This window comes from Arthrobacter rhizosphaerae, assembly GCF_023062595.1.
GTDB classification, from domain to species: domain Bacteria; phylum Actinomycetota; class Actinomycetes; order Actinomycetales; family Micrococcaceae; genus Arthrobacter; species Arthrobacter rhizosphaerae.
The window spans coordinates 1-111,400 of the sequence record NZ_JALLAN010000006.1; the positions used below are offsets into that span (position 1 = coordinate 1).

The window sequence follows — 111,400 nt, forward strand, 5'->3', positions numbered from 1 at the left end:
ACTTCCCGCTGGCCATGGGGGCACGCAAGATCGCCCCCGCGGTCGCGGCCGGCTGCACCATGGTCTTCAAGCCCGCGGAACTGACCCCGCTGACCTCTCTTGCCCTGGTGGATATTTTCCGCCAGGCGGGCCTGCCTGACGGTGTGCTGAACGTCGTAACCACCGCCAGCGCCGCGCCCGTGGTGGAGAACTGGACGGCCAGCGGCATCGCCCGCAAGATCAGCTTCACCGGTTCCACCGGGGTCGGGAAGATCCTGCTGCGCCAGGCCGCGGAGAACGTGATGCGTTCCTCGATGGAACTGGGCGGAAACGCCCCGTTCATCGTCCTCGCCGACGCCGATATCGAAAAAGCCGTCGACGGGGCCATGAAGGCCAAGATGCGGAACATGGGCGAGGCCTGCACTGCAGCGAACCGTTTCTTCGTGCACCGCTCAGTCGTCACCGAATTCAGCGAGAAGTTCGCCAAGAAAATCTCCGAACTGCAGGTCGGCAACGGAGCCCTGGCCGGAACCGAAGTCGGACCCCTGATTGAGCAGAAGGGCCTGGACAAGGTCGAAAGCCTCGTTGCCGACGCCGTGTCCAAGGGCGCTAAAGTCCTCACCGGCGGCAACCGGCCCGAAGGCCCCGGCTACTTCTACACCCCCACCGTCCTGACCGACGTGACCCTGGACGCTGACCTGATGAACACCGAAATCTTCGGACCCGTCGCCGCCATCAGCACCTTCGACAGCGAAGACGACGTGCTCCGTGTAGCCAACGACACCGAATGGGGCCTGGTCGGCTACGTGTTCACCGAAAGCACGGCCAAGGCCCTGCGCTTCTCCGCCGAACTCGAAGTCGGAATGGTCGGCATCAACACCGGCCTCGTCTCCAACCCGATAGCCCCCTTCGGCGGCATCAAGCAATCCGGACTCGGACGCGAAGGCGGCAAAATCGGTATCGAGGAATTCCTTGAATACAAATACACCGCAATAGCAATCTAGAAACTATGTAGTAATGCCAAAAAGTGAGACGAGGGGGATGTCAATGGCGGCACCAGGAGCACTGTTTGCACTGGAGGGAAGGCCCACCGCGCAGCTGATCGCTGATCAGTTGCGCGAACAGATTGTCCAGGGGATGTTCCGTCCGGGAGAGCAGATCAATGAGTCTGTGCTGGCGAGTCAGTTGAACACCTCCAGGGGGCCCGTCCGCGAAGCCTTGCAGCGGCTGTGCCAGGAGGGCATCCTGGTCAGCCGCCGGAACCGGGGTGTCTTCGTCCTGGAGCTATCCATTGATGACATCAGGGAGATCTATGCAGTGCGCGAGGCTGTGGAAACAACCGCTGCAGACGCGCTGCTGGATGCCGGCCAGGAACAGGTGGACGGCACCTGCCAGGTCTTGACATCAGTCATCGAAGACATGGCCAAGCAGGTTGCTGCATCAGACTGGCAGGCAATTGCGCGGCTGGACATGCAGTTCCACACAGCCTTCGTCTCCGGCACAGGCAACACCCGCCTGATCCGCATTTACGAGACCCTGGCAGCGGAATCGAGGATGTGTATCCTCAATCTGGCGGTCGCGTACCCCCGGATAGACGTTCTGGTCCAGGAACACCAGAACCTTCTGGATCTCCTGGCGGCGGGCGACAGGGAGGCCCTCCACAAAGCCATCGCACGGCACATGCAAAAGGCCGTCGAGGACCTCACCTTGTCCGGCGAAGAGCAGGAAAGCGTCGTCTAAGGCTCTCCCGCCCACGCCCTCAACAATTCCATAAAAGAGAAGGCCAGATCCATCGGATCTGGCCTTCTCTTTGTTTACGGCAACACCCTGACGGGATACAGAAAAAGAAAATCATGTGAACTGTCGACGATCTGCTATTTGGGTGGTTGCATTGTAACTACAGAGCGGAGGGGGTCGTGCAAAGGAGGCAAGCATGAAACCCGGAATCCAAGTCAGGGCATTCGCTGCAGCAGTCACAGCATTGCTGGTCCTCAGCGCGTGCGGGCCGAGTGCCGGCAACGACCCCGGCGGTAACGACTCCAAGACCTCGAACACCGCCGATATCTCAGAAGGGGTCCAGCCTGACGAGGCCGCCGTCAGGCTCCTGCCGCAGTCCTTCAAGGACAAGGGCCAAGTGACGGTCGCGATGGACCTGCATTACCCGCCGACGACGTTCCTGGCCGATGACAACACAACCCCCATCGGCCTGAACCCGGATATGGCACGACTGATTGCCAAGAAACTTGGACTGAAGCTGAAGTTCGAGAACACCGCATTCGACACGATCATTCCCGGTATCGACGGCGGCCGCTACGACTTCACCGCCACCACCATGTCCCCCACGGACGAGCGCCTGAAAGTCCTGGACATGATCGACTACTTCAATGGAGGGCTTTCTGTGGCAGTTGCCCATGGGAACCCCCTCAACATCACCAACGACGATATGTGCGGCAGGAACATTGCGGTCACCAAGGGCTCGAACGCCCAGCTGAAGCACCTGCCGAACGTCTCAAGGTGGACGTGCGAGGAAGAGGGCAAGCCAGCCATCAATGGCGTCACGCTTCCCAACATCCAGGAAGCCCTGACGCAGCTGGCTTCCAAGCGCGTTGACGGCATCTTGTACGACACTGTTTCACTCGTCTGGGCAGACGAACAGCAGCCGGACACTTTCACGGTTCTCACTCCACAGGTGGACACACGTTCGGATCATGTGGTTGCCGTTGCCTTGAAAAAGGGCTCGCCGTTGACGCCAGCGTTGCAGGCCGCTGTTCAGTCCGTTCTTGACAGCCCCGAATACAAGAAGTCACTCGCCAATTGGGGCCTCGAAGAAGGCGCCATCACCGAAGCCAAGCTCAACTAGAGAGACGCCCGTGCTGAAAATAGTTCGTCGATCAAATGAGACATCCACGGGTGCTATGGACCCGGCCCTCAAACCCAGGCTAAAGCGTCGCAGTACCTTCGAGTACGTCGCGTGGGTGCTGTCCAGCTTGTTCGGGCTGGGCATCCTGATCTCCGTATCCACCAACCCCAACTTCAAGTGGGGCGTGGTTGCGAGGTATTTTACCCACGAGACCATTATCCGCGGGCTCATGCTCACCATTTTCCTGACGGTTGCCAGCATGGCCCTCGGAACCCTCCTGGGACTGGTGCTGGCGATCATGAGGTCCTCCAGCATCAAACCCGTTGCGGCAACGGCGGGCGTATACATCACCATCTTCCGGGGTACGCCGGTCCTGGTGCAGCTCATTTTCTGGTTCAACGTTGCAGCGCTCTACCCGAACCTGTCTATCGGAATTCCATTTACGGACATCAGCACAGCAATCGATATGAACACGTTGATGTCGCCCATCACCGCGGCCCTGGTAGGCCTGACCCTGAACGAGGCCGCCTACATGGCCGAGATCATCCGTGGTGGATTCTCCTCGGTGGGCAAGGGCCAGATAGAGGCCGCAGATTCACTGGGTATGAGCGCCGGCATGAAGATGCGCAAGGTAATCATTCCGCAGGCGATGCCCTCGATCATCCCGGCGACCGGCAACCAGGTCATCGGTATGTTCAAGGAAACGTCGCTGGTCAGCGTGCTCGGTGTGGCGGAACTGCTTCAGAGCGCCCAGCTGATCTACGCCCGCACTTACGAGACCATCCCGCTGCTGATCGTTGCCAGCCTCTGGTACCTCGTGATGACGCTGCTGCTGAGCTACCCGCAGTCCAAGCTCGAGCAGAAATACTCCCGCGCAACCTCCAGGCTCCCCCAGAAGGCCAAACCCGTTGTGCTGACCGACCCGGAAGGCGCTGCCCGATGAGCGACGAGGGAACGATTCTTGACCGGGGAATCCGAAAGTCCTTCGGCCCCAGTCCGTCCTGAAGGACATCGACTGAAATCGCGAGCGGCGCTGCTCTGATGGACGGATAACTCGCCGTAAGCGCCCGATGCGGTTTGAAGGGCTCACGAGTCCAATACTGTCTATGAAGGTAATAGCCCAGGAATGAAGTGAGGGGAACAGCAATGGCGGCATTTGAGGGACTGTTTGCACTGGAGGGAAGACCTACTGCGCAGCTGATCGCAGACCAGTTGCGGGAACAGATTGTCCAAGGGATTTTCCGTCCAGGTGAGCAGATCAATGAGTCTGTCCTGGCAAGCCAGCTGCATTCGTCCAGGGGCCCGGTCCGCGAGGCGCTGCAGCGGCTGTCCCAGGAGGGCCTCCTGGTCAGCCACCGCAACCGTGGAGTGTTCGTCCTGGAACTCTCCAACGAGGACATCAAGGAGATCTATGCGGTCCGCGAGGCGGTGGAAACAACGGCGGCAGAAGCTTTGCTGGCTGCCGGCGAGGAGCGGGTGAAGGACACCTGCCAGATCCTGACGGGCATCATCGAAGACATGGCGAAGCAGGTTGCTGTATCCGACTGGCAGGCAATTGCACGGCTGGACATGCAGTTCCACACAGCCTTCGTCTCCGGCACAGGCAACACCCGCCTGATCCGGATTTACGAGACCCTGGCAGCGGAGTCGAGGATGTGTATCCTCAACCTCGAAGTGGCCTATCCCCGTATAGACGCCCTGGTGGAGGAACACCAGAAGCTGCTGGATCTACTGGCGGCGGGCAACAAGGCAGGACTCCTGAAGGCCATCAAACGGCACATGCAGACAGCCGTTGACGATCTCACGGCGCAGAGGGACGACAAAAGAGAAACAGTTAAAAAAACGTCTCGGGCATAGTTCCAACCACTGCGGCATAGTTCCAACCACTGCGGAGTCCAGCTCGTCCAATGGTCCCGGACGGCCTCAGGGCTGCTGCCGCCAGGACAGTGATGGGCATTCCCATGCAGGACTGGCAAATTTGATTTCTCTCTAGTAATTGTCAACAGTTGACGATAGACTGCATGAGGGCATTTGCCCGGCATACAAGAGTGGAACCGGAAAGGCAGAGGGGAATGCTACAAAACAATGGTGTATCTCCGTGGGCGTCATGTTGAGCCTGACCGTGCTCATCGCGGCCGCACTCCTGACCAGCACATGCGCAGTCTTGCGCGTTCCGCGCTCAGCCCCAGGCGCAAGGCGCTGGAAGGCATTCAGCGATAGCTCCTTGGTGCTGGCCTGTACGGGAATCATTGCCCTGAGTTCCTTGCTGTTCGCTGTCCATGTTGATCTGGGTATGTCCGTTGGCTGAAACGTTGTTCTCAGCTCTTTCTCCAAAAGGACCGGAGCTGATCTTCCACGACCCTCTCCGTACCTCCGGACCTGCCTTCGAGCCCGAGCAGTCAGTCCCGCCCCGCGACAACGCTGAGTCATATCAGTGTTCCCCCGGGCCGACACGCCCGAAGAGAAGGCCGGCCACGAGGGCCGATCGCCTGGAAGCCGTTTCCAGGGAACTGATTCTCCTCGCTCGGGAAAGACGAAAGCCGGCCGGCTGACATCAGGCTCGTGCTCCCCGGAGAGTGCCTGCCGCAGCTGCTGACCAAAGGCAGGGCATAGGACTACCATCAAGCATGGTCCCGTTGAGTAACCTTGTTGCTTTTTCGCTTGCTGCCTTCGTGCTCATTGCCATTCCCGGCCCCAGCGTCCTGTTTGTGGTGGGCCGATCCCTGGCCCTGGGGCGCAAAGGCGGGCTGCTGAGTGTCCTGGGCAATACCCTCGGGGAACTTCTCCAGGTAGCAGCGGTTGCAGTGGGCCTCGGCGTCGTCCTGACGCAATCGGTGGTGTTGTTCACCGTGATCAAGTTCGCCGGCGCAGCATATTTGGTCTACTTGGGCATCCGCGCCATCAGGCATCGCGGACAGGGAACGACGACGGCGGACCCGGTCCGCGGGTCCTCCACCGGACGTGTCCTCAGGGAAGGCACCCTCGTGGGAGCCACCAATCCAAAGTCATTGATGTTCTTCGTGGCCGTATTGCCGCAGTTCGTTGACTACTCCGCAGGCGAGATTCCATGGCAGCTTGCCACGCTGGGCCTGGTGTTCCTGCTGATAGCTGTGGTGTCCGACAGCGCCTGGGCCCTTGCGGCGGGTACCGCCCGGCAATGGTTTGCCCGCTCCCCGCGCAGGGTTGCTGCTGTGGGGACTACCGGCGGTGTGATGATGATCGGCCTGGGCGGAACCCTCGCCCTGACCGGCACCAAAACCTAGGTCCCAGCCCTCCCGTGCGGCGACCCGGGTCCTCTCCTCGCCAACGTGCCCTCGCGACTAACGCGCCGACCAGCCGCCATCCATCGTATAGCTGGCGCCGGTCACCATCCCGGCGTGGTCGGACGCCAGCCATGCAACCAGCGAAGCTACCTCTTCGGGTTCAACGAGGCGCTTTACTGCGCTCTCCGTGAGCATGACCTTGGCCAGGACTTCGGCTTCCGGAATACCGTGGACCTTGGCCTGATCTGCTATCTGAGATTCCACCAGCGGCGTGCGGACGTAGCCCGGGTTGATGCAGTTGGACGTGACCCCATACTCCCCGCCTTCAAGGGCCGTTACCTTACTCAGGCCCTCGAGCCCATGCTTGGCGGCAACATAGGCGCCCTTGAAGGGAGACGCGCGGATCCCGTGGACCGAGGAAACGTTGATGATGCGTCCAAAGCCGTTCGCATACATGTGCGGCAGCGCCGCGCGGATGAGAAGGAACGGCGCTTCCAGCATGAGCGCAAGGAGTTGCCGGAAGTCGGCGGGGTCGAACTCGTGCAGGGTGTTGATGCGCTGGATTCCGGCGTTATTGACCAATATGTCGCAGTCCAGGCTCAGTGCCTCCAACGATCCCACGTCCAGCAGGTCAACCGCCCACGCAGTACCGCCCACTTCGTCGGCCAAACGGGTGGCGCCAGCGTGATCGACGTCGGCCACGACCACCTTTGCCCCGGCATCTGCAAGAGCCCGCACGCAGGCCGCTCCGATTCCGCTCGCGCCGCCAGTGACCAGCGCTTTCCTGCCGTTCAGCATGTTTCCCTTTTCCATGGTCCAGCCATTCCTTAGCTCAACGCCCTCCAAACCAGGCAGGTTTGTGCATTCCTGAGTATTACTTTCCAAATGTTGCGGTTCAATGGGCAATGAAGCACCACTCGTGTGCAGAATTGCAGATATGGACATTAATCCTGACGACCTGCTGGTGCTGCTCGCGGTATCCCGCTCGGCAAAATTCACGACGGCGGCCCAGGCTTTGGGTCTGAACCACACCACCGTTTCACGCAGGATAGCGGCATTGGAAAAAACTCTGGGAGGCAGGGTGCTGGCTCGCGCTGCCGGAGGTTGGGAGCTGACCGAGCTGGGTGCCCAGGCCGTGGCAGTTGCCGAGCAGGTGGAGGCGGCGGTGGATACACTGGGGCCGTCAGGGAAGGCACCTGACCCGATTACCGGCGTCGTCCGCATGACAGCTACCGACGGCTTCAGCGCGTACATTGCCGCCCCGGCAGTGGCGCGGTTGCGAAAGAACCATCCCGGGCTGACTGTGGAAATCGTCACGGTGACCAGGCGCGCGCTCCAACAGCGGTCGGGCCTGGATATCGAGGTGGTGGTCGGAGAGCCCCAGGTGCATCGTGCTGAGGCCTTCCGGTTGGGCGAATACGTGCTCGGTATGTATGCCTCGAGGAGATACCTGGCCGCCAACGGAACCCCGGCCACGGTGGCCGAGCTGGCGCAGCATCCCCTGGTCTACTTCGTGGATTCCATGCTGCAGGTGGATGACCTGGATGCTCCACGCAGGCTGGTTCCCGAGATGAAGGATGGACTCAGCTCCACGAATGTTTTCGTCCATGTTGAGGCCACCCGGGCCGGAGCCGGAATAGGCTTCCTGCCGTGCTTCATGGGCGACCTCCATGAGGATCTGGTGCGGCTGATGCCGGAGAAATTTGCCGAGCGCCTCCCCTACTGGATGGTCCTGCGTCCGGATTCCATGCGCCGCCCCGCTGTCGCCGCCGTCGTCCATGCCCTGCGCGAGCAGACAATGACGCACCGCAAGTCGCTGCTGGGTATAACCCAGGGGAAAACTTAGGGGACGTCCACGGTTTCCATCGGATCCAGCAGTTCGACAGGATCGCGGCGGATCGGTGCACCAGCGGCGAAAGCACGCACCTTGGCATCGTCCCAGATGTGGGCGGGGACGCCGCCGCCGAGGAGCCGGCGGGTCAACCGGGGATCGTCGTCGAACGGCTGGTCGCTCCCGGCCATGACCATATTGCCGTAGCGGCGGCCTTTCAGCATGGCCGGGTCCGCAATGATCATGGTGTGCTCGAAGGTATCCGCAATGGTGGCGGCGTCCTCCCGGGCATTCTTCAGGTCAGGAGCATCTCCCGAGTTCACGACGTACATTCCTCCCGGCGCGAGGACGCGGCGGGCGTGCCGGTTGAATTCCCTGGTGGTCAAGGAACGCGGCGTGAAGGCTCCCGCGAAGACATCCCGGATGATGACGTCCCGCGTTTGCGGGGTGAGGGTTTCGGTAACCTCGCGGGCTTCACCCACGCGCAGGCGCAGCATGGGGGCTTTCGGCAGATCGAACCAGCCGCGGACGTATTCGGCCAGTTTGCCGTCCAGTTCCACCACCACTTGGCGGGCCTCGGGATAGGCGGCATGGAAATACCGGGCAAGGGAGCATGCTCCGCCGCCGAGGTGCAGAAGCCTTAGCTTGGGTTTGGACTCCGGCGGCCAGCGGGACTCGACCAAGGCGGACATCCAGCGCATGTACTCGAATTCGAGGAGCAGCGGGTCAGCCAGGTCGATGTGCGAGCTCATGACCCCGTTGATCCGCAGGAGCCAGCCCGTTGAGTTGTCCTGGTCCGCGATCAGCTGGCAGTCGCCGGTATCGATGTAGTAGACACCTTCCGCAGGTCCTGCCGGGCGGGTTCCTTTGGGTATCTCCACCACTCCCGGCACAGACTTTCCGGCCATCGCGCTTCCGGCGGTTTTACCGGCTCTGCCCTTCCGCCCCATCAGCCGGTCACTGCTTTAGTCATGCCTTAACCCTAGTTGCTGACGCCCGAACGTTAGTTCACAGCACCGTCGCTGACAGCACCGTCAACGGCACTGTCTCCAAGTGCAGCGCTATCGCCCTTCCTGATTCGCTCCACGACGGCGGTAGTGGACAATTCTGCGACGTAATCCAGGATGGTCACTTTGCCGCCGTAGCGTTCAACGGCCTGGGTCTCGGCGAGCATTTCCGGCGTGTAATCGCCGCCCTTGGCGTAGATCTCGGGCTGGACCGCCTCGATCAACGGGATGGGGGTCGGAGTATCGAAAACCGTCACGTAGTCCACGCAGCTCAGCGCGGCAATCACGGCTGCCCGGTCAGCCACCGTGTTGATCGGCCGGCCGGGACCTTTGAGCTTTCGGACGGAATCATCACTGTTGAGCGCCACCACCAGGATGTCACCCAATTGCTTGGCCTGGTTGAGGTATCTCGTGTGGCCGCGGTGCAGCACGTCGAAGCAACCGTTGGTCAGGACGATCCTGCGGCCTTCGCTGCGGTGGGCTTGAACATGGCGCACCAGTTCGTCAGCACTAAGCGCGGTATCCACGAAGCTTTCGAGGTACCGGCTGAGCTCTGCAGTTCCGCACACCGAGGTACCGGCATGGTGCACCACCACGTCGGCAGCAGCCTGGGCGAGGTCCAGGCTGGTGGTGAGGGGCAGGGACGCAGTCCGGGCCAGGGTCAGGGCAGCCACGAAAGTGTCCCCGGCCCCTGATGCCTGCTTTTCCGCGGCCGGCCGCGCCCAGGTGCGGTGGGTGGTGCCCGCGGCGGGCAGCAGTACCGTGCCGTCCCGGTCGAGTGTGACCACCACGGCCTTTGCCCCGGTTGCTTCGATCAGCCGGTCCCGGTTGCTTTCGATAACGGCGGGGCGGTCGTCGTCGTCGGACAACCGAAGGCCCAGCAGCCGTGCAGCCTCCTGAGCGTTGGGAGTCACAAGGTCCGGTTGGAGGCGTGCCCAGGGGCGCGGATCGTGTGCGTCCACGACCGTGAGAAGTCCTGCCTGCCGGTCGGAAAGTACATCCAGGAGGGTGCTCCGGACCGGACCTTCAAGCGCGCCGGAACTGTAGTCGCACAGGACAACGGCATCCTGTCCCTTGACGGAATCGGCCACAGTGTCCGCCAGCGCATTCACCGCTTCGAGGGGAATGGCCCGGGCGGCATCATCGAAACGGAGCAGGACCTGCCCGCTGCTGCTGACGCGGGTCTTGGTGGTGGTGACCATGTCCGCATGGTCCACCAGATTCCGGACGTCCACGCCTGCGTCCTGCAGCTGCCTCTTGAGTTCCCGGCCTGCCTCATCCCGGCCGATTATTCCCGCAATGCTGACCCGGGCCCCCAGGGCAGCGAGGTTCATGGCGGTATTGGCGGCGCCGCCGGGAGCGAAGTCCCTCCGGTTAATTTCCACCACCGGCGCCGGGGCCTCACGGCACATACGGTTGATGGCACCGCTCCACCAGCCATCGAGGATGACGTCGCCCATCACGGTAATGGCGGGAGACGTAGCGGCGAGCCTGCCGGGCAGCCAGTCCGCGAGGCCCCGCTGCTCGGAGAGTTCCGTCATGGCTGACCGTCCACGCTGCCGTCGACGCCGGCGGCACGTTCTGTGCGAAGAAGCGCAATACTCGCGGGAGCGGCAAGTTCAGGAGCAGTGTCAGCCTCGGGAGCGAAGTCAGGCTCAGGGGCAGCGGCAATGTGGACCACCTTGACGCGGGTGAATTCATCCAGCAGTTCCGGCCCGTACCCGAAGCCATCGCCACTCTCTCCACGCGGTTGGGCAGAGCCGCCGGGCGCCCCGCCAAAGACCTCGTTGATCTTGACAGTGCCCACCGGGAGTCCGGCGATGGCGCGCTGGGCGTGGGCGATCCTTCCCGTCATTACAGTCGCAGCGAGGCCGTAACGTCCTGCCGCAGCCAGGGCCAGGCCCTCGTCGAAACTGTCCACCACCTGTACTGGTGCCACCGGTCCGAACGTCTCTTTTGTCATGATGTCCATGCTGCCGGTGCAGTCCAGGAGAACGGTCGCTGGGTAATAAGCGCCCGGGCCTTCCGGCACGTCGCCGCCTTCAACCGCCCTGGCTCCCTGCTCCAAAGCAGCCGCTACCTGTTGGTGAACCGCCTCCCGCATGCGGAGATCCACCAGCGGCGCCAAGGCACCGGCGTCGTTCCGTTGGCGCGCTTCCGCTTCCAGCGCTGTGCAGAATGCCTCCGCGATGGAGCGGTGAACGTAGATCCGCTCCACTGACGTGCAGATCTGCCCGCTATTGCTGAACGCGCCGATCGCAGCTTGCCGGGCCGCCCAGACGGGGTCGACGTCGTCATCCACCAGAAGGGGATCGTTGCCCCCGTTTTCCCTGATCACATGCGCCGCGTTCTGCAGCGAACTGCGCGCAATCTTTGCCCCGGCTTCGCTGGAGCCTACGTGCGCCACCACTGCCACTCCCGCCTGCTCAGTGAGGAGTGTTCCGATCTCCGGGCCACCGGTGATGGTTATCAGGACATCCGGCGGGAATACCGGAGCCAGGACCTCGCCGAGCAGTTCGCCAAGGTGGGGGCACCTTTCGCTTGGCTTGTGGATCACCGTATTCCCGGTCACCAGGGCGGCCCCGATCAGTCCACAGGCAACAGCCACGGGATCGTTCCAGGGGGTCAAAAGAACGGCGACGCCACGGGGTTCGGCAACCGTGTAGTCGGACGCCAGGAGATTGCCCCTCAGGCTGTGGCCGCGGTGGATAGGTCCAAGCTCCGCGTATTGCTCCAGCGTTGAGACACCGGCCGCAATGCCGGCCAACGCTTCTTCCACAGGCCGGCCTGTTTCCCGGGCGTTCAACTCAGCGAGATCGGCCGCCGCCGAGTCCAAGGCGAGCGCTGCTTCCCTCAGATGACGCCCACGGTCGGACGGCGACGTGGCACCCCATACCTCCTGGGCGGCACGGGCAGCGTTGACCGCTCGTCGGATATCCAGGGGAGCCGCCTCCTGCAAGGTACCTACCAGATCCCCGGTCCTCGGATCGTAGATGGTGATTCCTTCCACGTCGGCGGTACGGACTCGCTGGACAACTGTGGACATCGCGCTCCTCCTCGGCAGTCGCTCCCCGGCCCCGGGTAAGGGTGGAAAGCAGTGGTCTGCAACACGTTCTTATCCCGTTTCCGTACCCCTTGCAAAGGGCCTTTAGACACCGAACCGCGAACTGGTTTTGGAGCGGAAATGGTGGGTACTTTGCCAGTAGCCAGAGGCGTCCGAAGAGCCGTATGGTGTCCCAACGGGGAGCGGCGGCCGGGGCCTTCAGAAAGGCGATCAGCAGCGTTAGGAGAGCAGAGTGGAGCAGCTGACGGCAGATTTTGGTGGTGCCGGCGTCGTTGGGACAGGGGTGGGTCCCGTCCTGGAAAAGTTCGACGGAATCTCAAGGATTGCTGTGCTCCGCGGAGGCGGGCTCGGGGATTTGCTGTTCGCTGTTCCTGCCATCGCCGCACTGAAGGCCGCCTATCCCGGCGCGGACGTCACGCTGCTGGGAACACCAATCCATGAGCAGGTGGTTTCTGCCACGGTCGGCCCCATCGACAGGGTACGGGTTCTGCCCTATTCCGAGGGCGTCCGCCCGGGCGACGAGAACCCGGCCGGGTTGGAGCACTTTTTTGCGGAGATGCGCGCAGAACGGTTTGACCTTGCCGTGCAGCTCCACGGCGGCGGGCGCTACTCCAATCCCTTCCTGCTGAGGCTGGGAGCCCGCCACACGGTGGGCATGCGGACAGTTGACGCGGCTAGTCTGGAGCGCACGGTCCCCTACCTCTACTACCAGAGTGAGCCGCTCCGGGCCTTGGAGGTGGCTGGCTTTGCCGGCGCCCCTCCCATTGATCTTGAGGCGAGGCTTGCCCCTTCCGCCAGCCTGGATGAGGACCTGGTAAACAACGAAGCCCAGGCGCTGGTGGTGATCCACCCGGGAGCCACCGATCCCCGGCGGCGTTGGCCTGCGGAACGGTTTGCGGAAGTGGCAGCATCCTGCGCGGCCGATGGATGCCAGGTATTGATCGTGGGCGACTCCAGTGAACAACCGCTGGCTGAACGCACCGCTGAACTCGCCGCTGTTTCCTCCCCCTCGATGGTCAGGTCAGTAGCGGGCCAGCTCGATGTGTCAGGGCTGGTAGCACTGCTGGCCCGGTGCACCGTGATGGTGGCAAACGACAGCGGGCCGCGTCACTTGGCCCAGGCACTCGGCACACCCACGGTGGGCATTTACTGGGCAGGGAACGTCATTAACGCAGCCGCCCTGGGCCGGAGCCTGCACCGGGTCCATGCCTCCTGGATCACCAAATGCCGGAGCTGTGGCATTGATGTGACCCAGGTCGGTTGGACAGCCCCCCGGTGCAGCCATAACGATTCTCTCGTGGAGGACATAGCGGTCACTGCCGTCTATGAGGACGTCAGGGGCCTTACGGCCAGGAGCCCTCGTCTTCGTGGCAGATGAGCATCTCGCGGATTTCGCATCCTTGGGGCTGGGACAGCACAAACAGAATGGCCTGTGCCACGTTGGCCGGATCATTCAACCGGGAGTCATCCTGTGGCTTGTACTGTTCAGGACGGTCATCGAAAAACCTGGTTTTCATTCCGCCGGGGATCATGGTGGTGACTCCGATCTCGCCGCCGGTCTCGGCTGCCAATGCGTGACTGAAGCCCACCACGCCGAACTTTGAGGCGCAGTAAGCCGATGCCTCGGGCAAGGCCCGTTTTCCCAACGTAGACGCGACGGTCACCGCTCTGCCCCGGGACGCCTTCAGGTACGGCAAGGCGGCGCGGACAACGGAGACCGTCCCGAGAAGATTGACGCCGATTACCTTCTCCCAATCGTCGGCGGCCACGTCCTCGAGTTTTCCGCAGCGGTCAATCCCTGCGGCGGTCACCACGGCATCAAGTCCATCGAGGGTCTCCGCCGCCTGGCGCACCGCCTCCTCCACCGCCCTCCGATCAGAGACGTCCACTTCGAAAGCCTTTACGGCAGAGACGTTGCTGATATCGCGGTCCAGCACCACCGGGGTCCCGCCGGCTCTCAGCACGGCGTCAACGACGGCGGCACCAAGCCCGGAGGCTCCTCCCGTCACCAATACTCTGCCAGGGCGCATTGATTCTGCGTTCATGGTTTTCCTTCCGTTTGTGAAAATGATGGACGTATCAGCCGACTTTCAAGAGCGCTTCCGCCAGGTTCGACGTCGATCTGGCCGGATGATAGGGGACGGTGGTGCAGCGCCCGCCCCAGCCTTCAACGATGGCAGTTTCCGGCAGTTCAGTGACGTCGTAGTCGCCGCCCTTAACCCATAGGTCCGGCCGCAACTGGCCCAGGCATACCTCAGGCGTGTCCTCGTCGAACACCATCACGGCGTCCACGTATTCAAGGGCAAGGAGCATCTCTGTCCGGTCCTCCTGGCTGATGATAGGCCGGTGCTCGCCCTTGATGCGGCGCACTGATTCATCGGAATTCAGGCACACAATCAGGCAATCCCCCAGCCTCCGGGCAGCGGCGAGCGCCCGGATGTGGCCAGCGTGCAACAGGTCGAAGCAGCCCCCGGTCGCCACCACGGTGCCGCCCGCGGCGTGTACGTTGCGGGCGAGGGCCAAGGCGTCGGTGACGCTCCCGTGCAGTTTCACCGGTTCGCGTTCGCCGGCAAGGTTGGCAACGCCGCCCGCTCCAAGGAAGGCTGCCGCCTCCCGGACGGCCAGGACCGCTGAGTCATCGACATTGAGGCCGTCCAGCAGGTGTACCGCCAGGCTTGCAGCCAGCCGGTCGCCGGCACCGCACGGGTCTGAGACCGAGGTCGCCGGGGCGGGGACCGTCAGGGCCGGCCTGCCGTCATCCCGCACCAGCACGGCGCCGCGGGCTCCCAGCGTGACCAGCACGGCTTTACTGTGCCAGTTCCGCAACAGGGCCGCCGCAATGTATCCGGGGTCTTCACTGCGGTCACCTCCCTTGGGCCCACCGCCCCTGAACTCCCCCGCCAATACCGAGAACTTACGGGCTTCGCTCAGATTCGGAGTCACGGCCTCGACGCCGGGGACAGGCTCAGTCCCTGCCGGATGCGGGTCCCAGACGATGGGGATCTGCGAAGCCAGGGACTCCAGCAGCATCCGGAGCTCTGGTGCCGCCGTGAGTCCCCTGCCGTAGTCAGCCACCACAATGGCCTTGGCCTGTTCAAGGGCGTGCAGCATAGGCTCGGTGACAGCAGGCACCGGTGCGGGCTCGCAGCCCTCGTCAAAGCGCACCACAGGGTGGCCGTCGGCTCGGACCCTGGTCTTGACCGGCGTCGGCGCTCCGGAGGGTCCGGCGATTACAGTGACTCCTTCCAAGGCGCGTTCCAGGTGCGAGGCGGAGTCGTCGTCGGACAGGACAGTCACCAGGGTGACGTGATGCCCATCAGCAGCCAGCATCTTCGCCACAAGCCCGGCGCCTCCGGCCCGGCGCTGGACAGACCCGACGTCCACCACTGGAACGGGGGCGTCCGGGCACAGACGGGTGGCGTGACCAGCGATATCAACATCCAGCAGCACATCCCCCACTACAACGATCCTCACGGCCGGACCTCCCCGGGGGAAAGGTGGGCGGCAGAGCCGGTTGCCCGCCTCGAAACCTCAGTGTCAAACGCCCGGCACATTGCGTGCAGTGCGATCAAGTGCCCCTCCTGTGCATTGGCTGAAACGGCATCAATAATTACTGCTTCATCGCAGGCATCCGCCAGGGGATTGGGCCCAGGTCCTGTCAGGGCCCACGTGCTGATGTTCAGGGCTGCAGCGGTTTCAACAGCCCGCAGGAGGTTGGGGCTTTTGCCGCTCGTCGAGAGCAGGATCAGCACGTCCCCTGACCTGCCATGCGCCCTGACCTGGCGGGCGAAGAGCTCCTCAAAGCCGTAATCATTGGCAATGGCTGTCACGGCTGACGTCTCGGCGTGCAGGCTGATAGCCGAAAACGGCACCCTTTCGCCGTCGAACCTTCCTACCAGTTCCGCCGTCAGGTGCTGGGCCTCGGCAGCCGAACCGCCGTTGCCGGCTGCGAGAAGCCGCTGGCCGCGCAGCAACCGCTGCGCCAGCTCCTGCCCCCATGAAGCGAGACGCTCAGCCTGGCCCCGCAGGGACTCCAGGGCGGGGAGGACGTTCTGCAGGTGAGCCTGGACAGCCAGCAGGGACTGGTTGCCTCTGGAGTCCACCACGGGCAGCGTGGCCAACGGCGGGAACGGAAGCAATGCCGGCACGGCACCATCCTTGACTTTCCATTGAGTAGTCACAGCGCTGCTCCTTTCATATGCTCCAACTGACGGGATGCCACGTTCCCTGCTATCGCCTGCTGATAGGCCCTCTCCGATTCCGCTGCCACCCTGTCCCATGAGTAGCGGGACCTGGCACGTTTCTCCCCGGCTTTACCCAGCTCTGACCGCAGCAGCGGGGCCCCGAGCAGTTCCGCCAGCGCAGCTGCGATAGCTTCCGGATCCTTCGGTGGCACGTGCAGTCCCGTCTTCCGGTCCACCACTGTGTCCCTCAGCCCGCCCACAGCAGCAGCCACGACAGGGACACCGCAGGCCATGGCTTCAAGTGGCACAATTCCGAACGGCTCGTACCAGGGTGTGCACACAACGGCGTCGGCGCTGCGCAGGATTCCCGGCATCGCGTCCCTCGGCAACTGCCCGCGCAGGCTCACCTGGTTCGCCACCCCAAGCTCCTCGGCAACTGCCATGAGCCGGCTGCCTTCCGGATCGGCACCAGTGACGGCTGCGTCGCCCTCTCCGCCTACAATCAGCAGTTCGACGTCGTCAAAGCCCGCCGCCCGCAGGAACGGCAAGGCCTGAATTACCAGGTCCACTCCCTTACGCGGCACAAGGCGACCCACGGACAGGATGCGGTAGGTACGGGGCCGGGGTTCGGAGGCGCCTGTGGCGGAAAAGAGGTCCAGGTCCACACCGCAGGGGGCAATGGAAATCTTCCCGGTGTTTATGCCCATGGCTTTCAGTTCGAAGACTTCGTCCGAGCAGGTGGCGATGATCCGGTCAGCGGCCCGGCCCACGTACGGTTCGAGCCACCCGCGCTCGGCGGGGCTGGTGTCCTGGGCGCCCTGGTGCCGTCGTTTGACAGTTCCCAGGGCATGGAAGGTCTGGACCATTGGCACGTGCAGGCTTGCATCGCCCCTTCTGGCGGCGTCCAGCGAGGCCAATCCGGACATCCAGAAATGCCCATGTACGACGTCGGGACGGCGGCTTCCCCAGTCCTTGGCGATTCCGTCGGCGAGCTTACCCATAAAGGGGAGCAATTCATCCTTGGGAACGTGCTTCGCCGGACCGGCGTCAATATGTACCACGTCAAGGCGTGGCATGATGCCAACCCTTGCCGGCAGATCGGCGGCGTCCCGGCGGGTATAGACGGTGACGTGATGGCCCCGGCGGGAGAGTGCTGTTGAGAGCGCCGCAACGTGTACGTTCTGCCCTCCGGCGTCCACGCCGCCCAGCGCGGCCAGAGGACTCGCGTGTTCTGACACCATGGATATTCTCATTGCATTTTCCTCTCTTGCGCCGGAACAAGTACTTGTCCCCTCCGGAAACGCCTGCACGGGAGATCGTCCAGCAGCTCGTCCCAGGCACGGAGGAAGGCACCCAGGCTGTAGTTCGCCAAGGCCGACTCCCGTGCCGCCGCTCCCATCTGCCGGGCTTCCTCCGGATCCAGGATCAGCCTGTGCGCCCAGCGTCGGAGCTCCTCGACGTCGGTTGAAACGACGCCGGCCCCGGGAGGAACCGCGCGGGCCGCCTCCGTAGTGGCCAGGGCGAGTACAGGCATGCCCAGATGCATTGCCTCCAGCAGTGACAGTCCCAACGAGGTCCACCGCAACGGATGCAGGTACACGCGGCAATGGGCCAGTTCACGGTGCAGGTCCGGCGTCACCAGGTCCCCGCGCACCCTCAACCGTGACGGATAGATTCCCGTTTCAGCCAGCAGCCCGCCACCGCCCATGCCGAAGACCTGGAGCGGGGCTACGGAGGCAAAACGCGCCAACAGGTCGGTCCCGGTAACCCTCCCCCGGCGCACGGGTTCGTTCACTACAACCCCCAGATCCGGGGTCGCCCCCGTGTAGAGGTAGCCCGGATCCGGGATGCCGTGTTCAATCACCACCGTGGGGGCGGCCCCGCTGTCCCAGAAGAGGTCGTTGAAATGAGTTACGTGGACTATGGGAATGTTGTTCTGGGCGGCGAGCGGGTGGCTTGTCCACGGCACGTCCCCCTTCGGCGTGTTGTGCTCCACGTAAACAGCGGGAAGCTCCGGTCCGGGCCTGCGTCCCAGCACGCGGTGCACTTCGTCGATCTCTTCGGGCCGTTGGAGGACGACGGCGTCAATGCTGTCCGGGTCCAACGTCGCCAACGTGACTTCAGAGACTGATGCCGGCCAGTTCCTGCCTGCGCGTCCCAGGCCCCATGGACCTCCTTCGGGAAGGACCGGCAGGAGGTACTGGTGACGCCCGCGGACGAACGCATCCGTCCAGGCGCCGTGAACATGCCACAACAGGATTCTCATGGGTGCCAGACCTTTCTCCGCGTACTGAGGGAAGACACTCCGCTGATCAGTCGTTCCACGGCATCCGCCACCTGTTCAGGTGCCACGGAGCTGAGGCAAGGATGCCCCGGTACAGGACATTCCCTGGCCCTGGTGAGCCTGCACGGAGCATTTTGGTCTCCCAACAGCTCCAGCGGAACCCCATAGGGTGCCCAGCGGACCGCGGGAACCACGGGGGAAAAGAGGCACACCACCGGTGTACCCACCGCAGCAGCAAGGTGGGCAGGACCGGTGTTACCCGTTACCACCGCCTTCGCCCGGGCAAGGACACCGGACAGCGTCCGCAGGTCGGTGCGTCCTCCGAGGTCGATCCCGGATGGTCCTGCCACGGTTGCCGTGAGGGCCCGTTCCCCCGGAGCACCGGTCACCACTACGCGATGACCTGCACCTTCGAGCAGTTCCACGGCAGCAGCGTGATGCAGCGGCGGCCAGGCCCGCGCAGGTGCTGTTGCCCCGGGATGCACCACGACGTAGGGCTCCTCCCCCACAAGGTCAGTGACGTCGGGAACAGGAAGCACCTTGAGCTTGCCGTCATCGCCTGGAGGTAAGTCAAATCCGGCAGCCCGGGCGATGCCGAGGGCACGCTCCGCTTCAGGCTGGTCCTCGGGAAAATCTTCGCCCGGCCGCAGCCTGACATCCAGAAGTGATCCGGGGTAGTCCGTTGAGGCGCCAGCAACGCGGGTAACTCCGGCCAAACGGAGCAGTAAAGCGAGGGGCAACGGAGATTGATGAAAGGAAGTGAGAATGACGGCTTCGGTAATCCTGGAGTGCCGGATGAAGTCAGTAAGCGTATCCAGGTGCCTTGCACTCACCGGAGGGCCAGGGTTGGCGATCCAAGGGCATGCCCAGCTGAAGACCTCAGTCACGCTGGGGAGGATGGACGCCGCCGCTTCGCCCTGGGGCCCGCACAGCATGACAACGTCGTTGGCCCGCCCGGGGCCCGAGCGCCTGCCATGGGCAACAGCCCGGACGGCAGGACCTGCCAGCAGAACATCGCCCACACTGTCCAGGCGGGCCACCAGGACGCGGCTCACGGCGGACCGTCCAGGAGCATCCGGATTGCAGCGCTAAGGTCCTCTGCAACGTTTCCGACGGCGGCTTCCACCTCTTCGGTGCGCGTCGCCTGCGTCGGAACAAGGACGCCCCTGGCACCGGCCGCTTCTGCAGCTTCCAGGTCAGAGCCGATGTCTCCTATGTAGGCTGCCTGCGCGGGGGAGATTCCGAGGCGGCGGCAGGCGGCGATGATCATGCCGGGGGCGGGCTTCCGGCAGCCGCACCTGTCCTCGGGCGCATGCGGACAGATTTCCCAAACATCGAAAGGCCCCAGCAGCTCTTCGATGCGCAAATTGACGCTGCTGACCTGGTTTTGGGTTAAGAGACCGCGGGAAATTCCGGACTGGTTACTGATGACGCCCGTGGCCAGGCCAAGGGCGCGAAGTTCCTGCAAAACAATGGAGGCATGGCCCATGGGCTCCACCAGGTCAGGGTTCCCGTTGTAGGGCACGTCCTGTACCAGCGTGCCGTCCCGGTCGAACAGGACAGCCCGAAGCGGTAATGAGTTGTCACTTCCCATATCCAGTCCGTTCCCCGTTACAGTCCTTGCTAAACAGCTCGGGAAGGACTTCTCTTGGGGCTAGACTCCAAACTCGAGGAAGGACACGGATTTGAACGGTCATCCTGTGCAGCAACCCAGGCCTGATTTACTGGTGTTGCGGGCCCTCAAGCTCGGAGACCTGCTGGTTGCGGTGCCGGCATTGCACGCTTTGCGCCGCGCTTATCCGGAACACCGTCTTCGCTATGCTGCCCAGGGCTGGCTGACGGAGGCGCTCCAGCTCGTCGGCGGTTTTGAACTTCTGCCGACGCACGGGCTGGACGAACCGATTGCCCTGGAGCCCGGCACTGTTGACGTGGCAGTCAACCTGCATGGCAGCGGACCGGAAAGCCAGGAGCGCATAGAGGAACTCAAGGCCCGCCACACCATTTCCCACATATCTGAGCGCAGGGACGGGCCCCCATGGCAACCGGACCTCCATGAGCGGGAGCGCTGGACGACCCTGTTGCAATGGCATGGCATCGAAGCTGACCCCTTGGACTTTCGCCTCAACCGTCCGGCAGTACCTGCGGCAATACCGGATGCCACCGTAATCCACGTCGGCGCGGCCTACGGCAGCCGTCTCTGGCCCGTCGACCGGTTCGCTTTCGTGGCGTCCAAGCTGGCGGCTTCAGGGCACAGCGTTCTTTTTACGGGGAGCGCTGCCGAACGCGAGCGCGCCCTGGTGGTCTGCCGAAGGGCAGGCCTCGCCGAAACCGCAGTTGTGGCGGGGCAACTGACGCTCAGCCAGTTCGCAGCGGCGGTGGCCGACGCACGGCTGGTCATCTCGGCAGACACGGGGGCAGCACATCTGGCCTCCGCTTACGGCATACCGTCCGTAGTGCTCTTCGGCCCGGCTCCGCCCGAAATCTGGGGCCCTCCGCCAGGCCCGCATGTGGTGCTGACCAAGGCTGCGGTAAGGCGCGGAGACACCTTTGCCGCTGACCCGGATCCGGCGATATTGGGGGTGGCCACTCAGGAGGTACTGGAGGCCGTCCGAGGCCTGGGCCTGCTTTGAGTATCGCCGTCGAGCAGCCGTTGCTGAAGCTGGACCAGGATCTTTGAGAGCCGGCGGGAGACCTGCATTTGGGTCATCCCCACTCTCTGGCCCAGTTCGCTTTGTGATTCCTCCAGGAAGTAGCGCCGGTAGAGCAGCTGCCGATCCGCTTCACTGAGCTCCTGGATGGCGTCGCTGAGGCTGAGAAGTTCTTCGAGCCGCTCAGGGGAGGCATCGGGGGAGACGAGCGTTTCGGCGGGAGGTGGCGCATCACTATGTACATCAACCGCATCCAGCGAGTCCGGACGAAGGCTGGCGGAAGCGGCCATCGCTTCCCGGACGCACGCGACGTCGGCGCCCAGTTCCAGGGCGATTTCAGCGTCCGTGGGAGACCTTCGCAGCCTCTGCGACAGCAGGGGCTCAGTCCGCAGGATCTCTGTGCGAAGGTCCTGGATGTGCCGGGGCGGCCGGACCATCCAGCAACGGTCCCGCAGATATCGTTTGAGTTCACCGGTGATGGTGGGGGTTGCGTAAGCGGGAAAACTCCCACCCCGGCTCTCATCAAAACCCCGCGCGGCCTTGACCAGGCCCAGGTAGGCAACCTGATTCAGGTCCGCCCTTTCGCGTCCCCTGGAGACGAACCTTGCGGCGAGGGACTCGGCAAGATCCAGGTAGGTGAGAACCAGGTGATTCTGGAACGTGAGCTGAATCTGGCCTTGCTGGTTCTGTCGTGGCTGATTATTCGCCGGTTTATTGTGCTCCGGCTGACTGTGCGCTTTTTGGTTGTGCGCTCTTTGGTTGTGCGCAGGCTGGCTGTGCACAGGCCGGTTTGGAGCCGTCTTGTAGCTTCGTCCGGTTGCCGGGAGCAACGGCAGGGAAGGCTGGGTTTCCCGCATGTCGTTCGTTCCTTTGTGCTGGAGCGTTCGAAAAGCCCGTGGCAAGACTTATCAGTAGCGAACCATAAGGTTGCTTATTAAACAATGCCCGGTAGCGTTATTCGAAGAAACTGTCTGAAGCCGGGAACGGAGCAATTGGACTTCCGGGCCCGTGGCCACCAGCTGAACGGAAGGACCGTCCGAGATGCGCGTCGTTATCGTAGGAGCCAGCGGCAATGTTGGAACGGCCGTTCTGCGCAGGCTCCAAAAAGAGCGTTCTGTGAGGCCGGACCTGGAGCTGGTCGGAGTCAGCAGACGGGTGCCAGACTCCTCCAAGCCACCTTTCAACGGCGTTTTGTGGCATGCCCTCGACGTGGGCGCGGAAGAGGATCGGCACCAGCTCAGAGCAGCCCTTAAAGGTGCAGATGCGGTGGTGCATCTTGCCTGGCAAGTCCAGCCAAACCACGATCTGGACCGGCTCTACCGCACGAATGTGACAGGCACGGCGAACATGCTCAGCGCTGCCAAAGAGGCCGGAGTAAAGCACATCGTTTGCGCTTCTTCCATCGGCGCATACAGCCGGGCGGCCAGCAAGGAATTCCGCGTCGACGAGAGTTGGCCCGCTACCGGCATCCCAGGCTCGCACTACAGCAGGCACAAGGCGGAGCAGGAGGCCTTGCTGGATAGCTTCATGGCCGAGAACCCCACTGTTACCGTGGCAAGGCTAAGGCCTGGCCTGACGTTCCAGCGTGATGCCGGATCCGAGATCGGGAGGTACTTCCTCGGCCCACTGATACCGAAGCTCTTGCTTGGTAAGCCCAGGACGCCCATCCTTCCCGTTCCCCCGCAGTTTGTTTTCCAGGCCGCCCATGCCGACGACGTTGCTGACGCCTACTGGCGCGTTCTTGACCGCGGAGCGGGGGGCGCCTTCAACATTGCCGCCGAGCCGGTGGTGACACCCCAAGGGCTCGCAGGGCTGTTCCACGCTAAGCGCTGGTTGCCCATCCCGGTACGCATGGTCCACGCCGCCGCGGATATCAGCTGGAGGCTGCATTTACAGCGAACCGACGCCGGCTGGGTGGACATGGCTGAAGGGGCTCCCATCATGGACACCACCCGGGCACGGGAAATCCTCGGCTGGACACCGCAGGTATCCTCACTTGATGCCATCAAGGAAGTACTGGCCGGGCTCGGCTCCGGGCACGGGATAGCAGCATCGCCTGCCATGCACCCCCGGCCGCTGCTTGGGCCGGCAGGGCTTCGAAGGCAGGCGATGCGCAGGGTGGCCGTCCGCAGTGGCGCTTTGCGCAGTGAGGCTTTGCGGCGTCAGGCCTTCCGCACGCCCAGCGGGCAGTAGCGGCAATAACGCCTAGCGGCGCCCCTCGTCATTCCGGCGGCGTTCGTTAGCATCACGGTCAGCAGCATCGCGGTCACCAGGGCCGCGGTCACCAGGGCCGCGGTCGGGAACGCCATGTTCTACGTGGCTGCGATCGTCGCCGCGATCGGGAACGCCTTGTTCAACATGGCCGTGACCGTCATCGCGGACCCGATCCTGCCGGTTCCTTGTATCGACATCCGGATCCAGGGAGTCGGCACGCCTCAGCCGTTCAGCTGATTCGCCACGCAGGGACTCAGCTTCGCTCTGCCGCTTCTCAGCCTCCTGGCGCATTCTCTCGGCATCCACCTGAGCCTGTTCGGCATCTGCGCGGGCCTTAGTGGCGTTAGCCTCGCGCTCGCGGGCGTCCAGCTCAATGTTTTCCGCCTTGCGGCGCATTTCCCCGGCCTGTTGGCGCTGTTCGGCAACGTGCTTGTGGTGCAGTTCCTCTTTGCGTCTCCGGGCGGCCATCGCTCCCAATACGAGCGCGACCACGACGACGATTCCTATCACGATCCAGACCCAGGCCATTGCATCCATGGGATATTCAACCCTTTCAACTCGCGCAAGATCCGGCGGTTTCCGCTGCCGTCCTCACTGTTCAGCAGCACCCCTCGTGTCCGTTTGAAAGATCTTAGGAAGGGTACTTACTATTCGATAGTAATCATGCTTACTATTTAGTGCCAGTAATGCTGGTTCTTGATCAGCAGCCGACCTTTTGAGAAAGAGAGCGAAGATGACAGAGAACCAATGGCCGCAGGACGGAAGCTACGGCACCGCTCCGGCCGATGCGCGATCGACCGACCCGTATGACCCCGCCTACCCTGCAGGAACAACCACTTCCGCAGGGATGCAGTCCGGTGAGGAGACCGGGTCATCCAAAAAGGACGCCATGAAGACTGAGGCCGGGGAAGTCGGCAGGCAGGCCAGCGACTCTGCGCGGAACGTGGCGGAAACTGCAAAGGCTGAGGCAGCAAACGTTGCAACAGAGGTCAAGACGAACGCCAAGGATCTGCTGTATCAGGCAAGGTCCGACCTCACGAACCAAGCCGGAAGCCAACAGCAGAAAGTTGCTGAGGGCCTGCGCTCCATCTCCAGCCAGTTGCATTCCATGGCCTCGGCCCCTGATGAACAGGGCGTTGCATCAGATCTCGTCCGCCAAGCGGCCGAGCGCTCGTCCTCCGTGGCTTCCTGGCTCGAAGCAAGGGACCCGGGCTCGCTGCTTGACGAAGTAAAGTCCTTTGCCCGCCAGCGTCCGGGGACATTCCTCCTGCTTGCAGCTGGTGCAGGCGTCCTGGCCGGCCGCCTGACCAGAGGGTTGACCGCCGGTTCCCCTGATTCGGGAATGGGCAGCACCGGAACCAGAACCGGAATGGTTGAGCCCATGCCCGGAGGGATGGCAGTTCCCCCGCCGCCGGTCCAGTATCCGGCTCCCACAACCACCACGGCCGGGGTCGCAGCGGGGACTGGAGGCCAGACGTACCCGCCGAATCCCGTGGAGGGCGCAGGAACCACCCGCGACCAGTGGGCCGATGACCCGCTGGCAGGCGACCGCGTTGGTGAGAGCCCCCTGTCAGGAAGCCGCCCAACTGACGATCCTTACCGCGACGATCCGTTTGATGGTGGGCGTCGATGAGCAGCCAGATACCGGAGCCTCCTCCCTCTGAGGCGCACATGAAAGCGGACAACTCCTCACTGGGCGATCTGCTGAGCGATGTCACCAGGGACATTTCCACGCTGATGCGCCAGGAAGTTGAGCTGGCCAAGGCCGAGATCAAGCAGTCGGGAACCCGGGCCGGGAAAGGTGCAGGCCTGTTGGCTGGCGCCGGCGTGGCCGGGCACTTCGTGCTGCTGTTCCTCTCCGTGGCTCTCTGGTGGGGACTGGGCAACCTGATCGGGCACGGCTGGTCCGCCGTCGTAGTCGCCGTGATCTGGGCCATCATCGCCGCAATCCTCGCGTCCATGGGCCGCAAGGAACTCAAGGCGATCAAGGGCATGCCCCAGACCGCGGAAACGCTCCAGGAGATTCCACCCACCTTGAAACCAAATACCTAGATCGAGCAAGGACAGACGATGACCGAAAACCCTGACGCGATCCGCGCCGACATAGAAGCAACCCGCGCACGGCTGGGCACCAATGTGGATGCTGTGGCAGACAAAGTCACACCGTCCAACATCGTCCACCGCCAGACGGACAAGGTAAGGGAAGCCGTTTTTGGAGTGAAGGAGAAAGTTATGGGAGCAGCCGAGAACACCGCTGACCGTATGCACTCAGCCCAGCAAGGCACGGGCTCCGCTTTTAGCGACGCCGGCGCCGCCATCAGTGAGGCTCCGCAGCAGGTCAGGGCAAAAGCCCAGGGCAATCCGCTCGCTGCCGGACTGATCGCTTTCGGCGCCGGAATGCTCCTCTCCTCCCTGATCCCGGCAAGTGAGAAGGAACGTGAGGCCGCCCAGCAAGTCAAGACCGCCGCCGAACCCCTGGCCACCCAGCTGACGGAAACAGCAAAGGACATGGCCCAGGGACTGAAGGAACCTGCCCAGGAAGCCATGGAAAACGTCAAGGCGACTGCGGCAGAGGCCACCGAACATGTCAAAGGCGAAGGCCAGATGGCAGTGGAGGACGTCAAATACAAGGCAACAGACGCCAAGGACAACGTCCAGAACGCCTGACCCTGCCGCGTCGATCAGGCCGGCCGCCCGCACGCGGGCCGGCCGGCCTGCCCGTTTATCCCTCCCTCACTCGTAGCGAAACGCCCCGGAAGGAAATCCGGCAGATTTGAGGATAATTCCCATGGCCAGAAACAACTTCTCTGCGAAGAACAGCTCCAACGCAGGCACCGAGACGGCTGACAACAGCACGGCAAAGGCCCAAACAGCCCCCGCCCCGGATGATGCGAGCAAACCTGACAGCCTTCGGGACATCAGCAAACCGTCCTGGAAATACATTGCCCGGAAGTCGTTCCGGGAGTTCATGAGCGATCAATGTCAGGATCTTGCCGCAGCCCTGACATATTTCGGTGTGTTGTCGATATTCCCTGCCCTGCTGGCACTGGTGTCATTGCTCGGCGTATTTGGCCAGGCGGAGAGAACCACCTCCGGACTGCTGGATATCGTTCAGGGTATTGCGCCAGGCGGAACGGTGGACTACATCCGGCAACCCGTGGAGGAACTGGTCAACTCCCCCGCAGCGGGCTTCACTCTGGTCTTCGGTATCGTGACCGCACTTTGGTCCGCATCGGGTTACGTGGGTGCCTTCGGCCGGGCGATGAACCGCATCTATGAGACTGATGAGGGCCGCGGTTTCGTCAAACTTCGCGGCACAATGCTGGGTGTCACCGTGGTGACCGTGCTTCTGGTCGCAGTGATCGCGGCCATGTTGGTTCTAAGCGGTCCCGTGGCTGAGGCCGTAGGGAGCGCCATTGGCTTGGGCGGAGCCTTCCTTACAACATGGAACATCCTGAAGTGGCCCGTGATCGTGCTCCTAGTGGTGGTTGCCATCGCCATCCTGTACTACGCCACACCCAACGTGAAGCAGCCCAAGTTCCGGTGGATGAGCATGGGCTCGTTCATCGCCCTGGTTGTATCCTTCCTGGCCACACTGGGCTTCGCCTTCTATGTGGCCAACTTCGCCAATTACAACAAGACCTACGGAGCCCTGGGCGGCGTCATCGTGCTGCTGCTGTGGCTCTGGATACTGAACATGTCGCTCCTCTTCGGGGCAGAGTTCGACGCCGAGATGGAACGCGGGCGGCAGCTTCAGGCAGGCATTGAGGCAGAGGAGACAATCCAGTTGCCGCCCCGTGACACCAAAAAGAGCGACAAGATGCAGGAAAAGGAAGAAGAAGACATCCGCCAGGGCCGCGAACTGCGCGAACAGCATGCCGGCCAGCCGGAAGCCGAAAGTAACGGCGGGGAAGGCAACGACAGAGCCCGTGGCAGGTAGCCGCCCCCGATAATCAGGCAGCGAGGCCCGCGCCCTAGTAATCCTGCGGCTCTTGGCGTTTACTTGGTTCCACCTTCGCGCCGATGCAATCCAGGGAGGCCGCAATGCCAGGAGCCGCAGAATGGAATGAGAACCGCATCCTTGCGGTGGGGTTCGACGGGTCCGAACAGTCCCAGCTCGCCGTCAAATGGGCAGCTGAACATGCTGCTGACCAGGACCTGAAGCTGCGGATTATCCACGCCTGGGTATGGCCTGTGTTCACCAAATCCCTGGGACCCGTCAAGGGCGTCTCCGGCAGCGGGCTGCGCCATGCCGCTGAGGCTACCCTGCAGGAGGGCGTGGACCTGGCGCACGAGGTATCGGGCGAACTGGAGGTTGAAGGCGTCTTCGAGGCCGGCCTCCCGGGCCAGGTGCTCAGGGACGCCACCAAGGACGCCCGTCTTCTGGTTGTGGGGCATCGGGGAATAGGCGGGATCGTTGGCCAACTGGCAGGTTCCGTCTGCCTGGACCTCGCCGGGCATTCACCGTGCCCGCTTCTGGTTGTCCGGTATCCCCATCGCGGAGGGGAGCCGGTTGCGGCAGCGCTCAGCACCGCGCCCAACAGCGAAGCGGTAATCGTCGACGCCATCAGAATGGCGCGGGCGCTGAACACCTCACTGGAACTGGTCCACGTCGAGGTGGAAAACGGGCGCCATCACGAAGCCCACGGCAGGCACTCCCCTCTGCACGGACAGGCGTTGGTGGACCATGCCGTCGAGACCGCCCGTGAGCTGGCACCGGATGTGACTGTGTCTGGTGTCCTCCGGCAAGGGCACCCCATCTCGCGGGAACTTGCAGCCGCGTCAGCGAACGCGGACCTTCTCGTCCTGGGAGCCCACCGTCAGGAGGGTGGCCCGGGCCGCACAGTTTCGGCCCTCCTCCCGAGGGCACTGTGCAATGTGATGATTTCCCGGTGATGACTACCTGACCAGCGCGAGGGCAAAGCCGTCCCAGCCCTTTGATCCCACAGTCTGGATCACAGTCGCGTCCACCCTGGGGTCTTCCCCCATGATGTGGAGCGCATCGAGGATGCCCGGGGCGTTGACGTTGTCCAGTTCCGGCTCCAGAACAGCGCCCTCCCACACCACGTTGTCCATCACGATGGTGGTTCCTGGCCGGCCGAGGCGGATAGCCCAGTCAAGGTAGTGCGGATCGTTTTCCTTGTCCGCATCGATGAAGACAAAATCAAAGGGTTCCCGCGATTCAGACTCCAACACGGGCAGGGTTTCCAGCGCGGCACCAACCCGGATCTCCACTTTGTGTCCGACGCCAGCCGCGTCCACGTTTGCCCGGGCTACCTTGGCATGCCGTGGAAGATATTCACACGTGACCAGCCGCCCGTCGTCGGGCAGTCCCTGGGCCATCCAGATGGTGCTGAAACCGGCAAGGGTGCCGATCTCCAGCACATTGCGGGAACCGGACAGCTGCACGAGCAACTTCAACAGCTTCCCTGCGTTTGGCGCCACCTCAATGCCGGGCATGCCTGCCGCGGCCGCAGACGTCACCGCCCGCTGAAGTCCAGGATCAGGATGGACGACGACGTCGGTCAGGAAATCTTCCACTGCGGTCCAGTTTGACTCGGCTTTGTGCTCGATCATCCGCCCAGTCTGGCAGTTCACAGGGACGCGCGGAAGCGCCAACGTGCCGGAAGGACCAAATTTATCGGCTTTCGCTGATGGCCTTTTCCAGCCGCTCAACCTTTCCGGACAATTCCCCGGAGTAGCCAGGCCTGATGTCCGCTTTGATGACTAGAGACACGCGGCTGCCGAAACGTCCCACGGCTTCGGTAGCCTCCTTCACAACAGCAAAAACCTCATCCCATTCGCCCTCGATGGTGGTGAACATCGAGTCTGTCTGATGCGGAAGTCCCGATTCCCGGACGATTTTCACTGCGGCGGCAACGGCGTCGTGAACGGAACCGTCAGCGGCATTGGTTGGGGAAGTAGCAGCGGAAGCGGGGTTCCTTCCTGCGGGCGTGCCTGAAGGGGCTACAGAGAATGCAAGCAACATGCGTCCAGTGTTTCATGCCCCCTGCGTCATATAGGCTGCCTACCAATCAGTAACCCATAACCTTGAAAAATGAACGTGGCAGTAGAGCGAAAGCCCCTCCGTGCTGATGCTGCACGCAATGTAGACAAAATCATCAGTGCCGCGAGGCAGTGTTTCCGCGAGTATGGTCCTGAAGTTCCCCTTCAAACCATCGCAGAAACGGCCGGGGTCGGACCAGCAACGCTTTTCCGGAACTTTGCCGACAAGGAACAGCTGGTGCTGGCCGCGCTCAACCGCCAGCTCCGCCTTCATGTCGATCCCGTCATCGACGATGCCCTCTCCGGACACGATGCAGCTGCAGGCCTCTTCAGTGTCATCGATGCCCTTATGACCGCAGCCAGCGAGGACGCCAATCTCCTCGGTGCTGTGGCCGGACGGAGGCAGCTGCTCACAGGCATCACCGGCGGGCTCATCGAGTCTGTGGGAGTCCTGCTGGGCCGGGGACAGGGTCAAGGAACACTCCGTGAGGACATTTCCCTGACGGACCTCTTCAGACTGCTGGCCATGCTGATCGGCGTGGTGGATACCATGGAGCCCGGCTCTGACGCCTGGCGCCGTCCGGTTGCCCTGATCGAGGACGCCATCCGTACCGAGCGTCCCCGCCGTCCTCTGCCTGCCCAGTCACCCCTGCCGGGCTTGCAGCTGGCCTGACCTACGCGGGTCCAGGTTTACTCCGAGTCCCCGGGCTCATTCTCCGAAGTTTCGCCGTCGTCGTGTGAGCGTCCGGCATCCTCAGACTCCCTGCTGTAGGAAGCCCGTCCACCCTGCGAATCGAGCTCGTCCAGGCGCTCGTTGAGGGCATGGCTCAGGATGTCACGCTGAAGGGGCGGCAGGGCTATGGCTCCGTGAATGTAGGCCTCGACTTCAAACTGGCCTGCAACCCCTCCAATGCTGAAATACCTCAGCCACAGTTCTTCGATTCGCAGGTCCGCATCCCTCAGCGTCTCTTCGAACCGAAGCCTTTGCTCATCCTCGTCTTTGCCCAGGGCCAAAGCGTACCCCCGATCAGATGCCGGCTATCCGGGTGGAAGAAAGCAATTCCGCTGAAATCTCACGTAAAGGCTTCCGGTCCCGCCGCGATTCTGTCAGGAGCTGCTGCATGGCTGAGGCCTCGTCAATCCCGTACCTCGCCATCAGGACCCCTCTTGCCGCCGCAATCATTTCACGCCCCGCCAGGGCATCCTGCAGCATCTCGCTCAGGGTCTGAGCGCTCTCGCGGGCCTGGACGTTAATGATGAAGATGGAGGCCTGTGCCGCGAAGAGCTCCATCAGCTCCACAGTGGATGCGTTGAAGGTTCCGGCCTCGCGGGCGTATACCTTGACAGCGCCAAGGACCGAATCGCCCGCGAGCAGCGGCGCGCTTACAGCAGATCCCAGCCCAAGCTTGCCAGCGTCTTCCAGCCACTCCGGCCAACGGTTATCCGTCCGGACGTCCTCAACCAAAACCGGCTTCCCGGTTGCCCAAGCCTGCAAGCATGGGCCCTCTTCCAAGATGTACTGGGAGTTGTCGGCTGCCTCCACCAGGGGATCGGACGCCGCAGCCGTCCGCTTCCTTCCTGCGGCATCGACCAGGGTTACGCCGGCACCCACAGCACCCGGGATGGCAGCCTGGGCTGCAGCCGTGATGAGTTCGAGGGCACGGGAAACGGTCTCCTCGGTGAGGAGAAGCTCGTTTGCCCTTGCGAAAACGGCTGCAAGCTCGTCGGCAAGCGGAAGGCCTACCACCATGACTGCCCCGATTGCACCAACCCCGCCGCCTTCCATCTCTCCCAAGCCCACTTCCAGCATATCCCCGTACCGGAGGTGGAGCGCCGGATTATGGCGCCTGGTTTGCAAGGCCTGCCATAGGTCTCCGGCAGCCGTCAGATATCAAAGTGCGTACTGTTCTCGGCCGAGAGGGAGCTGTCGTAGTTCCGCAGGATCTCCTCAGCAACAACCCGGAGCTTGACGTTCCTGTTGTTGGAAACCCTGGTCAGGATTGATATTGCCTCAGCCTGCGTGCACCGGCTTTGGCCCATAACGATTCCGGACGCCAGATTGATGCTGGTCCGGGACTTCATGGCCGCAAGGACATCATCCCTGAGTTCCTGAGAGGCACCTATCCTGACGGCCAGCCTGAGCGCCTTACCCCCCTGACAGGCGAAGGTCTGGCAATGGCGGATGATTTCCTCAGTAAAGGCGTCAGCTTCCGGAGCGAAGAAGCTTAGAGAAGCCGTGGCTCCATGCTCCAGTGCCAACGGAACCCCAAGGATACTCAGCTGGCCGCGGTCGGCCACCAGTTGGTTGTAACGGCCCCACCGGGTGTCGGTCCTGGTGTCCCGCACCACCACGACAGCAGACTCCCGCACAGCCTGGAGGCACGGCCCGTCCCCGAAGGCCTGCTGGATCTCGTCCAGTTGACGCGCCTCGGGACAGCTGCCGGCCACAGTCACGGACTTACGCTGGCGGGTCAGAGCTACTGCACAGGTGACCGGCAATCCTGCTGCTTCCGTGATGGAAGCAGCAGAAAGCACAGACATCTCCTGCAGGAAAGCGCCGACGTCGTTGCTGTCCAGGACGAGGTCCTGTAATCGCTGGAAAAAAATCTGATCCACTTCAACCCCCTTATGGCATGGATCCAAAGTCAGAAAAAGAAACATCCTGTTGTGGGCAGGCCCACATTTCAATAGACTTTTTGTGGGTTACGCAGTCAGCCCCAGAACTTTGGTATTGGAGCTAGTAATGTCCGTGCAACTGCAACGCCATCTCCAGCCCGACTGCTTCCGTTCGGAATTTCCACGTTTGGCAGCCCGGCGACTCAGTGTCCCACCCTCTCCGCGACGGCTCCCGGCGGCGACATCATGAACCGCCCCCAGCTGGTCCACTACATCAATGACTCCCGGGATCCCGGGGTGGTCCTCTCCGAGGCTACGGTAAGAGAACTCGAGCAGCTGGTCGACGCCCTGTACCGGAACCTGGACACACCCGAACCCGAGTTCGGCGCCCAAGTCTGGTATGAGCTCGCTTCCGAAGAGCTGGAACGCCGGAAGGTTCGGAAGTTTCCCGACGCCTATGGTGCCGCCTGAGACAAGACTCCCTGACCCGGGATCACCCAGACCGTGATCGCCTGAATCCAGGGGCGCAACGGGCAATCCTGTCATTCGGAGGGTCCGTCTTGCGCCCCGGCAGGTTTGTCCTGGGCTTCTTTGTCTTGGGCTTCTTTGTCCTGGGCTTCCTTCAGGTGCTGCTGCAGCTTCTCTTCGGATTCCCGACGACGGCGGGAAACGTCCTGTAATTCACGGTTGGACTCGGATCCCGTGGAGGGCGGAGAAACCCGCGGCTGCGAGCGCGTGTCGTCGTCGTCCCGCGGTTCAGCAGGGACGTTTTCTTCAGTCATTCTCGAATACTGGCATATTTCCAGTTCCGCGGGATAGGGCCTTAGGCCCGTAGAAAACAGCGGTCTCCTTCCGACGTGCCTTCGCCGGGGCCTCGGCGGGGGCGGAAACAGCCCAGGGTCCTTGGGATCCGGAGTCAGTTCCAGCCCATCAGCCTTAATCCTGCGGCTGCCCCGGCGCCGGCAAGGACCACTACGAGGAACGGCGCCCTGAGCCAGAGCGCTATTGCCGCGGCGGCGAGCGCGCCGACGCGGGCGTCCAGGGTCACCGACTGACCTGATGCCACCGTGTTTACGATGGTCAGGGAGGCCAGAAGGCCGATGGTCATTGTGCCGGCGATCCTCGACATCCGCGGGTTCTTGAGCAGGCTTGCCGGGACAAAGTACCCTGCGAGTTTCCACAGGTATCCCAGGAGGCAGGCGACCAGAAGCCAGATCCACAGGCTCATCGCATACCTTCTTCCGGAGCAGCCTGGTGCCGTGGTGCAGTGGCCTCGTGCCGGGGGTGACTGTGAATGTGGTGATGATGGCGTTCGGCATAGGGATCGACGTCCGGCTCCATGCCCTCATCGCTGCGACCATGGCTGAACCAGCCAATCGCTGCTGCCACCACTGCTGCAATCAGAATCGGCACCCCTGACGGCACCAACGGAACTGTGAGCACGGTGGCGAGAGCGCAGACAGCAGCGATGGCAACCGGCTCCCGGCCCTTGAGCCGGGGCCACAGCAGACCCAGGAAAGCCGCCACGGCAGCGCCGTCGAGACCCCACTGCTTCGGGTCACCAAGGGCGCTCCCGGCGAGGGCGCCTACCGCGGTAAAGATGTTCCAGAGGACGTAGATGCCAATCCCGGCCGTCCAGAATCCACGCTGCTGCTCGCCAGGATCAGTCTGGCCGGTACTGGTGGCTGTGGATTCATCAATAGTGATGTGCGCTGCTACATACTTCCGCCATCCACTGGGGCGGAGCAAGGCGTTGAGCTGCATCCCATAGATGCCGTTTCGCATGCCCAACAGGGTTGCGGCACTCATGGCGGCAATTCCGGTTCCGCCGCCGGCAACAACACCGATGAATGCGAACTGCGAGCCGCCGCTGAACAACAGCAGGCTCAGTGCCATGGTCTGGAAAAAGTCCAAACCGGAAGACACCGACAACGCACCAAAGGAGATCCCGTAAAGGCCTGTGGCAATGCTGATGGAAATGCCCACCCGCACAGCGGGGGACTTGAGGAGGGTCATGCTGTGAATATCCGTTCCTAAAGCTGTGCCAATACCTGCGCCGGCCGGTTGGTGGTGATTTCGTGAATCCCCAGCCCTTGACACAGTGCCACGTCGTTCTCCGAGTCCACAGTCCACACCCTGAAGCGGCGGCCCGATTCAAGCCAGCGCTGCACTGCCCTGGCGTGCTGACGGACGTAGTCAATGCCCGGACCTGCCATGCCTACCTCGCCCTCGTCCAGGATTCTTTCCCCTTCGAGCTGGGCTGCCCGCATGACGTTTGCCACGGCCCCGCCGGTGAACGGGCCAAGCCCCAGTTCTTCGCGGATCTCTTCAACGTTGATGTCATCAACCAATTGGCAAATGAAATCGCCGGGTATCGATTTCCGCAGATGCCTTACGGAGTCGGGGCTGAAGCTCATGAAGGATACGGAGATGTTATCCACGGCAGAAGAGGGCGAATCCCAGCCCTCGGCCCGAAGCACTTCAAGCACCCGGTCCTCGAGCTTCAGCTGATACGGACTGGGATGCTTGAGTTCGATGGCCAAGCCGATGGGCCTGGCCGCTGCCCGCAGGATATCCAACAACTCGGGCAGGGTCAGGAATTGTTCTGACCGGGCACCGTATTCGGTTGGAATCCTGGCACCCTTCCAGGAGGAAAAATCTAAGAGCCTGAGCTCGTCCAGGGTCCGTTCCGCCACAGGCCCGGTGCCGTCAGAGGTTCGGTCCAGGTTTGCGTCGTGCAACAGGACAACGTGCTGGTCCTTTGTCAGGTGGACGTCGCACTCCACCCCGTCGGCACCTTCGGCAATGGCCCGCAGGTACGCCGCGCGGGTGTGCTCGGCGAAAGCGGCACTTGAGCCGCGATGGGCATAGACCAGGGGACGAACGGGTCTGGACTCGTCGATTGTCATGCTGCCACGTTATCGGACACCTGTTAAAGATGCGGCGATAGGCTGGGCACATGCAGGTGAATACTGAGCCAACCACCGTTCCGGCTGCTCCCGGGCGCGTATCCAACACCGAAGCCGAGGCGGCATCCAGCGACGCCCTCAAGGCTGCTGCCCTCGGCAGGATGAAGCTGCTCGCCTTGGCGATGCTCATCGCCATGGCTGTCATCTTCGTCTTTGCGTTCGCCCTGCAGGAAGAATATCCGTGGCTGCAGTATGTACGTGCGGCTGCTGAAGGCGGAATGGTGGGTGCGCTCGCAGACTGGTTCGCAGTGACTGCCCTGTTCAAATACCCCATGGGCATCAGGATCCCGCACACGGCCATCATTCCGCGGAGGAAGGACCAGATCGGGGCCTCTCTCGGTGAATTCGTGGAGACCAACTTCCTGTCCGAGCAGGTGGTGCAGGAAAAGCTGGCCAGCGTGGATATCGCCCGGAAGGCAGGCTCCTGGCTGGCCGGCCCCGGCGGCGCCGAACGCGTCGCGAAGGAGGGCGCCGCCGTCATCCGCGGGGCATTCAAGGTTCTGAACGACGACGACGTCCAGGCAGTCATCGAAGGCATGGTGCGGAAGCACCTGCTGGCTCCGCCGTGGGGACCCCCCGTAGGACGCCTCGCTGAGCGGATTTTCGCCGACGGCCACCACCACACCCTGGTGGACCTCCTCATAGACCGGACCGTGGACTGGGTCGCCCAAAACCATGAGACGGTCAGCAGGCTGGTGTCACAGCGCTCCCCGCAATGGGTTCCGCAGTTCGTGGACGGACTGGTAGGCGACAAGGTGTATGTGGAGGTGCTGAAGTTCGTCCGTGCAGTACAAACCGACCCCCAGCACCAGGTCAGGAAGTCGATCGACACCTATCTCAACGACCTCGCGCAGGACCTCCAACATGATCCCGTGATGATCGCGCGGGCTGAAGGCATCAAGGCCCAGGTCCTCGGCGATCCTGAAGTCCGTGAACTCGCTTCCCGTACGTGGGGCACGATGAAGCGGGCGCTGCTCGACGCCGTCGACGATCCCCGCAGCGAGCTGACCATCAAGTTCAAGGCCGCCGTTCGGGACTTCGGTTCCCGGCTGGTGGACGACGAGGAGCTGGCAGGCAAGGTAAACGCCTGGATCGGTGACGCTGCAGGCTACCTCGTGAAGACTTACCGCTCTGACATTGCCGCCGTCATTACGGAGACCGTGGCCCGCTGGGACGCCGAAGAGACATCACGCAAAATTGAACTGCAGGTGGGAAAGGACCTGCAGTTCATCCGGATCAACGGCACCGTGGTGGGCGCCTTGGCCGGCTGCGGGATCTTCACAGTGGCCCACCTGATCTTCGGCTGACGCGTTGCCTCCGCGACATCGTTGTCCCGGACGGCATTTCTGGGTAGCATCTAAAAACTAAGCCTGCTTAGTTTTTACCAAATGCTTGAGCTCTGATGACCTTGGGAGACCAAGATGCGGACAAGGGATTCTGTCGTCGTAATCACAGGCGCATCGAGCGGTATCGGCCGTGCGACTGCGCTCCGCTTTGCGCGTAAGAAGGCGCACGTGGTTCTGGCTGCCAGACGTTCGGAAGCCCTTGAATCGCTGGCTGGAGAGTGTCGAAAGCTTGGCGCCAAGGCAGTGGCTGTGCCAACCAACGTCCTTGATACGGCCTCAATGGACAGGCTGGCCGCCCGCGCCATCGAAGCATTCGGCCGGATCGACGTCTGGATCAACAACGCCGCAGTCGCCGTCTTCGGGGCTTTCCTCGACGTGCCGCTCAGCGACTATCAACGCGTCCTGGATGTCAACGTCATGGGCTATGTTCGTGGAGCCCGGGCAGTTCTCCCCCACTTCCGTGCCAAGGGGTCCGGCGTCCTCATCAACGTCTCTTCGGTTGAGGCGGTTATCGCCCAGCCCTACGGAACTGCCTATGCCATCTCCAAAGCAGCTGAAAGGGCCCTGGGCGTGAGCCTTCGCTCGGAGCTCCTCCTGGAGGGCCGTAAAGGTATCCATGTCTGCACCGTTCTGCCTGCGGCGATTGACACGCCGATCTACCAGCAGGCCGCGAATTACACAGGCTACAAAGTGCGGCCGATACCGCCGGTTTACTCGCCCCAGAGGGTGGCCCGGACCATTGTTAAGCTGAGTGAAAAGCCCCGCCGTGAGGCAGCCGTTGGCCCAACCGGGCGGCTCCTCCTGCTAAAGCACAAGGCGGTGCCGGGAGCCATTGAGGCGGGCACAGCCCGGGTAGTGAACAAGACGCACTTATCCCGTAGACGCGCTGCCGCCGCGTCATCAGGGAACCTTTACCGATCGTCAACGGCGAAGAGAACCGCAAGGGTGGAAGGTGGATGGCACGGCCGCAGCCGGACAGCCCGACGCCGGCTGTTCGCCCTCGCGCTGCTGGCGGGAGCCGGGAGGGTCCTGTTGAAACGGCAGCCAGGCGCCCGGAACCCTGGACGTTCAGGCGAAAGCGTCAAGCTCCACGCCGGCCTGAAGTAGGGCCTCCCGCACAGCCGAGGCAGTCTTGGCCGAGTTTGGAGCGTCCCCGGAGAGGTACAGCGAATCGGGACGAAGCCGCACGAGGCTTCCGTCAGCTGCCTCCACCTCGCCTTTCAGTGCAAGTCGGACGGCCCGCTCTACGATCTGTTCCTCACCGACGATTGCTGCTCCATCCTCGTCCCGCCTCATGGGACGGCCATCCGGATGGTAAACACGGTCGATATAGGCTTCGTGGAATACGGGCTGACCTGCTTCTCCGGCCATCGCCAGCAGGGCAGAGTCCGGCAGGCCCAGTACAGGTAGCCCGGGATCATAGGCCTGGATCGCAGCGATCACCGCGGACGCCTGTTCGCCGTCGTGCAGGGTCTGGGTAAAGAGCGCGCCATGGAGCTTGACGTAATCCACGGACGCACCAACGGCATGGGCCACCCCGTCCAGGGCGCCAAGCTGGTAGAGCACATCACCAAAAAGCTCATCAAAAGAGACGTCCAGGAACCGTCGACCGTAGCCCTGAAGATCGCGGTAACCCAGGTGCGCACCGACGGTGACATCCAGCTCGACCGCGGCACGGCACGTGTCCAGCATAGTGACGGGGTCTCCGGCGTGCAGTCCGCAGGCAACGTTGGCGCTGGTCAGCAGCGGGATAAGGGCGGCGTCATCCCCGGCCGCCCATGGGCCAAATGATTGCCCTAAATCGGCGTTAAGATCCAAAAGTGTCGCCTTCCTGAACAGGGTTACCCTGAATCGTGTTTCGGGGTGGGTAGTTTGCGGGCGCGGGTCCACCGGCTGGTCCAGCCTTCAACTCCCCGGGAATTGTATCCGGCATGGGGCCAAAGGCCTTCTTCGCATTGGCTACAACGGCTCGTCCCATCATGCGGTTGCCCACTCCTCCAACAACAGCGCCCACACCGAATGGCAGCGCACGTCCCAGCAAGGCCGTGCCCTGACGTTGCAGCAGGTTCCGGAGGAAAGCCTTCTGGATACGCTCACGCACGGTTCCGCCGGAAAACGGGGTGGCACGGGCAAAAGCGGAACCCCAGGCCTGTGTTGGCCCCCTGCCTTTTCCTGTTGCCTGGCCGCCCAGTGAGCCCAGCAAGGACGTGCCCTCCTCCCCCAGCATGATGGCCATGACCAAGGTGCTGGCCTTCTCGGGATCCACCATCCGTACACCATGAAGTTCGGCCAGGGAGGTTGCGTACAGGGCTGTTGCCTCGAGGAACCCAATGGTGGCCAGGGCCGACAACCCCAGAGCAGCCGCTGTTCCAACGCCTGGAACCACTGCCGTACCGCCCACTAAAGCGCCACCCCCGGTAACGGCAGCGATGTAGTCGCGTTCAAGCTTGTCAGCCAACTGTGCCGCCGTGGCCGTCGGATACTTGCGCTGGAGACGCCGGATGTTGGCCAGGACCAGGGGCCGTTGGATCTCCACGGCACGCAACAGCATGTTGTGGACTCCGGGCTTGGGTTTCCCGTGGGAATCGAAAACAGCGTTTTGGGCCGTCTTCTGCGCAATTCTCATCGCCGGATTTTGTCGCATGGCCATCATCACCTCATGTGGGATCGGGAACACCTGTTAGTTGTCTTATACCCCGCAGAGCGGCAAACACCCACCTTATCTGCACGCGGGCAGGTGCGTCACCAGACGTCGGGCGGCCTGCAATCCCTGGCTCCCCGTCATTATCGAACACCGCTGTTGGTTCAAAAGCGGAAAAGCTGAGCTGCCAGCGAATATATCCCCCACAGCCCAGCCGCCAACAGGGTGCCCAGGTAGGCCAACACCAGCCTCGTATCGCGGAGGTAGCATTTCGACCTCGTGAGGCCCCGCCGTCGCGCTTTCCAATAGCCTGCGAAACCGACTGCGGCGAACACGGCCAGCGCCACCGGACCCGCTGCCCAGCCGAGCAGGGCAACGGTCGCGAAGATGCAGAGCCGCAGCGGATCGAAGGGCGGTGGGGACTGCTGGTCCGTTTCAGGGTCAGGCCTGTGTCCGTGTCGGTCTGCGTCCTTGGAACCAACCAGCTGCGACGGCAATGGCCCGGCTGCAATACGCCGGGCATCAGAAGCGGAACTCATCATTCCTCCCTATCCCTGACTCAGACCTGGCGGACTGGGAGAAGCCGGGTGCCCGTGGCTGTGCTCATTCGTTGCCTGGCCAGGGCCGGCCACGCCTGAACAGCACAGAACGGAGCGCACTGATGATCGCCGGCGTCACTCTTCGTGCCCACATGAATGCAGCATTGCGTGAGCCGTTCTTCGATCATGGTCGAGATGTCCATGAAGGGCTTGACCATGATGCGGGTGATCCGTTCGGCGAGGAGTCGGCGCAGCCGCTGTTGCTGCCCTGGCAGCTTCCCTGCGGCCAGTGTAGTGAGTGTGCCGATGCCGAGGTCGCACTGGGTGCAGATGTTCTTCCAAAGATCCATTGTCCGCGGATGGGACAGGGAGGACTGCTCGCTGAGCAGGTCCAGCAGGGAGGACTTCATGAGGCTGCGCAACTCGAGCGGGATCGCGCTGTCGGCGATGCGGTTTGCGATGCTGTCAGGATTGAGTTCCAGCCAGGCGAGCAGCTGGTCGTGCCCGATGAGGGCTGTCAACGAACGCCAGACCCCTGAGTCGTCCTTCAGCATGTAGCCCACGGACGCGCAATGCGGATGGGAGCACGGGAGTGCTGTCAGGTCGTGCCATGAGACCACCCCTCCGGTTTGCTCCGCAAGCCGCGCCAGCACACCTGTGTGGGTGAGCCTGTCCTTGGGGTCAATGCCGTGGCCGCGCCCTGAACCGAATACGGGCTGAAGCGCAACCCCGCCCACGAACGGGGTTTCCAAAGCCCGCATCACGACGGCGCCGACCTCGTCATCGTTGACGCCGAGTGTCGCTGTCATCGTCAGGGTGGTGAAAACACCTGCCTCGGACAGGCGGGAGATGGCCATGTCCTTGAAGCGCGTGAGATCTCCCCCTCGGTGATGGATCGATGCTTCTTTGGACGGGCCGTCATATTGGAGGTACACCTCCACACGATCCCGGTGCCTGGCCAGCAGCGCGAGGAGTTCGTCGTCGGTGGCCATCAGCATGCCGTTGCTGTTCACCATGATCCGGACGATCGGCCGGGCGACGAGTTCATCCAGCAGTTCGGCCAGATGGGGATAGAGTGTCGGCTCACCGCCGGAGAGCATCAGCACGTCCAGCCGCCCGTTTTCGCGGGCCAGCCGGGTGTCGATATTCGCCAGGACCTCACTGAGCGGCGCCACTCCCTGCAACTGGGGGCCGGAGGCAGTGAAGCAGGTGGGGCAGCGCAGGTTGCAGTGCTCGATGATGTCCTGCAGGAGGATGCAGGTGTGCTGCGTCTGCATGGCAGGCAGCCCGTAGGCGTAGGCCTCAGGTACCTGGCGGTAATTGCCTGCCTGGTCCGGGATGTGTTGCTTGGTTGGCGCCTGCCACTTCTCCAGGTAGCGCAGAATTTCCGGAGACTCGTCGTACAAGGTGCTGATGAGGCCGTGATCAGGGCAGCCACGTTCGAGCCAAACCCGGTCATCGCGGATCAGCAGCGCGCCGGACAGGCGCCGTACCTGCGTGAGCGGGGGGTTTGTCTCGTGGCAGTGGGGACAGAAGGCTGTGACGTACCGGTGGATGCGGTCCCCGCGCAGCGGCTGGCCGGGGCCGGGCAGCGCCTGCCGGGAAGAGAACGGTGACCGATTCATCTCAGATCTCGCCTCTCATCTGCGCGAGGAATCCGACGCAGACGCCGCCGCCGAGCAGGGTGAAGATTCCCAGGCCAATCAGCAGCCCCGCACCCAGCCGGGACGTGCGTGGCCGGACCGCCAGGACAACGGCTACCGCCAGATAGACGGCGATTGGTAGGAACGCTGCAGGCCCGGCGAGGAAGGTCTTGTACCCCTGATCCGGAGCAATACCCTGTGTTGTTCCGAAATAGAGGGCATAAAGAGCAGGAGCCCCCAGCAGGATTCCGAGCACCAGGAGGCCGAGCCCTGGTTTAGGAGGCTCCTTCTCCTCTTCTTGGGGCGGTGGGGGCGGGTTCCGCGGAACGTCGGGAGTGTCCTCGCTCATGCCACTCTTCCTTCCAACTTCGGGCGGAATGGTTTCCCGAATACCCGCAGCATCCGCCAGGACAGCAGGGGGAGAATCATCAGGAGGAACCATTGTGGACGGCTCATCCCAAGCCAGACCACCTCGTTGCCGCGGACAAACTCGACTCCGAACCTGAACAAGGCGTAGGAAGTCACATAGCAGATGAAGAGGTCGCCAGAACGAGGCAAGCGGTCCCGATAACGCCACATGAGCCCGAATGCGGCGAGATGGAACACGATTTCATAGGCAAAGGACGGGTGGAGCCCTACCTCCGGCGGTCCGCCCAGCATCGCAGCCTGCCCGGATGTGAGCGTTATCCCCCAGGCTCCCCCAGTCGGGGTGCCAGGCAGTTCTGTAAGGAGACAGCCCACCCGTCCGATGACCAGCGCCAGGGCGACCGCGGGTGCCAGCAAATCCCCGGTGGCTTCGCGATAACCTGTCAGCCGTTTACCCAAGTGGACGCCGAGCCACGCGCCCACCAGGCCCGCGAGGATGCTGCGGTCGCCGTTGCCCCACCAGTCCGCCAAGGAGACCTGCCGGGAAACATCCCATGTGAGGGCCCTTGAACCAATGGCCCCGAAGGCTATAGCGAAACCGGCAATGGGCCACAGCCGTGGGTCGGACAGGCCGCGCCGGCGCTTCTCATAGGCGTAGAACAGCAAGGCTGCGAGGATTCCCAGCCCTAACAGGCCGGCGTGCACCAGCCCGTCTCCCGCGAAGGGAAGCCCGATCATGAGCAGAGTGTAGCAAGTGACCATTCCAGCCCTCCGTCGGCAGCGCTGCACGATACGCGAGCGTGGGTTAGTTCAAGACGAACGCACCCTGACTGACCAACGAGGCAAAGTAGCCGTGCCTGTAGCCTTCGCCGGTTGGATGGAAGTTCGTAGGATCCAGCGGGTTGTCCGGGAAGAAGTTGAGCCATGGCTCAGCCGAACCGACTGCGTGCCCGGCGAAGGCAGCCGTGACATCGACGTACTGGGACCCCGTTGCTGCTGCGACGCCGGCGATCACCTGGTTGAGTGCGCCAGCCAAAAGATTTCCCACGGCAGCAAACGGGTGATTCGGATCGAAGAGGTAAGGGTATCCCGTGAGGACAATTTTCGCGTCTGGTGCGAACATGTGGATCCTGGTCACCAGGGTGGCCAATTCCATTGCAAAGCTACCGTCCGTCAGCATGTCCTCCACGCGCTTACCAGCCTCAAGGCATTGAACCGATAACGGGTCGGGAAGGCATGCGATCAGGAGGTCTGTGCTGTTCAAATCGTTCGCCCCTACAGTGAGCGTGACAATTTCGGCATCCTGCAGAGCAGCGACAGGAAGGTTGGCCAGGACGGCATCCATGGTCCATCCCGAGCACGCGGCGTTGGCTGTCAGCTGTACGTCCCGGCGTTTGTCGGCAATCGCAGGGTATCCCTTTTGGCTCCGGAAGCAGCTATCGGTATACGGTGCCGCGCCATGGCCAGCCGCGTAGGAGTCCCCGAGTGCGACATAGTCCAACGGCGGGGGCGGCGGTACGGCCTGTGCCGGTATGGCCGCCAATCCGATTGACATCGCGATGGCAGCGACGCCTGCCGCAATTGCCGAGAGCCGACGTCGTCCTGCTGAATGGGTGTATCTATCGCCTGATGCACCATAAACCTGGAATGGCATGACAACTCATCTCTGAAATGGATCACGATGCTCTCGTTGGGGGCGGAGCTATTCTCACGTCTTCACGCTAGGCGCCCGTAATGAGAGGGTCATGAGCGGCGGGGTACTCATTTTTCCGGGTCCAGGCGATGTGGCTGCACCTGCGGCTGGAGTTGTGGCTGAGTGGGGTGGTTGAAGATGCCGGGGAGGTCTTGCCGGCCGGTGAGTGCGAGTTTGTCGTAGACGTGGTGGAGAATGTTCTCCACGGTCCGGACGGAGATCACCAGGTTCGCGGCGATGCCGGCGTTGCTCAGCCCTGTGGCAGCTAGCCGGGCGATGTCGTTTTCGCGCCGGGTCAGGGATACCGGGTCGGTGAGCAGGGACAGGGCAGGGGTCCGGGCGCCTTCGCAGCTGGCCACCCAGGCATGCGCCCTCCGGGTGGAGGCGCCAGCGGCAGTATGAAGCCCGGCATGCTGGTGGGCGTGGGCAGCGTGGGCGGCTGCTTCCGCTGCCAGCAGCACAAACCCGTACCCGTGGAATCCCTGGGCGATCCGGTCCAGGGCGTGCCCGTCACCGGCTGCCAGGGCGGCGCCGTGGCCAGCGTACAAAAGGGCCAGAGGGCTGTTCACTTCTTGCGCCAGCTGATGGATTCTGTGGTTGGCCAGGTGGGGTTCGCCGAATCGGATCATCTGGTGCAGGGCCAGGATTTCCCAGCCGTGCTGGTGGTCTTGGCGAGCCCGCCCGGCAGCGGCCAGCGCGAGCCTGACGCCGCGTTGGGAATCGTTCTGGGCCACGGCGAGCCAGGCCTGGCTCGAACCGCCCCAGACGTCCAGCGCGCCCATCCAGGGCCGGGCGTGTTCTTCAGCCCTAGCCAGTGCGGTGGCCGCCAGGGCCGCATCACCGCAAAGGGCCGCGGCGCGGGCAAGATTGATCGCGGCGACCCTGATCAGCCATTGCCGATAGGGGTGGTGGTCCGCGGTGGCGGCGGCGAGGGCGGCCTGGAAACAGCGGACAGCGGAAGCGGGCCGTCCCCGGGCCAGACGGATTTCCCCACGCCAGACACTCCACATGCCGGCCCCTGCGTCCCACCCGGCGTCCAGGGCGCGTTGGTAGCCGGTGTTGGTCAGGTCCTCAGCTTCTCCAAGTTGCCCGCACAGGATCATGGCTCCCACCAGTGAACCTTCAGCCTCGTCCTGGGACATGGACCAGTCACCGCCCAGGAGCCGTGTGTTCAGGTCCACCGCCTGCAAGCCGGCGTCCACTGCCTCGACACACCGGCCCTGCACGGCCAGGGACTCACACCTGGCGATCAGTTTCCGCACCGTGGCCGTATCCGGATGCCCGTTGCCAGGTTCAAGCTCCGTCACCGCCAGGGCCTCGGCTGGGTGGCCGGCATAACTGAGAAGACTCGCCCGCTGTGCGGCCAGCACGTCCCGGCACTGGGGGAACATCTCCCAGGCTTCGTCCAGGACCGCTGCCGCGTCCGCAGGACGCTGCAGCCCAAACGTCAGGTTCCATGCCCTGGACGCCGCCAGCTCCGCCTGGGCAAGAGCAGGCAACTCCCGTGCATTCATATGCCCGAGCAGCTCTTCGGCTTCGGCAGTATTGCCCCGCAGAATCAGTGCCTGGGCCAGGACGGCCCCGGACTCCGCTCCGCCACCGGCGTCGATAGATGCCCGCGCCAGCCTCACCGCCAGCGTGAGATCGAGAACAGCCAAGGCCCGGACCGCCCCCTGCCGCAGAAGATCAGGCTCCCCCGGAGCACCACCCTCCACATGCCAGACCGCCCGGCGGAGGATTTCGGCCGGACGGTCCGTGAGATCTGCCGTACGCAGGAGCAGCCCGGCAAGATGCTTCCGATACAACACCGGCGTCAAGTGACGGGCAATTTCACCGTAGAGCGGATGGGCCAAGCGGACAGCCACCCCCCGGCCCGTTGCTTCTGTCCGTACCAGCCCCGCGTGCTCGGCTTCCTCAATGGCGTCCGGGGGGATGCCTGCCCGGCCGAGAGCGGATACCTCAAGAGGTTCACCGAAAGCCAGCAGATCCACCAGCTTCCGGGTCTGGCCGCCTTGTCCCTTCAGGCGTTCCATGATGAGCTCCGCCAGCCGCGGAGCTGCCGAGACAGGACCAGACCAATGCCAGGTTCCGTTGGCGACACGAAGCGCACCCGAGCCCAGCCCGCCCCGGACCAGCTCGCACAGGTACAGGGCGTTGCCACCGCTCAACCGCCACAGCCGCTCCTCGGTTACCGGCTGGACGGGTCCATCCAACAGGGAACTCAGCAGCCGCACAGCGTCCGGGCGCCCCAACGGCCCGACGTCGATACGCTCACCGAGGCCGTCCTTCCACAACGCGGTGATGGCATCGGGGACGTCCTCGCCGGATCTCAGCGTGGCAATAACCGACGCAGCCCCCGTGGACACAAGATGATGGATCAAAGCCGCTGAGGCCTCGTCGAGCCGGTGGGCGTCGTCAACACCAAGAACGGCCGGCCCGTGACCGGCCCTCGCCTTGAACCATTCGGCGCTCCCGTGCATGATCCGGAACCGGTCCGCACCATCGATGTCGGGCACCAGGTGTGAAACGGCACCAAACGGGATCGCCGAGGCCGAACTCGAGGCAGCAACCCAGAACCGTTCGCGTGAGGCCATCGGGGCGGCAGCCAAGGCCTCGCGCGCCAGCCGCGTCTTGCCCACCCCGGTATCGCCGACCAGGACAACGGCGCATACCCCGCTGCTGGCCAAGGACCGGTCAATGACCGCCAGCTCACGGGTACGGCCGACCAAATCCCCGTTCATCAGGTCGCCAAGGAGCCAGGCGCCTGTGCCCTGACATCCGGGCGTTTCTCATAGGCGTAGAACAGCAGGGCTGCGAGGATTCCCAGCCCTAACAGGCCGGCGTGCACCAGCCCGTCTCCCGCGAGGGGAAGCCCGATCATGAGCAGAGTGTAGCAGTGGACCATTCCTGCCCTCCGGTCCTCAACCGAAACGTCAAAAAAGGACGTAGGGACTACGTCATCCAGGATTCCGCCACGGCTATATAGGCGGACGACGACGGTCCCCGCGGCCCGGCATATGTGATGGGAGCGCCGGGCCACCGGACGTCCAACTCGCTCAGCCGCCCGGAGCTGCAGGGAAGGTAGACGTTGTTGAGTGTTCCGCTTCCCCCGCCAAGCTGGAAGTCAGCGGCCGCGAACTGCCGGCGGTCAAGGACGCCGCTGATTTCCAGCTCGGCCTTGCCTCCGGTCGCACGGAAGCCGCGTTCAAGGTCAAGTTCGACGTCGAACTCGTCCTGCGTATGGGTCAGTTCAGTCAAGGGAAACCTGGCGGCTTCAGGGAAGTACCGGGTGAATTCAGAGGCCATGGTGGCTGCGAAGTATTCATTGGACCCATAGCTCCGCCACCCTTGCGTGGTGGCCACCAGCAAGGCCAGGCCAGTACCCCAGCGCGACCAGTCCGCCATCCAGAACGAGGCAAAACAGCTTGCCGGCTCTCCCGGGACATGGACGCCATTGGGGTCCACGGGATGTAACGCGAGGCCAGGGTTCGCCCCAACAAAGGCCATGGTCCGCCGTGACGGTCCCGGTCGTGGCGAACCCAGCGGGATCGATCCCGGTATGGACGATCCAGTGGTGCTGTCCCCCGTGCCAAGAGTCCCCATACCGGGAGCCTAACGTGAATGGCCCGAACGGGAAGGGCGGCAACACGATGCTCGTGCCTCTCAGAACAGGAATCATTGGTGCGCTTCGGAGCGAATGTCCGGAACCCGAGGGGGTGCACCTGCCTAGAATTGCCCTATGCCTGCCCCCAGAGCCCTGCGTCCGTTTGCTCATCGGGAGTACCGCGTACTGATTGCAGCCTTGGCTGTCTCGATCTTCGGCTCCGGAATGTGGGCCGTTGCGATGGTGTACCAGGTGATTCATCTGGGTGGAGGGCCCTTGGAGCTCTCCCTGGTGGCTGCGGCAGCCGGCATTGGGCTGGTCGCTTTTGTGCTGGCCGGAGGCATTGCAGCGGATCGACTTCCGCAGCGGCTGCTCATCATCGCAGTGGAGGGCACCAATCTTGCCGTCATAGCGGCGGTCACCGGATTATCCTTCATGGGTTGGCTGCAACTGTGGCATCTTGCCGCAGGCGCGTTTGTGTTGGGCGTGGGCGCGGCCTTCTTCTTTCCTGCGTACTCAGCCATCCTGCCGAGGATCCTGCCACCGGAAGACCTTTTGGCCGCTAACGGCATGGAGGGCACCATGCGGCCCATCCTGCAGCAAGCGGCCGGCCCGGCGCTGGCAGGAATTATCGTGGCCGAGCTTTCTCCCTCACATGCCGTCGCCGGAGTTGCGCTCTGCCATGTAACGGCATTCATCGTGCTGAATTTCCTGGGCCAGCATGCACTGGAAGCGCCTGGCCATGACGGCCAGCCCACCCCCGAGCGAGCCAAGACATCGGTCTTCCATGACCTCCGGGAGGGCGTGAGGTACACAGTCCGAACACCCTGGCTGTTGTGGACCCTCCTGTGGGCGTGTATTTCGGTACTTTTCCTGATTGGGCCCATCGAAGTGCTGCTGCCGTTCGTGGTGGAGGACCAGCTCGGCGGGGACTCCAAGATGTTCGGTTTCCTGCTGGCCATCATGGGGGTCGGAGGCGCAGTAGCTTCGTTGGCCACAGCGTCGTTTCCCCTGCCCAGGCGCTACCTCACGCTGATGATGGTCACTTGGGGGGCCGGAGCCCTGCCGCTGGCCGCCATCGGTTTCATTGACAGCTTCTGGGCCGTGGCAATTGTCCTGTTCGTGTTCGGCGCTACGGGCGGCATGGGAATGGTCATCTGGGGAACCCTGCTGCAGCGGCGTGTACCACCGCACCTGCTCGGCAGGATCTCGAGCCTGGACTTCTTCGTATCGCTGGCGCTGATGCCCGTGTCCATGGCCCTCGCCGGCCCGGCAGCGGAAGTGGTGCCCATCTGGGTGATCTTCCTCGTGGCCGGAGTCGTCTGCCCCGCCATGTCCGTCGTGGCGCTGATCGCGGCCAAGATGCCGGAAGACGAACTAGCCCACCCCCTCGACAGGGGGCGCGCAGCTGTCAGGGCCCGGGAGGCTCGCAACGCGAGCCTCCCGGAGTAGACACTTTCGGGGTGGATAGCCCTACAGCGAAAGCTGGATGTTAGGCGCGCGCCCGCACGATCGGGATGCTCGCCGTCGGAAGTCCGCTCGGGAATACCGTGGGTTCGGGCACTTCAACCGGTTCCAGTGCAACGTGCACCGGTTCGGTTCCCACGGTGTGGACTTCGCCCCGGACACTGACATCCAGAGGTGAACCCTCGCTCACGGAAAGGGAGATGCCTTCCTGGTTTAGGTCCACAAACAAGAGCCTCCCCTGGAGTTTCAGGTGGAAGGAGAGCCGCTCCCATTCGGTGGGCAACCGGGGATCGAAGAATGGCAAGGCTCCCTGGTCACGCATCCCGGCGAAGCCGCAGACCAGTGAACTCCAGACTCCGCCTGTTGAGGCGATGTGCACGCCGTCGATGGTGTTGCCGTGGGTATCGTCCAGATCGATGAACAAGGCATCGGTGAAGTGTTCCAGTGCCGCTTTTCCGTAGCCCACTTCGGCTGCCATGATTCCCTGGACGCACGCGGAGAGTGTGGAGTCTCCGGTGGTGATGGGATCGTAGAAATCGAACGCTCGCCGCTTTTCCTCGGCGCTGAAGTCCGCCCACTGCAGGAACATCGCCAGGACTGTGTCCGCCTGCTTCAGTACCTGGTGCCGATAAATCACCAAGGGGTGGAAGTGCAGCAGCAGAGGGTACTTGGAGCGGGGAGTGTTCCAGTCCCAGGCCTCAAGGGTCATGAAGTCGTTGTCCTGGGAGTAAACCTGGAGCCGGTCGTCAAACGGAAGCTGCATGCGGTCGGCAGCAGCCGCCCAAAGCTGGCGCTCGGCGTCGTCAATCCCCGCGTGGTCCAAGGCTGCAGCAGCGCGAAGGTTGAAGCGGGCCATGACGTTCGTATAGAGGTTGTCATTGACGACTGCGGTGTACTCGTCCGGTCCGGTGACACCATGAATGTGGAATTGACCGTCCTTGCCGAAGAAGCCAAGGGACACCCACATGCGTGCCGTTTCGATGAGCAGCTCGGCCCCAATTCCGGCCTTGAATTCCTCATCCCCGCTGGCCCAGAGGTATCTGTTGGTGGCAAACGCGATGGCGGCGGCAATGTGGAACTGGGCGGTTCCAGCGGCGTAGTAGGCGCTGGCCTCCAGTCCGTTGATGGTCCGCCAGGGGAACAGGGCGCCGTCCACGCTAAGTTCCTTGGCCCTGATCTTGGCCTCCGGGAGCATTGCGTGACGGAATTCCAGGACCTGGCGGGCGCCGTCGGGGTTGGTGTACGTCAGGTAAGGCAGGAGGTAAATCTCCTGGTCCCAGAAGTAGTGCCCTTCATAGCCCGAACCGCTCACGCCTTTGGCGGGAATGCCCGCAACGTCGGCGCAGGCAGTTGCCTGGGCGAGCTGGAAGAGGCTCCAGCGGATGGCTTGCTGCAGTTCAGGTTGCGCGCCCACCACAATATCCGTTGTGGCCCAGTAATCAGCGTAGTGGGCCTGGCTCTGGGCGAAAATATCTGCCACTGGCAACAGTGCAGCCTCCGCGAGCTCTACCGGGTCCTGGGCTGAAGCGTCTGCGAGTGAAGGATCTACGGCACGTGCCACGGCGTAGCTGACCGACTTGTCCAAGCGGAACGGCCTGTCAGGACCCACGGCCAGAACATAGCGTGCACTGCTCTCATCCGGGCCCACCGGAGTATCGAAGGGCTGGAGCACGGGAGACGTCACGTGATCCACCGCGAGCCCAATCCGCTGGCGGGATTCCGCAGCCTGCCACGACAACCGCAATGCCCCGTCGCCGCCCTCAAGTTGCATCGGAAGCAGCACCCGCCCCGCGTGCCGGCCGGCGCGGCGGGGATCATGCTCGGATTGGTCCTCTACCGGCTGGTCCTGCCTGTTGATCACGGAGGATGTCACGTCGGCAGAAATGTATTGGTCTGCGTAAAGCTCCAGAGTGATGGCCATGCAGCCTCGCGACTCGAAACCCACGGCCCGGCGTTCCACGGTTGTGACTACGGCACCGGACCTGCAGAGCCAGGTGACCCGGCACTCATAGACGCCCGTGCCGAAATCCACGCTCCGCTGGTAGTCCTGCACGGATGATTCGGCCAGGCTCAGGGTTTCGCCGTCAATGATCACCGTGAAGTTATTGACGTCAGGGATATAGAGAATGCGCTGACCAGTCCGGGCAAACCCGAAAGCATTCTCGGCATGCTTGATGTCCCAGATCTCGTGGAACCCGTTGATGAAGCTCCCGGGGAGCTCAGTATCAGCGGCGGCCCAATGTCCGCCACGGATGCCGAGATGTCCATTGCCGAGGCAGAAGAGCGTTTCGAGGGTTCCGGCGTTGCCGGGTTCGTGGGCAGTTTCGACGAGCCGCCAAGGGTCGTTGGGGAACCGGGAGCGGTCGGAGCTGATGAGTGCCATGGTGTTGGGGTCCTTTGGCGTGAATACCGTGATAAATGCGGGGAACTGCGGCGGCCTACACCAGTTCGATAAGGTCGTTAACCACAAAGGTAGCCCCGGCGGCCAGCAAAATCTGCCGCCCGGCTCCCCTGTCTACCCCGATGACGGAATGAAACTTTCCGGAGCTGCCGGCCTGCACACCGGAGACCGCATCCTCCACCACAACGCACTCCTCGCTCGGCAGCCCCAGCAGCCGTGCAGCGTACTCGTAGGTGGCAGGATCCGGCTTGCCCGGCAGTCCTTCGGTGGCAGCCACAACGCCGTCGACGACCACCGGGAAGTGGTGCGAAAGTCCGGCTGCCTCCAGCACGGCGGGAGCATTCCGGGAGGAGGAGACGACGGCGAGCTTCAGTCCGCGCGCAAGTGCTGCTTCAATGAAGCGCACGGAACCTTCAAAGGGCTCCACTCCTGCGGCCACAATCTCGTTGAAGACCAGGTTCTTGCGGTTACCAAGGCCTTGCACTGTTTCGTTGGCGGGGTCGTCGTCGGCGGGCCCTTCGGGAAGCACGATGCTTCGGGAAGCCAGGAAATCCCGGACACCGTCGAACCGTGGTTTTCCGTCGATGTGGTCGAAGTAGTCGCTTTCGCGGTATCCCGCGGCACTGGGCACCGACTCAAGGTAGCCGTCGAAGAGTTCCTGCCACGCACGCTCGTGGACCACCGCGGTGGGCGTCAGGACGCCGTCGAGATCAAAGAGGATGGCTGAGGCAGTGGTCCAACTGCTGAGCTGGGCGTTTTGGGCGCCGCTGTGGAGTTGAGGCATGCGGATTCTTGTCCTTTCAGACGTGAGGCGTGGTGCATTGGGGTGCGCCTTGGCAGAGGCGTCTTCGCCGCATGGCCGAAGTCGAGTGTAAGCGCTTGCAATTCCGCTTGCAAGTGGTTTTTTTAGTTCCGAGCGCTAAGACAATCATAGGAGGCTCTGCGGCGTATTGGCGGCGGCGCATTATGCCCAATTTGGCCCAGCAAGGGGCGGCTCCGCGTTGAAGTGCTGGCAGGCACTACCATGGGGCCAGAACTGCTCAATTGGAGGGACGGCGTGGAACCTATCGTTATCGACGGCGGCAAGGGCACGGTGACATTGGGTCCGGACGGGGTGATTCATCTCGTGTGGAAATCCAAGGTCAGTATTGACCGCAGAGACTCTGAGGCCGCGATGGCCAAGGTCAACGAGATCAGTGGGGGCTCTGAATATCCGATGCTCGTGGACATGGCCACCACCGAATCGGTGAGCCGCGATGCCCGGGCAGTATTTTCCATCCCGTGCGCCGCAAACCGGATCGCCTTACTCGGCTCCAGCCCTGTAGATCGGGTGCTGGCGAACTTTTTCCTCGGAATCTACACCCCTCCGTGCCCAACGCGCTTCTTCACGTCCAGGAGCGATGCCATGACCTGGCTCAAGAAGACGGACGCCTGAACCGCCCATTGGAGCACACGAGTGAATCAGCGCAGCACGTAGTGGCGAAGGAAAGCGCTGACGTCCACCATCTCCGCCTTGCACATCGCGTGCCCCATTCCCGGGTAGGTGCGGGCCGTCAGCTGCGTGTTCCGATGCAGCCACTCCTCGGTAAACGCAATGGCTTCCTCATTGATGACCAGGTCTGCTTTGTCCCTCCCCCAGAAGAAGGGCGGAGGGGAGTCAAAAGATTCACTCATCGTCAGGAGTTCGTTGTCCAAGACAAAGCCTGAGAGCCCGACGACGGCCCGGTACTCCTGCGGGCGAAGCCGCAGGAGCGTGCTGGCCATGGCCATCCCTTGGGAGTATCCCAGCAGGCTCACGCTGGCGTGCTGCCCTTTGACGGTGTTGATCCAGTCCGCCACCTTGTTGGTGACGGCAATGACGTCGGCAAAATCGTTGGTGAGGAAGTAGTCAAGAAGGAACCAGCCATAGTGGTCCCCGATGTCCGTGGGAGCCCTAAGCGCGGCGCACGTAAACTCCTGGGGCAGGTGGGGAAACAGGTTCACCATGCGGGATTCGTCGGTGCCGTAGCCGTGCATCATGACCAGCAGCGGTGTCCCAGCGCGTTCATGTTCTGGCTTGGACCATACGACTGTCTCCATCGGAACAGCCTAGCTTTTCCCGTGGAGCGCCATCGCTTCCCGGCTCTTCCTCGCCGCCCCCTGGCCTTACGACGCGCCGGAGAGGTGGACGTTGAATCAGCAGGTGCCCGGATGTAGCCTGACAACAAGACAGCATGCTTAGCATTGTTGTCGCCAAGTCCTCTATGGACTTGTCCGTCCGGATATTAGGAGAACGTCATGAGAATCGGTTCCTCCATCTTCCTGATCGCCCTCGGCGCGATCCTGGCCTGGGCAGTATCTCCGGGCCTCATCCCCAACGTTGACCTGACCCTGATCGGCTACATTCTCATGGTTGTCGGAGCCATCGGCCTGGTTGCCTCCCTCATACTGGCGTCCCCCGGCCGCAGCCGGAGGGTCAGCGAGACCCGCTCCGTCGTCGACCCCAACACGGGAGAACAAATCACCCGGAACGAAAGCCGGGACGGCAATATCTGACAGCGTGGCTACATCTCACAGCGGCCATCACAGGATCTGATAGCCGCCATCAGAGGGCCGCCCCGCCCATTACGTCAGTACTGCGCTAGGACACTCCCGCGGCTAGGACACCCCTGCGCCAACACTCCTGTGCGCCGCCAGGAAAGCTGCGATCCTCCGGACCGCTTCCCTGATGTCCTGTACCGACGGAAGAATGACAAAGCGGAAATGATCAGGCCGGGGCCAGTTGAATGCCGTCCCGTGTGACACGAGGATCTTCTGCTCCCGCAGCAGGTCAAGGACAAACTGCTCGTCGCTTTCGAAGGGATACAGCTCCGGATCCAGCCGGGGAAAGAGATACATGGCGCCGGCAGCAGGAACACAGGTAACACCGGGAATGGCGGTCAGGAGTTCAAAAGCGAGGTCCCTCTGTTCACGGAGCCTGCCACCTGGCCGGATCAACGCCTCAATGCTCTGATACCCGCCGAGGCAGGTCTGGATAGCGTGTTGGGCGGGAACATTGGGGCACAGCCGCAGCGATGCCAACAGCTCCAGCCCTTCACGGTATGCCAAGGTAGCTGCACGGGGTCCCGTGATTGCAACCCAGCCTGCCCGGTACCCTGGCATCCGATATGCCTTCGAGAGCCCGCTGAATGTCAGGCAACATACGTCTTCCGCCACAGAAGCTGTGTGGATGTGCTGGGCGTCCTCGTACCGGACCTTCTCGTAGATCTCGTCCGAGAAGAGCACCAGGTCGTGCTTGCGGGCCAACGCTGCAAACTGCTCCAGAATGCGCCTCGGGTAGACGGCTCCGGTGGGGTTGTTCGGATTGATGATCACAATGCCTTTGGTGAGGCTGGTGATCTTGGATTCGACCTCGGCCATATCCGGCCACCAGTTTTCATTTTCGTCGCACACATAGTGCACCGGTTTGCCCCCGGCCAGGGTCACTGCCGCTGTCCAGAGCGGGTAGTCGGGCGCCGGAATCAGGATTTCGTCGCCGTTTTCCAGAAACGCCTGCAGGGTCATGGAGATGAGCTCGCTGACACCGTTGCCGATGAAGATGTCCTCGACGCCGATCTGCATCAATCCCCGGGTCTGGTAGTACTGGGAAATGGCTGTGCGGGCGGAAAATATGCCTTTGGAATCGCTGTAGCCCTGCGCTCCGCGGAGATGATGAATCATATCCAGCACAACGGACTCCGGAGCTTCAAGCCCGAACGGCGCGGTGTCTCCGAGATTCATTTTGAGGATCCGGTGCCCCTCTGCCTCCATCTCCCTTGCCGCCTGGAGGATGGGTCCGCGGAGTTCGTAGTTGACGTTCTGGAGCTTGCTGGAATGTTGCATCGGAGGCATGGCTAATCTTTTCACAGCAAACAAGGATGCCTCGAAGAGTCAACATCTTTTTCCTGAACGTTAGGGCAATCCGTCCACCGCGCCGAGATGGCACTTCGCGGCAATGTTCAGCCTCAGCATTGCCGTGAAGTGCCTTCTCGTGCTGGGGAGGGTGCGCAAGGTCTAAGGCACCTACCTAACACCGTGCGCCTGGCCGGAGGTCCAGTTCTGCTGGTGGAGCCGCTCAAAGCCGTCAAGGAGGAGGCTCAGGGCAAACTCGAACTCGAACTGGTCATCACAGCCGCTGCCAACTGCAGTTTCCTGTTCATGAGACCCGGCCGTGGCAATTTCGATGATGTACGGATACTGCCTTGCCACTTGATGGAACATAGCTGCCCGCACTTCAGGATCCGCGGGCGGGGGCGGCGTGGGAAACACCTCCTGGGTGAATCCCCACATCCTGCTCCCAAGGGCGTGCATCACGTGGTGGGTAAGGTCAGCCGACAACCCCCCGGCCCGAAACAGTCCGATCAGCGAATCCATGTACTCGAGCACCACAGGCGGGGCTTTCGTGCGGGACTCGATCACCTGGGATGCCCAGCGGTGGCGCAGCATGGCTTGCCGGGCGGAGAGGATCCGCAGCCGTACCGCGTCCTTCCAGTTTTCGCCCCGGACCCGGGTGTCGATCTCGCTGACGATGACCTCCACCATGCCATCCAGGAGCTCTTCCTTGTTCGCCACATGTTTGTAGAGCGCCATCGGCACAACATCCAGCTTTTCGGAGAGCTTACGCATGCTCAGCGACTCCACTCCCGCTTCATCAGCCAGGGCGACGGCGGCATTCAAGACCCGCTCCCGACTCAGGGGCGTGCGGCGCCCAGCAATTCCTGACTGAGCCAAGTGACCACCTTTCGTTGGAACTCCAGCTCTACGTGTTGACAAGTGTACAACGTACACCTATCGTCGGATTCATCCCCTGGTGTACGCCGTACACCTTTCACAGCAGGAGAGATGAAATGACCTCATATCGAAGGATCGCCATGGCCGCCGGCATCCTCTTCCTAGCCACCCACGTCACCTCAATCACGGCACGTGCTCTCTACCTGCCGATCCTGAACAACCCCGCGTACATCGAGAGTGGCGGCCAGGATGGCCAGGTATTCCTTGGCGCCCTCCTCGAGGTGCTCCTTGCCCTCACAATTGTCGGAACCGGAGTGGCGCTCTACCCGGTAATCAAGCGCCAAAACGAAGGTGTCGCCCTCGGGTATGTGGCGCTGCGGACCCTTGAGGCGGGGGTGATAGCCGTTGGAGTGCTCCCCCTCCTTGCCATCGTGACGTTGCGGCAGGATCTGTCAGGACTGGCCGCCGCCGACAGCGTCCCCCTCGCGAGCGCCCTGGCTGCCTTTAACAAGTGGGCATTCCTGGTTGGACCGAGTTTGATCTGCGGAACCAACACCGCACTGCTCGCGTACCTGCTCTACCGGTCCACCCTCGTGCCCAGGTTCATCGCCATACTCGGATTGATCGGCGGCCCACTCGTGTTCGCTTCGGGGACCGCACAGATGTTTGGCGCCTACGAGCAGGTTTCAGTGTGGGCAGGAGTTGGTGCCGTTCCAGTATTCGCCTGGGAAATCTGCCTTGCCATCTACTTCATCGCAAAGGGCTTCAGGCCGTCCGTCGACGCCGGGCTCAATTCCCGACAGGCGGTGGCCCTGAAGGTGTAACTGCACACCATTAGTTCCATCCGCATCGGAGAAAGGGCCGGCCCTCGTTCCCCACGCTATTCAGGGGAATGGAGGGTCGGTCCTTGTTGGTTTAGACAATCTTTGTTTATGTGGTTTTCCATTGACAAAGCAACACGAATAAAGATAAAGTCAAGGTATTCAACATCAGTGTGATGCCTGTCACGATCGGCTCGGAGCCTTCGTCAGGACTCGCACTTTCAGCTTCTCGCAGTAGTCCACCTATACGCAATGGAGGGTAAGTGTTTGCTGAAGAGCGCCAGCAACTGATCGCAGGGCTCGTCGCTGAGAGCGGCAGGGCCAGCGTCACGGACCTGGCGGAGCGGTTCAGGATCACCACCGAAACTGTTCGGAGGGATCTCGCTGCCCTTGAATCAGCTGGGAGCCTGCGTCGCGTCCACGGCGGAGCAGTTGCCGCCGATCGGTTCAGCACCACTGAAGAGAGCATTCTGGTTCGCACGGTGCAGAAGCAGCCGGAAAAACTCAGGATTGCGGAGGCTGCTTTGGCCTTCGTTCCGGAAGGCCCCTCTGGAAGCATCCTGATGGACGCCGGCTCCACCACGGAGGCTCTGGCGGATCTTCTCGCTCTCCGGATGTCTGATCCGTCCTCTGCCCGGGCGGTGGCGGAGGGCAACGAGCTGGTTGTTATCACCAATGCGATTCCCATCGCAGGAAAGCTTGCCGGCGAACCCGGCATCGCCCTCCAGATCCTGGGGGGCCGTGTGCGCGGACTGACTCAGGCCGCAGTGGGCCAGTCAACGGTGGAGGCGGCACAAAGGATTCGTCCCGACATCGCCTTCATCGGCACCAATGGAATACACGCAGCCTTCGGGCTGAGCACTCCCGATCCTGAAGAAGCCGCCGCAAAGGCTGCCTTCGTTCAATCGGCGCACCGCATCGTTGTGTTGGCCGATTCGTCCAAGCTGGATACAGAGACCCTGGTCCAGTTCGCTTCGTTGAAAGATCTGGATACCTTGATTACAAACAGTGAACCCAGCCCGGAACTGGCGGCGGCCCTGACCGAAGCCGGAGTGGAGGTGGTGATCGCATGATTGTCACCCTTACAGCCAATCCCAGCCTGGACCGCACCGTGGCGTTGCCATCACCGTTGGAACGCGGCGAAGTCCAGCGGGCAGTGTCAGTGAGCCAGGAATCGGGCGGGAAAGGCGTCAATGTCTCCCGTGCGCTGGTTTCTTCCGGTCTGGAAACCATCGCCATACTTCCGGGCGGTGACGGGGACCCCGTGTTGGCAGGACTGCGGGAAAGCGGAGTTCCTTTTGCCGCGCTCGCCATCGGCGAGCCGTTGCGGACCAACATGGCATTGACCGAACCAGGCGGCGTGACCACCAAAATCAACGAACCCGGCCCTGTGCTGAACGCCGAGCAGCAGGAGGCCCTGATCGGGCTCCTGCTGGAACGCTCTCATGGTGCCACCTGGGTGGTCCTGGCAGGATCACTCCCACCAGGGGTCCCTGCCGACTTCTATGCCACCGTCACCCGGCGGCTCCGTTCCATGAGTAACGGCCATGATGCCCCCCGCATCGCCGTCGACTCCTCTGGTGAACCTCTCAGCGCCGCCATATCGGGGGATGAAACCGGCGGTATCTCCGGGAAGCCGGACCTTCTCAAGCCCAATGCGGAGGAACTTGCGGAACTGGCCGCAGCAGCGGGCTTCACCACGGTAGTTTCTGCCGAGGAACTTGAAGCGGACCCGCTGGCAGCAGCAAACGCGGCTGCCGCCGTCGTCCGTTCCGGGGTGGGTGCTGTTCTTGCCACCTTGGGCTCCAAGGGCGCGGTTCTTGTAACGCCCGACGGCGCGTGGCTGGCTACTCACGCTCCCGTCAAGGCCGTCAGCACCGTCGGAGCCGGTGATTCCTCGCTCGCAGGTTATCTGCTCGCTTCCAGCCAAGGCGCGGCCCCTGCCGATTGCCTCCGTCAGGCTGTGGCACACGGTGCCGCCGCCGCTTCCCTGCCGGGCTCCACAGTCCCGGCAGTCCACCAAACCACCCCCGATGCCGTAACCATCACGGCCCTCCGGAAGGACTGACATGACTCAGCTCATTACCACCGAATTGGTCATTCTTGACCAGGATCTGGGCAATTCGCCCGAGGATGTGATCCGGCACCTCGCCAGCAAAGTTGCTGCAACCGGACGCGCCAGTGAAGTTGAAGGACTCTTTGCGGACGCCTTTGCCCGTGAACAGAAGACCGCAACCGGCGTGCCGGGCGGCATCGCCATTCCGCACTGCCGCTCAGGAGCCGTAGTTGTTCCCACCCTCGCGATGGCACGGCTCTCCCAGCCTGTGGACTTCGGCGCGAAGGACGGCCCTGCTGATCTCATCTTTTTCATTGCGGCCCCGGACGGAGCGGACCAGGAGCACCTGAAGCTCCTTTCCAAGCTTGCCCGGTCGCTCATCAAAAAGGATTTCACCGGCGCACTCCGCGCAGCGTCCACCGAAGCGGAAATCGTTGAGCTGGTTGAGGGAGCTGTAGCGGACAAGCCGGCAGCGCACGCGGCAACTACAACCGGGGCTACCGCTGAGGGAACCTCCGCCGGGACCACCGGCGAATCCGCTGGACTTGCTCCTGTCTCGGCAGAGGCCCCGTCCTCCGGCAAGGGCGTCAAGCGCCTCGTGGCTGTGACGGCCTGCCCCACCGGCATCGCCCACACCTATATGGCCGCTGATTCGCTCGTGGCGGCAGCCAAGGAAGTCGGCGTAGACCTGCAGGTGGAAACCCAGGGTTCCTCAGGCGCCAAACCGCTCGACCCCGCAGTTATCGCCGCCGCAGACGCCGTGATCTTCGCCGTCGATGTTGACGTGCGCGGCAAGGAACGGTTTGCCGGAAAGCCGGTCATCAATGCTCCCGTCAAGCGCGGCATCGACGAGCCAGCCAAGATGGTCCAGGAGGCACTGGCTGCGGCAGACAACCCCAACGCACGCCGTGTTCCGCACTTCGGTGCCGAGGAGCAGGCTCAGAACGCCGAGCTGGAAAAGGGCGAACACATTGGCCAGAAGCTGAAGAAGGCTCTCCTCACGGGCGTCAGCTACATGATCCCGTTTGTGGCCGGTGGTGGTCTGCTGATGGCGTTGGGCTTCCTGCTTGGTGGCTACGACATCACGGAAGTCGCCAACAAAGTGGTGCTGGAGAACAGCTTCGGCAACCTTCCGGAAGGCGGACTCAGCATCTACCTGGGCGCAGTTGCTTTCAAGATCGGCAACTTGTCCATGAGCTTCCTCGTTCCGGCTCTGGCAGGTTACATCGCCTATGCCATTGCCGATCGTCCCGGCATCGCCCCGGGCTTCACGGCCGGAGCGGTTGCCCTTTTCATGGGTGCCGGTTTTATAGGTGGCATGGTTGGAGGCTTGTTGGCCGGCTACATTGCCTATCAGATCGGATCTTGGGCTGTGCCGCGCTGGCTGCGCGGGCTCATGCCCGTCGCCATCATTCCGTTGCTTGCGTCGATTGTTGCATCAGGACTTCTGTTCCTGGTTCTCGGTAACCCCATTAAGAACCTCACCGACGGCTTGAATGGCTGGCTCACCGGGATGACCGGCGCCTCAGCAATTGCCCTCGGCATCATCCTTGGCCTCATGATGTGCTTCGACCTTGGTGGCCCGGTTAACAAGGTTGCCTATGCCTTCGCTGTCGCAGGATTGGTCAACGGAAGTGCCACCAACACAGCCCCTTGGCAGATCATGGCAACAGTTATGGCGGCTGGAATGGTTCCGCCGCTGGCGATGGCCCTGGCCACCGTGCTGGACAAGAAGCGCTTCAGCCTGGCCGAGCGGGAAAACGGCAAGGCTGCCTGGCTGCTGGGAGCATCCTTCATCTCCGAAGGCGCCATCCCCTTCGCCGCAGCCGATCCCCTGCGTGTTATCCCGGCCAGCATGATCGGTGGTGCTCTAACGGGAGCACTGACCATGGCAACAGGAGTCACGTCTCAGGCACCTCACGGAGGCATCTTCGTTTTCTTCGCAATCGGAAACCTGGCGATGTTCATCATTGCCATCGTGGTGGGCACCATCGTGAGTGCCCTCGCAGTCCTGGCGCTCAAGCGCTGGGCGGTCCGCGAACCCGTTGATACGGTGGAGAAAGTTCCCGTAACTGTCTGATCCGTCTGAAAAACCTTCACCACCAGAAATCCACGTACAGCAATGCAAGGAGCAGTAATGCCAGAACGTACCGCAACCGTCGCCAGCCGTGTCGGCCTGCACGCCCGCCCTGCCGCCATCTTCGCCGAGGCCGCCGGGGAGTTCGACCTCGAGATCACCATCGCCCGTGAAGGCGAGCCGGCAGACGAAGCCATGGATGCAGCAAGCATCCTGTCGCTCATGAGCCTGGGAGCATCGCACGGTGACATCGTGGTCCTGCGCGCTGACGGCGCCGGGGCAGATGCTGCCCTGGACCAGCTGGTCCAGATCCTGGAAACGGATCACGACGCCGAGTAGCAGCTCCGGAAGCACCCCCTTCCAAAGCCGTGGCCGGCCCCCGCAGAAGCAGACTTTTTCCCTCCAAGGAAAGGCTGCAGCGGGTGGCCGGTCACGGTTTTTTGCTGCGAACATGGGAGCCTAAACCGATAAGCTTCCTTACTAAAATTGCTTGTTTTTGCCTAGGAGCCCAACTAGCGTGGAAAACCTAGGGAGGACAACACCATGGCAACTTTGCATGAAAGCATCGAGGTGGAAGTACCTGTAACCACCGCCTATAACCAGTGGACCCAGTTCGAAACGTTCCCGAAGTTTATGAGCGGAGTCGAATCCGTAGAGCAACTCGACGAGACCTCACTCCGCTTCCGGACCCACATTGCCGGTGTGAAGCGTGAATACAACGCCAAGATCTCTGAGCAGCTCCCGGACCGGCGCATTACCTGGGTCAGCACGGACAAGCCGCGGAATTCCGGCACGGTCACTTTCGAACCCCTGGACGATCAAAGAGCCAGGGTCAGCGTCGAAGTGTACTGGGAACCCGAAGGCCTGGCAGAGAAGGCGGGTTCGGCCCTCGGGGCAGACAGCCGGCAGGTGAGCGCCGATCTCAAGCGCTTCAAGGAATTCATTGAGTCAAGGGGCATAGAAACAGGGGCATGGCGTTCCACGGTCGAGCAAGGGGAGGTTGACGATCCGCCCTTTGAAACAGCCGCCTCCGGCATTCCGTCCAGCTCTCCAGCTGTTATCCCTTCCGCGGTTCCGTCGCCGGAGCGTCCGGCGGGCACCGATCCCCTGATTGACGACGACGAGCCCGTAGATCCGAGGTAGCCATGCCTGAGAAAAAGAATCCGAGCGTAAAAGATCCCAAGCTCTACGAAAAGCTTCGGGACGACGGCGCCTCGAAGCAAAAGGCAGCCAGAATTTCCAATACGGCCGCCAAAAAAGGGCGCTCCTCCGTGGGGAAAAAAGGCGGCAAGGCCGGTGATTACGACGACTGGACCGTTGCCCAGCTCAAAGCAAAAGCCAAGGAGATCGGTCTGACAGGCTACTCCAGCAAAAAGAAGAGCGAGCTTATTTCGGCGCTGAGAAACTCCTGATCGCGGCGATGGATTCGCGCCAGTGGGATTGGCGCCAGCGAAACAAACGCCACCAGGATTCCCTAGCCAGCCGCAGACCTACCCGCCTATCATGCGCCCTTTCGCCTGCTCTTGGTCTCCGTGCCGGCTTCGGCGGCGGCCGGCTTCTTGGCGGGCGCCTTGGCAGCAGTCGACTTCGTGGCCGTCGATTTAGCAGCGGTCGATTTAGTCGCCGCGGACTTAGTTGCGGTCGACTTGGCGGCCGTGGATTTAGTCGCCGTCGCCCTTGTCCCACTGGACTTAGTGGCAGTGGACTTTTCGGCCGTGGATTTGCTGTCAGCAGCGGCAGGTTTCTCTTCCCCGCCTCCGCGTTTCTTGTCCAGACTCCGTTTGAGGGCCTCCATCAGGTCGATCACTTCGCCCTTGCCCGCGTCATCAGCAGTGACTCCAAACGTTTCCTCAGTGTCGAGCGATTCTCCCTGCTCCAGCTTGGCCTCGATGAGCTGTCGCAATTGCTCCTGGTACTCGTCGGTAAAGCGTTCCGGCTCAAAGTCGCCTGCCATGGATTCAACGAGTGCGGCGGACATTTCCCGCTCCTGGGAGGAAATCTTGATGCTGGTATCCAGCGACGAAAACTTTGCTTCGCGGACCTCATCCGGCCACAGCAGGGACTGGAGCATCAGTACGTCATCGCGGATGCGCAATACGCCGAGGCGGGTCTTGTCGCGCAGGGCGAACTGGACGATGGCCACCCTGTCTGTATCCTCAAGTGCCCTCCGCAGAAGCATGTACGCCTTCGGAGACTTCGAGTCAGGCTCCAGGTAGTAGCTCTTTTCGAACATGATGGGGTCCATCTGCTCGGACGGCACAAACTCCACTACTTCGATCTCGTTGCTGTTTTCTGCCGGAATAGCCTTCAGCTCGTCGCGCGTGAGAATTACTGTGCGGCCACCTTCTTCGTAGGCCTTTTCGATGTCCGCGTAGTCAATGACCTCGCTGCATACCTCACAGCGACGCTGGTAGCGGATCCGTCCGCCGTCGGCATTGTGGACTTGGTGCAGACTGATGTCATGGTCCTCAGTGGCGCTGTAAACCTTGACCGGGACGTTTACCAGTCCAAATGCGATGGCGCCTTTCCAGATCGCTCTCATGGATCAAGTGAACATCAGACTGGGGCGGAGGTGAAGCCCTATGGCCGGTAGCAAGGAACGTGTCCGTGTGGGGGGACGTGAACTGGTGGTCACCAATCTGGACAAAGTGCTGTACCCGGAGACCGGCACCACCAAGGCGGACGTCCTGGCCTACTACGCAGCAGTAGCCCACGTCCTTATCCCGGCCGGGAAAAACAGGCCGGTCACCCGGAAGCGGTGGGTTCATGGCGTGGGAACGGCTGAAGAGCCCGGAGAAGTGTTTTTCCAGAAGAACCTGGAGGGCTCCGCTCCCGGCTGGATACCCCGTGCCTCCATCACGCACAAAGACCGCACTATCCAGTACCCGCTGGTCAACGATCCCGCGACCCTGACCTGGCTCGCCCAAATAGCGTCGCTGGAGATCCATGTGCCGCAATGGCGGATTGACTCGCACGGGGATCCCCTGCCACCGGACCGCATGGTGCTGGACCTTGACCCCGGGGAAGGCGCCGGCCTTGCCGAATGCGTGGAAGTAGCAAAGCTTGCCCGCGTGATCCTGAAGGACGTCGGACTGGAGCCTGTTCCCGTGACCAGCGGCAGCAAGGGAATCCACCTGTATGCGGGATTGGACGGTACGCAAAGTTCAGAGCAGATTTCAGCGTTTGCAAGGGAACTCGCCCGCGCTTTGGAGGCCGACCATCCGGAGCTTGCCGTCAGCGACATGAAGAAGACGCTGCGCACCGGCAAGGTGCTGGTGGACTGGAGCCAAAACAACGCCGCAAAGACCACCATCGTGCCCTACTCCCTCCGCGGCCGCCTCCATCCCACTGTGGCGGCGCCGCGGACATGGCGCGAGCTCACCGCACCTTCTTTGCACCAGCTTGACTATGAGGAGGTCATGCGGCGAGTCAAGGATGGCAAGGATCCCTTCGCACCGATTTCCGCTACAGCCGGTCACCCCCGCCTAAGCAGCACTCATGGCTCCTTCACCGCCGTCGAAAGTTCAGCACGTCTCCCTGAACACGAACGTGGCGGGCGCGACGGCGGCACCGCCGATCCCCGGCTCGAAAAGTACCGGTCCATGAGGGACCCCGGCGAAACCCCCGAGCCCTTTGCTGCCGACCAGCATCGTGCTTTGGCGGATGACAGTGGATCGCCGCGGGAAATCTTCGTGATCCAGGAGCACCATGCCAGCCGGTTGCACTTCGACTTCCGGCTGGAGCGCGACGGGGTGCTTGTTTCCTGGGCCTTGCCCAAGGGAGTGCCCACCTCCAGCGATAAGAACCATTTGGCTGTCCAGACCGAGGACCATCCGATGGACTACGCAACCTTCGAGGGGACCATTCCAAAGGGGCAGTACGGGGCCGGATCCGTTAGCATCTGGGACCGTGGCACGTACGAATGCGAGAAATGGATTGCCGGGAAGGAGGTCATCGTCACGCTCACGGGGGCAAATGACGGCAACCTGGGCGGCACCCGGAAGTTCGCCCTTATCAACACCGGAAAAGGCAAGGACAACCAAGGGCAGTGGCTGATTCATCTCATGGACCCAGGCCGCAAAACCTACCATCCCCGCCGGTCCGTATCCGATGACGATGCTGAGCCGGGTGATGACGGTTCCCCGCTTCCCCCCACGTCTAAAGCTGCTCCCCCGCCTGACGTTGACAGCCTCACCCCGATGCTGGCCACCGCCGGTACCGTCTCTGATCTGAGTGACAGCCACTGGCGGTTTGAGCTCAAATGGGACGGAGTGCGGGCACTCGTTATAGGCGAGGGAGGCAGAATCAGGCTCATCAGCCGAAACGGCAACGACATGACCGCGAGCTACCCGGAGCTCACGGTGCGGGAATGCTGGCCGGTAGGTGACTTCGTTGCGGACGGCGAGATCGTCGCCGTCGGACCTTCAGGAAGACCGGACTTCGGGCTGCTCCAGTCCCGCATGAAGCTCACCAAACCGGCCGACGTCCGCAGGGCCCAAAAGGCGACGCCGGTCCGGCTGATGCTCTTCGACTTGCTTGTCCACGAGGGCGCAGACCTCCGAGGGCGCCCGTGGCATGAGCGGCGCGAGCGGCTGGATCGGTTTTACGAACCGTCCGAATGCCCTGTGTACCTCTCCGGTGTCATTGACGACGACGTCGAACATATCCTGGCGAGCGCACGGGAACTGGGCCTGGAAGGTGTCATGGCCAAGAGATCGGACAGCCGGTATGTCACGGGCCAGCGGAGCAAATCCTGGCTCAAGCTGAAGGTGGAGCGCACCCAGGAAGTAGTGGTGGGCGGCTGGCGTCCGGGCAACGGGTCGCGCAAGGATTCGATCGGTTCGCTGCTCCTGGGCATTCCCGACGGCTCCTCGCTGCGCTACGTGGGCCGCGTCGGAAGCGGCTTCAGCGTCCACGAACTGGAAGAACTGCGGCAACGGCTGGAGACCATTTCACGGAAAACCTCGCCGTTCAGCGACATTCCGCCTGCCGACGCCTCGGATGCCCACTGGGTCATGCCCGGGCTGGTGGGGGAAGTGACCTATGGCGAATGGACCAGCAGCGGAAAGCTGCGGCACCCCGTGTGGCGTGGTTGGCGGCTGGACAAGGAACCCGCGGATGTGGTGATGGAGGCCGTGGCTTTCTAGCAAATCACCGTGGGACACGCAAATGGTCGTGGGATGCGGAAACGGTCTGGTGGCACCTGTATTTAGGCGTCCCCAAACCGTTTGCGCATCCTCAGGCTCTTAGTGTGTCCCCAGGGCTAGGAGGAGTGCGGCATTTGCGGCCGGCTGGTCCTGTGGATGGCAGTTACTGCCGCCCCCTGGCCCATTCGTCCATGGCCATTGCCCCTCTCTTTGGCGTGGCGGCGCTTGCCGTTGCCCGCCGGCCACTGCGGTCCCTCGCCGGAGATCTTCGCCAGTCCGAGAGGCGCCGGTTCGGGGAGCGGCACCTCATTCATAGAGGCCGCCAGGTGCTCCGCGATGTCCGCTTTGATTTCTTGTTCAGCCTGCTTTTCAGCCATTGCTTTTCCTTCCTGTACCTACCAGCGGACTTTCTTCTCGGCGGGCCCTTGCTTTCCGCTCTTGTGGGTGGGCTTGTGGTTGTGGCCGACGCTTTGGGACGTTGTTCCGCCCCGCGATTTACTGGCCAGCATCTCCTGCTGGGCTTCCGTCAGCTTGGACTTGATGCCCTTGGAGCTTTCTTGCTCCTTGCCGGAGTCTTTTGGCTTGTTCATGGTTAGTCTCCTATCCAGGCGCTCTCAGCAGACCGTAAACCTTGGTACCGCGTGGACCCGGACACCCCACGGCAGAAAAGCCCTGAGGAAAATCGCCGATGACTGAGCATCAAAAATGGGAACAACGCGAAGGTATGGTCTCTTCAAGCGCAGAGTTTTGGTGGTTACGTGGCGGTCGGGCCTTCGACAACTTCGACGAAGGCCAACCGGCTTGGCTACTCAAAAATCAGTGTTCCCATGGCTCAACCATAAACAATAATCAGACTACTTGTGAACCCCGAAACCAGGGCCAATTCGGGACGCCCTTCTTCACCTCGCATGCCACCGTACCTCGCCCAAAATGGTGGATTGATGCCGCGTTTGGCGCTACTTCTCAAAAAAATTTGAACGGCGCGTGCGAAAGTACGAAAAATCGGCGCCAATACAGGGCACAACAGGGCACAAATATGTCTGATATTTGCGCTTGGTTGACGCTTAAAAGCATGAGCCTACGGCACCAGAATCGGAAAAGCCATAGACATCGCGTAAAATTGAAGGCCTGCCCGGAGCGGGGCAGCTACAAGTCGCAAGCAAATGACCTCCACGGGAGTTGCCCAAATGCCCAAAGACCGAAGCACGACCGACTCTTCAGCAGGCGTCACAAGCGCCAGCGGAACCAACAACATCGCACCAACAGGTGCAAGGAAAAAGCTGATACCGCGTCGACGACTCAAAGAGTCCGACGTCAACGTAGTGAACCAGCCGATGCTCAAAAAAGCACTCGGCGGCACCATCGTTGGAAACACCATGGAATGGTTCGACGTCGGCGTGTTCGGCTATCTGATCACCACGATGGGCCCGGTCTTCCTGCCAGAAGCTGACCCCGAAGTCCGGACACTGTTCCTGCTGGGAACCTTTGCCGCCACCTTCATTGCACGCCCGCTTGGCGGTGTCGTCTTTGGTTGGCTTGGTGACAAGATCGGCCGGCAGAAGGTGCTCGCAGCAACCCTGATGCTCATGGCGGCGAGCACGTTCGCGGTGGGACTGCTGCCGGGCTATGCGCAGATCGGCATCTGGGCCGCTGTACTTCTTGTGATCCTGAAGCTCGTACAGGGCTTCTCCACCGGTGGTGAATACGCCGGCGCAACCACATTCGTGAGCGAATATGCCCCGGACAAGCGCCGAGGGTTCTTCGCGAGCTTCCTGGACATGGGCAGTTACCTGGGCTTCGCCTTGGGCGCCGCATTGGTATCCGTCCTCCAACTGACTCTTGGTCAGTCCACCATGGAGGAATGGGGCTGGAGGATACCGTTCCTGGTCGCCGGACCGTTGGGTCTCATCGCCATCTACTTCCGGAACAAGATTGAGGAATCTCCTCAGTTCCAAGCCACGCTGGATGCCCAGGAATCATTGGCGCAGGATCCTGACGCCGCTGCCGTGGACTCCGGCAAGGGTCCATTCGGAATTGTGAAGGCCTACTGGCGCTCGCTCCTGGTGGCCATGATCCTGGTTGCTGCCGCAAACACGGCCGGTTACGCCCTGACCTCCTACATGCCCACGTACCTCACGGAATCCAAGGGCTATGATCCTGTCCACGGAACGCTGCTCACCATTCCGGTCCTGGTGATCATGAGCCTGTGCATTCCACTGACGGGAAAGCTGTCCGACCGCATTGGACGCCGTCCGGTTCTGTGGATCGGCGCGCTCAGCACAGTAGTCCTGGCTACCCCGGCATTCCTGCTTATCGGAATCGGAGAAACTTGGTCGACACTCGCAGGCCTGTCCCTGATCGCTTTCCCCGTAGCGTTCTACGTGGCCAACCTTGCCTCCGCTCTCCCGGCACAGTTCCCCACCGCCAGCCGCTACGGAGCCATGGGAATCGCGTACAACTTCGCTGTGGCCATTTTCGGTGGAACCACACCCTTCATCGTCGCAGCGCTCATCAAGGGCACCGGCAACGATATGATGCCGGCGTACTACCTGATGGCCACCTCGGCCATAGGTGCGGTCGCCATTTACTTCCTGAAGGAATCCGCTAACCGTCCGCTACCGGGGTCCATGCCCAGCGTGGACACGGCGGCTGAGGCCAGGGAGTTGGTTGCCACTCAGGACGAGAACCCGTTCATCGACCTCGATGATTTGCCGTTCGACGCTCCGGCATCAGAGCAGGAGCCCGAGAAGGTCCCTGTCGGCGTCTGATCGCCCGGCCTGATCAAAACTGGCGCCTGATTAAACCTGCGTCTGACAAAAACTTTGAGGCCCGCTCTGCGTGCTCCCACTTGGGGGAAGCACGCGAAGCGGGCCTCACGGTTTTAACCGAGGCGCTACCGCGCCCTTCGCGGGGGTCCCGTCGTCAGCCTGGCCGGCAATACCTGCGCCGCAGCCATCATGAACCGGTACCGCTTGGAAGGAATCCAAACCGCCTTGCCGTGGTCGCTCGCGGCAAGACCTTCACGGACCACGCGATCCGGATGCAGCCACATCCACTGCGGGGCGACTGACTTGTCCATCTCCATCCGGTCGTGGAACTCAGTGTGGGTCAGGCCGGGGCAAACAGCAGTGACTGTAACGCCCTGCGGGGAGTAAGCGAGGTTGGCCCAGCGGCTGAAGCCGACAAGCCAGCCCTTTGCAGCCGAGTAGGTTCCCCGCGGAAGGAACGCAGCAACGCTGGCCACATTGATGATTTTTCCGGAGCCGCGCTGCAACATCGCTCTCAGCGCGGCATGGCTCAGCACCATGGGCGTCTCCACCAACAGTTTCAGGTGCCTCTTCTCCTCCTCAATGTCATTCTCTTCGAATGACTTGAGCAGCCCGAACCCTGCATTGTTGACCAGGATCTCCACGGGACGCGCCTCATCAGACAGGCGTTCGACGACGGCCGCCACGCCGCCGTCGTCCGTAAGATCTGCCACGATCACCTCGGTGGAGATGCTGTACAGGTTCTCCAGCTCCGCAGCCGAAGCAGCCAGCCGTTCCCCATCCCTTGCCACGAGTACGAGGTGATGTCCTTGTTCGGCCAGCTGGCGGGCAAACTCCGCGCCCAGGCCAGCCGTGGCACCGGTGATCAATGCTGTTGTTCCTGTAGGCATGCCCATGATCTCAGACTAGTCGGATGGCTTACCTTGCGGCAGGGAAAGAAGATCAGCTTGCGAACGCAGCCAGCGGATTCTTCAGACGCCCCGCCATCTGGAGCCCGCCTGAAGGATCAGAGATGTCGAGCATCTGCTGGTTGTTCCGCAGCTGCAGCCGGTTCAGGCAAGAGAATTCAAAGTCGTCAGCAAAGAGGTCGTGCCTGGAGAACTGATCAGCGAGTTCGGGATGCTGCGCCTGGTAGTCGCGAATGGCCTCGGCCGCGGTCCGCCAGAATGTCTCCTGGCTGATAAGGGAATCTTCCTCCAAAAGAGCGCTGAGGAACCGGAAGATACAGTCGAAAACGTCAGTGAAGATTGCGAGGACCTTCTCGCCGTCGGGGATGTCAGCCTTGACCCGGCTTACTTCCTCAGGCAGTTCCAGCCTCTCCCCCATCACCACGATCTCCTCGGCGATGTCCTTCATGATGGCGCGGACCGGCACCCCGTTCTCGAGCACCAGAATGACGTTTTCGCCGTGCGGCATGAATGCGAGTTCGTAGCGGAAGAGGCAGTGCACCAGGGGGATGAGATATGCCTCGAAGTAGCGGCGCAGCCAGTCAGAAGGGGCAAGCCCGGACCGTCCGATGAGGGCAGAAACGAAGGGTTTGCCTGAGCTGTCCACATGCAGCAGTGATGCCATGGTGGTCAATTGCTGGCCGTCCTGGAGCAGCGGAAGCGGACTTTCCCTCCACAGTGCCGACAGCATCTTCCGGTAGGGCGAACCCTTGGCCGATGCGGCCTCGTAGTAGCCATTGTGGTAGCCCATGGCCGCCACTTCCTTGATCATGGCCAGCCCCCGCGACTGGAGCGCCTCGTCGCCGGTGATCAGTTCCTGCAACCAGTCATTGATGGCAGGGGTCGCCTTCATGTAGTAGGGCGAGAGACCCCTCATGAAGCCCATGTTCAGCACGGAGATGGCCGTCTTGACGTAGCATTTTTCCGGCTCGCTTGTGTTAAAGAAGGTCCTGATGGACTGCTGCGCCTGATAAGCGTCCGCCCCGATCCCGAGGTGCACAATGTGCTGTTGAGCGATTTCGGCAGCGAAGGTCACGGTCAGTTTGTTTTCCCATTGCCATGGGTGGACCGGCATCAGAAAGTAACTGGCCGGATCAAGGCCTTGGCTTCGGAGCTCGGCGTCGAAGAAGGCGACGTCGGTGGTGCCCAGTTCCGTCTCAAGGTGTTCGCGGTAGCCCAGCCCTTCGCTGGAAGTGAAGACTGCTTTGCTTCGGTGAACGGCGATCCAGTCGAGCTGGACAGGCGCTCCGGCTTCAGGCGCAAACGCACGGAAATCCGCAATGCCGAAGCCCAGGCGGCCGTTGTTGGCCACGAAGCACGGGTGTCCCTCGGTCATGCTGCGCTCAATGGTCTGGAAGTCGATGCTCGGATTAGCTCCGCCCGTAACCCCAACGGCAAGTTCGGCCGAGGACGGCTGCCCCATCCACTGCTTGAAAGCATGGCTGGCGAGCGTGCTGCTGATTTCCTCCAGATATACCGGCAGCATCTCTTCCCGAATGCCCAAGGTGTCCCGGAATTCGGTGATGAAGGTCAAGGCATCAACGGTGGCCTCAGCGCCGTTCCGCGTGCAGGCGATGGTGCTGGCGTCGATGGACCAGTGCTCCAGTTCCAACTGCCGAGCCGCGAAAGTGTACTCGGCCAGGCCGTCGTCGCTGACGATGCGGTAGGAGTCCGCCGTTCCCTCGCCTTTTGCAGCCGCACCGGTGGCGGGGCTGACCTTCTCCGGAGACAGAATCCTCTCATGCGAGAATTCGGCGAGCGCCTTGCGGACCAGATGGCGGTTGGCCTTGGCCCACAGTTCCGGTTTGAGGTGGGCGGCAGAATGTCCTGCCGCCACCACGGATTCGAGTGCAATGGTGCTCATAAGGTGGCTCCCTGGAGGTCGTGTTTGATGAGTTCGCGGGCAACATGGAAGTCGGCGCGGGTGCAGAAGCTCAGCAGCGCCTGCTTATCCGGAAGATCCACCACACCCGCCGGCTGAAAGCCCAGCCGTTCATTGAGCGCATGGATCTTGGTGTTTCTGGCATCCGGCTCAACAACCACACGCTCGATGCCAGGCTTCTGGAACAGGTGCTCCAGTACTGCCGTCATGACCGCGGCGGTGTAGCCGGATCTCGGTTGTCCCAGAGGCGGTGCCACCAGGAGGTGCATGCCGATGTCACCTGGCTGCACTGCGTACACGGCCGCAAGGGGTGATGCGTCGGGCTGGTATTCCTCCATAAGGAAGGCGGGCTCATCGCCCTCGAGCCCCAGCAGCGCATGGTGATGGCCGCTCGACTGGATTCTGGAGTATTCCTCCACAACGTCGTCGAGGCTGGCTGTCAGCATTCCCCAGAATGAGGCATAGGGCTTGGTGACCCAGCTGTGGAGCAATGGAGCGTCGTGGACAGCATCGAGGCAACGGAAAGTGAAACTCATCCCCTGGCCGCCACTGTTTCCTGCAGACCGGCCGCACCCAAACCCGCCGCGCTCCCAACGGCGCCACCCTGGCCTGACACGACCTGCCCCGGCACTCCGAACTGCTGGAAGGCGATGCTCCTCTCCACCGGGTACACCTCTGTGCCGGTCATCTCCCGCAAAATGCAGGAGTTTCGGTAGGCGGCCATGCCAAGGTCAGGGGTCACAAACCCGTGCGTGTGGAGTTCCGCGTTCTGCACGAAAATCTCGCCAGGTTCGACGCCGGTGCTGTAGTTCCGGTCCACGGCGAACCGGCCGCGGGAGTCGCGTTCGATCCGGTCCTGAATGCCGGCAAGGAACCCGGGTTCGCGGTAGCTGTAACCGGTGGCGAGAACAACGGCCTCGGTCTCAAGCGTGTAGTCCTGGCCCTGTTCCTCATGCCGGAACTCCAGAGTGTGGGATGCGGCGGAGGCGTCCCATGACGCCGCGGTGAGCGCGGAGTGGGTCAGCAGCTGTGTGTCCACCAGTCCGGAGAGGCTCTTGGTGTAGAGGAGGTCATAGATGGCGTCGATGAGTTCGGAGTTGATGCCCTTGTAAAGGTTCTTCTGGCTCTTGATCAGCCCGTCCCGTTGCTCCTCCGGAAGCTCGTGGAAATAATCCACGTATTCCGGGGACGTCATCTCCAGCGTGAGCTTGGTGTATTCGAGGGGGAAGAACCGGCCGGACCGGGTGACCCAGTTCAGCTGGTACCCGTAGACGTCGATCTCCTGCAGCAGCTCATAGTAGATCTCCGCCGCACTCTGCCCGCTGCCAACGATGGTGATGCTGGCCTTGGACTGCAGCTCACTCTTCCGCAACAGGTAGTCGGCGTTGTGGAGGACAAGTCCGCCGGCGTCCATCACCCCCGCGCAGGCCTCCGGTACGTAAGGTGACGTCCCCGTGCCCAGCACCAGCCGCCGTGCCCGGAGCACCTCGGGCCCTTGGGGACCGTTCACCGAGAGTGTGTACACGCCGTCGTCGTACGTGATCTCCCGGACGTCAGTGCCGAAGCGTACAGACTCGAGCTGCCCGGCAACCCATTGGCAGTACTGGTTGTACTCTGCGCGCAGCGGATAGAAGTTTTCCCGGATATAGAAGCGGTAGAGCCGCCCGGTCTGCTTCAGGAAGTTCAGGAAGGAGAACTGCGACGTCGGATCGGCCAACGTCACGAGGTCAGCCATGAACGGCACCTGGAGGTGGGCGGGCTCAAGCATCATGCCCGGGTGCCAGTCGAACGACTCCCTGCGCTCGAAGAACACCCCGTCGAGTCCTTCTACAGGATCGCTCAGGGCTGCCAGCCCCAGGTTGAAGGGCCCGACGCCGATCCCCGCGAAATCGTAGACGCGTCCTGTGGGGTTGTTGTGGTTTATGAATCCGGGCGTTGACGTGTTCATGCGCGCACTCCTGCCGCAGAAGCATTCGAATTGGCAGCGAGCACATCGGGCAGCAGGGTTTCGCCGGTGGTCCGGATGAGGGTGATGATCTCGACGATGTCCTCAAGAGTGGCCTCGGCGTTGAGGAGCGTGAACTTCAGGTAGTGCCTGCCGGCCACCGTTGTACCAGCCACAACAGCCTTGCCCGATGCGAATACCGCTGAACGGATGGCCGGGTTGAGGACGTCGGCCGCATCTTCCTGGAGGCGCGGACCATCGGCAAGGAGCGGCCGGTAGCGGAATACAAGGGTACTGAGCTGCGGCTTCGCGGCCAGTTCAAAGTCCTGGTCCTCCGCCAGCACCTCCCCCACCCGGGCGGCAAGATCGATCGCCTCATCGAAGAGCGCACCAACAGCATCCGCGCCCATGATCCGCAGGGTGAGCCACAGCTTGAGGGCATCGAACCGCCGGGTGGTTTGGATGCTCTTATCAACCTGGTTGGGAATTTCGGCGCGTGCGGCGCTTTCCGGGTTGAGGTAATCAGCGTAGTAGGTCACGTGGCCCAGCATGGACGACTCACGAAGCAGGAGCGCGCTTGAACTCACCGGCTGGAAGAACGTTTTGTGGAAGTCGACGGTGACCGAATCGGCAAGGCCGGTTCCCTCCAGAAGGTGGCGGTAAGCGCCCGAAACCATCAGTCCGCCACCGTAGGCAGCGTCAATGTGGAACCAGGCTCCGTAGGCCCGGGCCAGCGCCGCGAGGTCAGCCAAGGGGTCCACAGCGCCAAAATCAGTGGTCCCGGCAGTGGCCACAACAGCCATGGGGACCAGTCCGGCGTCGTTTGCTTCCGCCAAAGCCGAGGCCAGAGCCGTGGGATCCATGCGGTGCTCGGAATCGCAGGGAACGGACACGACGGCGTCGTACCCGAGGCCCAGCATCGAAGCTGACTTCCGGATGCTGAAGTGGCTGTCCGCCGACGTGAAAATGCGCATCTTGTCGAGCAAGGCGGGAAGGCGCGGGCCTGTGGTTCCGTCGCCCCCGGCGTTCCTGCGAAGCTCTGCTGCTGCATGGTTGCGGGCGATCAGAAGAGCCTGGAAGTTTGACTGGCTGCCTCCGGAGGTGAAGATTCCGTCCGCTGCAGGTCCCAGCTGCAATCGTTCGGCGGCCCAATCGATGAGACGGCGTTCAATCATGGTGGCCCCTGCACTTTGGTCCCACGTATCCATGGAGGAATTCACAGCAGACAGAATGGCTTCGCCTACCAGCGCCGGAATCACGACGGGGCAATTCAGGTGGGCGGCGTACTTGGCGTCATGGAAGTAGATGGCGTCCCTCAGGTAGAGCGCCTCCAACTCCTCAAGGGCAGCAGCCGTATCCGGGAGAGGCTGTTCCAGGTTTACGCCGTCCACCCTCAGCTTCAACTCGCCGGGCTGGACGCCGGTGAAGGGCCGGGTAGTGCGGTCCAGCTTGGTGGCGACGGCATTAACACCCTGCAGGACCTGGGCCACATACCGGGGCGAATTGCGGGCGTTGAAGAGCTGATTTGTGGCTGAAAGCGCCAGCTCGACGCGGGAACCAAAGTCCTGAGCGGGCTTGGCCGGAACGTCGGCGGGCATTTCATCCAGAGGGGACGGCAACGTCACAGTGGTCTTCCTTTGATCGCATTGTTGGGTGGCAGGGCAAGGTAAGCCTTACTTAGGTTCCCCTTTACGTCAAACTCATGTGATGTAATTCATTTCACACCGAGGAGTCAGGAGACATCAGCGGTCATTGACTTTTCTGCCGGGCGGATTCAGGGCAGAATTCCTCCTTCGGCAGCGTCAGCGGCCTGGAGTATGAGTGTGAGACCTGCAACATCACACCCACAAAGGCGGGCCGAGAGGTTAGGGTTATTGACTGATGACGGAGGGAAACCGCTTGTTGATTGTGCTGACAGGAATTGACGGCTCAGGAAAGACCACCGCCGCCCAAGCCCTGGCTCGGGATCGAGGAGCGCTGCTGCTGAGCAATTACGCCGGCCGGCGCCGGATGTCGTTGCTCGCCAACAGATTTGGGCTCCGCTTCCAGCCACGCCTGGCTGACGCCGTTGAAACCACCATCCGCACGTTCAATGTGTTGGTCTCCCATGCACGCGCCCACAACCACCCTGGCCTGGTTGTCATGGACCGCCATCTTTATTGCCAGCTTGCGTTACGCCAGGCAAAAAGCCTTCCCCGCGGCCGTTTCCTGCCCCGCCTCCTGCGCATGCTGCCGAAGCCGGACATGGTGGTCCATCTTGTTGTTGAACCGGAACAGGCACTCCAAAGAGTCATGGCGCGCGGCACCGATATGGAATCGCTCGAGGAGCTGAGCGACCTTGACGCCGCCTACCGGTCAATCCCCGAATGCAAGGATTTTCTGAAAATCGATGCCGGCGGGACCCCTGACGAGGTGCTGGCCGCGCTGTCACAGCTGCTCAAGGCACACACAGCGGGTCGGCCTCTCCTTACGGCAAGCCCGGGCTTCCTGCCCCGCTAGCTTCCTGCCGTGTCCTGGGACGCATTCCGCTTGCACATCAGCGTCCACTTATTGCCGGAAACCAGCTTGGCGTAGGAGAACTCATCGAGGGCAACTTTGGCCAGCGCGAGCCCCCTGCCTGTGGAGGAGATGTTGTCGAGGGAGGATAGATCTTCCTGAAGCGGCGCTGCGGAAAGATCTATCCCTGCGGGTTTTGCATTGTCATGGAACTCGGCATAGAGGCGCTCAGGCGAGCACTCCAGTTCCAACCGGAACCGTATGGGATCCGAGGAGGCCGGCTTGGAGTGCTCGATGATATTGGAAGCCACTTCAATGAGCGCCGTTTCAAAACGGATGCGTTCCATCAGATCTATTCCGGCCTCACTCTCCCACACCTCATCCAGCAGGTCGTGGACCAGTTCCAGGCTCTCCGGGACGCCGTCGGCACGAAGGCTGAACCGGCTCATCAATAGGCCTCTTCCACGGACGCGACCGGCTGAAGGACCCTGTTGAGGTTGGTCATCTCCAGAACAGCAGTGATCTGGGGGGTGGGATTGGCCAGCCTCAGGTCACCCCCTGCCTGCCTTGATTTCTTCAGGCCGGTAATGAGTGCGCCAAGGCCTGAAGAATCGATGAAGTCAGTGCCGGCAAGATCCACCACCAACCGGACCGTGCCGCCGTTGATCAACGCCTCGATATTCGCCCCAAGATGCGGCGCAGAGACCATGTTGAGCCGCCCAATGGGCCGGATAACGCCAACACCGTTGGCCAGTGTGTCATTGATGAACTCGATCATGGGCGTACCTCTTTCTTCTTGTGTCCTGCAGGCCTTTCGCTGCCGGCCTTCTTGCTGTTCCCAGCCAACCACGCCTCATAGCCCGGGTAACGCACCGCCTCGATCACCACGCTGAGAATCAGAAGGTCAAAGGCCACCCAGAGGCAATTGACCAGAGTCCCCACGGTGTCTGCCTCGCCAGCCAACATCCGCACAATTCCCACCAACACGGCCAGAACCAGCACGGCCATGGCGATGAGCTGCGGTTTGATCAGATGCCAGGGCAAGGTGGTCCGCTTCTGCAGGGTCTTCGGTGTCACCCGGAAATCCAGGTCCCGGCCAAGGAAGACGTTCCCGAACGCCGATGTCACAGACTTGATCCAGGTGGGGAACATGGCAAGGGAGTACTGCTGCCCCCGCCACGTCTTGATACCCCTGCCCACCACGTGGAACAGCAATTGGTTGACGATCAGGAAAGGCAGCAGCCGTACGAAGAACTCGCTGCTGAGGGCCTGCACGGGAAGGATGCCGAGGGTCAGGAAGATGACCGGGGAAGCCAGGTAGATCACGGCCGCGAATCCGGACAAGTAGGTCCACATCGTGCCCAGGTACATGATCCGTTGAGTGGGGCTCAGGCCCTTTTGCAGCAGTGGGTTTTCACGGAACATGACCTGCGCTGTTCCCTGGGCCCAGCGAAGCCTCTGCGTCAGCATGGAATCGAGGTCCTCTGGCGCCAGTCCATCGGCGAGCTTCTCGTGGTGGTAAGCGGATTGCCAGCCGAGGGCGTGGAGCCGCATGCACGTAGCCATATCCTCGGTCACGGAAATGGTTGCAATGGGCATCAGAGCCTGGGCCTCACCGTCCTTTTCGGCATTGACAGAGTCAATGAGCACGCGGACAGTTTCAATCGCACCGAGCGGGGACCAGTCGCGTTGGGAGAAGCGGTCCAGCGCCGCGTTATCCACGACGGCGAGGGAACCGTCTGTGTGCACTGTCCGGGCCAGTCCCTCAATCGAACTGAGTTCGGCATTGAGGGCCGCAAAATCATGGGCCACCAGTTCACGCGCGAGCGCGTCCACGCGGCGCTGGAAGCGGTACGTTACGTCGGCGATGCCCTGTCCCTCCCGCAGTTCCCGCTTCACGCCCTGCAAATCGACCGCCACGGTGGTGAGCGCTGCCGCGAGCCGTTCCTGGCCGGGGCCAAGCTCCCGCCGCGCTTTGGCCACCACCTTGCCTGCTGTTTTGAGTGCCTTGTTGAGTGAGAGTTCAACTTCGGAAACGTATCTCATCACGCCCAGCTGCATGAGGGCTTCCCTGCGGATGATGGCATTGGAGCCGCAGAAGAACGCGGCATTCCAGCCGTCTTTGCCTTGCTGGATGGGTCCGTAGAAGAGCGGAGCCTGGCTGCCGAGCGGATCATGGGGAGGTACGTTGGTGAATACCTGGGGTGTTTGCACCAGAGCCATGCGGGGGTCGTTGAAATAGCCCAGCGTGTGGTGGAGGATCCTCGGATCGGGAATCTGGTCTGCATCCAAAATGAGCATGAACTCGCCGTCGGTAGACAACAGAGCATTGTTGAGGTTGCCCGCTTTCGCATGGCGTGGACGGTTGGCCCAGTCCTCTGACCGGGTAATCCAACCGATCCCTTCGGCAGCGGCCATCCTCCGCAGCTCCGGGCGGTTTCCGTCGTCGAGAATCCACGTCTTGTGCGGATAATCGATCTGCTTGGCAGCCCTGGCAGTGGTCATGACGAGGTACAGCGGCTCGTTGTACGTGGTGATGAAAACATCCACTGTCAGCCCGTCAGGCGGTGGAGCCGGCTTGTCCCGTTCGCGGAACTTCCACATCGTCAGGCCAAACAGCAGGGAATCCAGCAGGGAGTACGTTTCGGCCATGACAAGGGGGACCGCAATCCACCAGGCCTCCCAGTTGAGGGAATCCATCCAGCGCCAAAGGATGTAGTTCACCCCGAGAATGGCTGTCGAAAGGACCACCATCCGTATGGCGAACAGGCGGAGATTCACGCCATTCTCCTGACCGCCACAGCCGGCGGGAGCCCCCACTGCCGGCCGGTGGTGTCCTCAATCTTCTGGCTCTTCACGGCCAGGCCCCCCTGCATTGGTCCCTTCCCAGGCTGCTTTCCGAAGGCTCGGTTCCTGGCTGAGACCGTGGAACCGTACCGGCAATCCGGGTGAGACCACCCTATCTGTCACAGCGTCAGAATGGGGAGAGCCATCCGGTTTCGGGCAGGATCTCCGTCCCCGCCTAGCCTATGGCCAGCTCGTCTTGCGGCGGCGCATCTGAGCCCTCTGCATGCCGGCGCTGCAACTCGCCGGCGGCAAAGTCATACCATGTGTGGGCACCGAACAGGGGCTTTCGAGTGTCCAGGTGCCGGTACAGGGCGTCGGCCAGCTCGGCGAGACCTGCATCCGACATCGCGGCCACCGTCGACGCCGGTTCCAGAGTGCCCTCAAGGTAGACGGAAAGGTCAGACAGCTCTGGCGGCTCAATCAGCGTCAGCTGGAAAGGATGTGGACCGGACCTGGTGTCATCCCCGTCCGTCCCGTCCTTCGCTGGCTTATTCCGACCCTCGATGTGCCGCAGGTATTCCACTACTTCGGGATCCACATGAGAGGACTGGGTCAGGTCTACCTGGATCGGCGAACCGCTGGCAAGCCGTTGAGTACGGCGCAGGATGTGCAACAGAAGCGGATAGTTAGACCGCGTAAGGCAACCGGTAGCGAGGAGGGTTACGTGCCCGGGTTCAATGTCAATGCGAACGGTGACACGCAGTTTTTGGTTCAAGGGCTCTCCACCTGATACATCCAGAGAATATCCAAGAGCCGACTTCATAACTCCCCTCCACCCTATGAGGGCAGGATTGTGGGCCACAAGTCCGGGCGGGATTCTTACGGTGCATTTCGGGCGGCGGAACTAGAATTGGCACATGGACGACATGGCAATTGACACCTCACTGGCTGAACGTCTTCAGGACCTCGTGATCGACAGCCCGGACGTCGCCAGCTTCCTCGTCGAACTGTGTGAATTGTCGGCGGCCTCCCTTTCCGAGTCGTTAGCTCTGGAGGTCACTTGCGCCATCACCCTGCAAAGGCGGCACCGGACCTCCACGGCGGGCTGGAGCAGCGCCGCCTCCCGGGCGTGCGACGAGATCCAGCATAATTTCGGCGAGGGCCCCTGCCTTCACGCGATGAATACCGGAACTACTGTGCTGGTACGCGACACACGAACTGATGTGCGCTGGCCGGAGTATGGATCCGCCATCTCAGAACTGGGACAGCTCAGCGTACTCGGAGTCCCGCTGGCGCTCGACGAGGGCGCCGCTGCCGCTCTCAATGTTTTTGCACCTGTTCCGGATGCCTTCGATGCCACGTCAATCGACCTCGCCGAAACCTTTGCCCGGCACGCCGAGAAGTCGCTAAGGCTTGCGGTGCGGATCGGAGCGCGGCAGCAGCTGGCCGACGATCTGCGTGCCGCCATGGAGTCGAGGACAGCGATCGACCTTGCCGCGGGGATCATCATGGCCCAGAACCGTTGTTCGCAGGAGGAGGCCCTGAGAATCCTGGCAAAGGCATCGAGCGGGCGCAACAAGAAGCTCCGGCACGTGGCCGAGGAGCTGGTGAAGAGCGTTGCGTCGTATGCGCCGTCGACGCATTTCACGCCCTAGGCCAAGAACCGGTTACCCCGCAGAACCGGTTACCCCGCGCCTGCCGGGGTCTCGGGCCAGTCAATGAAGAGTTCGTAGGCCTCGTGCTTCCGTAGGTAGCCGGCGATGAAGGGGTCATGCGGAATGATCCGTTTTCCGGCGGCCAGGACGTCATCCAGGGCGAAGTGCGCCAGGACCTTGGAGTGTCCTTTTCCTTTGAACTCTTCGGCTGTTTCTGTCTGGATGAAGTCGATGTGTCCGGGGCGGTCAACGAAGCGGGTCTGAACCGCGAGTTTGCCGCCCACCCGCAGCTCGTACCGGTGCAGGGCGTCATTGCGAAGGGTTGAAACGTCCGGGCTGAACGTGTCCTCGGTGGATACCATGTTCTCCGTCATGGTTCGACATTGGCACTAAATGGCGGCGGTGGCAATGCCGGTTCCGCGTCGCGAGTGACCTTCTCCGCCGGCAACCTGACCGGAACGCGGCCCAGAAGGAGCGCAGCCAACGTAAAACATGCCGCTCCCCCGCCAAGAAGACCCAGAGTAAGGCCATTGAAGGCGGCATCAGTCACCGGGATGAAGACGACGACGGCGGCGGTCACCACCGCGGCGGCAGGCCGACGACGGGTGTGGATCGACGCCGTCGGACGATCCTCCAACCGCCCAAAAAGCGCCAGTACGGGAAGCAGGAGCGTGATCAATCCCAAGAGCACCACCGAACGGGACCACCACCATTCAGCCGTGCCACCCGCGGGTTTGGGGAACTCAGTCAGGAGCCACAATCCTGACATTGCAACAAGGACGGGCAGGTGCCACAGGTAGACGGTCATGGAACGACGGCCTGCAACAGCCAGAACCTTCTGGACCCAGCCTGCGGAAGCCACCGAATTAAGCCCGGGACGGAAGAGCTCAAGAGTTGCCGCCTGGGAAATGCCCAGCAGCAGCAGGGTCAGGTTCGGCGGGTTCAGGTTCACCAGCATGTTCCCCGGGTAGAGGCCCAACCCGGTCAGAACGGCAAGAAGAAGGTTGCTCAGGATGATGACGGCCACCAGCCCTGAGCGGCTCACCTTACTGACATGGCCATCTGCAATCACGAATCCCAATTGCTGCACCGCACACCAGAGGAACACCATGTTGGCGTACGCCAGGAGAGGCAGGACTCCTCGGAAGCAGTCGACGGTCACCACCAGTATCGCGAGCCCGCCGAGGGTGGGCAACGCTGAGCGCTCATGCAACCTGGTCAGAACGGGGATGCTCAACTGCGCTGCGAGGTAGGCAGCAAGGAACCACAGCGGCATGCCCGCCCCCGTGGCCAGAAGCTGGATTACCTGTGGATGCACCCCGAGCAACAGTGCGGCCCAGAGGCCCGTGAACATCACCGCGAGCAAGGCGGCGGCAGGTCGGATAAGACGCAGCAACCGCACCTGGGCAAATTCGAAGCCGGTTCCACCGCGGTCACGCAGCCGGCGCCAGGACTGGAGTCCGGTGATTCCCCCTGCCACGAAAAAGAGCGGCATGACCATAAAGATCCAGATGACGGGTTCGAACCAGTCCTGGTTGCCCAAGGTGTTTTCCGACGTCACGGTACCGTCGGGATGAAGGACGGGGCTGACCATCATGGTGTGGCTCACCACCACCAGCACCAGGCAGAAGAAGCGGGCAAGGTCGATCACCAGGTCACGTGGCGGCGTGTCCCCCCGATCCCCGACCTGCGGCTTCCCGTCTGGAAGGCCCATTGTGCTCCCCTGTGAACACGGGTTCAGAACCCGACTGCTTACTCTCATTCTCCGCCCGGGGCGGGTTAAGGACCAGCAGCGCCGCGCCCGGCCCCGCACTGTCAGTTCAGGCCGTCAGCAGCGCCAGGGTGCCCAGCACGACGGCGAGGAAAGGGGTGGCACCCTGCGTTGCTGCGGCGCGGAGGTACTTGCGCCCGCTCAGGGCCAGCACGACGGCGGCCAGCAGCATGGAGCCGCAACTGCTGAAAATCATGGTCCAGCCCACAACGGGCTGGCCGAGTGAGACTGCGGCGATGCCCGCGAAGGCACCGATGGCCAGGAAGAGATTATAGAAGCCCTGGTTGTAGGCGAGAGACCTGGTGGTTTCGGCGTCAGCCTGGGAGGCGATGCTGAAACGCTTCCAGGTTGCGGGCCGGGTCCAGGTGAGGGATTCCATGCTGAAGATGTAGACGTGGAGGAGTGCTGCGATGGTCGCGAAGATAAGGGAGGCCAGGATCATTTAGCTGATCCTAGCCTCCCTTCCTTATTTGTTTGTCCGCCTTTGAATCCGGCGGTCTGCCGGCGAGGCGGATTTCAGCGTGTCAGCGTTGCCAGCGCTCCGGCAGCGAAGTGCTTGGCTGACTGGTTCCACAGCCTTAGCAGGCCCTGGAGGTTCTCTCCATCCGCCCGATAGCCACTGGTGTTGGCTTCGAGGGTGGCAAGCACCCCGGTGCGAAGCTCGGTGTTGAAATTGACCTTGCCCACGTTCATGGCGGACGCCTTCACCAGCTCCTCAGCGGGAATGCCGGACGCCCCGTGCAGCACGAGCGGTATATGGGTCCGTACGGCTATGTCCTGCAGTACATCCCACCGCAGTTCCGGTTCGCCGGTGTACTTTCCGTGGACGTTGCCGACGGCGACGGCCAGGAGCTGGGCTCCCGTGCGGGTCACGAAGTCCTCCACCTGGGCGGAATCCGTGAGCCCGGCCAGCGCGTTTGCAGCGGATGAGTCTTCGACTCCGAAAGCTCTGTCCTCATCCCCCGCGAGTCCGCCAAGTTCGGCTTCAATGACAACCTCAGTGCGGCCCTGGGCATCCAGGATTGCCCGGACCTCCCTGACCAGCGCAATGTTGTCCTCGTAAGGGAGGGCTGATCCGTCCACGAGGACGGAATCCGCCCCCGCGTTGACGGCGTCGACGATCACCTGGATGTCCGTGGCATGATCCAGCTGGACGGCCACCGGTACTTCAGCGGAGTCAGCAACACCTCGCAGCGCCGAGATCAGCCGCAGGCCGCCCAGAGTGGCACCGGTCTTGGGTGCCACCAGCAGAATGGTTCCGCGTCCTGCGTCCTCGGCCGCGGCCACCACTGCCAGTGCGGTGGTGAAGTCATAGCAGGTAAAGGCGGGAATTGCCGCGCCCTTCTGAAGCGCTGAAACAACCAGGTGATCAAGTCGAGTGCGCATCAGACGCTAAGACCTCCCACCAGGATCCAGGCAATAAAGGTCAGGATGAAACCGGCCAGGCCAAGGATGGTGGTCAGGACGGTCCAGGTCTTAAGGCCGTCGGAAACGGTGAGTCCGTAGTAACGGACCACTGTCCAGAAACCGGCGTCGGTGACGTGGGAGAGGCCCAGTGAACCGAAGCCGATGGCGATGACCAGCACGGCGATCTGGGCCGGAGTGTAGCCCCCCTCGGTCACAGCGGCAGTGAGAAGTCCTGTGGTGGTGACGATTGCAACGGTGGCGGAGCCCTGAGCAGCACGCAGGGCCAGGGAGATCACGAAGGCCAGCCCAATAAGCGGCAGGCCGAGGCTGTCCAGAGTCTGGGACAACGCTGCTCCGATGCCTGACGCCCGCAGCACCTCGCCGAAGACGCCGCCGGCCGCGACAACCATCAGGATGGAAGCGATCGGAGGAAGGGCCCCTTCGAAGATTTCGCCGGTTTCCTTGAGCGACCACTGACGGCGGACGGCAAGAAGGAAGAACGAGAAGGCAACGGCAACCAGGAGGGCGAAGAACGGGTTACCGATGAAGGCGGCGAGTCCGTACCAGCTGTTGTCCTTGGGGATGAGCAGTGTGCCGGTGGTGCCCACAAGAATCTGCACGATAGGCGCTGCGATGAGGAAAATGATGAGGGCGGGACGGGGAGGGGCGATTGCAAGGGCACCCGGACCGTCATGGCCAGCGCGAACCAGGGAGTCAGAGCCGAACTCTTCCACCTGAGCCTTGACGGAGGGCAGGAGTTCGTATTCCTTGCGGTTCATGATGCTGGCAACCCAGTAGGAAAGGAAGCCGAGCGGGATGCAGATAATCAGGGAGAACAGCGCGATGAGTCCGATGTCTGCGCCAAGGACGCCGGCGCCGGCAACAATACCCGGGTGGGGTGGCACCGCGACGTGGATGGCGAGCATGATTCCGGCCATGGGCAGGCCGAACTTGATCGGGTGCACGTTGGCGATCTTTGCGAAAGCGTAGACGATCGGCACCAGGACGATGACGCCCACTTCGAAGAAGACCGGAATGGCCACAAGGAAGCCAACGGCAGTCAGTGCAATGGCAACGCGCTTGGGGCCAAGCTTCTGGGTAAAGTGCACGGCGAGTGACTGGACACCGCCGGAGACCTCGATCATCCTGCCGAGAACAGCACCCAGGGCAATGAGCAGTGCAACTTTGCCCATAGTGCCACCGACGCCGTTTGCCACAACGGTGAAAACGTCCTTCAGGGGGATCTGCGCAGCGACCGCGACGATGATGCTGACGGTCAGCAAGGCCACGAAGGCCTGGATCTTGAAGCGGATGATCATCACCAGCAGAAGGGCAATGCCCAAAGCGGCAATGGTCAACAGCAACGGAGTTCCCAGCTCCACGGCCGGCTTGATGACGGGAGCTTCAGCTGCCTTCACCATCAGGTTGGTTAACAGGGGATTCATTGGGGTGTCTCCTTTGACAAGCCAGCCTACTTCCAGACCGGCGGTGGGGATACGGGGACGTGCTGATGGGTGGAACGGCGACGGCGGAGGGGGGACCGCCGTCGCCTGGTCTTAGTGGGTCAGGACTTTTGGGTCTTGGTCCTAGGCAGTGCGCTTGGTGGGCGCGACAACTTTGATGACAGCCGAATCGTCGGCGGCGGCGAGGCCCTGGGCCTGGCCCAGCAGGTACAGCTGCTCGGCGGCGGCAGCCACGGGAGCGGCGAGTCCGGCGGCTCGGGTGGCCTTGCCTACGATGCCCATGTCCTTGACGAAGATGTCCAGGCGGCTCAGCACTTCGGCGCCTTCCTCGGTGTAGGCCTCGAGGATGCGGGGGCCGCGGTTGGAAAGCATAAAGGAACCTGCTGCCCCCGCCTCGAGCGCCGCCAGGGTCTTGGCCTGATCCAGGCCAAGGGCGTCGGCGAGGGCCATTGCCTCAGCCGCCGCTGCGATGTGTACTCCGCAGAGCAGCTGGTTGACGGTCTTGAGGGCTTGGCCGTCACCGGGCTTGTCGCCCACAACGGTGAGGGTTGAGGCGAGGAGTTCCAGGACCGGGCGGGCGGCTTCGTAGGCTGCGGGGTCGGCGCCCACAACGATCAGCAGATCACCTTCGCCGGCGCGCTTGGGGCCGCCGGAGAGGGGCGCATCCACCAGCGCGACGCCGAATCCGGCCAGCCGCTCGACGGTCGCGGGGATCGCTTCGGTGCCGACAGTGCTGGTCAGGATCACGACGGCGCCCGGCTTCAGCACGGAGGCCACGCCGTTCTCCCCGAAGAGAACGTCATTGAGCTGCTCGCCATTGCGGACTGCGAGCAGCAGGGCGTCGGTTTCCTGTGCAGCTTCCTTGGCCGATGCGAACGTGTGGACGCCGGCCTCGGAAGCCAGCTGCAGGCGTGCCTCCGCGATGTCGAAGCCGTGGACGGTCAGTTCTGATGCGAGGCGCGTGGCCATCGGCAAGCCCATGGCTCCGAGGCCAAGGACGGTGACGGTGTAGTTGTCGCTCATGATGTTCTCCGTTGAATTCGTTACTGCTGACTGAGGTGCAGGGTGCAGGTGGGCAGGTGCGGACTAAAAGGTGGTGCTGAGTTTGCGGGTGACCTGGGCCAGGGACTGGTCATCGCCGACGTTGCCGGCAAAGACGATGTACGGGATGCCCTTGGCGGGTCCGTCCACTGGCTCCCAAAGGCTGACGATGCCGGGGAGCATGGGGCCGCGGACAATTGCGTGGCGGATTTCCAGCCCGTGCGCGGCGACGTCGGAGGAAGTGATGCCGCCCTTGGCGATCACGAAGCGCGGCGGGAAGGTTTTCAGGGTCCGGTTCACGAGAGCTACGACAGCGGCGGAAACTGTCCGTGCGATCCTCAGGCTGTCGGCGGCGTCGTCCGTCTTGATGAGCAGGCGGCTCGTGTGGACAATGACGTCGCCCTGGCGGAGTGCTCCCACTACCTCCCTCACGGTGGCGTCAAGGTAGGTCTCGGCTTCTTCCCCAAGGAGCCTTTCGACGTCGACCTCCACGATCTTTGCCGAGCTGTGCTGGTCGGTGAGGACCTTGAGCTGGCGGGTGGTGACGCCGACGTGCGAGCCGACAATGATCAGTCCACCGGCAAGTGATGGGGTGTTGCCTGCGTACGCCTCTTCACCGCTGAGTTCGCTGCGGATCTCCTGCCCGATCCGGGCACGCACGAAGGGCGGGCCCACCCGGTAAAGGAGCTTCTTGCCGCGGCGTTCGGCTTCTTCCAGGCCCAAGGCCAGTGCGCGGAGGTCATTTTCAGTCACGATGTCCGCCACAATCTGCGTCGATCCGCTGGCGGGCGCGATCGCGTCGGCGATGGCCTTTGCCGAGACCTGGGGATCGCCGTCCGGGCCGGCGGCCCTGATGATATTCAGGTCAAGGACAATAACGGAGCCGGCCGGGTAGCGGCCCTGCGACTTCTCGGCGACGTACTCGGCGAGCTCGGAGTTGGCGAATCCAAAGCTGGCGTCCTTGGCGAACTCGGTCTCAGATACCGGCGTCAGTTGCCCTGCCTCGGAGCCGGTGCCGCGCATGTAATGAACTCCGCCGATGGTCACGCGGCCTGCGTCCGGGAAAGCCGGGACAATAACGACGCCGTCGGTAACCTCGCCGCTGGCCGCTGCGAGCGTCGCGGCGATGGTATCGGGCTCCAAGGGGAAATGTCCGCGGAGGGTGGAATCTCCGCGGCTGACGAAGCCCACGCGAAGGGGGAATTCGCTCTCATCCGCCGCGAGGAGGGCGTTGCGGACAATCTCTTCGTTCCGTGCGGCAGCTTCGGCGGGGTCCAGGCTGCGGGTGTTGGTGAGGACGTAGACGGCGGGCTTGCCCTGGGCGAAAGCCCAGGTGAAATCGGGGGCATCCCACCGGGTCAGCACGGGCAGGTCCGACACCGATTGCGTGCCGGTCGGATCGTCGTCGAGCACCACCAGCACCTGCGGAGTGATAGCCGCGGAAGCCGCCACAGCTTCGGCAACCAGCTGAGCGGGAATCTGGACCTCTGCCGGGTAGGCGGCCAGCACATCTGCTTCAAGGGGCACTTTGCACTCCATTGTGTGAGTAATCGCTACTGTTAGGACATTTGTAAGATGTCAGACATCTTGCATCTGCTGATAGTGTGGCATAAGGCACACAAAAGACGCAAGTAGGCTTGACCAATACGTTGGGAAAGGCCGCAAGGGGGCAACATGGCACGGAAATCACTCGTCGAGATGGTGGCAGACGAGCTTCTGGACCGGATTATCGCCGGCGAGTTCCCGCCAGGCACCAGCGTGCCCGGGGAGCTCGAGCTCAGCGCGAAGCATGAAGTGAGCCGGATGACGGTACGCGAAGCCATGAAGACTCTGGAAGCCCAGCGGATCCTCAGCGTGGAACGCGGGAGGGGGACGTTCGTGAATCCCTTGACCCGCTGGTCCTCCCTGGAGGCCGTGTTGCGCGCCGCCTCAGAAGGCGTGGATGACGCCGCAGCCGCCGTGCAGCTGATCGAGCTTCGCCGGATGCTCGAATCCGGAGCCTGTGAACTGGCGGCCATGCGCATCAGCGATGTCGACGTCCAAACCCTGCAAGGCCATGTTGCCGCCATGCGCGCCGCCCACAAGATCAACGATGTCGCGGCCTTCGTTGAAGCCGATCTTGCCTTCCACGACCTGATTCTGCACGCCTCGGAGAACGTCTTCGTGGCCGTGCTGTTTGAACCCCTGCACCGTGTGCTCCAAAAGCGCCGGACGCAGACGTCGCGCGTACCTGAGATCCAGGCGCACGCAATCGACCATCATCAGAACATCGCCAACGCTCTCGAGACCCGCGACCCCATGAAGTCGAGGCACGCGATGGATGCCCACATGGAGCAAACCCTCAACGATCTGAAAACCTACGTACTCGAGGCCCAGGTAAGCCCCGCCTAGGCCTAGCTGGACTCGGCTCCGTCCGATACTCTGCAGAGACGGCCCGGCCGGCCCGGGTATCGACGAGGATCACGAGGAGCTACGTTGCCTAACCACACCTATAGCATTTCTGAAATTGTCGGAACATCCACTGAAGGCGTCGATGATGCCGTTCGCAACGGCCTCGCTGAGGCCGCCAAGACACTGCGCAACATGGACTGGTTTGAGGTCAAAGAAATCAGGGGCCACCTCGAAAACGGCGTCGTTGCCGATTGGCAAGTGACCATCAAGCTCGGATTCCGTCTGGAGCGCTAGGCAGCTCCCGGTATTCACCGGCCACAAAAATTCACCGGCCACAAAAACCAGCCCCCGCGGAGACAAAACTGCGGGGGCTGCTTCGTTAACCGGTCTGACTCAGGTTCTCCTGGAGCAAGGTCCGGTGAGCCACGGCGGCATCCGCGTGCAAGGCACGGCCGGCATCGGTAAGTTCCAGGAACAGGGACCGCCTGTCATCCTCGCACGACTGACGGGTTATCAACCCGGCTTTCTGCAGGCGGTCAACCACCTTGGACAACGCGCTTTGGGTCATGGGCGTCCGCTGCCCCAACTGCTTCATACGGCAGGCATCAGCGTTATCGGCAACCAGGTCCAGGATCTCGAACTCATTGAGCCCGATGTTGAACCTCGCCTCAAGCTCACGGTCGATGGCTCCGGCAGTGCGGAAGTAGGCGCTCTGAATGCTGCGCCATTGCTCCACCAGCTCACGATCCTGTGCCATTTCCATGGCGCCATTCTAGTAGATCCGGAAAATAATGTCCACGTCATAATATTCCTTGTCATTAGATGACACGTCATATAGATTGACCGTTATGACTTCACTTTCCACTCTTGAAAGATCAGCTGGAGAACAGCACGCACCCGTCCGCTGGAACCGCGCCCAATGGATGCTGCTTTTGGTTCTCTGCACGGTTCTTGCACTGGATGGCCTGGACGTCTCAATGGTTGGCGTCGCATTGCCCTCAATTGGCCAGGAACTCAACCTCGGTACCGACTCCCTGCAGTGGATCGTCTCGGCGTATGTGCTCGGTTACGGGAGCCTCCTGCTCCTGGGCGGAAGGTTGGCGGACCTGTTGGGCCGCCGTCGTATCTTCCTCATTGCCCTCACGGTCTTCGCCGCAGCCTCACTGCTGGGCGGACTCGTGGATGATCCCACCCTGCTCATCGCAACCCGCTTCATCAAGGGACTGGCCGCGGCCTTCACAGCACCCACCGGTTTTTCCATCATCACCACCAACTTCGCCGAGGGACGGGAGCGTAACCGGGCGCTGTCCATCTTCTCGACGTTCGGCGCCAGCGGTTTCTCCCTGGGCTTGGTGGTAGGCGGTCTGATGACCACCATGAGCTGGCGCTGGACCTTCCTGGTCTCGGTACCGGTCGCCATCGCCGTCGTTCTCCTGGGCCTCAAATTCATCCCGAAGGACAACCCGGCAGATCAGGAACAGGACAGCGGCCACGACATCTGGGGCGCGGTGACCCTGGCCCTGGGCATGCTGGGCCTTGTGTACACGCTGGTCTCGGCACCGGAACGGGGATGGGGATCTGTGGCAACTATCGCCGGGTTCGCAATCTCCGCCGCAATACTGGCAGCCTTCGCCGTGATCGAAAAGAGAGTGCCGCACCCCCTCATCCGCTTCAGCATTCTGAAGGAAGGGTGGGTGGCCCGTGCCAACCTGAGTGCTGTGGGCCTCTTCGGCTCCTACCTCAGCTTCCAGTTCATCGTGACCCTGTTCCTGCAGTCGGTCCTCGGCTGGAGCCCGTTGAGCATGGCACTGGCGCTCTTGCCCGCCGGGCTGCTGGTAGTGGCCACGGCGCCGTTTGCTGACAAATTCATTGACAGGTTCGGCGCTCCACGGCTGATTGTGGTTGGCCTTGCTGCGCTGACACTGGGCTACATCCTGTTCCTGCGCGTCGGAACCACACCTAACTATGTGATCGACATCCTTCCATCCATCCTTCTGCTTGGCGTCGGTTTTGCCTTGGCATTCCCCTCCATCAACGTCCAGGCGACGGCGGGCATCCGCAACTCCGAGCAAGGGCTCGCTGCCGGACTGATCCAGACCAGCACCCAGGTTGGTGCGGCGCTTGTACTGGCCGTCACCACAGCCGTTATCAGCGGGCATGGGGCCCAAGTGCAACCCAGTGCCGCCGAAATGCTGGCGCAGTACCGCCCGGGCCTGATCCTGAGCGGTGTTGTTGCCATCGCCGCCCTCGCTATCGCTGCTGCCCCGGCACGGCGGTCAAAGGTGCTGGCGACGGCCGGATAATTGCTCCCGCTCCGGTCATTGGACTGAAGAAGGGTGGGAAAGAGAACCGGGCCCGCAAACATGTTAAACGACATGTTTGCGGGCCAGATCCTGCTGACAGGACGGCTGAAAATGCTTAGGCTCGATACAGAGCGTGAGCGAAAACGCTTTCTCAGACCGCCGTCGACCGGAAAGAGCCCAACAGTGTCAGAATCTCCAAAGAGCCCGCAGACCAGCGACATCGGAGAAATCCGCGTTCCGGACATCGCCCTCAATAACGGAGTCATGATCCCGCAACTTGGGTTTGGGGTGTTCCAGGTCCCGCCTGAAGAGACGCAACGCGTCGTGGAGGACGCGCTGGAAGCGGGTTACCGCCACATAGATACGGCTGCCGCTTACCGCAACGAGGCCGGCGTCGGTGCCGCGATCGCATCCTCGGGAATCCGGCGGGAAGACCTGTTTATCACCACAAAGCTTCGCAACGGGGAGCAGGGGCAAGCCCTCGAAGCGTTCCACAACAGCCTCCGCGCACTTGGCCTCGAATACGTGGACCTCTACCTCATCCACTGGCCGGTTCCGTCCCAGGGACTCTTCGTCAATGCGTGGCAAGCCATGGAGAAGATTTATGCCAACAACCAGGCGCGAGCCATTGGCATCTCCAACTTCCTGTCGCAGCACATTGACATCCTCCTTGCCCAGACCGAGGTTGTTCCCGCCCTCAACCAGATCGAACTCCATCCCACATACCAGCAGCGGGATCTGGCAGCCAAGTGCAGCTCTCTGGGGATCGCCATCGAGGCCTACAGCCCTTTGGGCCAGGGAACGGACCTTGAAGCCCCGGTGGTAGTGGAACTGGCCGCCAGGCATGGGGCGACTCCCGCCCAGATCGTCCTTGCGTGGCATCTCGCCCAGGGCACCATCGTCATCCCGAAGTCCGCAAACTCGGCGAGGATGCGGGAAAACCTGGGCGCCACGTCCATCCCGCTCACGCGGGCGGAAATGGAATCCGTTACCGCCTTGGAGTCAGGGGCACGCATCGGGTCCGATCCCGCCGTCGCGGCCTTCTCCCAAATGTAAGGAACTGACCATGCAGTACACGCACCTTGGCCGTTCAGGCCTGAAAGTATCGCGCCTGTGCCTGGGAACCATGAACTTCGGACCGCAGACCGAAGAAGCTGATTCCCGCGCCATCATGGACTCGGCCCTTGACTCCGGCATCAATTTCTTCGACACCGCGAACGTCTACGGAGGGGCTGAGCATCGGGGCTGGACGGAGGAGATCATCGGCCGCTGGTTCGCTCAGGACGGCGAGCGGCGTGAAAGGACGGTGCTGGCTACTAAGCTCTACGGAACAATGACCAACCGCCCTAACGAATCCAGGCTGTCCGCACTGAATATCCGCCGGGCCCTTGACGCGAGCCTCAAGCGGCTCCAGACCGACTACATCGACATTTACCAGTTCCATCACGTCGATCGGGACACTCCGTGGGACGAAATCTGGCAGGCTATGGAAGTCGCAGTCCAGCAGGGCAAGATCCTGTATGCCGGCAGCAGCAATTTCGCCGGCTGGCATATTGCCCAGGCCCAGGAAGCCGCTGCCCGCCGCAACTACACCGGACTTGTCAGCGAACAATCCATCTACAACCTGCTCACCCGGGCAGTGGAACTGGAAGTCATTCCCGCCGCACAGCACTACGGGCTGGGACTGATTCCCTGGTCTCCGCTTCAGAGCGGTCTGCTCGGTGGCGTTCTCAAGAAGGAGAACGACGGCGTTCGTCGCACCAAAGGCCGCGCAGCGGAGGCTTTGGCAAAACACCGGGACAAGATCCAGCAGTATGAGGACCTTGCTGACGACCTTGGCCTCGAACCAGGCGACGTGGCCCTCGCGTGGCTCCTGCACCAGCCTGCGGTAACGTCCCCGATCGTCGGCCCACGCACCCAGCAACAGCTCGACGCCGCCCTCCGGGCTTTGGACGTGAAGCTGGACGCTGATGCGCTCAAGCGGCTCGACGACATATTTCCTGGGCACCGTACTGCCCCGGAAGACTACGCCTGGTAGCTCAGGGAGCCAGTCGCCCAGCGATGACTTGAGCTCAGCCTCGGGCAGCCCGGAACCTTTGGTGAACGTTGCCTACGCGGCGAAAGCGTAAGGGCCGAACCGGCCCCACGCGACTGCAGCAGCCAGAACCAGCAGGACGACGTTCACGATCACCATCGGCGATTCCTTGCGCCGTGCGTGGGTAACGATGGCCCCAGCCATAATCAGCACCAGGCCCAGCGCGGCCAGGGGCGCCAATATGGGGGCGATCCCCAGGGCTGCCGGGAGGATCAGGCCAAGAGCAGCAAGGATTTCCAGGCCGGCGATCACTTTGATTGTTCCCGTGCTGAAGTCGTCGGTCCATCCCATCCCCGAGTCAGCGAGTTTCTCCTTGGGCTGGACGAACTTCATGACACCCGCCGCCAGGAAGGCGAGTGCAAGTACGGACGCAATGATCCAAAGGGTGATATCCATGAGGGTTCCTATCAATAGAATTGCTTCAATGTTTAAGTGAACGGTAAACGCATTAACTTAAAGATGCAAGTTATTTTAACGAAGAGAATGGTTAAAGTTTGAAGTGATAGCCTTGTCCGTATGGAGATGACGCCCGAACCACGCTGGCTCGACAATGAAGAGCGGCAAGCCTGGATGGCCCTGGTTGCTGTCATGATGAGGCTGCCGGCCGCCCTGGATTCCCAGCTGCAGCGGGATGCGGGCCTCAGCCACTTTGAGTATCAGGTGATGGCCGGATTGTCCGAGTCTCCGGAGCGCACCATCCGCATGAGCGATCTTGCGGCGATCTGTGAAGGTTCGCTCCCCCGGCTCTCCCAGGTAGTTGCCCGCCTGGAAAAGCGTGGCTGGGTGCGCCGGTCCCCGGATCCCACGGACGGCCGCTGCACCCTTGCCACACTTACAGAGGAGGGTTGGGAGAAGGTGGTTCAGACCGCGCCAGGCCATGTCGAGGCCGTTCGTTCCCTGGTTATTGACCCCTTAACCAAGGCCCAAAAGCACCAGCTGACCGGTATCGGCCACCGAATCCTCCACGCCATCGACCCCGGCGACGACTGCACGGGCCCGCGCTCCGCTTGATCCAGATGAGCGCTCGGTCCAGACGCCCGCTTGCCCCTGACTGGCCCAAACCCCTCTGCATTTGCTGGCTTCCGTGAAAAGATGGCGCGATGAAGATCATCAGACAGATCGTCGTCTTCGATACCGCAGACCTGACAACCGAGAGCGACTTCTGGGCAGGACTCCTCGGCGGCACGGTCGAGGCAGATGACGATTGGCACACTGTCTTCGTCGACGGGGAACCGCGATTGGGCTTTCAGCTCGCGCCGAACCACATCCAGCCCGACTGGCCGGACGGGACACAACAGCAGATTCATCTGGACCTGTACGTGGATGACGTTGCCGCCGCCCATGACGAAGCCATCTCACTGGGCGCCAGGCTGCTGAAGCCAGCGGATGATTTGGAAGCGGCTGAGGGCTTCCAGGTGTACGCGGATCCCTCGGGTCACCCGTTCTGTCTCTGCTGGGGCTAACAGCGCAGAACTCTTGACCCGCAGCGCGGGCGCCATTACGGTACTGGGGAAGCGTTTTCCCATTCCGTAATTGAAAGGATTCACTGATGAATCCGAGCAAAATATCCAAGCGGTTTTTGTCTGTCCTCGCCGCCGCAAGCGCCTTGGCCTTGGCGTGCTCCGGCGTCCCGGCGAACGCCGTCGAAACTTCCGGACGTGATACTTCCGGAGTGCAACTGGACTACCTCGACCGCGGCCTGGTGGCTGCGGGTACTTCCGAAGGCGTCTTCCTCAGTTGGCGCCTCCTCGGCCACGAAGCAAGCGGCGCATCCGCCAACGGCCTGACGGGGACGGACTTCGCCGTGTACCGGGACGGCCAAAAAATCGCCACCGTCACGGACAGCACCAACTTCCTTGATCCTGCCGGCACTGCAACCTCCAAATACTCAGTGGCAGCCGTTGCCGCTGGCCAGGAAGTGGACCGCAGCGAGGACGTTACGTCCTGGGCTGGCAACTTCAAGGACCTGCCATTGAAGAAGCCTGCAGATGGGCTAACACCCAAGGGAGAGAGTTACACGTACTCCGCCAACGACATGAGCGTGGGCGACGTCGATGGTGACGGACAGTATGAGTACGTCGTCAAATGGGACCCCTCCAATTCCAAGGACGTCTCACAGGTGGGCTACACAGGACCCACCTACGTGGACACCTACACCGCCGACGGAACACTGCTTCACCGGATCGATCTCGGCGTTAACATCCGCTCTGGCGCCCACTACACCCAACTGCTGGTAAACGACTTCGACGGCGACGGCCGGTCCGAGATGATGTTCAAGACAGCTCCGGGCACCAAGACTGTCGCATACACCTCTGATGGGGAGGTCAAGGGCGAGCAGTTCATTTCCCTCCCGACGGCGGATCAAGAGGCCGGCTACTCGCATGCCGATGACTACCGCATGAGCGCTGCTGACTACTACAGCCACATGGTTGAAACGTTCCAGAATTGGACGGAACACCCCGAAGTGAAGGCAGGAAAATGGCCGGCGACGCTTGAGCAAGCTTTCGGGACCACGCCCAAGTACCAGTACCCTCTGTCGCAGCAGGATGCCGAGGCCCTGACCGACTACTTCATGGACGTCTACGCTCCATCGCGCAGCTCCCGCAACAACTTGCGGGCCTTTGAAGGCTTTATTGTTTCGGGCCCGGAATATCTGACGGTCTTTGACGGCGCCACGGGTAAAGAACTGCAGACGGTGCCGTACAAACCTGAACGCCACGACGACGGCCTGATGTGGGGCGACTACGCCATGGGCCGCATTGAGCCCGGCAACAGGGTGGACCGCTTCCTCGCCGGCGTGGCCTATCTCGACGGCAAGAAGCCCGCCGCTGTCTTTGCCCGCGGCTACTACACCCGCACCACCCTCGCCAGCTACACCTGGGACGGCCGGACCATCAGTGAAGTCTGGAACATTGACAGCGGCTGGGCTCCTATGACGAATCCCTTCAACGACTCGCCTCACGGCCGCGACGGCACAGATCCGGAATACGGCAAATTGACCACGCAAGGCTTCCACTCGCTAAGTGCCTCTGATGTGGATGGAGACGGCAAACAGGAAATCGTCTACGGTTCCGCGACCATCGACGATGACGGCTCGGTGCTGTACAGCTCCTTCGACCAGCTCCCGCCAGGAAGCGCAGCGCCCGGGGAGCAGGCACGGTTGGGCCACGGCGACGCGATGCACGTCACCGACATCGATCCGGACAGGCCTGGCAAGGAAATCTTCACCGTGCATGAAGGCGCCGCTTGGGCGCCCTATGGGTACGCCATGCGTGACGCCGCCACGGGTGAGGTGCTTTTCGGCGCCTACTCAGGAAAAGACACTGGGCGTGGAATGATCGGCGACGTCGATCCCGCCGTCCGGGGCATCGAAAACTGGGCTATCGGAATGCAGTCCGCCGACGGCGACAAGCTCTCCCCTGCCTCCACCCCAGGCACCAACATGAGCATCAAGTGGGCCGCAGACATGACCACCCAAATCATCAACGGCTCGGGCGAGCAGACTCCTACGATAGTGGACTGGAAGCGCGGGACTCTGCTCACCGCCGTCGGCACACGAACCAACAACGGAACCAAGGGGACCCCATCCCTCGTGGCGGACGTTGTAGGTGACTGGCGCGAGGAAATGCTGGTTCGCACGGCGGACAGTACAGCCATCCGGATGTATCTGAGCACCGAAGTCACCCAGCACAAGCTCTACACGCTGATGCACGATGCTCAGTACCGGGCGGAAGTGGCCCGGCAGAACACCACCTACAACCAGCCCTCCTACACCGGGTTCTATTTCGCGTCCGACATGGACTTCACGAAGGTTCCGTTGCCGTCAGTGTGGACTCCTGGAAGCATCGCTGACCTCCAGTCACGACTGGACCGGTTCATTGAATCCGGCGACGTAAGCGGGCCGGTAGCAAAGCAGCTCTCAGCAATTCTCCAACCTGCCGTGGGCGCCATAAACCGCGGCGATGGAGAGCAGCCAGGGCCACCAATTGAAAGATTCCTGGCCTTCCTGGAGCAGCAGAAACAGGCTGATCAGGTATCAGAGAGCGCCCGCGAGACTCTGGTCCATCACGCTTCATCGGTCCTGAAGATGCTGGGCAGGTAGCAAGCCACGTTTGTTTGCACACCCCCGGCTCCCGGACGGAACCGGGGGGTGTGCAAAAACGATCCGATAGGAAAGACTGCTCAAATGTCACTTTCACCCATGATTGAGCTCAATGACGGATTCAAGATCCCACAGCTGGGGCTCGGCACCTGGCCGCTTAATGATGAGGAGGTGGCAGACGTCGTCGTGTCCGCAGTGGAAGCCGGCTACCGGCACATTGACACTGCTGTGAAGTATGGCAATGAAGCGGGAGTGGGTGAAGGCATCCGCAGAAGCGGAATCGATCGCTCCGAGCTATTCGTGACCACAAAACTCGACGGCGAATTCCAAGGACAAGAGCGTGCTGTCGAAGGATTGGACGGTTCGCTGGAGCGGTTGGGCCTGGACTATGTGGACCTTCTCCTTATCCACTGGCCGCTCCCCCGACGCGGGGAGTTCATCTCCACCTGGAAGACGTTTGAAAAACTTCAGGCGCAGGGAAAAGTCCGCTCCATTGGAGTCTCGAATTTCAAGCCTGCCCATCTTGATGTCCTCCTCAGCGAAACAACAGTCGTTCCTGCCGTTAATCAACTTCAAATCAGCCCGGCGGTCCCAAGGACCTTTGAACGCTCCTACAACGCCCGGAAGGGAATCCAGGCCGTCGCATACAGTCCTCTGGGCGCCGGCACCGAACTCCTTCACGCACCTGTGCTGGGACGCATCTCGGAGAAATATCGCAAAACCCCGGGACAGGTGGTGCTCCGTTGGCACGTTCAGCAAGGGCTTGTGGCCATACCGAAATCAGCCAATCCGCAGCGCCTCCGCGAGAATTTCGATGTTTTCGATTTCGAACTGGACGATCAGGATTTCGAGGCTATAGCCACGTTGGATGCGGGCCCCGACGCCGGCGTGGACTCCGATATCCAAGGCCACTGAGGCAGTACCGACTGGCAAAAAAATACTAAGCATGATTACTATTGGGGAGAAGGATGAAGCGCACCCGGCAACCCGGGTGCCTCCTCAAGAAGAAGAAGGAACGATAAAAAAATGGGTTTTTTCGCATTTCTGATTCTGGGCCTTATTGCCGGCGCCATCGCTAAGGCAATCCTCCCCGGCCGTCAGGGTGGTGGCATCTTCATCACGCTGCTGCTCGGTGTTGTCGGGGCCATCCTCGGCGGCTGGATCGGTGGAATGATCTTCGGCACCGGCCTCGAGGAGTTCTTCTCCTTGCAGACGTGGCTGCTGGCCATCGGTGGTGCGCTTATCGTACTGCTGGTCTACGGCATGATCACCAAGCGCTCGCACCGCTAAACACGGTGCGGCCTGAAACCGGCTCCAGGAACCGTCCTGGGGCCGGTTTTCTCGCTAAGGCTCAGCATGGCTGATGGCAGCCACCCGCTGGGGCCAGGTACAAAAACCTTCTCACAGAGCAGGAGTACATCATGAAGAAAAAGCTTCTATTCGGAACAGGGATGGCCGCAGGGTACGTTCTCGGTTCGCGCTCAGGGCGCGCCGCCTACGAAAAACTCAAGGCGCGGGCGGCAAGTATCTGGGACAGCAAACCCGTCCAGGACAAAGTCTCCGCAGCCACCGAGGTGGTCAAGGAAAAGGCACCCGAGGTCACTGATCAATTGACTGAGGCAGCCCGGCGTGCAGGTACAGTCATCAGTTCCGCCATGCACCGGGACGGAAAGTCCGGCGATTCGGACGGACACAGGTCCGACACCGAAGCCGTGACCGAAACCAGCATTCCGGCTCACAGCACCCACCCGGAAACCGCGAATCTGGGCACCTCCAGTAACGAGGGTGGTCCGGCCGTGGATCCCGGCAGGAACATCTAACACTTTTATCGGCAGACCAGTTGGGCACTGCGGCCAGTCGGATATCCTCCGACTGGCCGCACCCCATTGACGCTGCTTGTGATGCAGGATACAGTTTCTCCAAGTTATACGAATAACTGACTGAATCACTAGAGGCCCAAGGAGGTGTCCATGGCTGGAATGCGGCCCAAGTCCGGACCTACCATGCATGATGTTGCGGCTGCCGCCGGCGTATCGCAGGCCACGGTCTCTTTGGTGCTGAATTCAGCCGGTGGTTCACGTTTCTCCGCGGATACCCAGAAGCGCGTCCGGGATGCTGTGGACAAGCTCGGCTACCGCACCAATGCGCATGCCAAGACCCTGCGGGAGGGCGTGGCCGGGATGATCGGCTTTGTTGGCGACTCCGTGGCCACATCCCCATTCGCGGGCGCCATCATCGAAGGAGCACAACAGCGGGCATGGGAGGACGGACTCCTCCTGCTCACGGTCAACACCGGTGGCGACAAGGAACTCGAGGCCGCATCTCTGGACACTATGCTCTCGTACAAGGTCGCCGGAGTGGTCTACGGCGCCATGTATCACCGGCACCTGGACGTTCCGGAAGCCCTGGCCGGAGTCCCCTCCGTTGTTCTCAACTCGCAAGACAGGGCCGGCAGGCTTCCCAGCGTGGCACCCGACGAGGTGCGCGGAGGCTATGCCGCTACGCGAAGGCTCCTGGATGCAGGGCACTCCCGGATTGCGTTCATTAACATCGAGACCCTGGAAAGCGGGCTCCCTGCTGCCGTCGGTCGACATGAAGGTTACCTGGCAGCGCTCGATGAGGCCGGCTTTGAACCGGACCCGGCCCTCATCCGGTTTGGGCTGGGCGGCGAGGAACACGGCTATAACTACACAATGGAACTGCTGACCGCCAGCAAGCCGCCAACGGCAATATTCTGCGCCAATGATCGCGGCGCCTGGGGTGCTTATCAGGCGGTGTCGGACCTGCACCTTTCAGTCCCCCGCGACGTCTCGATCGTCGGATTCGACAACCAGGCAATTCTGGCGCCAAACCTGCGGCCGGGCCTGACCACCCTTGAATTACCGTTCGTTGCCATGGGCCGGCGCGCGGTTGAACTGATCCTCCAAAATGCGGAACCCGATGGCCGGGTCGAGCTGATGGAGTGCCCTTTGATTGAACGCAATTCAGTCACCCATCCTAAGGAGATGCCGTGAGCCGTACCATCCCGGCCAGACGTGCGCGTCCCGATGCGGCGCTGTTGCCGCATCGAAAAAATTCTCTTTCGCTCCGCCTGAGGAGAATTTCCCGCGCCTGGCAGTTATACGTATTACTAGCGCCCGCTGTTGTCTACATTCTGGTCTTCAAGTACTGGCCGATGTACGGCGTTCAGATAGCCTTCAAGAATTACAACCCCGCTGATGGCTTCACTGACAGCCCCTGGGTTGGGCTGACGCACTTCATCAGGTTCGTGAACTCCTACCAGTTCGGTCAAGTCGTCGGAAATACCTTATGGATCGCCGTTCTTGGCCTGCTGTTGGCCTTCCCGATCCCGATCATCCTGGCGTTGCTGGTCAACCAGCTCCAGAGTGAGAGATTCAAGAAGTTCACCCAAACCGTGTTGTATTCGCCCGCTTTCATTTCCACCGTGGTGGTGGTGGGCATCATGTTCGTGATCCTCTCCCCACGATCCGGGCTGGTAAACAACGCCATCCAACTGGCCGGCGGCGAACCGATCTTCTTTATGGGATCCGCCGAGTGGTTCCGGCCCATCTACGTCGTCTCGGATGTCTGGCAGAACGCAGGCTTCTCGATGATCGTGTACCTGGCGGCCCTCGCAGCCATCGACCCGGCACTGCATGACGCGGCCAAGGTCGACGGCGCGTCGAAGTTGCAACGAATCCGGCACATCGACCTGCCGGGCATCATGCCGGTAGTCACGATTCTGTTCATCCTTGCCATCGGAAACCTGCTCAACGTCGGCTTCGAGAAGGCGCTGCTGATGCAGACGCCGCTGAACCTCTCGACGTCGGAAATCATCCAGACCTACGTGTACCACGCGGGCCTGCAGCAGGCGCAGTTCAGCTACTCGGCCGCCATCGGTCTCTTCAACTCCGTCCTCAACCTCGCGCTGCTTCTTGTTTTCAACACGATTGCGCGCCGGGCCAACCAAGCGACCCTGTGGTGATGCCGAAATGTCTCTGACAACCAACCCCCGCACAACAGACAGCCCGAAGCAGACAGTCAGTCCCACCCGCCGTCCCCCGCTCACCCTGCGGGACAGATACGGCGACCGCGTCTTCAACATCGCAGCCATCACCATCCTGCTGCTGTCCATCCTGGCAGTGGTGTATCCGCTGTACTTCATCGTCATCGCCTCCGTCAGCGACCCGAACGCCGTCTACGAAGGAAAAGTCTGGCTGTTCCCCTCCGGCATTACCACCGAAGGATACGAGCGGATTTTCGCCGACAGCCGGATCTGGAACGGCCTGGGCAACACCGTCATCTACACGGTGCTCGGCACCGCTGTCAGCGTAACCACCATCCTCTTCGGCGCCTACGCACTCTCACGCAAGGACATGCCAGGGCGGAAGATCCTGATGCTCCTGTTCGTCATCACCATGTTTTTCGATGGCGGACTCATCACCAAGTATCTGGTGGTCCGCGACCTGGGCATGCTGGACACCGTGTGGGCTGTAGTCCTGCCCGGTGCGGTGGGCGTCTGGAATCTGATCATTGCCCGGTCATTTTTCGAACACACCATCCCGAACGAACTGCGCGAAGCCGCCCAAATGGATGGGGCAACCGACTTCAAATTCTTCTTCCAAATGGTGCTCCCCCTGTCCAAACCATTGATCATGCTCATGATCATGGTCCACGTCGTAGCCCACTGGAACTCGTTCTTCGACGCACTCATCTTCCTCAATGACGACTCCAAGTACCCGCTACAGCTTGTACTTCGGAACATCCTCATCCAGTCAGACGTCTCCTCCACCGGAACCACCGGCGGAGACATCGAGTCCTATGCGGCAGCGCAAAGGATCGCAGAGCTCACCAAGTACGCCATGATCGTCGTCTCGAGCCTGCCACTCATGATTGCCCTGCCATTCATGCAGAAGCACTTCACCAAGGGCGCCATGATCGGCGCCGTCAAATAGCGACACCCTTTCTAAGAAAAACCCCCGGCCCTGGCACCCGCCACGGAACGGCAGCTATCCCACCTCAGAATAGGAATGACCATGGCATTGAGCCGTAAATACGTCGCCCTTGGCGCCGTCCTGGCCGGAACATTGACGTTCACCGCCTGCTCAGGCGGCGGCTCCGGCAAAACGGAGATTGCAGACGCCTCCGCCGAGTTCGGTTTCCAGGAAACAGGATTTCCGATCGTCAGCAAGCAACTCGATTTGACCTTCTCGGGCACAAAGGCCCCGCTGGCCCCGGACTACAACACCATGACCGTTGTGAAGCAGTGGGAAAAAGACACCAACATCCACATCAACTGGGAGAACCTGCCCGAGGCCGTCTTCAAGGAAAAGAAAAACCTGATCCTGGCCAGCGGTGACTTGCCCGATGCCTTCTTCAACTCCGGGCTGACAGACTCGGAGATAGCCACCTACTCAGCCAGCGGGACCCTGATCCCACTGGAAGGCCTCATCGAAAAGAACGCCCCCAACCTCTCCAAACTGCTCTCAGAGCGCCCGGAGATCAAGGCAGCCATCACCTCCTCCGACGGGCACATCTACTCCCTGCCCTCAATTGAGGAACTTGGACTGGTCCAGTTCCCCAACGAAATAGCCATCAACACAGCATGGCTGAAAAAGCTCAACATCCCCATGCCCAAAACCATCGAGGAATTCCACGACGCACTCCTCGCATTCAAGACACAGGACGCATCCGGCACCGGCAAAACCATACCGCTGAGCTTCATACCCGGCTCCTGGTGCGGAGACATCGTTGACCTGATCGCCGCCCTCGGTGGCGTCCCGGACAACATGGACCACCGCATCGTCCAGAACGACAAAGTCATCTATACCCCCACCCAGGACGGCTACAAAAAAGCCATCCAGACCCTGCACGAGTGGTATCAGGAAGGCCTGATCGATCCCGAGTCCTTCTCCCAGGACGACAAGGCCTACCTTGCCAAGGGCAAAGCAGCCACGGAAAACCTCGGATCGTTCATCTGGTGGGAAATCCCTGAGGTGGTCGGCACTGACCGTGCCAACAACTACGCACTTGTCCCCGCCCTCGAAGGCGTGGACGGAAAGCGCCTGGTCAGCCAGTCCAACAACCAGGAAATCGCCCGCGGCGCGTTCGCCATCACCCGGACCAACAAGTACCCGGCCGCCACCATGCGCTGGGCTGACAATCTCTACGACCCCGTCCAGTCGGCCCAGGCCAACTGGGGACCGATCGGCGAGACCCTGCAGAAGGACGCTGCTACCGGCCTGCTGACCCAGATCCCCGCCCAGGCCGGAACCAGCGAAGGCGAACGCCGCCAAAAGGTCGCCCCGGGCGGACCTAAAGCCAACACCGCCGAGAACTTCAAGAAGGTAGTGGCCCCTGAACCGCGGGCAGCCGCTCGCCAAAAGACGGTGGAAGAGAGCTACAAGCCCTTCGCTGCCAACGACGGCTACCCGCCCGTGGCGCTGTCCAACGAGGAACTGCAGCAGATCAGCACCATCGAAACGGATGCCGCCTCCCTGGTCAAGCAGAACATGGCCAAGTGGATCGTCTCCGGTGGAATCGACAAGGAGTGGGACGGCTACCTCTCCCAGCTCAAGAACATCGGGGTCGACAAGATGGTGGAGGTCTACCAGCACGCTTACGACCGCTACAAGAGCAACTCCTAATTCCTACAAGTACGACTAGAAGTACGACAAAACGGGGTGGGCCGGTGCATTTGTACCGGCCCACCCCGCTCCAGGGAACCTGCACAGGGTTCTCCGCCACATCCTGCACAGAAACGAGACGTCACCCCCATGCCTGCCGCGCCAGCCACGACAGCCGACACCTTCCGACCGGCTCTGCACTACGCCGCCCGGAACACTTGGCTCAATGACCCCAACGGCCTGATCTTTCATGGGGGCGTCTATCACCTTTACTACCAGAACAACCCGCTGGACAACGTCTGGGGAAACATGTCCTGGGGGCACGCCACCTCCACAGACCTGCTCACCTGGACCGAACACCCGGTAGCAATCGCCTGCGATGAAGAGGAAGACATCTTCTCCGGAAGCATCGTCTTCGACAGGAACAACACCAGCGGATTCGGCACAGACTCGGCTCCGCCCTTGGTGGCCATCTACACGAGCTCCTTCAAACCTGGCACGAAACTCGAGGGGATCCAAGCCCAGTCCCTGGCTTACAGCCGGGACGGAGGTTACACCTGGACCAAACACTCAGACAACCCTGTGCTGAATCGAAACTCGGCCGAGTTCCGCGACCCGAAAGTCATCCGTTACGACGGCGACGCCGGCAGCTACTGGGTCATGGTCGCCGTGGAAGCCAAGGACTTCCAGGTGGTCCTCTACAAGTCCGATGACCTCAGGAACTGGGAACTTTTGAGTACATTCGGCCCCGCGAATGCCACCGGCGGCCCGTGGGAATGCCCTGACCTGTTTCCCCTTCCGGTCAACGGCGACCCGGAGAACCTGAAGTGGGTTCTTACCGTGAACCTCAACCCCGGCGGGCCTAACAAGGGCTCGGCCGGGCAGTACTTCGTGGGGGATTTCGATGGGGCCATATTCACCTCAGAGACCACCGTGACCGAAGGCGTAGACCACCAGGGCCGCCTGTCCGAGTACCAGTGGCTGGACTGGGGCCGGGACTATTATGCCGCGGTTTCGTTTAGCGACGCTCCAGAGAACCGCCGTCTCATGATCGGATGGATGAATAACTGGGACTACGCCAACCAGATCCCCACATCCCCGTGGCGCAGCCCCATGACTCTTGCCCGCGAATTATCCCTCCACGCCAACGGTGGAGACCTTCGCCTGGTGCAGAAACCCGTCGGTGACTGGGCTGCAGCAGCCGATCCCACCAAGTCGTTCAGCCTCAACGAAACCGTCATTTCCGGCCTGCAGGTCTTGGACGGCGCCGCCGGTGCGGTGCAGCGAATCCACGTCACCTTCACGCCCGGAAGCGCAGAGGAATTCGGTCTCGTTGTCCGTGGGGACGGAATGCAGGGAACCCGCATCGGGATCCGGCCCGCTGACGGCTCACTGATCGTTGACCGCCGGTCGTCCGGGCTGACCGACTTCCACGAGTGCTTTCCATCGCTCGACACCGCCCCCATCAGGGCAACAGAGGGCAGTTACCATCTGACTATTTACCTGGACCGCTGCTCCGTCGAGGTCTTCGCCGAAGGTGGCAAGGTCACCATGACGGAATTGATTTTCCCGGCGGCCGCCAGCACTGACTTGGCTGTATACACCGTCGGCGGCACTGCGACCATCAATAGCCTCCAGGTCGATCAGCACGTATAGGAGGCAGCACCACCTGCTGGGGAATTGCTGGAAAATGTCGGTGCAAGCGCTTACAGTGTGAGTTGGCTCTCAGTAGCCGGTCTCCATAACCACGTCGTCTCACACTGCCCTTCGCTGCAGCACTGCCGCTAACCGGAAGGATCCCTATTGTGTTTTCCCGCTCCCTGTCGTCCCTCCAGCCCAGACCAAGCCGAGTAACTCCCCAAAGTGCGGGCACAGCCTTCCGTACAGGGATGACCTTCCTCATCGCTGCCGCTACGGCCACTGCCGGCATGAGCACAGCGCATGCCGCTCCGAAATCCGACGATCCGCAGTCGCCGTCGGGCGTTCACTCCCTCAGGGCTCCGGTAACAGACGAACGGTTCTACTTCGTGATGGCGGACCGTTTCAGCAACGGAAACACCCAGAACGACGACGGCGGCCTTGGTCCGGACCCGATGGTGTCCGGGTTCGAGCCGACAAAGAAGGGCTTCTACAACGGCGGAGACCTCCAGGGCCTGCGGGAACAGATTGACTACATTGAGGGGCTTGGCACAACCTCCATCTGGCTGACCCCCAGTTTCAAGAACAAGGCCGTGCAGCCGGAGGACAAATCGGCCGGGTATCACGGCTACTGGATAACGGACTTCACCCAGATTGATCCGCACCTGGGCACCAACGCCGAGCTGAAAGCGCTGATCGACGATGCCCATGCCCGCGGCATGAAGGTCTACTTCGACATCATCACCAACCACACGGCAGACGTGATCGGCTACGAGGAAGGCGACCGCACCGCGTATGTCTCCAAGGACGTTGAGCCGTATACCAACGCCGCCGGGGAAGAATTCGATGACCGGGATTACGCCGGAACCGGGGGTTTTCCGGAACTGGCTCCGGCCACTTCATTTCCCTACACTCCCGAGCTGAAGGCAGGCGAGGAAGACCTGAAGGTCCCGGCGTGGCTCAACGATCCCACGCTGTACCACAACAGGGGTGACACCACTTTTGCCGGCGAGGACTCCTACTACGGCGACTTCTTCGGCCTGGACGATCTGTTCACTGAACACCCCACGGTGGTGAACGGAATGAAGGAAATCTACAAGACGTGGATCCGTGACTTTGGCGTGGACGGTTTCCGGATCGACACGATGAAGCACGTCAACGATGAGTTCTGGCAGGATTTCGGGCCGGATGTGCTCGCCTACGCCAAGGAACAAGGCAAGGACGAGTTCTTCATGTTCGGTGAGGTCTTCGATACCACCAAGAGCTTCACGTCCCAGTTCACCACCCGGAACATGATGCAGGCTGTCCTCGATTTCCCGTTCCAGGATGCGGCCCGCAACTTCGCCTCGCGTGGACAGGACGCGGCACAGTTGGAGAGCTTCTTCGCCGGCGACGACTGGTACACGGACGCTGACTCCAACGTCTACCAGCTTCCAACTTTCCTCGGAAACCATGACATGGGCCGGATCGGCAGCTTCATCAGTGCGGACAACCCGGGTTCCGACGACGCCGAAAAAGTAGCCCGCGACAGCCTGGCCCACGAGCTCATGTACTTCTCGCGCGGCAACCCTGTGATCTATTACGGCGATGAACAGGGCTTTACGGGTCCCGGCGGTGACCAGGACGCCCGGCAGACATTGTTTGCCAGCAAGGTCCCCGAGTACCTTGACGATGACCTGCTTGGTACCGACGCCACCCACAGCACCGATAACTTCAACACCACCCACCTCCTTTACGGCAAGATCAGCGCACTGGCTGCCCTGACCACGGAACATCCGGCACTCCGGGACGGTGCACACCAGCACCGTTATGCCTCGGAAGGTCCGGGCATCTACGCTTTCTCCCGGATCGATGCCGAGGATCAGCGCGAATACGTGGTGGCACTCAACAACAGCGAGGAGCCCCAGACCGCCAACATTCCTACTTACGTCGGCAAGCGCACCTTCACGAAGATTTATGGAGAGGCCGCCGCGGAGTCCAAGACCAGTCCCGAGCGAGAGCTCACCGTGACTGTTCCCCCACTCTCCGCGGTGGTGTACCAGTCCTCAGGCCGCATCCCGCACTCAAAGGCAGCCCCCGGCGTCGTCCTCCAGGAGCCAAATTCCGCCCAAGGCGACAATGGGCGCCTTCAGGTGGTGGCCGACGTCGACGGTTCCTCGTTCTACGAAGTCACCTTCGAGGCAAAGAAGTCCGACGGCGGATGGGAGCGGATCGGCACCGATGACACCGCCCCTTATCAGGTGTTCCATGACGTGGCGGCGTTGGGGACAGGAACCGTCGTGGAGTACCGCGCCGTAGTGCTGGACAACGGCGGCCACTCGTCCTCAAGCGCCGCCAAGAGCGGTACCGTGCCGGCTCCGGTCCTGACCATGCAAAAGCCGGCGGCAGGGAGCAGCGTCCAGGGGACAGTTGAAGTCAGCGCCATCGCCGGCCCCGAAAACGCCGACTATGTGGTGGAATTTGAGCGAAGCATCGACGGCGGCGACTGGACAGCCATCGGCAGCGACAGCTCCTCCCCTGCCTACACGGCGTTCGATGACATTGCGGCTTTGGGCCTGGAAGACGGAACCGAGGTGAGCTATCGGGCCACCATGGACGTGGCCGGAGGCGGGACCGTGACCAGCGATGTCCGGACCGCGGTGGTCGGCGAGATCCCCCAGCCCGATTCGGTCACCGTGGCCGGTGACCTCAACTCGGAAATGGGCTGTCCCGAAGACTGGCGGGCTGACTGTGCATCCGCGTTCATGACCCTTGATCCTGCGGACAAGATCTGGCGCCTCACCATCCCGTCCCTGCCCGCGGGAACGTACCAGTACAAGGCCGCCCTGAACGGCACCTGGGACGAGAACTACGGTGCGGGCGGCGGCCTCAATGGTGCCAACATCGTACTGGAGCATCCCGGTGGTGCAGTCACGTTCCGCTATGACCACAGCACACACATCATCAGCGCCGTTTACGCCTCACAACAGCCAAGCGCGGTTGCCGTGGCCGGAAGCCTCGATTCTGAACTCGGCTGCTCCGAGGATTGGATGCCGGGCTGCGACCAGGCGCAGTTGGCCCTGGACCCGGCTGACCTGGTGTGGAAGCTGACCGCACCGGATCTTCCCGCCGGAAATTACGAATTCAAGGCAGCGCTCAACCGGTCATGGGACGTGAACTATGGGGCTGGCGGAGCACCGGCCGGCGCTAACATCGCTTTCAACCACGACGGCGGACCGGTGACCTTCCGGTATGACCATGTCACCCACGTCATGACGGCCGGCTGACTGTGTAGCCGGGCCGTCGCTCGCACGGGAGCTCAGTTGGCAGCAGCTGAGGACTGCATCAGCCGGAAAGCTCGTTTGAGGCGAAGAGGCCGCTGATGAGATCGCCGAGGTGGGACCAGTGTTCGCTTGACATGTTGGCGGCCGCCTCGGCGTCTCCTTGTTCGCAGACGCGGATGAGTTGATCGTGGTGATTGATGGTGTCCTCCCCGCCCAGGAGGCCTGAGAACTTCCGGTAGAGGATTCTGTGGAGCTGGGGGTGAAGCTGTTCGATGATTCGTTTGATGACAGGGTTTCCGGCGGCATCGATGATCACACTATGAAAGGCGTCGTCCGCGGCCAGGGCCTTCGAGACGTCCTGTTTTTTCACAGCGGCGGCAAAGTTCTTATTGGCTTGGCGCATTACCTGAAAGTCACGGTCCGTCAGTCGTGGAACCGCCGCGTCCATAGCGAGGGAATCGAGTGCCTTGAGCACGGCAAGGTTTGCCGCAATGTCGTCTTGATTTAGCGTCGAGACTCTTGTGTAAACACCCGGCTTGGACTCTATGAGACCACTTTCAACGAGGCGGGTGAGGGCTTCGCGCACCGGGGTCCTGCTGAGCCCAAGCATTTCTGCCAGATCGGAGTCTTTGATTTTCTCGCCGGGTGCGAGCTCGCCCCGGACAATGGCATCCCGGAGCCGGTCATAAGCTGCATCGCTCATTTTCGGTCGCTCAACGGTGCTGGTGCGGACTAGTGGCATATTGGACACAGTACTCTGCGTCACCTGTTGGCGAGGACACGGCGGACCACCGTGACGGCGAGAACCTCGGCGGGGTCGATGAACGGCACCGGGATATCGTCGGCTGACAGGCCCGCGGGAACCTCCGTGCATCCCGCAATGATTGCCTGGGCGCCGGCGTTGATAAGACCCTGTGCAGCTTCGATGAGTAGCGGCCTGGCTACGGCGGTTTTTCCCGCTTTAATGGCGCGGATGGGGGTCATCACGAGATTCTCCTGGCAGTCAGCGGCGGGCGTGATGACCGAGATGCCCTCCCTGTCGAGCCAGGATTGGTAAAGGCCGGCCTTCTGGGTTCCTGTCGTTGACAGCAATCCCACCTTTTGAACCGTTGGTGAGAGCAGCTGAACGTACTTTGCCGTCTCTTCAATCATGTGAACGATGGGGATATCCACCTCCTTCTGGACGGCCGCGAGGAAGGCATGGGCGGTATTGCAGGGAACCGCAAGCATCTTGGCCCCTGCGGCTTTCAAGAGCCTGGCCCCGGCGATCAGGGCAGGGGTGGGATCCTCACCGTGCGTCAGCAGCGCATCTGTCCTGTCCGGAATCGTGGGGTCGGACCAGATCAGGACCTGAAGGTGCTCCTGATCGCGCATGGCCGGGGTTGCGTGCACCAGTTTGAGGTAGAAATCCGCCGTCGCTTCGGGACCCATTCCGCCAAGGATCCCGACGACACTGCGATGGTGCAACGTGGCTGTCAAGCCGGGAGCCGAATTCGGCGGCATAGAGAAGAAGGGTGCAGACCGTAGGGTTTGCGCGGCAATCCGAGTCTTCATTGGGAGTCATTTCTAAGGGTAGCGACCGGCGTATCCAATATATTACATACCGCTTGACCTCGATATGCAATATATTGCACACTGATCTGTATGAGACGCACGCCACATGGAGACTTAGGACTACTGATGAAAAACAAAACGACAGCATGGATTCTTGGCGCACTGGTAATTGGCATTGCCGGTGGCCTGCTCGGTCACTGGCTGCTTCCGGAAGGTCCTCGGAACGGGCTCGTCACCGTCCTTGACACCGTGACGCACATGTTCCTCAACCTGATCAAAATGATCATCGCTCCGCTGATCTTCGCCACACTGGTCTCTGGCATTGCAGGAGCGGCCAAGTCAGCGGGTGTCGGGAAGCTCTTCGCACGCTCGCTGCTGTGGTTTGTCATTGCTTCAGCACTGGTGGGAACCTTCGGTTTCATCACGGCCCATGCCCTCAATGTCGGCGACGGATTGGGCCTGGTGCCCACGGGCGATGCCGGCATCGAGTCAAAACCCATGGACTACCAGGCATTCGTCACCAACATCATCCCCACGAGCGTCTTTGCTGCGCTGACCAGCAACAACCCGCTCCAGATCCTCGTATTCGGAGCCCTGTTCGGGATTGCCCTGCTGAACCTGCGGAAGAAGGGGCATTCCTCCATCGCCAACGCAGTCGATGAACTGATGGAAGTCATGCTCAAAGTCACCGGCTACGTCATGCTGGCCGCCCCTGTCGGCGTCTTCGCAGCTATCGCTGCAGCGTTCACGGCAGAAGGCTTCGACGCCTTCGCCACCTACTCCTCATTTATCGGCGGCTTCTATGTATCCCTCTCAGCCCTTTGGGTGATCATGATCGCCGTGGCCATAGCCTTCCTCGGGAAAGCAGCCTTTCGCTTGATGCGTGCCGTGCGGGAGCCAATGGTCATTGCCTTCGCCACCTCCAGCAGCGAAGCAGCTCTCCCTAAGCTCATCGAAGGCCTGACCAGGTTTGGAGTCGACAAGCGCACGACGGGGTTCGTCCTCCCCCTCGGATACTCCTTTAACGTTGACGGCTCCATGATGTACATGACATTCGCGTCGGTGTTCCTCCTGAACGCTTACGGCATTGACATGGACCTTGGCCAGCAGATCGCCATGACGGCCATGCTGTTGCTGAGCAGCAAAGGCATGGCCGGGGTTCCCCGCGGCTCGCTTGTTATCGTGGCCGCCGTCGTACCAGCCTTCGGTATTCCGGCTGCCGGAATCGCCGTCCTCCTGGTGATTGATCAGCTCCTGGATATGGGCCGGACAGCCACGAACATCCTTGGCAACGCCATCGCAACCGCCGTCCTGGGCCGCAGCCACGACAAGGCAGCCGGCCTTGAAAATCCGAACCACATCAACCAGTCTGGTGCTTTGGAAGAGGCCGAACTGACATCAGTCAGGTAACGGGGCCGACAAAAGAATGGAGGGTCTGGAATCCATATTGCGGATCCCAGCCCCTCCATGGTGTCTTCGTTAGGCGGCGCAGGCCTTCTTCAGCTCAGTGACGGAGGCTGCGGGAACTTCCTCGCCGGCCTCAGCGATCTGTTTCATTGGGTCCGTGATCTCAGCGGGCACTCCGGCTGCCTCTGCTCCACCGACCAGCCCGACCAGCAGCTTTTTGTCTTCAACGCTGACAAGTCCGTCCTCGATGACTGCGCACACCTGCCCCTTCACCTGGTCCGCAGCTGCGTTGGCCACTTCCGTTACCGCGGAGTTGGCGGCGTTCTGGGCCGCATCCTGCACCTGGCCGCAACCGGCAGTGAGGACTAGAAGCGGGATCGTGGA

Annotated in this window: 113 protein-coding genes (1 of these 113 cut by a window edge); 52 read left to right on the top strand and 61 right to left on the bottom strand. The window is 62.0% G+C overall.

The window, feature by feature from the left end; translation table 11 throughout:
- From MU551_RS09640 to MU551_RS09670, 7 genes are all read left to right on the top strand, one after another.
- Window positions 1-983 (top strand): aldehyde dehydrogenase family protein (locus tag MU551_RS09640; RefSeq protein ID WP_247043189.1); only part of this gene is annotated, 983 nt, incomplete at its 5' end.
- A 43-nt stretch (window positions 984-1,026) separates the two neighbouring features.
- Window positions 1,027-1,719: a GntR family transcriptional regulator gene (locus tag MU551_RS09645; RefSeq protein ID WP_247043191.1), complete on the top strand. Its 693-nt coding sequence runs from the start codon at window positions 1,027-1,029 to the stop codon at window positions 1,717-1,719.
- 193 nt (window positions 1,720-1,912) lie between these two features.
- Complete coding sequence (locus tag MU551_RS09650) at window positions 1,913-2,839, top strand: ABC transporter substrate-binding protein (RefSeq protein ID WP_247043200.1); 927 nt, start codon at window positions 1,913-1,915, stop codon at window positions 2,837-2,839.
- Window positions 2,840-2,849: 10 nt separating this feature from the next.
- The gene (locus MU551_RS09655; RefSeq protein ID WP_247043202.1) at window positions 2,850-3,782 is read left to right on the top strand and encodes an amino acid ABC transporter permease; all 933 of its coding nucleotides are present in this window, start codon (window positions 2,850-2,852) and stop codon (window positions 3,780-3,782) included.
- A 203-nt stretch (window positions 3,783-3,985) separates the two neighbouring features.
- Window positions 3,986-4,696: a GntR family transcriptional regulator gene (locus tag MU551_RS09660; protein ID WP_247043204.1), complete on the top strand. Its 711-nt coding sequence runs from the start codon at window positions 3,986-3,988 to the stop codon at window positions 4,694-4,696.
- A gap of 241 nt (window positions 4,697-4,937) precedes the next feature.
- The gene (locus MU551_RS09665; RefSeq protein ID WP_247043206.1) at window positions 4,938-5,147 is read left to right on the top strand and encodes a hypothetical protein; all 210 of its coding nucleotides are present in this window, start codon (window positions 4,938-4,940) and stop codon (window positions 5,145-5,147) included.
- A 319-nt stretch (window positions 5,148-5,466) separates the two neighbouring features.
- Complete coding sequence (locus MU551_RS09670) at window positions 5,467-6,102, top strand: LysE family translocator (protein ID WP_247043213.1); 636 nt, start codon at window positions 5,467-5,469, stop codon at window positions 6,100-6,102.
- A gap of 57 nt (window positions 6,103-6,159) precedes the next feature.
- Here the strand turns inward: MU551_RS09670 and MU551_RS09675 are convergent, their stop codons facing one another.
- Window positions 6,160-6,915, bottom strand: a complete 756-nt coding sequence (locus MU551_RS09675) for a 3-hydroxybutyrate dehydrogenase (RefSeq protein WP_247043214.1) — start codon at window positions 6,913-6,915, stop codon at window positions 6,160-6,162.
- Between the two features lie 124 nt (window positions 6,916-7,039).
- Here MU551_RS09675 and MU551_RS09680 point away from each other — a divergent pair, with 124 nt between their 5' ends.
- The gene (locus tag MU551_RS09680; protein WP_247043216.1) at window positions 7,040-7,948 is read left to right on the top strand and encodes a LysR family transcriptional regulator; all 909 of its coding nucleotides are present in this window, start codon (window positions 7,040-7,042) and stop codon (window positions 7,946-7,948) included.
- On the opposite strand, the gene MU551_RS09685 is transcribed toward MU551_RS09680, so the two are convergent.
- The 3 genes from MU551_RS09685 to MU551_RS09695 form a co-directional block, all read right to left on the bottom strand.
- A complete protein-coding gene (locus MU551_RS09685; protein WP_372489835.1) occupies window positions 7,945-8,841 on the bottom strand; it encodes a spermidine synthase in 897 nt (298 codons plus the stop codon). The genes MU551_RS09680 and MU551_RS09685 overlap by 4 nt on opposite strands.
- Window positions 8,842-8,936: 95 nt before the next feature.
- Window positions 8,937-10,481, bottom strand: a complete 1,545-nt coding sequence (rfaE2, locus tag MU551_RS09690; protein ID WP_247043220.1) for a D-glycero-beta-D-manno-heptose 1-phosphate adenylyltransferase — start codon at window positions 10,479-10,481, stop codon at window positions 8,937-8,939.
- Window positions 10,478-11,986, bottom strand: coding sequence for an aldehyde dehydrogenase family protein (locus MU551_RS09695; protein WP_247043222.1), 1,509 nt, complete (start codon window positions 11,984-11,986; stop codon window positions 10,478-10,480). The genes rfaE2 and MU551_RS09695 overlap by 4 nt, the downstream gene beginning before the upstream one ends.
- Window positions 11,987-12,236: 250 nt before the next feature.
- Between MU551_RS09695 and MU551_RS09700 the strand changes: the two genes are divergently transcribed.
- Window positions 12,237-13,382 carry a glycosyltransferase family 9 protein gene (locus MU551_RS09700; protein ID WP_247043224.1) on the top strand — a complete coding sequence of 382 codons (1,146 nt, stop codon included), beginning with the start codon at window positions 12,237-12,239 and terminating at the stop codon, window positions 13,380-13,382.
- Here the strand turns inward: MU551_RS09700 and MU551_RS09705 are convergent.
- Genes MU551_RS09705 through MU551_RS09735 form a run of 7 tightly spaced genes read right to left on the bottom strand, consistent with a single transcriptional unit; the run spans window position 13,348 to window position 20,066 of the window.
- A complete protein-coding gene (locus MU551_RS09705; protein ID WP_247043226.1) occupies window positions 13,348-14,049 on the bottom strand; it encodes an SDR family oxidoreductase in 702 nt (233 codons plus the stop codon). The genes MU551_RS09700 and MU551_RS09705 overlap by 35 nt on opposite strands.
- A 34-nt stretch (window positions 14,050-14,083) precedes the next feature.
- Entirely contained in the window at window positions 14,084-15,478 is a 1,395-nt protein-coding gene (locus tag MU551_RS09710; protein WP_247043235.1) for a PfkB family carbohydrate kinase, read from the bottom strand.
- Window positions 15,475-16,185, bottom strand: a complete 711-nt coding sequence (locus MU551_RS09715) for a D-sedoheptulose-7-phosphate isomerase (protein WP_372489836.1) — start codon at window positions 16,183-16,185, stop codon at window positions 15,475-15,477. Before MU551_RS09715 ends, MU551_RS09710 begins: the two co-directional genes overlap by 4 nt.
- The gene (locus MU551_RS09720; protein ID WP_247043237.1) at window positions 16,182-17,441 is read right to left on the bottom strand and encodes a glycosyltransferase; all 1,260 of its coding nucleotides are present in this window, start codon (window positions 17,439-17,441) and stop codon (window positions 16,182-16,184) included. The genes MU551_RS09715 and MU551_RS09720 overlap by 4 nt, the downstream gene beginning before the upstream one ends.
- Window positions 17,438-18,454 carry a glycosyltransferase gene (locus MU551_RS09725; protein ID WP_247043239.1) on the bottom strand — a complete coding sequence of 339 codons (1,017 nt, stop codon included), beginning with the start codon at window positions 18,452-18,454 and terminating at the stop codon, window positions 17,438-17,440. Before MU551_RS09725 ends, MU551_RS09720 begins: the two co-directional genes overlap by 4 nt.
- Window positions 18,451-19,527 (bottom strand): glycosyltransferase family 9 protein, encoded by a 1,077-nt coding sequence (locus MU551_RS09730; RefSeq protein WP_247043241.1) that lies wholly within the window; start codon window positions 19,525-19,527, stop codon window positions 18,451-18,453. The genes MU551_RS09725 and MU551_RS09730 overlap by 4 nt, the downstream gene beginning before the upstream one ends.
- On the bottom strand, window positions 19,524-20,066 hold the full coding sequence (locus MU551_RS09735; protein WP_247043243.1) for a D-glycero-alpha-D-manno-heptose-1,7-bisphosphate 7-phosphatase: 543 nt from the start codon (window positions 20,064-20,066) through the stop codon (window positions 19,524-19,526). Before MU551_RS09735 ends, MU551_RS09730 begins: the two co-directional genes overlap by 4 nt.
- A gap of 91 nt (window positions 20,067-20,157) precedes the next feature.
- On the opposite strand from MU551_RS09735, the gene MU551_RS09740 reads away from it, so the two are divergent.
- Window positions 20,158-21,102 (top strand): glycosyltransferase family 9 protein, encoded by a 945-nt coding sequence (locus tag MU551_RS09740; protein ID WP_247043245.1) that lies wholly within the window; start codon window positions 20,158-20,160, stop codon window positions 21,100-21,102.
- Here MU551_RS09740 and MU551_RS09745 read toward each other — a convergent pair.
- Window positions 21,060-21,977, bottom strand: a complete 918-nt coding sequence (locus MU551_RS09745; protein WP_247043253.1) for a sigma-70 family RNA polymerase sigma factor — start codon at window positions 21,975-21,977, stop codon at window positions 21,060-21,062. The two genes, MU551_RS09740 and MU551_RS09745, sit on opposite strands and share 43 nt — an antisense overlap.
- A 184-nt stretch (window positions 21,978-22,161) precedes the next feature.
- Here MU551_RS09745 and MU551_RS09750 point away from each other — a divergent pair, with 184 nt between their 5' ends.
- The gene (locus MU551_RS09750) at window positions 22,162-23,313 is read left to right on the top strand and encodes an NAD-dependent epimerase/dehydratase family protein (protein ID WP_247043255.1); all 1,152 of its coding nucleotides are present in this window, start codon (window positions 22,162-22,164) and stop codon (window positions 23,311-23,313) included.
- Window positions 23,314-23,325: 12 nt separating this feature from the next.
- Here the strand turns inward: MU551_RS09750 and MU551_RS09755 are convergent, their stop codons facing one another.
- A complete protein-coding gene (locus MU551_RS09755) occupies window positions 23,326-23,871 on the bottom strand; it encodes a hypothetical protein (RefSeq protein ID WP_247043257.1) in 546 nt (181 codons plus the stop codon).
- A gap of 196 nt (window positions 23,872-24,067) precedes the next feature.
- Between MU551_RS09755 and MU551_RS09760 the strand changes: the two genes are divergently transcribed.
- The 5 genes from MU551_RS09760 (at window position 24,068) to MU551_RS09780 (ending at window position 28,230) form a co-directional block, all read left to right on the top strand.
- Window positions 24,068-24,967, top strand: coding sequence for a hypothetical protein (locus tag MU551_RS09760; RefSeq protein WP_247043259.1), 900 nt, complete (start codon window positions 24,068-24,070; stop codon window positions 24,965-24,967).
- Window positions 24,964-25,386: a phage holin family protein gene (locus tag MU551_RS09765; protein ID WP_247043261.1), complete on the top strand. Its 423-nt coding sequence runs from the start codon at window positions 24,964-24,966 to the stop codon at window positions 25,384-25,386. The genes MU551_RS09760 and MU551_RS09765 overlap by 4 nt, the downstream gene beginning before the upstream one ends.
- An 18-nt stretch (window positions 25,387-25,404) precedes the next feature.
- Entirely contained in the window at window positions 25,405-26,001 is a 597-nt protein-coding gene (locus MU551_RS09770) for a DUF3618 domain-containing protein (protein WP_247043263.1), read from the top strand.
- Between the two features lie 121 nt (window positions 26,002-26,122).
- Complete coding sequence (locus MU551_RS09775) at window positions 26,123-27,274, top strand: YihY/virulence factor BrkB family protein (protein WP_247043267.1); 1,152 nt, start codon at window positions 26,123-26,125, stop codon at window positions 27,272-27,274.
- A 104-nt stretch (window positions 27,275-27,378) separates the two neighbouring features.
- Window positions 27,379-28,230 (top strand): universal stress protein, encoded by an 852-nt coding sequence (locus MU551_RS09780; protein WP_247043270.1) that lies wholly within the window; start codon window positions 27,379-27,381, stop codon window positions 28,228-28,230.
- A gap of 3 nt (window positions 28,231-28,233) precedes the next feature.
- On the opposite strand, the gene MU551_RS09785 is transcribed toward MU551_RS09780, so the two are convergent.
- Both MU551_RS09785 and MU551_RS09790 read right to left on the bottom strand, forming a co-directional pair.
- Window positions 28,234-28,911 carry an O-methyltransferase gene (locus tag MU551_RS09785; RefSeq protein WP_247043272.1) on the bottom strand — a complete coding sequence of 226 codons (678 nt, stop codon included), beginning with the start codon at window positions 28,909-28,911 and terminating at the stop codon, window positions 28,234-28,236.
- Between the two features lie 61 nt (window positions 28,912-28,972).
- On the bottom strand, window positions 28,973-29,323 hold the full coding sequence (locus MU551_RS09790) for a thiamine-binding protein (RefSeq protein WP_247043280.1): 351 nt from the start codon (window positions 29,321-29,323) through the stop codon (window positions 28,973-28,975).
- Between the two features lie 69 nt (window positions 29,324-29,392).
- Here MU551_RS09790 and MU551_RS09795 point away from each other — a divergent pair, with 69 nt between their 5' ends.
- A complete protein-coding gene (locus MU551_RS09795) occupies window positions 29,393-30,013 on the top strand; it encodes a TetR/AcrR family transcriptional regulator (protein ID WP_247043282.1) in 621 nt (206 codons plus the stop codon).
- 17 nt (window positions 30,014-30,030) lie between these two features.
- On the opposite strand, the gene MU551_RS09800 is transcribed toward MU551_RS09795, so the two are convergent.
- From MU551_RS09800 to MU551_RS09810, 3 genes are all read right to left on the bottom strand, one after another.
- Window positions 30,031-30,354 carry a hypothetical protein gene (locus tag MU551_RS09800; protein WP_247043284.1) on the bottom strand — a complete coding sequence of 108 codons (324 nt, stop codon included), beginning with the start codon at window positions 30,352-30,354 and terminating at the stop codon, window positions 30,031-30,033.
- 13 nt (window positions 30,355-30,367) lie between these two features.
- Entirely contained in the window at window positions 30,368-31,126 is a 759-nt protein-coding gene (locus MU551_RS09805) for a GAF and ANTAR domain-containing protein (protein WP_247044026.1), read from the bottom strand.
- A gap of 98 nt (window positions 31,127-31,224) precedes the next feature.
- Complete coding sequence (locus tag MU551_RS09810) at window positions 31,225-31,956, bottom strand: GAF and ANTAR domain-containing protein (protein ID WP_247043286.1); 732 nt, start codon at window positions 31,954-31,956, stop codon at window positions 31,225-31,227.
- A 246-nt stretch (window positions 31,957-32,202) separates the two neighbouring features.
- Here MU551_RS09810 and MU551_RS09815 point away from each other — a divergent pair, with 246 nt between their 5' ends.
- Window positions 32,203-32,427 (top strand): hypothetical protein, encoded by a 225-nt coding sequence (locus MU551_RS09815; protein ID WP_247043288.1) that lies wholly within the window; start codon window positions 32,203-32,205, stop codon window positions 32,425-32,427.
- Between the two features lie 71 nt (window positions 32,428-32,498).
- On the opposite strand, the gene MU551_RS09820 is transcribed toward MU551_RS09815, so the two are convergent.
- The 4 genes from MU551_RS09820 to MU551_RS09835 form a co-directional block, all read right to left on the bottom strand.
- Complete coding sequence (locus tag MU551_RS09820; protein WP_247043290.1) at window positions 32,499-32,738, bottom strand: hypothetical protein; 240 nt, start codon at window positions 32,736-32,738, stop codon at window positions 32,499-32,501.
- A gap of 134 nt (window positions 32,739-32,872) precedes the next feature.
- Window positions 32,873-33,184 (bottom strand): AzlD domain-containing protein, encoded by a 312-nt coding sequence (locus tag MU551_RS09825; protein WP_247043300.1) that lies wholly within the window; start codon window positions 33,182-33,184, stop codon window positions 32,873-32,875.
- Window positions 33,181-33,972, bottom strand: coding sequence for an AzlC family ABC transporter permease (locus MU551_RS09830; protein ID WP_247043302.1), 792 nt, complete (start codon window positions 33,970-33,972; stop codon window positions 33,181-33,183). The genes MU551_RS09825 and MU551_RS09830 overlap by 4 nt, the downstream gene beginning before the upstream one ends.
- 17 nt (window positions 33,973-33,989) lie before the next feature.
- The gene (locus MU551_RS09835; protein WP_247043304.1) at window positions 33,990-34,865 is read right to left on the bottom strand and encodes a glycerophosphodiester phosphodiesterase; all 876 of its coding nucleotides are present in this window, start codon (window positions 34,863-34,865) and stop codon (window positions 33,990-33,992) included.
- A gap of 50 nt (window positions 34,866-34,915) precedes the next feature.
- Between MU551_RS09835 and MU551_RS09840 the strand changes: the two genes are divergently transcribed.
- Together MU551_RS09840 and MU551_RS09845 are read left to right on the top strand one after the other, a co-directional pair.
- Window positions 34,916-36,232, top strand: coding sequence for a DUF445 domain-containing protein (locus tag MU551_RS09840; protein WP_372489837.1), 1,317 nt, complete (start codon window positions 34,916-34,918; stop codon window positions 36,230-36,232).
- Window positions 36,233-36,346: 114 nt separating this feature from the next.
- Complete coding sequence (locus MU551_RS09845; RefSeq protein ID WP_247043306.1) at window positions 36,347-37,378, top strand: SDR family oxidoreductase; 1,032 nt, start codon at window positions 36,347-36,349, stop codon at window positions 37,376-37,378.
- Here MU551_RS09845 and MU551_RS09850 read toward each other — a convergent pair.
- The 10 genes from MU551_RS09850 to MU551_RS09895 form a co-directional block, all read right to left on the bottom strand.
- Window positions 37,340-38,089: a LamB/YcsF family protein gene (locus tag MU551_RS09850; protein WP_247043314.1), complete on the bottom strand. Its 750-nt coding sequence runs from the start codon at window positions 38,087-38,089 to the stop codon at window positions 37,340-37,342. The two genes, MU551_RS09845 and MU551_RS09850, sit on opposite strands and share 39 nt — an antisense overlap.
- Entirely contained in the window at window positions 38,079-38,921 is an 843-nt protein-coding gene (locus MU551_RS09855) for a hypothetical protein (RefSeq protein WP_247044030.1), read from the bottom strand. Before MU551_RS09855 ends, MU551_RS09850 begins: the two co-directional genes overlap by 11 nt.
- A 155-nt stretch (window positions 38,922-39,076) precedes the next feature.
- Window positions 39,077-39,451 (bottom strand): hypothetical protein, encoded by a 375-nt coding sequence (locus MU551_RS09860; protein WP_247043315.1) that lies wholly within the window; start codon window positions 39,449-39,451, stop codon window positions 39,077-39,079.
- A 20-nt stretch (window positions 39,452-39,471) separates the two neighbouring features.
- On the bottom strand, window positions 39,472-41,076 hold the full coding sequence (locus MU551_RS09865; protein WP_247043325.1) for a radical SAM protein: 1,605 nt from the start codon (window positions 41,074-41,076) through the stop codon (window positions 39,472-39,474).
- 1 nt (window position 41,077) lies between these two features.
- Entirely contained in the window at window positions 41,078-41,443 is a 366-nt protein-coding gene (locus MU551_RS09870) for a hypothetical protein (protein ID WP_247043334.1), read from the bottom strand.
- Window positions 41,440-42,198: a prolipoprotein diacylglyceryl transferase gene (locus tag MU551_RS09875; RefSeq protein ID WP_247043336.1), complete on the bottom strand. Its 759-nt coding sequence runs from the start codon at window positions 42,196-42,198 to the stop codon at window positions 41,440-41,442. The genes MU551_RS09870 and MU551_RS09875 overlap by 4 nt, the downstream gene beginning before the upstream one ends.
- 67 nt (window positions 42,199-42,265) lie before the next feature.
- Window positions 42,266-43,114, bottom strand: a complete 849-nt coding sequence (locus tag MU551_RS09880) for an SGNH/GDSL hydrolase family protein (RefSeq protein ID WP_247043338.1) — start codon at window positions 43,112-43,114, stop codon at window positions 42,266-42,268.
- 107 nt (window positions 43,115-43,221) lie between these two features.
- The gene (locus tag MU551_RS09885) at window positions 43,222-45,894 is read right to left on the bottom strand and encodes a helix-turn-helix transcriptional regulator (protein WP_247043340.1); all 2,673 of its coding nucleotides are present in this window, start codon (window positions 45,892-45,894) and stop codon (window positions 43,222-43,224) included.
- Window positions 45,894-46,034: a hypothetical protein gene (locus MU551_RS09890; RefSeq protein ID WP_247043342.1), complete on the bottom strand. Its 141-nt coding sequence runs from the start codon at window positions 46,032-46,034 to the stop codon at window positions 45,894-45,896. Before MU551_RS09890 ends, MU551_RS09885 begins: the two co-directional genes overlap by 1 nt.
- A 71-nt stretch (window positions 46,035-46,105) precedes the next feature.
- On the bottom strand, window positions 46,106-46,756 hold the full coding sequence (locus tag MU551_RS09895; RefSeq protein ID WP_247043344.1) for a hypothetical protein: 651 nt from the start codon (window positions 46,754-46,756) through the stop codon (window positions 46,106-46,108).
- Between the two features lie 136 nt (window positions 46,757-46,892).
- On the opposite strand from MU551_RS09895, the gene MU551_RS09900 reads away from it, so the two are divergent.
- Complete coding sequence (locus tag MU551_RS09900) at window positions 46,893-48,209, top strand: MFS transporter (protein WP_247043346.1); 1,317 nt, start codon at window positions 46,893-46,895, stop codon at window positions 48,207-48,209.
- A 40-nt stretch (window positions 48,210-48,249) separates the two neighbouring features.
- Here the strand turns inward: MU551_RS09900 and MU551_RS09905 are convergent, their stop codons facing one another.
- Both MU551_RS09905 and MU551_RS09910 read right to left on the bottom strand, forming a co-directional pair.
- A complete protein-coding gene (locus MU551_RS09905) occupies window positions 48,250-50,607 on the bottom strand; it encodes a glycoside hydrolase family 65 protein (RefSeq protein WP_247043348.1) in 2,358 nt (785 codons plus the stop codon).
- Window positions 50,608-50,662: 55 nt separating this feature from the next.
- Window positions 50,663-51,409 (bottom strand): HAD family hydrolase, encoded by a 747-nt coding sequence (locus MU551_RS09910; RefSeq protein ID WP_247043350.1) that lies wholly within the window; start codon window positions 51,407-51,409, stop codon window positions 50,663-50,665.
- A 273-nt stretch (window positions 51,410-51,682) separates the two neighbouring features.
- Between MU551_RS09910 and MU551_RS09915 the strand changes: the two genes are divergently transcribed.
- The gene (locus MU551_RS09915) at window positions 51,683-52,060 is read left to right on the top strand and encodes a DUF7793 family protein (RefSeq protein ID WP_247043352.1); all 378 of its coding nucleotides are present in this window, start codon (window positions 51,683-51,685) and stop codon (window positions 52,058-52,060) included.
- Window positions 52,061-52,086: 26 nt separating this feature from the next.
- On the opposite strand, the gene MU551_RS09920 is transcribed toward MU551_RS09915, so the two are convergent.
- Window positions 52,087-52,704, bottom strand: coding sequence for an alpha/beta hydrolase (locus MU551_RS09920; RefSeq protein WP_247043353.1), 618 nt, complete (start codon window positions 52,702-52,704; stop codon window positions 52,087-52,089).
- Between the two features lie 198 nt (window positions 52,705-52,902).
- Between MU551_RS09920 and MU551_RS09925 the strand changes: the two genes are divergently transcribed.
- Window positions 52,903-53,160, top strand: a complete 258-nt coding sequence (locus tag MU551_RS09925; protein ID WP_247043355.1) for a DUF6458 family protein — start codon at window positions 52,903-52,905, stop codon at window positions 53,158-53,160.
- Window positions 53,161-53,262: 102 nt separating this feature from the next.
- Here MU551_RS09925 and MU551_RS09930 read toward each other — a convergent pair whose 3' ends face one another.
- Together MU551_RS09930 and MU551_RS09935 are read right to left on the bottom strand one after the other, a co-directional pair.
- Window positions 53,263-54,495 carry a pyridoxal phosphate-dependent aminotransferase gene (locus MU551_RS09930; protein WP_247043357.1) on the bottom strand — a complete coding sequence of 411 codons (1,233 nt, stop codon included), beginning with the start codon at window positions 54,493-54,495 and terminating at the stop codon, window positions 53,263-53,265.
- A gap of 171 nt (window positions 54,496-54,666) precedes the next feature.
- Window positions 54,667-55,374 (bottom strand): TetR/AcrR family transcriptional regulator C-terminal domain-containing protein, encoded by a 708-nt coding sequence (locus MU551_RS09935; protein ID WP_247043359.1) that lies wholly within the window; start codon window positions 55,372-55,374, stop codon window positions 54,667-54,669.
- Window positions 55,375-55,490: 116 nt separating this feature from the next.
- Between MU551_RS09935 and MU551_RS09940 the strand changes: the two genes are divergently transcribed.
- The 7 genes from MU551_RS09940 (at window position 55,491) to MU551_RS09970 (ending at window position 61,740) form a co-directional block, all read left to right on the top strand.
- Window positions 55,491-56,198, top strand: a complete 708-nt coding sequence (locus MU551_RS09940; protein WP_247043361.1) for a DUF4386 domain-containing protein — start codon at window positions 55,491-55,493, stop codon at window positions 56,196-56,198.
- A 260-nt stretch (window positions 56,199-56,458) separates the two neighbouring features.
- Window positions 56,459-57,268 (top strand): DeoR/GlpR family DNA-binding transcription regulator, encoded by an 810-nt coding sequence (locus tag MU551_RS09945; RefSeq protein ID WP_247043363.1) that lies wholly within the window; start codon window positions 56,459-56,461, stop codon window positions 57,266-57,268.
- Window positions 57,265-58,263, top strand: a complete 999-nt coding sequence (locus tag MU551_RS09950) for a 1-phosphofructokinase family hexose kinase (RefSeq protein WP_247043365.1) — start codon at window positions 57,265-57,267, stop codon at window positions 58,261-58,263. Before MU551_RS09945 ends, MU551_RS09950 begins: the two co-directional genes overlap by 4 nt.
- Before the next feature lies 1 nt (window position 58,264).
- Entirely contained in the window at window positions 58,265-60,331 is a 2,067-nt protein-coding gene (locus MU551_RS09955) for a PTS fructose transporter subunit IIABC (protein ID WP_247043381.1), read from the top strand.
- A gap of 57 nt (window positions 60,332-60,388) precedes the next feature.
- Window positions 60,389-60,667, top strand: coding sequence for an HPr family phosphocarrier protein (locus MU551_RS09960; protein ID WP_247043383.1), 279 nt, complete (start codon window positions 60,389-60,391; stop codon window positions 60,665-60,667).
- Window positions 60,668-60,871: 204 nt separating this feature from the next.
- Window positions 60,872-61,471, top strand: coding sequence for an SRPBCC family protein (locus tag MU551_RS09965; RefSeq protein WP_247043386.1), 600 nt, complete (start codon window positions 60,872-60,874; stop codon window positions 61,469-61,471).
- A gap of 2 nt (window positions 61,472-61,473) precedes the next feature.
- Entirely contained in the window at window positions 61,474-61,740 is a 267-nt protein-coding gene (locus tag MU551_RS09970) for a DUF7218 family protein (protein ID WP_247043390.1), read from the top strand.
- An 89-nt stretch (window positions 61,741-61,829) separates the two neighbouring features.
- Here MU551_RS09970 and ku read toward each other — a convergent pair whose 3' ends face one another.
- Window positions 61,830-62,870: a non-homologous end joining protein Ku gene (ku, locus tag MU551_RS09975; RefSeq protein WP_247043392.1), complete on the bottom strand. Its 1,041-nt coding sequence runs from the start codon at window positions 62,868-62,870 to the stop codon at window positions 61,830-61,832.
- Window positions 62,871-62,910: 40 nt separating this feature from the next.
- On the opposite strand from ku, the gene MU551_RS09980 reads away from it, so the two are divergent.
- Window positions 62,911-65,475, top strand: a complete 2,565-nt coding sequence (locus MU551_RS09980) for an ATP-dependent DNA ligase (protein WP_247043397.1) — start codon at window positions 62,911-62,913, stop codon at window positions 65,473-65,475.
- Between the two features lie 116 nt (window positions 65,476-65,591).
- Here the strand turns inward: MU551_RS09980 and MU551_RS09985 are convergent, their stop codons facing one another.
- Window positions 65,592-65,852: a hypothetical protein gene (locus tag MU551_RS09985; protein WP_247043399.1), complete on the bottom strand. Its 261-nt coding sequence runs from the start codon at window positions 65,850-65,852 to the stop codon at window positions 65,592-65,594.
- Between the two features lie 18 nt (window positions 65,853-65,870).
- A complete protein-coding gene (locus tag MU551_RS09990; RefSeq protein WP_247043401.1) occupies window positions 65,871-66,065 on the bottom strand; it encodes a hypothetical protein in 195 nt (64 codons plus the stop codon).
- 597 nt (window positions 66,066-66,662) lie between these two features.
- On the opposite strand from MU551_RS09990, the gene MU551_RS09995 reads away from it, so the two are divergent.
- Window positions 66,663-68,243 carry an MFS transporter gene (locus MU551_RS09995; protein WP_247043403.1) on the top strand — a complete coding sequence of 527 codons (1,581 nt, stop codon included), beginning with the start codon at window positions 66,663-66,665 and terminating at the stop codon, window positions 68,241-68,243.
- Between the two features lie 125 nt (window positions 68,244-68,368).
- Here MU551_RS09995 and MU551_RS10000 read toward each other — a convergent pair whose 3' ends face one another.
- The 5 genes from MU551_RS10000 to MU551_RS10020 are packed head-to-tail and all read right to left on the bottom strand — an operon-like array spanning window position 68,369 to window position 74,615.
- Complete coding sequence (locus MU551_RS10000; RefSeq protein ID WP_247043405.1) at window positions 68,369-69,139, bottom strand: SDR family NAD(P)-dependent oxidoreductase; 771 nt, start codon at window positions 69,137-69,139, stop codon at window positions 68,369-68,371.
- A gap of 46 nt (window positions 69,140-69,185) precedes the next feature.
- The gene (locus MU551_RS10005; RefSeq protein WP_247043407.1) at window positions 69,186-71,054 is read right to left on the bottom strand and encodes an IucA/IucC family protein; all 1,869 of its coding nucleotides are present in this window, start codon (window positions 71,052-71,054) and stop codon (window positions 69,186-69,188) included.
- Window positions 71,051-71,608, bottom strand: coding sequence for a GNAT family N-acetyltransferase (locus tag MU551_RS10010; RefSeq protein WP_247043409.1), 558 nt, complete (start codon window positions 71,606-71,608; stop codon window positions 71,051-71,053). The genes MU551_RS10005 and MU551_RS10010 overlap by 4 nt, the downstream gene beginning before the upstream one ends.
- Window positions 71,605-73,020, bottom strand: a complete 1,416-nt coding sequence (locus MU551_RS10015; RefSeq protein WP_247043412.1) for a lysine N(6)-hydroxylase/L-ornithine N(5)-oxygenase family protein — start codon at window positions 73,018-73,020, stop codon at window positions 71,605-71,607. The genes MU551_RS10010 and MU551_RS10015 overlap by 4 nt, the downstream gene beginning before the upstream one ends.
- A complete protein-coding gene (locus MU551_RS10020) occupies window positions 73,017-74,615 on the bottom strand; it encodes a pyridoxal phosphate-dependent decarboxylase family protein (protein WP_247044033.1) in 1,599 nt (532 codons plus the stop codon). Before MU551_RS10020 ends, MU551_RS10015 begins: the two co-directional genes overlap by 4 nt.
- A 301-nt stretch (window positions 74,616-74,916) precedes the next feature.
- Here MU551_RS10020 and MU551_RS10025 point away from each other — a divergent pair, with 301 nt between their 5' ends.
- Window positions 74,917-75,516, top strand: a complete 600-nt coding sequence (locus MU551_RS10025; RefSeq protein ID WP_247044035.1) for a dTMP kinase — start codon at window positions 74,917-74,919, stop codon at window positions 75,514-75,516.
- Here the strand turns inward: MU551_RS10025 and MU551_RS10030 are convergent.
- From MU551_RS10030 to MU551_RS10045, 4 genes are all read right to left on the bottom strand, one after another.
- Window positions 75,513-75,962 (bottom strand): ATP-binding protein, encoded by a 450-nt coding sequence (locus MU551_RS10030; RefSeq protein WP_247043421.1) that lies wholly within the window; start codon window positions 75,960-75,962, stop codon window positions 75,513-75,515. The two genes, MU551_RS10025 and MU551_RS10030, sit on opposite strands and share 4 nt — an antisense overlap.
- Window positions 75,962-76,291 carry an STAS domain-containing protein gene (locus MU551_RS10035; RefSeq protein WP_247043422.1) on the bottom strand — a complete coding sequence of 110 codons (330 nt, stop codon included), beginning with the start codon at window positions 76,289-76,291 and terminating at the stop codon, window positions 75,962-75,964. Before MU551_RS10035 ends, MU551_RS10030 begins: the two co-directional genes overlap by 1 nt.
- Complete coding sequence (locus tag MU551_RS10040) at window positions 76,288-78,267, bottom strand: glycosyltransferase family 2 protein (protein ID WP_247044037.1); 1,980 nt, start codon at window positions 78,265-78,267, stop codon at window positions 76,288-76,290. Before MU551_RS10040 ends, MU551_RS10035 begins: the two co-directional genes overlap by 4 nt.
- Window positions 78,268-78,535: 268 nt before the next feature.
- A complete protein-coding gene (locus MU551_RS10045; RefSeq protein ID WP_247043425.1) occupies window positions 78,536-79,075 on the bottom strand; it encodes a hypothetical protein in 540 nt (179 codons plus the stop codon).
- 142 nt (window positions 79,076-79,217) lie between these two features.
- Between MU551_RS10045 and MU551_RS10050 the strand changes: the two genes are divergently transcribed.
- Window positions 79,218-79,955: a GAF and ANTAR domain-containing protein gene (locus MU551_RS10050; RefSeq protein ID WP_247043434.1), complete on the top strand. Its 738-nt coding sequence runs from the start codon at window positions 79,218-79,220 to the stop codon at window positions 79,953-79,955.
- Window positions 79,956-79,984: 29 nt separating this feature from the next.
- Here the strand turns inward: MU551_RS10050 and MU551_RS10055 are convergent, their stop codons facing one another.
- The 7 genes from MU551_RS10055 to MU551_RS10085 form a co-directional block, all read right to left on the bottom strand.
- Window positions 79,985-80,329, bottom strand: a complete 345-nt coding sequence (locus MU551_RS10055; RefSeq protein ID WP_247043436.1) for a GNAT family N-acetyltransferase — start codon at window positions 80,327-80,329, stop codon at window positions 79,985-79,987.
- Window positions 80,326-81,669, bottom strand: a complete 1,344-nt coding sequence (locus tag MU551_RS10060) for an acyltransferase family protein (protein WP_247043438.1) — start codon at window positions 81,667-81,669, stop codon at window positions 80,326-80,328. The genes MU551_RS10055 and MU551_RS10060 overlap by 4 nt, the downstream gene beginning before the upstream one ends.
- Window positions 81,670-81,775: 106 nt before the next feature.
- Window positions 81,776-82,168, bottom strand: a complete 393-nt coding sequence (locus MU551_RS10065; protein ID WP_247043440.1) for a DUF1304 domain-containing protein — start codon at window positions 82,166-82,168, stop codon at window positions 81,776-81,778.
- A 74-nt stretch (window positions 82,169-82,242) separates the two neighbouring features.
- Window positions 82,243-83,112 carry a class II fructose-bisphosphate aldolase gene (locus tag MU551_RS10070; RefSeq protein ID WP_247043442.1) on the bottom strand — a complete coding sequence of 290 codons (870 nt, stop codon included), beginning with the start codon at window positions 83,110-83,112 and terminating at the stop codon, window positions 82,243-82,245.
- The gene (locus tag MU551_RS10075; protein ID WP_247043444.1) at window positions 83,112-84,578 is read right to left on the bottom strand and encodes a GntP family transporter; all 1,467 of its coding nucleotides are present in this window, start codon (window positions 84,576-84,578) and stop codon (window positions 83,112-83,114) included. The genes MU551_RS10070 and MU551_RS10075 overlap by 1 nt, the downstream gene beginning before the upstream one ends.
- 141 nt (window positions 84,579-84,719) lie before the next feature.
- Window positions 84,720-85,619 (bottom strand): NAD(P)-dependent oxidoreductase, encoded by a 900-nt coding sequence (locus MU551_RS10080; protein ID WP_247043447.1) that lies wholly within the window; start codon window positions 85,617-85,619, stop codon window positions 84,720-84,722.
- Window positions 85,620-85,682: 63 nt separating this feature from the next.
- Window positions 85,683-87,164 (bottom strand): four-carbon acid sugar kinase family protein, encoded by a 1,482-nt coding sequence (locus tag MU551_RS10085; RefSeq protein WP_247043470.1) that lies wholly within the window; start codon window positions 87,162-87,164, stop codon window positions 85,683-85,685.
- A gap of 147 nt (window positions 87,165-87,311) precedes the next feature.
- Between MU551_RS10085 and MU551_RS10090 the strand changes: the two genes are divergently transcribed.
- A complete protein-coding gene (locus MU551_RS10090) occupies window positions 87,312-88,028 on the top strand; it encodes a FadR/GntR family transcriptional regulator (RefSeq protein ID WP_247043472.1) in 717 nt (238 codons plus the stop codon).
- Between the two features lie 84 nt (window positions 88,029-88,112).
- Window positions 88,113-88,322 carry a dodecin gene (locus MU551_RS10095; protein ID WP_247043473.1) on the top strand — a complete coding sequence of 70 codons (210 nt, stop codon included), beginning with the start codon at window positions 88,113-88,115 and terminating at the stop codon, window positions 88,320-88,322.
- Window positions 88,323-88,407: 85 nt separating this feature from the next.
- On the opposite strand, the gene MU551_RS10100 is transcribed toward MU551_RS10095, so the two are convergent.
- Window positions 88,408-88,791, bottom strand: coding sequence for a MarR family winged helix-turn-helix transcriptional regulator (locus MU551_RS10100; protein WP_247043481.1), 384 nt, complete (start codon window positions 88,789-88,791; stop codon window positions 88,408-88,410).
- 85 nt (window positions 88,792-88,876) lie between these two features.
- Between MU551_RS10100 and MU551_RS10105 the strand changes: the two genes are divergently transcribed.
- The 3 genes from MU551_RS10105 (at window position 88,877) to MU551_RS10115 (ending at window position 92,369) form a co-directional block, all read left to right on the top strand.
- A complete protein-coding gene (locus tag MU551_RS10105) occupies window positions 88,877-90,331 on the top strand; it encodes an MFS transporter (RefSeq protein ID WP_247043483.1) in 1,455 nt (484 codons plus the stop codon).
- Window positions 90,332-90,595: 264 nt separating this feature from the next.
- Window positions 90,596-91,387 (top strand): aldo/keto reductase, encoded by a 792-nt coding sequence (locus tag MU551_RS10110; RefSeq protein WP_247044039.1) that lies wholly within the window; start codon window positions 90,596-90,598, stop codon window positions 91,385-91,387.
- Between the two features lie 10 nt (window positions 91,388-91,397).
- Window positions 91,398-92,369 carry an aldo/keto reductase gene (locus MU551_RS10115; protein ID WP_247043490.1) on the top strand — a complete coding sequence of 324 codons (972 nt, stop codon included), beginning with the start codon at window positions 91,398-91,400 and terminating at the stop codon, window positions 92,367-92,369.
- Window positions 92,370-92,441: 72 nt separating this feature from the next.
- Here MU551_RS10115 and MU551_RS10120 read toward each other — a convergent pair whose 3' ends face one another.
- Entirely contained in the window at window positions 92,442-92,822 is a 381-nt protein-coding gene (locus tag MU551_RS10120; RefSeq protein ID WP_247043492.1) for a DoxX family protein, read from the bottom strand.
- A 120-nt stretch (window positions 92,823-92,942) separates the two neighbouring features.
- Between MU551_RS10120 and MU551_RS10125 the strand changes: the two genes are divergently transcribed.
- The 12 genes from MU551_RS10125 (at window position 92,943) to MU551_RS10180 (ending at window position 108,058) form a co-directional block, all read left to right on the top strand.
- A complete protein-coding gene (locus MU551_RS10125; protein WP_247043505.1) occupies window positions 92,943-93,437 on the top strand; it encodes a MarR family winged helix-turn-helix transcriptional regulator in 495 nt (164 codons plus the stop codon).
- Window positions 93,438-93,526: 89 nt separating this feature from the next.
- Window positions 93,527-93,889, top strand: a complete 363-nt coding sequence (locus MU551_RS10130) for a VOC family protein (protein ID WP_247043507.1) — start codon at window positions 93,527-93,529, stop codon at window positions 93,887-93,889.
- Window positions 93,890-93,975: 86 nt separating this feature from the next.
- Window positions 93,976-96,528, top strand: a complete 2,553-nt coding sequence (locus tag MU551_RS10135) for a rhamnogalacturonan lyase (protein ID WP_247043509.1) — start codon at window positions 93,976-93,978, stop codon at window positions 96,526-96,528.
- 84 nt (window positions 96,529-96,612) lie between these two features.
- Window positions 96,613-97,443 (top strand): aldo/keto reductase, encoded by an 831-nt coding sequence (locus tag MU551_RS10140; protein ID WP_247043512.1) that lies wholly within the window; start codon window positions 96,613-96,615, stop codon window positions 97,441-97,443.
- A gap of 111 nt (window positions 97,444-97,554) precedes the next feature.
- The gene (locus tag MU551_RS10145) at window positions 97,555-97,818 is read left to right on the top strand and encodes a GlsB/YeaQ/YmgE family stress response membrane protein (RefSeq protein WP_247043513.1); all 264 of its coding nucleotides are present in this window, start codon (window positions 97,555-97,557) and stop codon (window positions 97,816-97,818) included.
- A 131-nt stretch (window positions 97,819-97,949) separates the two neighbouring features.
- Window positions 97,950-98,348, top strand: coding sequence for a YtxH domain-containing protein (locus tag MU551_RS10150; RefSeq protein WP_247043516.1), 399 nt, complete (start codon window positions 97,950-97,952; stop codon window positions 98,346-98,348).
- A gap of 150 nt (window positions 98,349-98,498) precedes the next feature.
- Entirely contained in the window at window positions 98,499-99,542 is a 1,044-nt protein-coding gene (locus MU551_RS10155) for a LacI family DNA-binding transcriptional regulator (RefSeq protein ID WP_247043518.1), read from the top strand.
- On the top strand, window positions 99,539-100,513 hold the full coding sequence (locus MU551_RS10160) for an ABC transporter permease (RefSeq protein WP_247043520.1): 975 nt from the start codon (window positions 99,539-99,541) through the stop codon (window positions 100,511-100,513). Before MU551_RS10155 ends, MU551_RS10160 begins: the two co-directional genes overlap by 4 nt.
- 7 nt (window positions 100,514-100,520) lie before the next feature.
- On the top strand, window positions 100,521-101,483 hold the full coding sequence (locus tag MU551_RS10165) for a carbohydrate ABC transporter permease (protein ID WP_247043523.1): 963 nt from the start codon (window positions 100,521-100,523) through the stop codon (window positions 101,481-101,483).
- 81 nt (window positions 101,484-101,564) lie between these two features.
- Window positions 101,565-103,175 carry an ABC transporter substrate-binding protein gene (locus MU551_RS10170; RefSeq protein WP_247043530.1) on the top strand — a complete coding sequence of 537 codons (1,611 nt, stop codon included), beginning with the start codon at window positions 101,565-101,567 and terminating at the stop codon, window positions 103,173-103,175.
- 129 nt (window positions 103,176-103,304) lie between these two features.
- Window positions 103,305-104,810 (top strand): glycoside hydrolase family 32 protein, encoded by a 1,506-nt coding sequence (locus tag MU551_RS10175; RefSeq protein WP_247043532.1) that lies wholly within the window; start codon window positions 103,305-103,307, stop codon window positions 104,808-104,810.
- Window positions 104,811-105,043: 233 nt separating this feature from the next.
- A complete protein-coding gene (locus MU551_RS10180; RefSeq protein WP_372489839.1) occupies window positions 105,044-108,058 on the top strand; it encodes an alpha-amylase family glycosyl hydrolase in 3,015 nt (1,004 codons plus the stop codon).
- A 58-nt stretch (window positions 108,059-108,116) separates the two neighbouring features.
- Here the strand turns inward: MU551_RS10180 and MU551_RS10185 are convergent, their stop codons facing one another.
- A complete protein-coding gene (locus MU551_RS10185; RefSeq protein ID WP_247043534.1) occupies window positions 108,117-108,758 on the bottom strand; it encodes a GntR family transcriptional regulator in 642 nt (213 codons plus the stop codon).
- A 59-nt stretch (window positions 108,759-108,817) separates the two neighbouring features.
- A complete protein-coding gene (gene cuyB, locus MU551_RS10190; RefSeq protein WP_247043539.1) occupies window positions 108,818-109,534 on the bottom strand; it encodes a cysteate racemase in 717 nt (238 codons plus the stop codon).
- 201 nt (window positions 109,535-109,735) lie between these two features.
- Between cuyB and MU551_RS10195 the strand changes: the two genes are divergently transcribed.
- Window positions 109,736-111,019 (top strand): dicarboxylate/amino acid:cation symporter, encoded by a 1,284-nt coding sequence (locus MU551_RS10195; RefSeq protein WP_247043541.1) that lies wholly within the window; start codon window positions 109,736-109,738, stop codon window positions 111,017-111,019.
- A 69-nt stretch (window positions 111,020-111,088) separates the two neighbouring features.
- Here the strand turns inward: MU551_RS10195 and MU551_RS10200 are convergent, their stop codons facing one another.
- Window positions 111,089-111,400, bottom strand: partial view of a hypothetical protein gene (locus MU551_RS10200; protein WP_247043543.1) — the 3' portion only. It continues 24 nt past the right edge of the window; only the last 312 of its 336 coding nucleotides appear in the window; its start codon lies off the right edge, out of view; it ends in the stop codon at window positions 111,089-111,091.

Bases quoted from the DNA above. Each gene is read 5' to 3' on its own strand.
- MU551_RS09645 (WP_247043191.1), top strand. From the start codon at position 1,027: ATGGCGGCACCAGGAGCACTGTTTGCACTGGAGGGAAGGCCCACCGCG.
- MU551_RS09650 (WP_247043200.1), top strand. From the start codon at position 1,913: ATGAAACCCGGAATCCAAGTCAGGGCATTCGCTGCAGCAGTCACAGCA.
- MU551_RS09660 (WP_247043204.1), top strand. From the start codon at position 3,986: ATGGCGGCATTTGAGGGACTGTTTGCACTGGAGGGAAGACCTACTGCG.
- MU551_RS09670 (WP_247043213.1), top strand. From the start codon at position 5,467: ATGGTCCCGTTGAGTAACCTTGTTGCTTTTTCGCTTGCTGCCTTCGTG.
- MU551_RS09675 (WP_247043214.1), bottom strand. From the start codon at position 6,915: ATGGAAAAGGGAAACATGCTGAACGGCAGGAAAGCGCTGGTCACTGGC.
- MU551_RS09680 (WP_247043216.1), top strand. From the start codon at position 7,040: ATGGACATTAATCCTGACGACCTGCTGGTGCTGCTCGCGGTATCCCGC.
- MU551_RS09685 (WP_372489835.1), bottom strand. From the start codon at position 8,841: ATGGCCGGAAAGTCTGTGCCGGGAGTGGTGGAGATACCCAAAGGAACC.
- rfaE2 (WP_247043220.1), bottom strand. From the start codon at position 10,481: ATGACGGAACTCTCCGAGCAGCGGGGCCTCGCGGACTGGCTGCCCGGC.
- MU551_RS09695 (WP_247043222.1), bottom strand. From the start codon at position 11,986: ATGTCCACAGTTGTCCAGCGAGTCCGTACCGCCGACGTGGAAGGAATC.
- MU551_RS09705 (WP_247043226.1), bottom strand. From the start codon at position 14,049: ATGAACGCAGAATCAATGCGCCCTGGCAGAGTATTGGTGACGGGAGGA.
- MU551_RS09720 (WP_247043237.1), bottom strand. From the start codon at position 17,441: ATGAGAATATCCATGGTGTCAGAACACGCGAGTCCTCTGGCCGCGCTG.
- MU551_RS09725 (WP_247043239.1), bottom strand. From the start codon at position 18,454: ATGAGAATCCTGTTGTGGCATGTTCACGGCGCCTGGACGGATGCGTTC.
- MU551_RS09735 (WP_247043243.1), bottom strand. From the start codon at position 20,066: ATGGGAAGTGACAACTCATTACCGCTTCGGGCTGTCCTGTTCGACCGG.
- MU551_RS09745 (WP_247043253.1), bottom strand. From the start codon at position 21,977: ATGCGGGAAACCCAGCCTTCCCTGCCGTTGCTCCCGGCAACCGGACGA.
- MU551_RS09750 (WP_247043255.1), top strand. From the start codon at position 22,162: ATGCGCGTCGTTATCGTAGGAGCCAGCGGCAATGTTGGAACGGCCGTT.
- MU551_RS09755 (WP_247043257.1), bottom strand. From the start codon at position 23,871: ATGGATGCAATGGCCTGGGTCTGGATCGTGATAGGAATCGTCGTCGTG.
- MU551_RS09760 (WP_247043259.1), top strand. From the start codon at position 24,068: ATGACAGAGAACCAATGGCCGCAGGACGGAAGCTACGGCACCGCTCCG.
- MU551_RS09765 (WP_247043261.1), top strand. From the start codon at position 24,964: ATGAGCAGCCAGATACCGGAGCCTCCTCCCTCTGAGGCGCACATGAAA.
- MU551_RS09770 (WP_247043263.1), top strand. From the start codon at position 25,405: ATGACCGAAAACCCTGACGCGATCCGCGCCGACATAGAAGCAACCCGC.
- MU551_RS09775 (WP_247043267.1), top strand. From the start codon at position 26,123: ATGGCCAGAAACAACTTCTCTGCGAAGAACAGCTCCAACGCAGGCACC.
- MU551_RS09780 (WP_247043270.1), top strand. From the start codon at position 27,379: ATGCCAGGAGCCGCAGAATGGAATGAGAACCGCATCCTTGCGGTGGGG.
- MU551_RS09785 (WP_247043272.1), bottom strand. From the start codon at position 28,911: ATGATCGAGCACAAAGCCGAGTCAAACTGGACCGCAGTGGAAGATTTC.
- MU551_RS09790 (WP_247043280.1), bottom strand. From the start codon at position 29,323: ATGTTGCTTGCATTCTCTGTAGCCCCTTCAGGCACGCCCGCAGGAAGG.
- MU551_RS09795 (WP_247043282.1), top strand. From the start codon at position 29,393: ATGAACGTGGCAGTAGAGCGAAAGCCCCTCCGTGCTGATGCTGCACGC.
- MU551_RS09805 (WP_247044026.1), bottom strand. From the start codon at position 31,126: ATGGAAGGCGGCGGGGTTGGTGCAATCGGGGCAGTCATGGTGGTAGGC.
- MU551_RS09815 (WP_247043288.1), top strand. From the start codon at position 32,203: ATGAACCGCCCCCAGCTGGTCCACTACATCAATGACTCCCGGGATCCC.
- MU551_RS09820 (WP_247043290.1), bottom strand. From the start codon at position 32,738: ATGACTGAAGAAAACGTCCCTGCTGAACCGCGGGACGACGACGACACG.
- MU551_RS09825 (WP_247043300.1), bottom strand. From the start codon at position 33,184: ATGAGCCTGTGGATCTGGCTTCTGGTCGCCTGCCTCCTGGGATACCTG.
- MU551_RS09830 (WP_247043302.1), bottom strand. From the start codon at position 33,972: ATGACCCTCCTCAAGTCCCCCGCTGTGCGGGTGGGCATTTCCATCAGC.
- MU551_RS09835 (WP_247043304.1), bottom strand. From the start codon at position 34,865: ATGACAATCGACGAGTCCAGACCCGTTCGTCCCCTGGTCTATGCCCAT.
- MU551_RS09840 (WP_372489837.1), top strand. From the start codon at position 34,916: ATGCAGGTGAATACTGAGCCAACCACCGTTCCGGCTGCTCCCGGGCGC.
- MU551_RS09845 (WP_247043306.1), top strand. From the start codon at position 36,347: ATGCGGACAAGGGATTCTGTCGTCGTAATCACAGGCGCATCGAGCGGT.
- MU551_RS09855 (WP_247044030.1), bottom strand. From the start codon at position 38,921: ATGGCCATGCGACAAAATCCGGCGATGAGAATTGCGCAGAAGACGGCC.
- MU551_RS09860 (WP_247043315.1), bottom strand. From the start codon at position 39,451: ATGAGTTCCGCTTCTGATGCCCGGCGTATTGCAGCCGGGCCATTGCCG.
- MU551_RS09865 (WP_247043325.1), bottom strand. From the start codon at position 41,076: ATGAATCGGTCACCGTTCTCTTCCCGGCAGGCGCTGCCCGGCCCCGGC.
- MU551_RS09870 (WP_247043334.1), bottom strand. From the start codon at position 41,443: ATGAGCGAGGACACTCCCGACGTTCCGCGGAACCCGCCCCCACCGCCC.
- MU551_RS09875 (WP_247043336.1), bottom strand. From the start codon at position 42,198: ATGATCGGGCTTCCCTTCGCGGGAGACGGGCTGGTGCACGCCGGCCTG.
- MU551_RS09880 (WP_247043338.1), bottom strand. From the start codon at position 43,114: ATGCCATTCCAGGTTTATGGTGCATCAGGCGATAGATACACCCATTCA.
- MU551_RS09885 (WP_247043340.1), bottom strand. From the start codon at position 45,894: ATGAACGGGGATTTGGTCGGCCGTACCCGTGAGCTGGCGGTCATTGAC.
- MU551_RS09890 (WP_247043342.1), bottom strand. From the start codon at position 46,034: ATGATCGGGCTTCCCCTCGCGGGAGACGGGCTGGTGCACGCCGGCCTG.
- MU551_RS09895 (WP_247043344.1), bottom strand. From the start codon at position 46,756: ATGGGGACTCTTGGCACGGGGGACAGCACCACTGGATCGTCCATACCG.
- MU551_RS09900 (WP_247043346.1), top strand. From the start codon at position 46,893: ATGCCTGCCCCCAGAGCCCTGCGTCCGTTTGCTCATCGGGAGTACCGC.
- MU551_RS09905 (WP_247043348.1), bottom strand. From the start codon at position 50,607: ATGGCACTCATCAGCTCCGACCGCTCCCGGTTCCCCAACGACCCTTGG.
- MU551_RS09910 (WP_247043350.1), bottom strand. From the start codon at position 51,409: ATGCCTCAACTCCACAGCGGCGCCCAAAACGCCCAGCTCAGCAGTTGG.
- MU551_RS09920 (WP_247043353.1), bottom strand. From the start codon at position 52,704: ATGGAGACAGTCGTATGGTCCAAGCCAGAACATGAACGCGCTGGGACA.
- MU551_RS09925 (WP_247043355.1), top strand. From the start codon at position 52,903: ATGAGAATCGGTTCCTCCATCTTCCTGATCGCCCTCGGCGCGATCCTG.
- MU551_RS09930 (WP_247043357.1), bottom strand. From the start codon at position 54,495: ATGCCTCCGATGCAACATTCCAGCAAGCTCCAGAACGTCAACTACGAA.
- MU551_RS09940 (WP_247043361.1), top strand. From the start codon at position 55,491: ATGACCTCATATCGAAGGATCGCCATGGCCGCCGGCATCCTCTTCCTA.
- MU551_RS09950 (WP_247043365.1), top strand. From the start codon at position 57,265: ATGATTGTCACCCTTACAGCCAATCCCAGCCTGGACCGCACCGTGGCG.
- MU551_RS09955 (WP_247043381.1), top strand. From the start codon at position 58,265: ATGACTCAGCTCATTACCACCGAATTGGTCATTCTTGACCAGGATCTG.
- MU551_RS09960 (WP_247043383.1), top strand. From the start codon at position 60,389: ATGCCAGAACGTACCGCAACCGTCGCCAGCCGTGTCGGCCTGCACGCC.
- MU551_RS09965 (WP_247043386.1), top strand. From the start codon at position 60,872: ATGGCAACTTTGCATGAAAGCATCGAGGTGGAAGTACCTGTAACCACC.
- MU551_RS09970 (WP_247043390.1), top strand. From the start codon at position 61,474: ATGCCTGAGAAAAAGAATCCGAGCGTAAAAGATCCCAAGCTCTACGAA.
- ku (WP_247043392.1), bottom strand. From the start codon at position 62,870: ATGAGAGCGATCTGGAAAGGCGCCATCGCATTTGGACTGGTAAACGTC.
- MU551_RS09980 (WP_247043397.1), top strand. From the start codon at position 62,911: ATGGCCGGTAGCAAGGAACGTGTCCGTGTGGGGGGACGTGAACTGGTG.
- MU551_RS09985 (WP_247043399.1), bottom strand. From the start codon at position 65,852: ATGGCTGAAAAGCAGGCTGAACAAGAAATCAAAGCGGACATCGCGGAG.
- MU551_RS09990 (WP_247043401.1), bottom strand. From the start codon at position 66,065: ATGAACAAGCCAAAAGACTCCGGCAAGGAGCAAGAAAGCTCCAAGGGC.
- MU551_RS09995 (WP_247043403.1), top strand. From the start codon at position 66,663: ATGCCCAAAGACCGAAGCACGACCGACTCTTCAGCAGGCGTCACAAGC.
- MU551_RS10000 (WP_247043405.1), bottom strand. From the start codon at position 69,139: ATGGGCATGCCTACAGGAACAACAGCATTGATCACCGGTGCCACGGCT.
- MU551_RS10005 (WP_247043407.1), bottom strand. From the start codon at position 71,054: ATGAGCACCATTGCACTCGAATCCGTGGTGGCGGCAGGACATTCTGCC.
- MU551_RS10010 (WP_247043409.1), bottom strand. From the start codon at position 71,608: ATGAGTTTCACTTTCCGTTGCCTCGATGCTGTCCACGACGCTCCATTG.
- MU551_RS10015 (WP_247043412.1), bottom strand. From the start codon at position 73,020: ATGAACACGTCAACGCCCGGATTCATAAACCACAACAACCCCACAGGA.
- MU551_RS10020 (WP_247044033.1), bottom strand. From the start codon at position 74,615: ATGCCCGCCGACGTTCCGGCCAAGCCCGCTCAGGACTTTGGTTCCCGC.
- MU551_RS10030 (WP_247043421.1), bottom strand. From the start codon at position 75,962: ATGAGCCGGTTCAGCCTTCGTGCCGACGGCGTCCCGGAGAGCCTGGAA.
- MU551_RS10035 (WP_247043422.1), bottom strand. From the start codon at position 76,291: ATGATCGAGTTCATCAATGACACACTGGCCAACGGTGTTGGCGTTATC.
- MU551_RS10040 (WP_247044037.1), bottom strand. From the start codon at position 78,267: ATGGTGGTCCTTTCGACAGCCATTCTCGGGGTGAACTACATCCTTTGG.
- MU551_RS10050 (WP_247043434.1), top strand. From the start codon at position 79,218: ATGGACGACATGGCAATTGACACCTCACTGGCTGAACGTCTTCAGGAC.
- MU551_RS10055 (WP_247043436.1), bottom strand. From the start codon at position 80,329: ATGACGGAGAACATGGTATCCACCGAGGACACGTTCAGCCCGGACGTT.
- MU551_RS10060 (WP_247043438.1), bottom strand. From the start codon at position 81,669: ATGGGCCTTCCAGACGGGAAGCCGCAGGTCGGGGATCGGGGGGACACG.
- MU551_RS10065 (WP_247043440.1), bottom strand. From the start codon at position 82,168: ATGATCCTGGCCTCCCTTATCTTCGCGACCATCGCAGCACTCCTCCAC.
- MU551_RS10070 (WP_247043442.1), bottom strand. From the start codon at position 83,112: ATGCGCACTCGACTTGATCACCTGGTTGTTTCAGCGCTTCAGAAGGGC.
- MU551_RS10075 (WP_247043444.1), bottom strand. From the start codon at position 84,578: ATGAATCCCCTGTTAACCAACCTGATGGTGAAGGCAGCTGAAGCTCCC.
- MU551_RS10080 (WP_247043447.1), bottom strand. From the start codon at position 85,619: ATGAGCGACAACTACACCGTCACCGTCCTTGGCCTCGGAGCCATGGGC.
- MU551_RS10090 (WP_247043472.1), top strand. From the start codon at position 87,312: ATGGCACGGAAATCACTCGTCGAGATGGTGGCAGACGAGCTTCTGGAC.
- MU551_RS10100 (WP_247043481.1), bottom strand. From the start codon at position 88,791: ATGGAAATGGCACAGGATCGTGAGCTGGTGGAGCAATGGCGCAGCATT.
- MU551_RS10105 (WP_247043483.1), top strand. From the start codon at position 88,877: ATGACTTCACTTTCCACTCTTGAAAGATCAGCTGGAGAACAGCACGCA.
- MU551_RS10110 (WP_247044039.1), top strand. From the start codon at position 90,596: ATGATCCCGCAACTTGGGTTTGGGGTGTTCCAGGTCCCGCCTGAAGAG.
- MU551_RS10115 (WP_247043490.1), top strand. From the start codon at position 91,398: ATGCAGTACACGCACCTTGGCCGTTCAGGCCTGAAAGTATCGCGCCTG.
- MU551_RS10120 (WP_247043492.1), bottom strand. From the start codon at position 92,822: ATGGATATCACCCTTTGGATCATTGCGTCCGTACTTGCACTCGCCTTC.
- MU551_RS10125 (WP_247043505.1), top strand. From the start codon at position 92,943: ATGGAGATGACGCCCGAACCACGCTGGCTCGACAATGAAGAGCGGCAA.
- MU551_RS10130 (WP_247043507.1), top strand. From the start codon at position 93,527: ATGAAGATCATCAGACAGATCGTCGTCTTCGATACCGCAGACCTGACA.
- MU551_RS10135 (WP_247043509.1), top strand. From the start codon at position 93,976: ATGAATCCGAGCAAAATATCCAAGCGGTTTTTGTCTGTCCTCGCCGCC.
- MU551_RS10140 (WP_247043512.1), top strand. From the start codon at position 96,613: ATGTCACTTTCACCCATGATTGAGCTCAATGACGGATTCAAGATCCCA.
- MU551_RS10145 (WP_247043513.1), top strand. From the start codon at position 97,555: ATGGGTTTTTTCGCATTTCTGATTCTGGGCCTTATTGCCGGCGCCATC.
- MU551_RS10150 (WP_247043516.1), top strand. From the start codon at position 97,950: ATGAAGAAAAAGCTTCTATTCGGAACAGGGATGGCCGCAGGGTACGTT.
- MU551_RS10155 (WP_247043518.1), top strand. From the start codon at position 98,499: ATGGCTGGAATGCGGCCCAAGTCCGGACCTACCATGCATGATGTTGCG.
- MU551_RS10165 (WP_247043523.1), top strand. From the start codon at position 100,521: ATGTCTCTGACAACCAACCCCCGCACAACAGACAGCCCGAAGCAGACA.
- MU551_RS10170 (WP_247043530.1), top strand. From the start codon at position 101,565: ATGGCATTGAGCCGTAAATACGTCGCCCTTGGCGCCGTCCTGGCCGGA.
- MU551_RS10175 (WP_247043532.1), top strand. From the start codon at position 103,305: ATGCCTGCCGCGCCAGCCACGACAGCCGACACCTTCCGACCGGCTCTG.
- MU551_RS10180 (WP_372489839.1), top strand. From the start codon at position 105,044: ATGACCTTCCTCATCGCTGCCGCTACGGCCACTGCCGGCATGAGCACA.
- MU551_RS10185 (WP_247043534.1), bottom strand. From the start codon at position 108,758: ATGAGCGATGCAGCTTATGACCGGCTCCGGGATGCCATTGTCCGGGGC.
- MU551_RS10195 (WP_247043541.1), top strand. From the start codon at position 109,736: ATGAAAAACAAAACGACAGCATGGATTCTTGGCGCACTGGTAATTGGC.